General features: G+C 58.4%; 111 protein-coding genes, 3 tRNA genes and 1 riboswitch (2 of these 115 only partly in view). Of the genes, 48 read left to right on the top strand and 66 right to left on the bottom strand.

The annotated features are described in order from the left end of the window. The 3 genes from ACR3EM_RS03590 to ACR3EM_RS03580 all read left to right on the top strand — a co-directional run. Positions 1-254 carry the 3' portion of a transglycosylase SLT domain-containing protein gene (locus ACR3EM_RS03590; protein ID WP_480469448.1) on the top strand. Its footprint begins 232 nt before the window's first position, so 254 of the gene's 486 nt are visible here — the last part of the coding sequence; its start codon lies off the left edge, out of view; its stop codon occupies positions 252-254. Between the two features lie 281 nt (positions 255-535). Continuing rightward, entirely contained in the window at positions 536-1,237 is a 702-nt protein-coding gene (locus ACR3EM_RS03585; RefSeq protein ID WP_480469447.1) for an autoinducer binding domain-containing protein, read from the top strand. 120 nt (positions 1,238-1,357) lie between these two features. Beyond that, on the top strand, positions 1,358-2,212 hold the full coding sequence (locus ACR3EM_RS03580) for an acyl-homoserine-lactone synthase (RefSeq protein ID WP_480469446.1): 855 nt from the start codon (positions 1,358-1,360) through the stop codon (positions 2,210-2,212). A 101-nt stretch (positions 2,213-2,313) separates the two neighbouring features. Here the strand turns inward: ACR3EM_RS03580 and tig are convergent, their stop codons facing one another. From tig to ACR3EM_RS03565, 3 genes are all read right to left on the bottom strand, one after another. Then, complete coding sequence (gene tig, locus ACR3EM_RS03575) at positions 2,314-3,645, bottom strand: trigger factor (protein WP_480471888.1); 1,332 nt, start codon at positions 3,643-3,645, stop codon at positions 2,314-2,316. Positions 3,646-3,829: 184 nt separating this feature from the next. Next, a complete protein-coding gene (locus ACR3EM_RS03570) occupies positions 3,830-4,954 on the bottom strand; it encodes a porin (RefSeq protein WP_480469445.1) in 1,125 nt (374 codons plus the stop codon). Between the two features lie 305 nt (positions 4,955-5,259). Beyond that, positions 5,260-6,903, bottom strand: coding sequence for an NAD(P)H-hydrate dehydratase (locus tag ACR3EM_RS03565; protein ID WP_480469444.1), 1,644 nt, complete (start codon positions 6,901-6,903; stop codon positions 5,260-5,262). Positions 6,904-7,073: 170 nt separating this feature from the next. Between ACR3EM_RS03565 and ACR3EM_RS03560 the strand changes: the two genes are divergently transcribed. The 5 genes from ACR3EM_RS03560 (at position 7,074) to ACR3EM_RS03540 (ending at position 11,579) form a co-directional block, all read left to right on the top strand. Further along, a complete protein-coding gene (locus tag ACR3EM_RS03560; RefSeq protein ID WP_480469443.1) occupies positions 7,074-7,412 on the top strand; it encodes a P-II family nitrogen regulator in 339 nt (112 codons plus the stop codon). 32 nt (positions 7,413-7,444) lie between these two features. Then, the gene (glnA, locus tag ACR3EM_RS03555) at positions 7,445-8,851 is read left to right on the top strand and encodes a type I glutamate--ammonia ligase (RefSeq protein WP_480469442.1); all 1,407 of its coding nucleotides are present in this window, start codon (positions 7,445-7,447) and stop codon (positions 8,849-8,851) included. Positions 8,852-8,973: 122 nt separating this feature from the next. Continuing rightward, a complete protein-coding gene (locus ACR3EM_RS03550) occupies positions 8,974-9,621 on the top strand; it encodes an MSMEG_1061 family FMN-dependent PPOX-type flavoprotein (protein ID WP_480469441.1) in 648 nt (215 codons plus the stop codon). Positions 9,622-9,681: 60 nt separating this feature from the next. Then, on the top strand, positions 9,682-10,473 hold the full coding sequence (locus ACR3EM_RS03545) for a lytic murein transglycosylase (protein WP_480469440.1): 792 nt from the start codon (positions 9,682-9,684) through the stop codon (positions 10,471-10,473). A gap of 197 nt (positions 10,474-10,670) precedes the next feature. Continuing rightward, the gene (locus tag ACR3EM_RS03540) at positions 10,671-11,579 is read left to right on the top strand and encodes a hypothetical protein (RefSeq protein ID WP_480469439.1); all 909 of its coding nucleotides are present in this window, start codon (positions 10,671-10,673) and stop codon (positions 11,577-11,579) included. Between the two features lie 36 nt (positions 11,580-11,615). On the opposite strand, the gene ACR3EM_RS03535 is transcribed toward ACR3EM_RS03540, so the two are convergent. Next, entirely contained in the window at positions 11,616-12,359 is a 744-nt protein-coding gene (locus ACR3EM_RS03535) for a heme-dependent oxidative N-demethylase family protein (RefSeq protein ID WP_480469438.1), read from the bottom strand. A 125-nt stretch (positions 12,360-12,484) separates the two neighbouring features. On the opposite strand from ACR3EM_RS03535, the gene dddP reads away from it, so the two are divergent. After that, positions 12,485-13,828, top strand: a complete 1,344-nt coding sequence (gene dddP, locus ACR3EM_RS03530) for a dimethylsulfonioproprionate lyase DddP (protein WP_480469437.1) — start codon at positions 12,485-12,487, stop codon at positions 13,826-13,828. Between the two features lie 451 nt (positions 13,829-14,279). Further along, positions 14,280-15,494, top strand: coding sequence for a bifunctional alpha/beta hydrolase/OsmC family protein (locus tag ACR3EM_RS03525; protein ID WP_480469436.1), 1,215 nt, complete (start codon positions 14,280-14,282; stop codon positions 15,492-15,494). A 49-nt stretch (positions 15,495-15,543) separates the two neighbouring features. Here ACR3EM_RS03525 and ACR3EM_RS03520 read toward each other — a convergent pair whose 3' ends face one another. From ACR3EM_RS03520 to ACR3EM_RS03500, 5 genes are all read right to left on the bottom strand, one after another. Then, the gene (locus ACR3EM_RS03520) at positions 15,544-15,885 is read right to left on the bottom strand and encodes a hypothetical protein (protein ID WP_480469435.1); all 342 of its coding nucleotides are present in this window, start codon (positions 15,883-15,885) and stop codon (positions 15,544-15,546) included. Positions 15,886-15,896: 11 nt separating this feature from the next. Beyond that, the gene (locus ACR3EM_RS03515) at positions 15,897-16,451 is read right to left on the bottom strand and encodes a hypothetical protein (protein WP_480469434.1); all 555 of its coding nucleotides are present in this window, start codon (positions 16,449-16,451) and stop codon (positions 15,897-15,899) included. A 141-nt stretch (positions 16,452-16,592) separates the two neighbouring features. Continuing rightward, a complete protein-coding gene (locus tag ACR3EM_RS03510; protein WP_480469433.1) occupies positions 16,593-17,180 on the bottom strand; it encodes a biotin transporter BioY in 588 nt (195 codons plus the stop codon). Positions 17,181-17,256: 76 nt separating this feature from the next. Then, entirely contained in the window at positions 17,257-17,679 is a 423-nt protein-coding gene (locus ACR3EM_RS03505; protein WP_480469432.1) for a DUF6314 family protein, read from the bottom strand. Then, positions 17,676-18,008: a hypothetical protein gene (locus ACR3EM_RS03500; protein WP_480469431.1), complete on the bottom strand. Its 333-nt coding sequence runs from the start codon at positions 18,006-18,008 to the stop codon at positions 17,676-17,678. The genes ACR3EM_RS03505 and ACR3EM_RS03500 overlap by 4 nt, the downstream gene beginning before the upstream one ends. Positions 18,009-18,096: 88 nt before the next feature. On the opposite strand from ACR3EM_RS03500, the gene purB reads away from it, so the two are divergent. From purB to ACR3EM_RS03475, 5 genes are all read left to right on the top strand, one after another. Continuing rightward, the gene (gene purB, locus ACR3EM_RS03495; RefSeq protein ID WP_480469430.1) at positions 18,097-19,401 is read left to right on the top strand and encodes an adenylosuccinate lyase; all 1,305 of its coding nucleotides are present in this window, start codon (positions 18,097-18,099) and stop codon (positions 19,399-19,401) included. A gap of 114 nt (positions 19,402-19,515) precedes the next feature. After that, positions 19,516-19,668, top strand: coding sequence for a chitin-binding domain-containing protein (locus tag ACR3EM_RS03490; protein WP_480469429.1), 153 nt, complete (start codon positions 19,516-19,518; stop codon positions 19,666-19,668). Between the two features lie 104 nt (positions 19,669-19,772). Next, on the top strand, positions 19,773-20,315 hold the full coding sequence (locus tag ACR3EM_RS03485) for a tetratricopeptide repeat protein (protein WP_480469428.1): 543 nt from the start codon (positions 19,773-19,775) through the stop codon (positions 20,313-20,315). 66 nt (positions 20,316-20,381) lie between these two features. Then, positions 20,382-21,476: a flagellar motor switch protein FliG gene (locus ACR3EM_RS03480; protein ID WP_480469427.1), complete on the top strand. Its 1,095-nt coding sequence runs from the start codon at positions 20,382-20,384 to the stop codon at positions 21,474-21,476. Positions 21,477-21,548: 72 nt separating this feature from the next. Further along, the gene (locus tag ACR3EM_RS03475; RefSeq protein ID WP_480471887.1) at positions 21,549-22,472 is read left to right on the top strand and encodes a lysophospholipid acyltransferase family protein; all 924 of its coding nucleotides are present in this window, start codon (positions 21,549-21,551) and stop codon (positions 22,470-22,472) included. Here the strand turns inward: ACR3EM_RS03475 and ACR3EM_RS03470 are convergent, their stop codons facing one another. Then, positions 22,473-23,174 (bottom strand): DUF1223 domain-containing protein, encoded by a 702-nt coding sequence (locus tag ACR3EM_RS03470; protein WP_480469426.1) that lies wholly within the window; start codon positions 23,172-23,174, stop codon positions 22,473-22,475. It abuts the gene before it with no gap. Positions 23,175-23,400: 226 nt separating this feature from the next. Here ACR3EM_RS03470 and acnA point away from each other — a divergent pair, with 226 nt between their 5' ends. The 3 genes from acnA to ACR3EM_RS03455 all read left to right on the top strand — a co-directional run bounded on the left by acnA (position 23,401) and on the right by ACR3EM_RS03455 (position 28,542). After that, entirely contained in the window at positions 23,401-26,091 is a 2,691-nt protein-coding gene (gene acnA, locus ACR3EM_RS03465; protein ID WP_480469425.1) for an aconitate hydratase AcnA, read from the top strand. 119 nt (positions 26,092-26,210) lie between these two features. Then, positions 26,211-27,713, top strand: a complete 1,503-nt coding sequence (locus ACR3EM_RS03460) for a BCCT family transporter (RefSeq protein WP_480469424.1) — start codon at positions 26,211-26,213, stop codon at positions 27,711-27,713. Positions 27,714-27,840: 127 nt separating this feature from the next. Further along, a complete protein-coding gene (locus ACR3EM_RS03455) occupies positions 27,841-28,542 on the top strand; it encodes an SDR family NAD(P)-dependent oxidoreductase (protein ID WP_480469423.1) in 702 nt (233 codons plus the stop codon). On the opposite strand, the gene ACR3EM_RS03450 is transcribed toward ACR3EM_RS03455, so the two are convergent. From ACR3EM_RS03450 to yajC, 10 genes are all read right to left on the bottom strand, one after another. Then, the gene (locus ACR3EM_RS03450) at positions 28,537-29,079 is read right to left on the bottom strand and encodes a DsbE family thiol:disulfide interchange protein (RefSeq protein WP_480469422.1); all 543 of its coding nucleotides are present in this window, start codon (positions 29,077-29,079) and stop codon (positions 28,537-28,539) included. The two genes, ACR3EM_RS03455 and ACR3EM_RS03450, sit on opposite strands and share 6 nt — an antisense overlap. Next, the gene (gene ccmD / locus ACR3EM_RS03445; protein WP_480469421.1) at positions 29,072-29,230 is read right to left on the bottom strand and encodes a heme exporter protein CcmD; all 159 of its coding nucleotides are present in this window, start codon (positions 29,228-29,230) and stop codon (positions 29,072-29,074) included. Before ccmD ends, ACR3EM_RS03450 begins: the two co-directional genes overlap by 8 nt. Further along, positions 29,227-30,000, bottom strand: coding sequence for a heme ABC transporter permease (locus tag ACR3EM_RS03440; protein ID WP_480469420.1), 774 nt, complete (start codon positions 29,998-30,000; stop codon positions 29,227-29,229). Before ACR3EM_RS03440 ends, ccmD begins: the two co-directional genes overlap by 4 nt. A 61-nt stretch (positions 30,001-30,061) precedes the next feature. After that, positions 30,062-30,718, bottom strand: a complete 657-nt coding sequence (gene ccmB, locus ACR3EM_RS03435; RefSeq protein WP_480469419.1) for a heme exporter protein CcmB — start codon at positions 30,716-30,718, stop codon at positions 30,062-30,064. Further along, entirely contained in the window at positions 30,715-31,329 is a 615-nt protein-coding gene (gene ccmA / locus ACR3EM_RS03430) for a heme ABC exporter ATP-binding protein CcmA (RefSeq protein WP_480469418.1), read from the bottom strand. The genes ccmB and ccmA overlap by 4 nt, the downstream gene beginning before the upstream one ends. Before the next feature lie 131 nt (positions 31,330-31,460). After that, a complete protein-coding gene (locus ACR3EM_RS03425; protein WP_480469417.1) occupies positions 31,461-31,814 on the bottom strand; it encodes an Mth938-like domain-containing protein in 354 nt (117 codons plus the stop codon). 9 nt (positions 31,815-31,823) lie between these two features. Continuing rightward, a complete protein-coding gene (locus ACR3EM_RS03420; protein WP_480469416.1) occupies positions 31,824-32,570 on the bottom strand; it encodes a sulfite exporter TauE/SafE family protein in 747 nt (248 codons plus the stop codon). Next, positions 32,563-33,531 (bottom strand): protein translocase subunit SecF, encoded by a 969-nt coding sequence (gene secF, locus ACR3EM_RS03415; RefSeq protein WP_480469415.1) that lies wholly within the window; start codon positions 33,529-33,531, stop codon positions 32,563-32,565. Before secF ends, ACR3EM_RS03420 begins: the two co-directional genes overlap by 8 nt. A gap of 1 nt (position 33,532) precedes the next feature. Continuing rightward, positions 33,533-35,194 (bottom strand): protein translocase subunit SecD, encoded by a 1,662-nt coding sequence (gene secD / locus ACR3EM_RS03410; protein WP_480469414.1) that lies wholly within the window; start codon positions 35,192-35,194, stop codon positions 33,533-33,535. 33 nt (positions 35,195-35,227) lie between these two features. Continuing rightward, positions 35,228-35,515 carry a preprotein translocase subunit YajC gene (gene yajC / locus ACR3EM_RS03405; RefSeq protein WP_480469413.1) on the bottom strand — a complete coding sequence of 96 codons (288 nt, stop codon included), beginning with the start codon at positions 35,513-35,515 and terminating at the stop codon, positions 35,228-35,230. A gap of 192 nt (positions 35,516-35,707) precedes the next feature. Between yajC and ACR3EM_RS03400 the strand changes: the two genes are divergently transcribed. Both ACR3EM_RS03400 and serS read left to right on the top strand, forming a co-directional pair. Next, a complete protein-coding gene (locus tag ACR3EM_RS03400) occupies positions 35,708-37,369 on the top strand; it encodes a mechanosensitive ion channel family protein (protein WP_480469412.1) in 1,662 nt (553 codons plus the stop codon). Between the two features lie 72 nt (positions 37,370-37,441). Further along, positions 37,442-38,734 carry a serine--tRNA ligase gene (serS, locus tag ACR3EM_RS03395; protein ID WP_480469411.1) on the top strand — a complete coding sequence of 431 codons (1,293 nt, stop codon included), beginning with the start codon at positions 37,442-37,444 and terminating at the stop codon, positions 38,732-38,734. A gap of 52 nt (positions 38,735-38,786) precedes the next feature. On the opposite strand, the gene ACR3EM_RS03390 is transcribed toward serS, so the two are convergent. The 5 genes from ACR3EM_RS03390 to ACR3EM_RS03370 form a co-directional block, all read right to left on the bottom strand. Continuing rightward, positions 38,787-39,389 (bottom strand): helix-hairpin-helix domain-containing protein, encoded by a 603-nt coding sequence (locus tag ACR3EM_RS03390; protein WP_480469410.1) that lies wholly within the window; start codon positions 39,387-39,389, stop codon positions 38,787-38,789. Between the two features lie 78 nt (positions 39,390-39,467). Then, on the bottom strand, positions 39,468-40,454 hold the full coding sequence (locus tag ACR3EM_RS03385; protein ID WP_480469409.1) for a fatty acid desaturase: 987 nt from the start codon (positions 40,452-40,454) through the stop codon (positions 39,468-39,470). Positions 40,455-40,616: 162 nt separating this feature from the next. Further along, on the bottom strand, positions 40,617-42,080 hold the full coding sequence (gene der, locus ACR3EM_RS03380) for a ribosome biogenesis GTPase Der (RefSeq protein WP_480469408.1): 1,464 nt from the start codon (positions 42,078-42,080) through the stop codon (positions 40,617-40,619). Between the two features lie 49 nt (positions 42,081-42,129). After that, positions 42,130-43,452: a PQQ-like beta-propeller repeat protein gene (locus ACR3EM_RS03375; protein WP_480469407.1), complete on the bottom strand. Its 1,323-nt coding sequence runs from the start codon at positions 43,450-43,452 to the stop codon at positions 42,130-42,132. Between the two features lie 43 nt (positions 43,453-43,495). After that, on the bottom strand, positions 43,496-44,167 hold the full coding sequence (locus tag ACR3EM_RS03370) for a hypothetical protein (RefSeq protein ID WP_480469406.1): 672 nt from the start codon (positions 44,165-44,167) through the stop codon (positions 43,496-43,498). Between the two features lie 226 nt (positions 44,168-44,393). Between ACR3EM_RS03370 and ACR3EM_RS03365 the strand changes: the two genes are divergently transcribed. Together ACR3EM_RS03365 and ACR3EM_RS03360 are read left to right on the top strand one after the other, a co-directional pair. Continuing rightward, on the top strand, positions 44,394-45,623 hold the full coding sequence (locus ACR3EM_RS03365) for an efflux RND transporter periplasmic adaptor subunit (protein WP_480469405.1): 1,230 nt from the start codon (positions 44,394-44,396) through the stop codon (positions 45,621-45,623). Then, positions 45,620-49,387 carry an efflux RND transporter permease subunit gene (locus tag ACR3EM_RS03360; RefSeq protein ID WP_480469404.1) on the top strand — a complete coding sequence of 1,256 codons (3,768 nt, stop codon included), beginning with the start codon at positions 45,620-45,622 and terminating at the stop codon, positions 49,385-49,387. The genes ACR3EM_RS03365 and ACR3EM_RS03360 overlap by 4 nt, the downstream gene beginning before the upstream one ends. Positions 49,388-49,420: 33 nt before the next feature. On the opposite strand, the gene ACR3EM_RS03355 is transcribed toward ACR3EM_RS03360, so the two are convergent. Genes ACR3EM_RS03355 through ACR3EM_RS03345 form a run of 3 tightly spaced genes read right to left on the bottom strand, consistent with a single transcriptional unit; the run spans position 49,421 to position 53,105 of the window. Next, on the bottom strand, positions 49,421-49,828 hold the full coding sequence (locus ACR3EM_RS03355; protein ID WP_480469403.1) for a DUF2147 domain-containing protein: 408 nt from the start codon (positions 49,826-49,828) through the stop codon (positions 49,421-49,423). 52 nt (positions 49,829-49,880) lie between these two features. Next, on the bottom strand, positions 49,881-51,692 hold the full coding sequence (locus ACR3EM_RS03350) for an ABCB family ABC transporter ATP-binding protein/permease (RefSeq protein WP_480469402.1): 1,812 nt from the start codon (positions 51,690-51,692) through the stop codon (positions 49,881-49,883). Positions 51,693-51,749: 57 nt separating this feature from the next. Then, a complete protein-coding gene (locus tag ACR3EM_RS03345) occupies positions 51,750-53,105 on the bottom strand; it encodes a LysM peptidoglycan-binding domain-containing protein (RefSeq protein WP_480469401.1) in 1,356 nt (451 codons plus the stop codon). 126 nt (positions 53,106-53,231) lie between these two features. Between ACR3EM_RS03345 and ACR3EM_RS03340 the strand changes: the two genes are divergently transcribed. Then, positions 53,232-53,783 carry an LOG family protein gene (locus ACR3EM_RS03340; protein WP_480469400.1) on the top strand — a complete coding sequence of 184 codons (552 nt, stop codon included), beginning with the start codon at positions 53,232-53,234 and terminating at the stop codon, positions 53,781-53,783. A gap of 49 nt (positions 53,784-53,832) precedes the next feature. On the opposite strand, the gene ACR3EM_RS03335 is transcribed toward ACR3EM_RS03340, so the two are convergent. The 3 genes from ACR3EM_RS03335 to ACR3EM_RS03325 form a co-directional block, all read right to left on the bottom strand. Next, positions 53,833-54,285, bottom strand: a complete 453-nt coding sequence (locus ACR3EM_RS03335) for a baeRF12 domain-containing protein (RefSeq protein WP_480469399.1) — start codon at positions 54,283-54,285, stop codon at positions 53,833-53,835. 287 nt (positions 54,286-54,572) lie between these two features. Then, complete coding sequence (locus tag ACR3EM_RS03330) at positions 54,573-55,748, bottom strand: S41 family peptidase (RefSeq protein WP_480469398.1); 1,176 nt, start codon at positions 55,746-55,748, stop codon at positions 54,573-54,575. 164 nt (positions 55,749-55,912) lie between these two features. Beyond that, the gene (locus tag ACR3EM_RS03325; RefSeq protein WP_480469397.1) at positions 55,913-56,512 is read right to left on the bottom strand and encodes a superoxide dismutase; all 600 of its coding nucleotides are present in this window, start codon (positions 56,510-56,512) and stop codon (positions 55,913-55,915) included. Positions 56,513-56,613: 101 nt separating this feature from the next. Between ACR3EM_RS03325 and ACR3EM_RS03320 the strand changes: the two genes are divergently transcribed. After that, positions 56,614-57,381, top strand: coding sequence for an FkbM family methyltransferase (locus ACR3EM_RS03320; protein WP_480469396.1), 768 nt, complete (start codon positions 56,614-56,616; stop codon positions 57,379-57,381). A 109-nt stretch (positions 57,382-57,490) separates the two neighbouring features. Here the strand turns inward: ACR3EM_RS03320 and ACR3EM_RS03315 are convergent, their stop codons facing one another. The 4 genes from ACR3EM_RS03315 to ACR3EM_RS03300 all read right to left on the bottom strand — a co-directional run bounded on the left by ACR3EM_RS03315 (position 57,491) and on the right by ACR3EM_RS03300 (position 62,770). Next, entirely contained in the window at positions 57,491-58,057 is a 567-nt protein-coding gene (locus ACR3EM_RS03315; RefSeq protein ID WP_480469395.1) for a sarcosine oxidase subunit gamma, read from the bottom strand. Next, complete coding sequence (locus ACR3EM_RS03310; RefSeq protein ID WP_480469394.1) at positions 58,050-61,064, bottom strand: sarcosine oxidase subunit alpha family protein; 3,015 nt, start codon at positions 61,062-61,064, stop codon at positions 58,050-58,052. The genes ACR3EM_RS03315 and ACR3EM_RS03310 overlap by 8 nt, the downstream gene beginning before the upstream one ends. A 43-nt stretch (positions 61,065-61,107) precedes the next feature. Beyond that, on the bottom strand, positions 61,108-61,437 hold the full coding sequence (locus tag ACR3EM_RS03305) for a sarcosine oxidase subunit delta (protein ID WP_480469393.1): 330 nt from the start codon (positions 61,435-61,437) through the stop codon (positions 61,108-61,110). Between the two features lie 88 nt (positions 61,438-61,525). Beyond that, positions 61,526-62,770 carry a sarcosine oxidase subunit beta family protein gene (locus ACR3EM_RS03300; protein ID WP_480469392.1) on the bottom strand — a complete coding sequence of 415 codons (1,245 nt, stop codon included), beginning with the start codon at positions 62,768-62,770 and terminating at the stop codon, positions 61,526-61,528. A 176-nt stretch (positions 62,771-62,946) separates the two neighbouring features. Here ACR3EM_RS03300 and ccmI point away from each other — a divergent pair, with 176 nt between their 5' ends. From ccmI to ACR3EM_RS03285, 3 genes are read left to right on the top strand one after another with little or no spacing between them, the layout of a single operon-like run. Continuing rightward, positions 62,947-64,167 (top strand): c-type cytochrome biogenesis protein CcmI, encoded by a 1,221-nt coding sequence (ccmI, locus tag ACR3EM_RS03295; protein WP_480469391.1) that lies wholly within the window; start codon positions 62,947-62,949, stop codon positions 64,165-64,167. After that, positions 64,164-64,628, top strand: a complete 465-nt coding sequence (gene ruvX / locus ACR3EM_RS03290) for a Holliday junction resolvase RuvX (RefSeq protein ID WP_480469390.1) — start codon at positions 64,164-64,166, stop codon at positions 64,626-64,628. The genes ccmI and ruvX overlap by 4 nt, the downstream gene beginning before the upstream one ends. 17 nt (positions 64,629-64,645) lie before the next feature. After that, positions 64,646-64,879, top strand: a complete 234-nt coding sequence (locus tag ACR3EM_RS03285) for a DUF1289 domain-containing protein (RefSeq protein ID WP_480469389.1) — start codon at positions 64,646-64,648, stop codon at positions 64,877-64,879. Here the strand turns inward: ACR3EM_RS03285 and ACR3EM_RS03280 are convergent, their stop codons facing one another. From ACR3EM_RS03280 to ACR3EM_RS03250, 7 genes are all read right to left on the bottom strand, one after another. Beyond that, on the bottom strand, positions 64,880-65,092 hold the full coding sequence (locus ACR3EM_RS03280) for a hypothetical protein (protein ID WP_480469388.1): 213 nt from the start codon (positions 65,090-65,092) through the stop codon (positions 64,880-64,882). 279 nt (positions 65,093-65,371) lie between these two features. Then, positions 65,372-66,100, bottom strand: coding sequence for a SpoIIAA family protein (locus tag ACR3EM_RS03275; RefSeq protein WP_480469387.1), 729 nt, complete (start codon positions 66,098-66,100; stop codon positions 65,372-65,374). A 36-nt stretch (positions 66,101-66,136) separates the two neighbouring features. Beyond that, positions 66,137-66,892: a hypothetical protein gene (locus ACR3EM_RS03270; protein WP_480469386.1), complete on the bottom strand. Its 756-nt coding sequence runs from the start codon at positions 66,890-66,892 to the stop codon at positions 66,137-66,139. Between the two features lie 23 nt (positions 66,893-66,915). Next, on the bottom strand, positions 66,916-67,740 hold the full coding sequence (locus ACR3EM_RS03265) for a sulfite exporter TauE/SafE family protein (protein ID WP_480469385.1): 825 nt from the start codon (positions 67,738-67,740) through the stop codon (positions 66,916-66,918). 28 nt (positions 67,741-67,768) lie between these two features. After that, a complete protein-coding gene (gene dusA / locus ACR3EM_RS03260; protein WP_480469384.1) occupies positions 67,769-68,788 on the bottom strand; it encodes a tRNA dihydrouridine(20/20a) synthase DusA in 1,020 nt (339 codons plus the stop codon). A gap of 92 nt (positions 68,789-68,880) precedes the next feature. Next, positions 68,881-68,957 (bottom strand) — tRNA-His (locus ACR3EM_RS03255). 47 nt (positions 68,958-69,004) lie between these two features. After that, a complete protein-coding gene (locus ACR3EM_RS03250) occupies positions 69,005-69,487 on the bottom strand; it encodes an N-acetyltransferase family protein (RefSeq protein WP_480469383.1) in 483 nt (160 codons plus the stop codon). Positions 69,488-69,565: 78 nt separating this feature from the next. On the opposite strand from ACR3EM_RS03250, the gene ACR3EM_RS03245 reads away from it, so the two are divergent. Continuing rightward, entirely contained in the window at positions 69,566-69,754 is a 189-nt protein-coding gene (locus ACR3EM_RS03245; protein ID WP_480469382.1) for a DUF6324 family protein, read from the top strand. Here the strand turns inward: ACR3EM_RS03245 and ACR3EM_RS03240 are convergent. Next, the gene (locus ACR3EM_RS03240) at positions 69,751-70,182 is read right to left on the bottom strand and encodes an MmcB family DNA repair protein (RefSeq protein ID WP_480469381.1); all 432 of its coding nucleotides are present in this window, start codon (positions 70,180-70,182) and stop codon (positions 69,751-69,753) included. The two genes, ACR3EM_RS03245 and ACR3EM_RS03240, sit on opposite strands and share 4 nt — an antisense overlap. Before the next feature lie 105 nt (positions 70,183-70,287). On the opposite strand from ACR3EM_RS03240, the gene ACR3EM_RS03235 reads away from it, so the two are divergent. Continuing rightward, complete coding sequence (locus tag ACR3EM_RS03235; RefSeq protein ID WP_480469380.1) at positions 70,288-70,608, top strand: ArsR/SmtB family transcription factor; 321 nt, start codon at positions 70,288-70,290, stop codon at positions 70,606-70,608. Then, positions 70,605-71,030 (top strand): SRPBCC family protein, encoded by a 426-nt coding sequence (locus ACR3EM_RS03230; RefSeq protein WP_480469379.1) that lies wholly within the window; start codon positions 70,605-70,607, stop codon positions 71,028-71,030. Before ACR3EM_RS03235 ends, ACR3EM_RS03230 begins: the two co-directional genes overlap by 4 nt. Positions 71,031-71,245: 215 nt before the next feature. Here the strand turns inward: ACR3EM_RS03230 and ACR3EM_RS03225 are convergent, their stop codons facing one another. The 5 genes from ACR3EM_RS03225 to ACR3EM_RS03205 form a co-directional block, all read right to left on the bottom strand. Then, positions 71,246-71,551, bottom strand: coding sequence for a hypothetical protein (locus ACR3EM_RS03225; RefSeq protein WP_480469378.1), 306 nt, complete (start codon positions 71,549-71,551; stop codon positions 71,246-71,248). Between the two features lie 59 nt (positions 71,552-71,610). Next, positions 71,611-72,093, bottom strand: a complete 483-nt coding sequence (gene nusB, locus ACR3EM_RS03220) for a transcription antitermination factor NusB (protein WP_480469377.1) — start codon at positions 72,091-72,093, stop codon at positions 71,611-71,613. Continuing rightward, the gene (locus tag ACR3EM_RS03215; RefSeq protein WP_480469376.1) at positions 72,090-72,641 is read right to left on the bottom strand and encodes a 6,7-dimethyl-8-ribityllumazine synthase; all 552 of its coding nucleotides are present in this window, start codon (positions 72,639-72,641) and stop codon (positions 72,090-72,092) included. Before ACR3EM_RS03215 ends, nusB begins: the two co-directional genes overlap by 4 nt. A gap of 2 nt (positions 72,642-72,643) precedes the next feature. Beyond that, complete coding sequence (gene ribB / locus ACR3EM_RS03210) at positions 72,644-73,765, bottom strand: 3,4-dihydroxy-2-butanone-4-phosphate synthase (protein ID WP_480469375.1); 1,122 nt, start codon at positions 73,763-73,765, stop codon at positions 72,644-72,646. A 100-nt stretch (positions 73,766-73,865) separates the two neighbouring features. Continuing rightward, a complete protein-coding gene (locus ACR3EM_RS03205) occupies positions 73,866-74,453 on the bottom strand; it encodes a riboflavin synthase (RefSeq protein WP_480469374.1) in 588 nt (195 codons plus the stop codon). A 141-nt stretch (positions 74,454-74,594) separates the two neighbouring features. On the opposite strand from ACR3EM_RS03205, the gene ACR3EM_RS03200 reads away from it, so the two are divergent. The 3 genes from ACR3EM_RS03200 to ACR3EM_RS03190 all read left to right on the top strand — a co-directional run bounded on the left by ACR3EM_RS03200 (position 74,595) and on the right by ACR3EM_RS03190 (position 79,110). Continuing rightward, complete coding sequence (locus ACR3EM_RS03200; RefSeq protein ID WP_480469373.1) at positions 74,595-75,893, top strand: capsule biosynthesis protein; 1,299 nt, start codon at positions 74,595-74,597, stop codon at positions 75,891-75,893. Positions 75,894-75,972: 79 nt separating this feature from the next. Then, a complete protein-coding gene (locus ACR3EM_RS03195) occupies positions 75,973-77,106 on the top strand; it encodes a polysaccharide biosynthesis/export family protein (protein ID WP_480469372.1) in 1,134 nt (377 codons plus the stop codon). A gap of 3 nt (positions 77,107-77,109) precedes the next feature. Continuing rightward, positions 77,110-79,110, top strand: coding sequence for a capsular polysaccharide biosynthesis protein (locus ACR3EM_RS03190; RefSeq protein WP_480469371.1), 2,001 nt, complete (start codon positions 77,110-77,112; stop codon positions 79,108-79,110). A gap of 3 nt (positions 79,111-79,113) precedes the next feature. Here ACR3EM_RS03190 and ribD read toward each other — a convergent pair whose 3' ends face one another. From ribD to ACR3EM_RS03160, 6 genes are all read right to left on the bottom strand, one after another. Continuing rightward, positions 79,114-80,214, bottom strand: coding sequence for a bifunctional diaminohydroxyphosphoribosylaminopyrimidine deaminase/5-amino-6-(5-phosphoribosylamino)uracil reductase RibD (ribD, locus tag ACR3EM_RS03185; protein WP_480469370.1), 1,101 nt, complete (start codon positions 80,212-80,214; stop codon positions 79,114-79,116). Beyond that, a complete protein-coding gene (gene nrdR / locus ACR3EM_RS03180) occupies positions 80,211-80,681 on the bottom strand; it encodes a transcriptional regulator NrdR (RefSeq protein ID WP_480469369.1) in 471 nt (156 codons plus the stop codon). The genes ribD and nrdR overlap by 4 nt, the downstream gene beginning before the upstream one ends. A gap of 120 nt (positions 80,682-80,801) precedes the next feature. Next, positions 80,802-81,215, bottom strand: a complete 414-nt coding sequence (locus tag ACR3EM_RS03175) for a secondary thiamine-phosphate synthase enzyme YjbQ (RefSeq protein ID WP_480469368.1) — start codon at positions 81,213-81,215, stop codon at positions 80,802-80,804. A gap of 3 nt (positions 81,216-81,218) precedes the next feature. Continuing rightward, positions 81,219-81,614: a hypothetical protein gene (locus ACR3EM_RS03170; protein ID WP_480469367.1), complete on the bottom strand. Its 396-nt coding sequence runs from the start codon at positions 81,612-81,614 to the stop codon at positions 81,219-81,221. A 78-nt stretch (positions 81,615-81,692) separates the two neighbouring features. Next, positions 81,693-82,247, bottom strand: coding sequence for a DUF4166 domain-containing protein (locus ACR3EM_RS03165; protein WP_480469366.1), 555 nt, complete (start codon positions 82,245-82,247; stop codon positions 81,693-81,695). Further along, positions 82,237-82,662 (bottom strand): thiol-disulfide oxidoreductase DCC family protein, encoded by a 426-nt coding sequence (locus ACR3EM_RS03160; RefSeq protein ID WP_480469365.1) that lies wholly within the window; start codon positions 82,660-82,662, stop codon positions 82,237-82,239. Before ACR3EM_RS03160 ends, ACR3EM_RS03165 begins: the two co-directional genes overlap by 11 nt. Positions 82,663-82,979: 317 nt before the next feature. Here ACR3EM_RS03160 and ACR3EM_RS03155 point away from each other — a divergent pair, with 317 nt between their 5' ends. Further along, positions 82,980-83,999, top strand: a complete 1,020-nt coding sequence (locus tag ACR3EM_RS03155) for a helix-turn-helix domain-containing protein (RefSeq protein WP_480469364.1) — start codon at positions 82,980-82,982, stop codon at positions 83,997-83,999. A 171-nt stretch (positions 84,000-84,170) separates the two neighbouring features. Here ACR3EM_RS03155 and rpoD read toward each other — a convergent pair whose 3' ends face one another. The 8 genes from rpoD to ACR3EM_RS03115 form a co-directional block, all read right to left on the bottom strand. Continuing rightward, entirely contained in the window at positions 84,171-86,159 is a 1,989-nt protein-coding gene (rpoD, locus tag ACR3EM_RS03150; protein WP_480469363.1) for an RNA polymerase sigma factor RpoD, read from the bottom strand. A gap of 114 nt (positions 86,160-86,273) precedes the next feature. Continuing rightward, the gene (gene dnaG / locus ACR3EM_RS03145) at positions 86,274-88,223 is read right to left on the bottom strand and encodes a DNA primase (protein ID WP_480469362.1); all 1,950 of its coding nucleotides are present in this window, start codon (positions 88,221-88,223) and stop codon (positions 86,274-86,276) included. A 1-nt stretch (position 88,224) separates the two neighbouring features. After that, complete coding sequence (locus ACR3EM_RS03140; RefSeq protein ID WP_480469361.1) at positions 88,225-88,560, bottom strand: hypothetical protein; 336 nt, start codon at positions 88,558-88,560, stop codon at positions 88,225-88,227. Positions 88,561-88,595: 35 nt separating this feature from the next. Next, positions 88,596-89,141 carry a sarcosine oxidase subunit gamma gene (locus ACR3EM_RS03135; protein ID WP_480469360.1) on the bottom strand — a complete coding sequence of 182 codons (546 nt, stop codon included), beginning with the start codon at positions 89,139-89,141 and terminating at the stop codon, positions 88,596-88,598. After that, positions 89,134-92,067, bottom strand: a complete 2,934-nt coding sequence (locus tag ACR3EM_RS03130; protein ID WP_480469359.1) for a sarcosine oxidase subunit alpha family protein — start codon at positions 92,065-92,067, stop codon at positions 89,134-89,136. The genes ACR3EM_RS03135 and ACR3EM_RS03130 overlap by 8 nt, the downstream gene beginning before the upstream one ends. Continuing rightward, complete coding sequence (locus ACR3EM_RS03125) at positions 92,064-92,327, bottom strand: sarcosine oxidase subunit delta (RefSeq protein WP_480469358.1); 264 nt, start codon at positions 92,325-92,327, stop codon at positions 92,064-92,066. The genes ACR3EM_RS03130 and ACR3EM_RS03125 overlap by 4 nt, the downstream gene beginning before the upstream one ends. A gap of 55 nt (positions 92,328-92,382) precedes the next feature. Then, complete coding sequence (locus tag ACR3EM_RS03120) at positions 92,383-93,636, bottom strand: sarcosine oxidase subunit beta family protein (protein ID WP_480469357.1); 1,254 nt, start codon at positions 93,634-93,636, stop codon at positions 92,383-92,385. A gap of 384 nt (positions 93,637-94,020) precedes the next feature. Continuing rightward, on the bottom strand, positions 94,021-95,451 hold the full coding sequence (locus ACR3EM_RS03115) for a Glu/Leu/Phe/Val family dehydrogenase (RefSeq protein ID WP_480469356.1): 1,431 nt from the start codon (positions 95,449-95,451) through the stop codon (positions 94,021-94,023). Between the two features lie 296 nt (positions 95,452-95,747). Here ACR3EM_RS03115 and ACR3EM_RS03110 point away from each other — a divergent pair, with 296 nt between their 5' ends. The 3 genes from ACR3EM_RS03110 to ACR3EM_RS03100 are packed head-to-tail and all read left to right on the top strand — an operon-like array spanning position 95,748 to position 98,647. Further along, positions 95,748-97,487: a TadE/TadG family type IV pilus assembly protein gene (locus tag ACR3EM_RS03110; protein WP_480469355.1), complete on the top strand. Its 1,740-nt coding sequence runs from the start codon at positions 95,748-95,750 to the stop codon at positions 97,485-97,487. After that, the gene (locus ACR3EM_RS03105) at positions 97,487-98,017 is read left to right on the top strand and encodes a TadE/TadG family type IV pilus assembly protein (RefSeq protein WP_480469354.1); all 531 of its coding nucleotides are present in this window, start codon (positions 97,487-97,489) and stop codon (positions 98,015-98,017) included. Before ACR3EM_RS03110 ends, ACR3EM_RS03105 begins: the two co-directional genes overlap by 1 nt. Positions 98,018-98,020: 3 nt before the next feature. Further along, on the top strand, positions 98,021-98,647 hold the full coding sequence (locus ACR3EM_RS03100; RefSeq protein WP_480469353.1) for a TadE/TadG family type IV pilus assembly protein: 627 nt from the start codon (positions 98,021-98,023) through the stop codon (positions 98,645-98,647). A gap of 10 nt (positions 98,648-98,657) precedes the next feature. Here the strand turns inward: ACR3EM_RS03100 and ACR3EM_RS03095 are convergent, their stop codons facing one another. Beyond that, positions 98,658-99,128 (bottom strand): hypothetical protein, encoded by a 471-nt coding sequence (locus ACR3EM_RS03095; protein WP_480469352.1) that lies wholly within the window; start codon positions 99,126-99,128, stop codon positions 98,658-98,660. A 159-nt stretch (positions 99,129-99,287) separates the two neighbouring features. On the opposite strand from ACR3EM_RS03095, the gene ACR3EM_RS03090 reads away from it, so the two are divergent. Continuing rightward, the gene (locus ACR3EM_RS03090; RefSeq protein ID WP_480469351.1) at positions 99,288-100,199 is read left to right on the top strand and encodes a pirin family protein; all 912 of its coding nucleotides are present in this window, start codon (positions 99,288-99,290) and stop codon (positions 100,197-100,199) included. A gap of 2 nt (positions 100,200-100,201) precedes the next feature. On the opposite strand, the gene ACR3EM_RS03085 is transcribed toward ACR3EM_RS03090, so the two are convergent. Next, positions 100,202-100,789: a TetR/AcrR family transcriptional regulator gene (locus tag ACR3EM_RS03085; RefSeq protein WP_480469350.1), complete on the bottom strand. Its 588-nt coding sequence runs from the start codon at positions 100,787-100,789 to the stop codon at positions 100,202-100,204. Between the two features lie 100 nt (positions 100,790-100,889). Here ACR3EM_RS03085 and ACR3EM_RS03080 point away from each other — a divergent pair, with 100 nt between their 5' ends. The 6 genes from ACR3EM_RS03080 to ACR3EM_RS03055 all read left to right on the top strand — a co-directional run bounded on the left by ACR3EM_RS03080 (position 100,890) and on the right by ACR3EM_RS03055 (position 105,697). Next, complete coding sequence (locus tag ACR3EM_RS03080) at positions 100,890-101,138, top strand: hypothetical protein (protein WP_480469349.1); 249 nt, start codon at positions 100,890-100,892, stop codon at positions 101,136-101,138. Positions 101,139-101,244: 106 nt separating this feature from the next. After that, entirely contained in the window at positions 101,245-102,531 is a 1,287-nt protein-coding gene (locus tag ACR3EM_RS03075) for a homoserine dehydrogenase (RefSeq protein WP_480469348.1), read from the top strand. Positions 102,532-102,600: 69 nt separating this feature from the next. Then, on the top strand, positions 102,601-103,584 hold the full coding sequence (glpX, locus tag ACR3EM_RS03070; RefSeq protein WP_480469347.1) for a class II fructose-bisphosphatase: 984 nt from the start codon (positions 102,601-102,603) through the stop codon (positions 103,582-103,584). A 90-nt stretch (positions 103,585-103,674) separates the two neighbouring features. Beyond that, on the top strand, positions 103,675-105,417 hold the full coding sequence (gene recJ / locus ACR3EM_RS03065; protein WP_480469346.1) for a single-stranded-DNA-specific exonuclease RecJ: 1,743 nt from the start codon (positions 103,675-103,677) through the stop codon (positions 105,415-105,417). Positions 105,418-105,526: 109 nt separating this feature from the next. Beyond that, positions 105,527-105,601: transfer RNA gene (locus ACR3EM_RS03060), tRNA-Glu, on the top strand. Positions 105,602-105,622: 21 nt separating this feature from the next. Continuing rightward, positions 105,623-105,697, top strand: a tRNA-Glu gene (locus tag ACR3EM_RS03055). Positions 105,698-105,760: 63 nt separating this feature from the next. Here the strand turns inward: ACR3EM_RS03055 and ACR3EM_RS03050 are convergent. Continuing rightward, positions 105,761-106,558: a DeoR/GlpR family DNA-binding transcription regulator gene (locus ACR3EM_RS03050; protein WP_480469345.1), complete on the bottom strand. Its 798-nt coding sequence runs from the start codon at positions 106,556-106,558 to the stop codon at positions 105,761-105,763. 123 nt (positions 106,559-106,681) lie between these two features. Beyond that, a complete protein-coding gene (locus ACR3EM_RS03045) occupies positions 106,682-107,752 on the bottom strand; it encodes an NAD(P)-dependent oxidoreductase (protein ID WP_480469344.1) in 1,071 nt (356 codons plus the stop codon). Between the two features lie 31 nt (positions 107,753-107,783). Further along, positions 107,784-107,989: riboswitch (cobalamin riboswitch) on the top strand. An 85-nt stretch (positions 107,990-108,074) separates the two neighbouring features. Here ACR3EM_RS03045 and ACR3EM_RS03040 point away from each other — a divergent pair. The 4 genes in view from ACR3EM_RS03040 to cobG are tightly spaced (at most 4 nt apart) and all read left to right on the top strand, a layout consistent with a single transcriptional unit that may run on beyond the window. Next, positions 108,075-108,455 carry a DUF1636 family protein gene (locus ACR3EM_RS03040; protein ID WP_480469343.1) on the top strand — a complete coding sequence of 127 codons (381 nt, stop codon included), beginning with the start codon at positions 108,075-108,077 and terminating at the stop codon, positions 108,453-108,455. Then, entirely contained in the window at positions 108,452-109,507 is a 1,056-nt protein-coding gene (cobW, locus tag ACR3EM_RS03035; RefSeq protein WP_480469342.1) for a cobalamin biosynthesis protein CobW, read from the top strand. Before ACR3EM_RS03040 ends, cobW begins: the two co-directional genes overlap by 4 nt. 4 nt (positions 109,508-109,511) lie before the next feature. Further along, complete coding sequence (gene cobN, locus ACR3EM_RS03030; protein ID WP_480469341.1) at positions 109,512-112,802, top strand: cobaltochelatase subunit CobN; 3,291 nt, start codon at positions 109,512-109,514, stop codon at positions 112,800-112,802. Next, positions 112,802-113,017: the 5' end (the start) of a precorrin-3B synthase gene (gene cobG, locus ACR3EM_RS03025; RefSeq protein ID WP_480469340.1), read on the top strand. It continues 912 nt past the right edge of the window; the window shows 216 of its 1,128 coding nt (coding positions 1-216); the start codon lies at positions 112,802-112,804; its stop codon lies off the right edge, out of view. Before cobN ends, cobG begins: the two co-directional genes overlap by 1 nt.

The following is a 113,017-nucleotide window of genomic DNA, read 5'->3' as shown; positions in this document are numbered from 1 at the left end:
TGAATCGTCCCTATTACGGCTTGCTGCAGATTCTGCCCGCCACGGCCCGTTCAATGGGCTATACCGGGAACGCTCAGGGCCTGCTGGATGCAGATACGAACCTGGAGTATGCAGGCAAATACCTGCGCGGGGCTTGGTTGTTATCGGACGGAGATCAGCAACGCGCGATCTTCCTATATGCCAAGGGATACTACCCAGAGGCGAAAAAACGCGGCATGTTGGTGGAAACTGGTCTGGTTTCTGCCACAGAATAGGCATTTTTGTTGCGCATTTCCCCGTTAAAGCTCAAACATAACCACTCGAACGCAACAACGGACACCATCGCCAAACAGAGGAACCTTGCGGAACCTCATTCAGGAGGGGCGAATTTGATGTGTATTAAAGGCACATTTCCCCTAAAAAAGCAGACATTTCCCACATCTTCTTGTCATAATATGGGAAATGTGATGTGCTCTATGACGTCAGGGAAGGCAGTATCTTTTTTCCTGGCCAAAGGGATCCGCCCGCTCACTCGGGTCTAGCTGGTCGTTACCGTATGGATATTGTTGATCTCAGCACTCTTCCCGAACAGGACTCTCGCTATGATGAGTTCCTGCGCCAGGTCTGTGACAAATACGAAATGGACCACGCGGCCTATGCCGGGATGAATCCGGCTGCGGGCACGATCCACGGCCATGTGACATATGGCGACGACTGGAAGAATCATTATCAGGAACAAGGCCTTCACCTGATTGACCCGACCCTGCATATGAGCCAGCGCAGCATTGCACCCGTGGACTGGAGTCGCCTGGAACGTGGTAAAGACTTTCAGCGTGTGTTTCGCGACGCCCACGACTTCGGCATCCCCGATCAAGGGGTCACGATCCCCGTACGCGGCCCTTATGGCGACATTGGCCTGCTGAGTGCGGTGCGTGATTGCAGCCGTGAGGAGTGGAAAAAGCTGGTCCCTAACGTGATCAGCGATCTGCAATCGCTGGCCGTGCACATCCATGACAACGTGATGACGTCGGATACGATCAGCCGGATGCTGTATCACCCGACGCTTTCAAGCCGTGAATTGGAAATTCTGCAATGGGCCGCAGCAGGTAAATCGCAACAGGATATCGGCGATATCCTGTCGATTTCTCACCGCACAGTTGAAGTGCACTTGCGCTCTTCTCGCGAAAAGCTTAATGCGCTGACCACACCGCAGGCGGTGGGCCGTGCGATTGGAATCGGGCTAATTTACCCGGGCTAAAGCAAAATTCCCCCGAAATCCGACCTAAAAAAGCCAATATTACGGGAAACCCCCAATAGATTCGCTCGCGAATCCGGGTAACGTCTTATCCACAGGACAGACAACTCGAAGGGGGTTAACATGATTTTGGTAGTTGATGGGCTGAACAGACATCTGTTCACCGAAGTTCTTGACGATATGTTCGAACTGCGCGCTCGGGTTTTTGGTGGACGACTTGGATGGGATGTCCACATCGAAGACGGCAAAGAAATCGATCAGTTCGATCACTTGGATCCTGCATACGTAATTGGTCTCGACGATGAGGGGAACGTCGTAGCCGCAGTACGTGCACTCCAGACCACCGGTCCACATATGCTTTCGGATGTGTTTTCGGACATCCTATGCGGCGAGGCGCCAATGCGCAGTGCGACCATGTGGGAATCCACCCGGTTCTGCGTCGATACGCAACGCCTGACACGTGGCAAAGAGAAGAACTCGGTCTCTTATGCGACTTGTGAATTGATGATCGGATCGCTGGAATACTGTCGCAACGCGGGTATTCAGGACATTATCACCGTGATTGATCCGGTTATGAACCGCGTCCTCAAACGCTCAAACTGTGCGCCCTACGACTATGTGGGCGAAACCGTTCCGATGGGTAAGGTGCCGGCGATGGCCGCTCTGCTGGATTGCAGTGAAGAGAGGATTTCGGGCCTTCGTGAATTCGCAGACATTCACCACGATGTCTTTATCGAGGAAGAAAAGGCGTTGGAGTTCTTCGAGGCCAAAAAGGCCGAGAAACTCAGCCCGGCAAATCGCGACCACAAACCGCTCACTGATCTTGAGAAATACTTTGTCGAGCAGATGAGTGCCGCAAAGACCGAGGCAGAGAGAGAGGCAGTGCTGAAATTGATCGAAGCTCTGTCCGACACATTCACCCCAGAGCAAAAGACCGCTCTGTTACAGACCCCCCGTGCTTTTGCTCATGAGGCCTGACCCCCTCACCTCATAGCACAAAGCCACCCATGCGGAGCCGTCCTTTTTCCAGACGGCTCCGCTTTTTTGTGCCCCCATGAATGGTGGGGGAAGGAAGAGGATTATTCCTCTTCCAGTGCCTCAACGGCTTTCTGCAGATCGTCTTTGCTGACTTCTTTGTCTTCGACCTGAGCCAGCTCGACGATGTAGTCGACAACCTTGTCTTCAAAGATCGGCGCGCGCAGTTGCTGTTGCATCTGAGCGTTCTGCTGCACGAACTCAAAGAACTGGCGTTCCTGACCCGGATACTGACGCGCCTGGTTCATGATTGCCTGAGTCATCTCGGCATCAGACACCTCAACCTCGGCCTTCTGGCCCAGCTCAGCCAGCAGCAGGCCCAGACGTACGCGGCGCTCGGCCAGTTTGTTATGCTCATCGGTGGGCTCGATCGGATCGTGATCGTGGCCTTCGACATCCGGGTTTTCTTCGTGCCACAGTTGATGCGCAATCTGCTTGGCTTCGGCTTCAACCAGCGACGGCGGCAGGTCGAACGAGACTTTCTCGTCCAGCACGTCCAGCAGAGCCCGCTTCATGACAGCGCGCGAAGCACCGGCATATTCGGCTTCCAAACGCTCGGCGATCTGTGCTTTCAGCGCGGCCAGATCCTCGGCACCGAATTTCTTGGCCAGCTCGTCGTCAACCTCAGCCGCGACCGGCTCTTTCACCTCTTTGATGGTGCAGGTGAAAACGGCATCTTTACCGGCCAGATGCTCGGCACCGTATTCTTCGGGGAAGGTGACGTTAACGTCTTTTTCTTCCTCGGCCTTCACACCAACCAACTGCTCTTCAAAGCCGGGGATGAAGCTGTTCGAGCCCAGAACGAGCGGGTAGTCCTCGGCCGATCCGCCTTCGAACTCTTCGCCGTCAACCTTGCCAACAAAGTCGAACACGATCTGGTCGCCATCTTTGGCTTTGGAGCCTTTACGGCGCGCTTTGAAGTTCTGAGCGGTCTCGGCCAGGTTGTTCAGCGCTTCTTCAACGGCTGCCTCATCGGCTTTAACAACCAGCTTCTCCAGCTCGACCGATTTCAGGTCGACTTCGGGAATCTCAGGCAGCGCCTCATAGGACATGGCGACCTCAACGTCGTCGCCTTCTTTCCAGTCCTCATTGGTCATCTTGACCTCGGGCTGCAGCGCAGGACGCTCACCGCTGTCTTCAAAGTGCTTGTTCATCGCACCGTCGATGGTTTCCTGCATCGCTTCGCCCAACAGACGTTGGCCGAACTGCTTTTTCAGCAGAGCCATCGGTACTTTACCTTTGCGGAAACCTTTCATTTCGATTTCCGGCTGCGCTTCGGTCAGTTTCTCATTGACCTTGTCGTCCAGCTCGGCTGCGGTCACAACGATGTTGTAGCCGCGTTTCAGACCTTCGTTCAGCGTCTCGGTAACCTGCATTATGGTAGTCCCCATAGGATTCGGGGCGCGCAAAAAGGGCGCGCCGGGCAAATTTGACGCCTTCTATTTGCCCAGCCCCCTACGTGCAAGGGGGCAATGCCTTTATCGGTCCTGTTTTGCCGCCGATTTGAACAAAAAAGCGCCCCGGACCCAACCGGGGCACCTTATCCTCAGACCTTGAGGTTCAGAACTTCCAGAGCGCACCCAGAACCCAAGCCTCGTTCTTTTCGAAATCGACCGTATCGTCGAAATCATGGCTGCGGTACTTCAGGTAGGCATCCGTATTGATGCTGTCGATCCGCTGAACCACCGCGATCCCCCAGGACTTGGTGCTGGATCCTGAGTTCTCAAAGTCCGACCCGTCGAAATAGTCGATACCGATCCCGGTCTTGCCCCAGGACACCCAATCGCCCTCATAGGCCAGCTTGGTGTACCAGTAGTCTGGATCGCTGGCCCCTGTCGCCGTGTCATCACGCGACCCGAGCGCCGCCGTAAAGCTGAAACCACTTGGCAACAGGACCGAGGCCGACCCGATCGTGTCCTTCCGCTTGCCCGATCCGTCGTCAAAGTCACGCACAGCGTAAGCGAGACTTGCGGCAAACTCTACGCCATTGGCGAATGTGTTCCCATACGAAAACGCGATGTCGTAATAGTCGTCGTCATCGCTGCTGGACAAGATGTTCTGACCATAGGCAATCGCGGCCGAGAACCCATTGAAATCCGGCGTGTCATAGCGAATGCGCCCGCGGCGCGCGCCGTCAAAGTTACCAGCCGAGTCACCCACGGTGATATCGCTCAGAATGCCATCCGACCCACGGTAGAAAAACGCGCCATTTTCATCGTTGGTGAAGGAATACAGAGCCGTTCCGACATAAGAGAGATCAGTTTCTGCCGCCCCATCCGAAGCCATGCTGCCCTGACCGGCTGAAAACTTGCCGTACCCACCCTTCAGCGAGAAATCGACATGCCGGATATCTTCGCGCGACCAGCCATTGGTGTTGGTCCCGTCCTGATTGGCCGTACCGGTGCTTGGCAGGCCCAAACCGGTTTCAAAGCGGAACATGAATTCATTGCTGCCATATGGCTGCATCAGCCGAAGGCCGACCCGGCTGTTGGACAAATCGTTGTCGAGCAACCGAGTCTCGGTTTCCTCACCATCGTCAACCGAAACGATGACCGGGTCCAATTGACCGTAAAGCAGTACATAACCGCCGGAGTTGTTTTCGTATTTCAGCTCGGCTGCGGCTGGAATTGCCGTGGTCGCAGCCAGTATTGCAGCCATCGAAGACAGTTTAAGTGTGCGGGTCATTTCAATCACCATCCAAGTTCAGGTTTCACGCGCGGCCCAAAGGCGCCGGAAACACGGCAGTAAAAACAGGGGCGGATATCTGCTGGCGGGGCATTCTGCCTTCACTACAGGCAACCCCGAATGCCTTCAGAAACTATATTTATATCAATGCTTTAATTGATCGTGAGACGCGTAATCGACACACCTCCTAACAAATTTCGACACCGCGCTACACATCCTGCAGACATACGCACTGCAACCAGAGCAAACCGACCGCTAAGCATCACCGGATTTGCTGGTGCCATGTCATTCTTTTCTCAAAATACCTAAATATCAAGTTGTTTGAATATCGAGGGTAACTTCTCTGGCAGATCCTCGGCGATCAGACCGGGGCCGAATTGCCGCGCACACTCCACGTGCAGCCATGCTGCCGTCTCGGCAGCTTGCATCGGTTCAAGCCCGCGCGCCAGCAACCCGGCGATATACCCTGCAAGCACATCGCCCGATCCGGCTGTCGCCAGCCAAGGCGCGGCTCTCTCGTAAAGGGCTGAATTGATCGCACATCGCCCATCCGGTGCTGCAATTACCGTATCTGGCCCCTTGAACAGCACAACGCAACCTGTCCGCCTTGCAGCGTCGCGGACGGCGTCGACCTTGGAGTATGCAGGTCCTACATCTGAAACAGCTTTCAATCTCTCGGCAATATCCGGGAAAAGGCGCATAAATTCGCCCCCATGAGGGGTCAATACGCAGCGGTCATGCAATTGGCTATGCAGGCTTTGAGGATCATCGGAAAAAGCTGTCAGCGCATCAGCATCCAACACAACCGACCTCTGCGCCGCCAGTGCAACCGGCGCCAATTTTCGCGCGCGTTCCACCCCCAAACCGGGCCCAAGGCAAAGCGCATTCAATCGCTCATCTGCCAGTATCCCCAGCAGATGATCGGCACCCTCGACTCGTTGCATCATCAGCGCCGTGATTTGGCTGGCCACTTCCATTTGTGCTGAGGGCGGCACGCCCAGCGTCACCAAACCAGCCCCGATCCGCAATGCTCCCCGCCCCGCAAGGCGCGCAGCCCCGGTTTTTCCAGCCCCGCCTGTCAGGACAAATGCGTGACCATGCGCGTATTTATGGCCAGATCCGCCTTTGCAAAGATTTGAAGCTGTTGGCCGCTCTACCGATTGCACGATCTCGGGGCTGTCTGATACGCGGCTCAGCCCGATATCCTTTACGACCAGCCGACCACAGAAAGATGGCCCTTCACCCAGCACATGCCCAAGCTTGCGGGAATGAAACGAGACTGTCAGAGCCGAACGCGCGCACCGACGACCATGCGAGGGATACGTGCCACCCAACACTTTACCCGAATCCGAACAAAGACCGGATGGCAGGTCGATCGCCACCGTCCGTGGTGGGATGATTTCCGTCCCCGCGCCCTGCCGTCGCATTTCCCACGCGTCTTCTGCGTCATCGTGCAGCCAAAGATGTTCCCACAGAGCCGGGTTCTCGATTGGCCGCGCCAAACCGGTTCCAAACAACGCATCAATGGAAAGATGCGGATGCTGCATCTCCGCCTCAATGGACTCAGCAAGGCCCAGTGTCCGTCCCTCCCATCGTTCGTAGTTCACCCGCGCATCCGGCGGCAGCTTGGCCGGATCACCAAAGAGAATGACCTCGACTTTCCAACCCAGCTCGCGCAGCAGCCGCGCAACCACGAAACCGTCACCGCCATTATTCCCTGGACCGCACAACACCACCGCGCGCAAGGGATCCCCTTCATCTGGCCCCAAATATCTCGGGGAGCGCGAGGGGTTGACCCCTCGTCCGCGCAACTCCGGCCATTCTTCAAAGATCGCCTCGACAACGCCCTGCCCTGCCCGCTCCATCAATTCCAGGCCGGTAACCTTGCCGGACTCGATCGCCTCTTGTTCGATGGCGCGCATCTGCGCAGCGGTCAGCAATTCCGTCATCTCAACTCCCTCAAGCGATTCAATTTCGATTACTTTTTGTGCATAGCGATCAAAATTTGATCCAACGCCTGATTTCCATGCATCTGACATCGAGCAATACAGCAATCGGATTGCCGCACCATCTTAGACGTGATCAGTGCGATCCAGACAACCATGCAAGGTGAGCCGGAATGAAAAAGATCGAAGCGATCATCAAGCCGTTCAAACTGGACGAAGTAAAAGAGGCGCTGCAGGACGTGGGCGTGCAAGGCCTCAGCGTGATCGAGGTAAAGGGCTTTGGCCGCCAGAAAGGCCACACCGAGCTTTATCGCGGCGCGGAATATGTTGTCGACTTTCTGCCCAAGGTGAAAGTCGAAGTCGTGCTGGACGACGATCAGGTCGACGCCGCAATCGAGGCCATCGTCGGTGCCGCAAAGACCGACAAGATCGGCGACGGCAAAATTTTTGTCTCGCCCGTCGAACAAGCCATTCGCATCCGTACCGGTGAGACCGGTTCGGAAGCCCTGTAACGCACTATCTTCAAATCAGAGGAATCAAAAGAATGAGCAAGGACGCAGTTCTTCAGCTGATCAAGGACGAAGACGCCGAATACGTCGATGTCCGTTTCACCGACCCGCGCGGCAAGCTGCAGCACGTCACCCTGATGGCCGATCAGGTTGACGAAGACTTTCTGGAAGAAGGCTTCATGTTCGACGGTTCGTCCATCGCGGGCTGGAAGTCGATTGAAGCATCCGACATGAAGCTGATGGTCGACACCGACAGCGCTTATGTCGATCCGTTCTACGCGGAAAAAACCATCTGCGTGCACTGCTCGGTTGTTGAGCCCGACACCGGCGAAGCCTATGAGCGTGACCCGCGCGGAACTGCTCAGAAGGCCGAGGCATACCTGAGAGCATCGGGTATCGGCGACGTTGCTTACATGGGGCCCGAAGCTGAGTTTTTCCTATTCGATGATGTCCGTTTCTCGAACAGCATCAACAAGGTATCTTACGAAGTTGATGCAACCGACGCGTCGTGGAACACCGACACCGAGTACGAGATGGGCAACATGGGCCACCGTCCTGGCGTCAAAGGCGGTTACTTCCCAGTCAACCCGATCGACGAAAGCCAGGACCTGCGTTCGGAAATGCTGTCGACCATGAAGCGTCTGGGCATGAAGGTCGATAAGCACCACCACGAGGTTGCGTCCTGTCAGCACGAGCTGGGCTTGATCTTTGACAGCCTGACCAAGCAGGCGGACGAGCTGCAGAAGTACAAGTACGTCATCCACAACGTGGCACACGCCTACGGCAAATCGGCCACCTTCATGCCGAAGCCGATCGCAGGTGACAACGGCACTGGCATGCACGTGAACATGTCGATCTGGAAAGACGGCAAGCCGCTGTTCGCTGGCGACAAATACGCCGATCTGTCGGATGAGGCGCTGTACTTCATCGGTGGCATCCTGAAGCACGCCAAGACCCTGAATGCCTTCACCAACCCGGCGACCAACAGCTACAAGCGTCTGATCCCTGGGTTCGAAGCCCCCGTCTTGCGCGCCTATTCGGCCCGCAACCGTTCAGGCTGCGTGCGTATTCCGTGGACCGAAAGCCCGAAAGCCAAGCGCGTCGAGGCCCGCTTCCCCGATCCGGCCGCAAACCCCTATCTGGCGTTTGCCGCGCTGCTGATGGCCGGTCTTGACGGCATCAAGAACAAGATCGATCCGGGCGAAGCCATGGACAAGAACCTATACGATCTGCCTGCCGAAGAACTGGCCGACATCCCGACCGTTTGCGGCTCGCTGCGTGAGGCTCTGGAAGCTCTGGCATCCGATCACGACTTCCTGCTGCAGGGCGACGTGTTCACCAAAGACCAGATCGACGGCTACATCGCGCTGAAGATGGAAGAGGTCGAAACCTACGAGCACACTCCGCACCCTGTAGAATACGGCATGTACTACAGCTGCTGATTAAGAATTTTCTGCGAAAATTCTCAGAGGGGCGCCCATCGGGCGCCCCTTTTTTCGACGGGGTTTGACGGATTGCGGCTGATCTTCCACACTTGGATCATTGCACCCTGCGGAGAATGCATATGACCGCCAGCGACGCCCGATTTGCCGAATTTTCAGATTTCATAACTTCGCCCGAAGACTTGGAGCGCATCTGCGGACAGCCGCTGCCCCAGATCATCGATAAAGAGTTGTCCGGACTGGATCAGATGTGTCGCGATTTCATCGAAACCTCTCCGTTCTGTCTGATCGCCTCTGCCAACCCGGAGGGGCATCTCGACATTTCTCCACGCGGCGATCCGCACGGGTTTGTTCAGGTACTGTCGGACTCTCTGATCGCCATTCCGGACCGGCCCGGGAACAAACGTGTAGATACGTTTCATAATGTGCTGCAAGACCCCAGGGTCAGCGTGATATTCTTTGTTCCCGGCAAAATGGAAACGCTGCGCCTGCGCGGTACGGCGCGCATATGTGCGGATCCCAACCTGCTGCAATCAATGGCCGTGAATGCGCACGCACCCAAACTTGCGCTTTTGGTCCATGTCGAGACTGTTTTCGCGCATTGCCCCAAATGCGTTATCCGCGCAAATCTCTGGCAGCCAGAGAACTGGCCTGATTCCTCCAACTTGCCGAACATGAACGCAATGATGGTCAAGCATGCCAAGATCAAACAAACGCCGGACGAATGGTTTGAAAGCCTGAAAGCGGCTGGAGAACTGGATCTCTATTAACTCGTTGCACCGGCGGTCAACGCGTTCTGCACTTTCAATTTACCCAAACGGATAGGTCTTATGCTTCGCCCGCTTCTACTGACTCTCGCACTGATCACACCCGGACTTGCCTTCTCGGCCACGTGTGGCAACACCAGCGCTGGCTTCGAAGCCTGGAAACAGGATTTCGCGAAACAGGCCAAACGCGCAGGCGTCAAAAAGAAAGGCCTGCAAGCGCTGGCCCAAACCCAGTACCAGACAAGAACGATCGCGGCCGACCGCAACCAGAAAAGCTTCAAGTATTCATTGGACAAGTTCATGCAGGTGCGTGGCGCAAACACGATCATCGCGCAGGGGCGTAAACGCAAAGCCCGCAACCCGCAATTCTACGCAGCGCTAGAGAATCAATACGGCGTGCCGGCGGGCATCCTGATCGCCATCCACGGCATGGAAACCGGGTTCGGTGGCTTTATGGGCGATAGTCCGGTTGTGTCAGCAATCACCACTCTGGCCTATGATTGTCGCCGATCCGAATTCTTTATCCCTCATGCCATCGGTGCACTCAAACTGGTGGATCAGGGTAGTATCACGATGGCGACAAAAGGGGCAAAACATGGCGAGTTGGGTCATACACAGTTCCTGCCGGGCAATGCCTTAACCTATGGTGTCGACGCCACCGGAGACCGTCAGGTCGACTTCTACAACATGACCGATGCCCTGGCCTCGACCGCAAATTTTCTTCGTAAGAAAGGGTGGAAACCCGGTAAGGGCTATCAACCGGGCGAGTCGAATTTTGCAGTCATCAAGCAGTGGAATGCGGCCTCGGTCTACCAGCAATCCATCGCAATTATGGCGTGGCGAATCGATAACTGAGCCTGCCCGACGGCCGACATCGCCGAACCTGATTTCAGCCACATTCTTGCCACAGACATTAAGGCACCCCCTTAGTTTCTTGGTTTCCAAAGCGTAATCAATTCCGGAAAAATCTGACTTTTCTCCCGTTTCGTCAAAATTTGCCCTACATCCGCGGTTAATCTGTCGTGAGGAATATTACGGCAAAGGAACAAGCTGTGACCGCAAAGCACATGTATCATGGTGGTCTGCAATTCAACGGCACCACAGATGGCGCGCTTGAGCGCTTTTGTGATGTCGTGAAGACTACGCTTGAAGACTATGGGCATCTGGTCGAGCGCAAGACCCTGCTGAGCACCTCTGAGGCCAGTATTGTCACCAGCCAGTATCTCGTGCGTCTCACGTTGGATTCAGCGCCCGTCGAGGCCGAGCATTCGCGTCACGAACGCATGGATCGCGCTGCCGGGCTGAAGACACTGAAACGACCCGTCGTATCATTGCCGAACAACAGGCTGACGATCACGATTTGCCCGGTATCTGCCCTTCTGGATGACAGCGAGATTTCCGAACTTATGCTTGTCGTCATCCTCTATCGCATGGTCGACATCTGTTCGACCCAGCGTGTCGAGTGGTTGTCCCCCAAGACAGTTCTGACGATCGAACAGTTTCTTGGGGCATTTGATTCCATCGCACCGCGCAAGCCCCGGGATCGAAAGCAGATTTTCGACTCCATCAGCGGGCGGTTTGCCGGACTTGATCTGCCTGATCCTGATGACGTGATGGACGAACCCAGAACCACCAAACCCCGTCCCATCCAGCTGAGCGATGAGCAACTGCTCAGCATCGCATTCCGCACTGAACCCGAGGCGCCAGTCACTGTGCAGGTTTCTCCTGCTTCTGTCGATGAAACGGAGAAACCCAACGATATTCTAAGGCTCACCAGTTGGGGCATGACAGGTGCCGTCGCCAGTGTCTCGGCGCCGATCGCGATTTCCCTGGCCGCCGTGAACCTGATCCGGGGTGAAGACTTCCGCCTTAATACGCAGGTACTGGCCTTTACGATGGCAATTTTCGGGTTGCACTCCACCAACGCCTTCGCCGAGGTCGCAACCGCCTTGGGCATCTAACAGAATTACCGAAGACCCTCCTTGGAAGCCCCGCCATCAGGCGGGGTTTTCCATTTTCAGGAAGCGGTCAGCCAACAAAACATATGTATGGATCGAGAAGACGACCGCCTGCGTTTGCGGCAGACGCAGCAGGGTCTGACGCTCGCTGCGCAGATATCGGGCCCTGTCGCGATCCCGGATCCTGCGCGGCTCTTGATTGCTGCGAGGCTGAAACAGCTCGGCATCGTGATACCACAGCGTATTGAACCGCCAGAGGGGACGACCCACTTGAATGCCATCGAATAACCGCTGCACCCGCCTGGCGATATTCGCGTCGTATGCGTCAACCTCCCCATGAATCGCAATCAACGGGTGCATGAATTTCTCGGACAGCGTCCAGCTTGCGGGAAAGCACAGGATGGCTCCGGTCAAGACATGCTCGTCACCCTGTTTCTGCAGGATACAGAAATCCTCCTGCACCAATTGGCAAAGTATTTCCAACGGCTTTGATCTGTCTATCGTGATCTGCACGCCATCGGGGCGGCATACCTGTTCGGCAGAGCCAGGATAGGTCTGCCGCAATACAAGATCGAGCAACTCTTGTGCCGGGGCCAATGCCTCGGGGCTTTGCGCCAGAACATCCGCCTTGTGCTCTGCCAGAAGCGCTCCGCGCCGCTGCATCTGACCCGCAAAGGCATCATCCCGCAGCAGCCAGTGGTCGGGATCAGCCGGGCGTATGCCGGGTAACGGATTCGGAGCCAGAGGGTCGTAAGGGATGTCTCGTTGCAAAATCGCTGTCATGTCAGAGGCATAACATCCCTTGCCAACCCTGTCGGTCAAAAAGCGACCCGCTTTCAGTCGCAAACCTTAAAGACGAGGTGAAACTTGCTTTGCAGTGTGACCAGACCAACAGAGAGGCCCGCCCCGTGAACAGCCCATATCGCGATACCCGCAAGATTGACCCGACCAAAGGCGCCACCCTTGGGGATGGAACCCCCAACGACAACGACCGGATCGAGATCGGGCCGACCCAGTTGGCGTTTGATGAATGGGCTGCGGCCGGGTTAAGCCTGCCAAACCTAGAACGCATGCGCGAGTATCGCTGGAAACGGCTAACCCAGGGGATTGTGGATCGCGGTTGGGGCGGTGTTTTGCTGTTTGATCCGCTCAACATCCGCTACGCAACCGACAGCACCAATATGCAGTTGTGGAACACTCATAACCCGTTCCGGGCGGTGCTCGTGTGCGCTGACGGATATATGGTGATCTGGGACTACAAGAACTCCCCGTTCCTGTCGAAATTCAACCCGCTCGTGCGTGAGCAGCGCTCGGGTGCGGACCTGTTCTATTTTGATCGCGGCGACAAGATCGACATTGCCGCTGATGTATTCTCGAACGAGGTGCGGGTGCTGATCGAGGAACATGGCGGCGCCAACAAACGGCTGGGCGTGGACAAGATCATGCTGCACGGTTTGCGCGCGCTTGAGGCACAGGGGTTTGAGGTCATGGAGGGTGAAGAACTCACCGAAAAGACCCGCGCAGTGAAAGGGTCGGACGAGATCCTCGCCATGCGCTGCGCCAGTCATGCCTGTGAGACTGCCGTTGCGGAGATGGAACGGTTTGCGCGTGCCAATGTGGGCGATGGAAAGACATCCGAAGATGATATCTGGGCCGTCCTGCACGCAGAAAACATCCGGCGCGGCGGCGAATGGATCGAGACCCGTCTACTGGCCTCGGGCCAGCGTACTAATCCCTGGTTTCAGGAATGCGGTCCGCGGATCACACGCCAGAATGAGATCATCGCCTTTGATACCGACCTGATCGGGTCCTACGGAATTTGCGTCGATATCTCGCGCACGTGGTGGATCGGCGATCAAAAGCCCCGTGCAGACATGATCTATGCGATGCAGCACGCGCATGAACACATCATGACCAATATGGAGATGCTGAAGCCCGGTGTCATGATCCCGGAACTGACCGCAAATGCGCATCGTTTGGACGACAAGTTCCAGGCTCAGAAATACGGTTGTCTGATGCATGGGGTCGGCTTGTGTGATGAATGGCCCCTTGTCGCCTATCCGGACAAAGCGGTCGAGGGTGCATACGACTACCCGCTCGAACCGGGCATGGTGCTGTGCGTCGAAGCCGCCGTGGGCGAAGTTGGCGGGGATTTCTCGATCAAGCTGGAAGATCAGGTCCTGATCACCGAGGATGGTTATGAGAATCTGACCAAATACCCGTTCGACGCACAGCTTATGGGACTGGAGTAGAGGTTAACGATCCCGTCCCCAATCTGAACGTTTGACATTACCGTGCCAGTCTTCTGGTGCGGACACGACGGTTTGCTGAGATTCGAAAAGCGGCCAGTTCTGCCCGAGGGCAAAGCCGATTGCGCCTGTCAGGAGGATTACAAACAATACTCCGGGCCGCACAGTTGGTCTTGGTGTGACTATGGGTGCATGTGCCATTTTAGCCTCCGATATTTGAACCAGTGATGGCTAAGAGTTAGGCGCCCCACATACATTAGTAAAATGAATGTTTATTTGATTTATCATCACTGATCATGATGAATGTCCAGTTTTCATGAGACACGACGGGCACACGATCCGACGCAGGTTTTGGTGTCAAATCCTCACCTTACCGTGACGCTTCTGACATAAGGGTTGAGCGAACCGCCCGCAGCACACAGTATTGGTGTGATCCCAACACCAAGGAACACCCATGCCCACCGAACGCATCACCTTTGCCGGTCACGACGGCAGTCAATTGGCCGCGCGCCTCGATCTGCCGGATGGGCCCGTGCTGGCAACGGCGCTGTTTGCGCATTGTTTCACCTGCTCCAAGGACATCCCGGCGGCGCGACGTATTTCTGCTCGCCTGGCCGCAATGGGCATTGCTGTACTGCGATTTGACTTTACCGGGCTCGGCCATTCGGGCGGAGAGTTCGCGAACACCACTTTCACCTCAAACGTTGAAGACCTGATCGCGGCGGCACAGTATCTCGCGGGGCGCGATATGGCCCCTGCACTGCTGATCGGCCATTCACTTGGCGGGGCCGCCGTGCTGCGTGCCCGCGCTGGCATCCCTTCGGTCAAGGCAGTGGTCACACTGGGTGCGCCCGCCGATCCCGGCCATGTCTCGCACCATTTTGAAGCTGCCCTGCCCGAGATTGAAGCGGAAGGCAGCGCCGAAGTGTCTCTGGGTGGGCGGCCTTTCCGTATCGGCAAGGCGTTCGTGGACGACATTTCACAAACCGCATTGTCACCGGCCATTGCCGAGCTGAAAGCGGCCCTGCTGATCCTGCATGCCCCGCGGGATGAGACGGTCAGCATCGACAATGCCAGCACCATTTTTCTGGCGGCAAAACATCCGAAAAGCTTTGTAACCCTCGACGATGCTGACCACCTGATCACCCGCGCAGAGGATGCCGATTATGCGGCCGACGTAATTGCGGCCTGGGTATCTCGCTACGTCAAACTTTGCCCGCCTGCGCCTCCACCCGGCGCGCCAGAGGGCGTCGTGCGCGTGACTGAGGCTGATCCGTCAGGATTTCTGCAGGATATTCAATCCGGACCGCGTCATCACGCTGTGGCAGACGAGCCGGCCTCTTATGGTGGCACGGATCGCGGCATGTCGCCCTATGGTTTTGTATCTTCTGGCCTCGGGGCCTGCACCTCGATGACGATCCGCATGTATGCGCGCCGCAAGCGCTGGCCGCTGACCGGGATTACCGTCGATGTCTGTCACAACAAGGTGCATGCTCAGGACGCGGGGCTTGCCAGTGAGGGCAAGGTTGATCTGTTCCGCCGCAAGATCCGGCTTGAGGGGCCGCTTGACGCCGATCAGAAAGCCAAGCTGATGGAGATCGCGGACAAATGCCCTGTCCACCGGACCCTGGAAGGATCAGCACGGATCACGACCGAATTGCTCGACTAACGCCTTGTGCATCAGCCATCAAGGCGCTGTTGGTGCAGTTCCTTTCGGATTAACGCCTCCGTGGTGACGGGCGGTGGATCGGAGGCCTGGCCACCGGAGGGCGCGCCACGGGCGGGCGCGGACGCGCAGGCGGTTTGGCGATCGGAGGCTTTGGCCGCTGCGGAGGTTTTGAAACAGGCGGCTTTGGGCGATCGGGCCGCTCAGGCCGATTGATGTCCACGTCAACATTCACGTCACGATTATGATAATAGTCGTTCCACAGCATCGAGTCATAAAACGGGTCATACCCGTACCCAACGCCAATTGTGACGCCGTCGCAGGCCGAAAGGGAAAGGGTCGACAAGCCGAGGCCCAGAGCCAGAGCGGATCGTTTGATAAGTTTGCGTGTCATCCGAACCTCCGTCACTGCAATGACCGGAAGGACGAGAAGATGTCGTTCAGATCGTCCACATAAGCCGGATCGGCCCCATCTCGCAGGATCGCCACCGCTACTGCGACACGGCCCTGCGGCAGATCAATGATCGTCGCGGTGAAATTCACTCCGCGTCCCTCACGCGAACCAGAGCCCCGGATCACCCGAGCAGGAAGTCCGCCTATACGAGAATCGCTGGTGCTGGTAACCGTTGGGTCGTTGACCAGAAACTTGTCGATATCGTCCAGATAGCGGATGCCACCCTGAATATCGGATACTCCGGCGGGTGAGACGAAGCCCATCCAGACGTTATCATCCGTGACCGGCTTGATCCCCATAACCCGTGCAACGGCACGGGCATCACCCAGTTCGGTGTCTTCGATCTCGCGCGGACCACCGGTTCGAACGGCCCAGAAATCGGGTACATTAAAGCGGAATAGTGCTCGCCCATCATCAGTATACGTTACCGGAGTTTCAGCCAGTGCAGCGCCTGCGAACCACAACGCGCCACACAGCGCGAGCGCTGACTTTAATCGAATACGCATATCTCAATAGCCTAATGATTTCTCAGGGCTCAGATTGAACCGCCCTGCCCGCTCTTGTCCAGCATGACGTTGTCGGCGCAATAAAAAACCCGCGTCCGAAGCACTCGGACGCGGGTTTGGATCTTTTCAAAAGGCGTAGGATCAGGTGCGGGCGTCGCCGACCAGTTTCCAAACAGCCGGGATCAACAGTGCGGCCAGAGCCAGCTTGATCGCGTCACCCACCAGGAAGGGTGTGAGCCCCCATTCCAGGATCGGCTTGTCCCAGCCATAAAGCTGACCCAGCCACAGCAGGCCGGGCACATAGATCAGCACGTTCGCCAGAACCAGTGCCAGCGCCAGCTTGCCAACCGAACGGTCCCAGCCGCGCGCGGCCAGAGCACCCAAAGCCAATGTCGCCAGAACATAACCGACCAGATAGCCGCCCGTGCCACCCATCATGTATGTCAGACCGAATTTCTCGGCCGACGAACCGGCGAACACATCAAAGCCCAGCGCGCCAACCAGCAGGTAACCCAGCATGGTGATCAGGCCCAGGCGCGCGCCATAAGCGGTGCCGATGGTCAGCACGGCAAAGGTGCCCATGGTGATCGGAACCGGCCACATCGGTACTTTGACCTTTGCAGCGACCGCCAGAGCAACGATGCCCAGAGCAACCAGTACAACCTGTTTGACGCGCAGCGCTGTCCCCTCGCGCGGGCCAATCGCATTGGCCAATACGTTCGCATTCATTTTGTTCTCTCCACTTGCGGATCTCTTTGCGCATGCAGCAATGCAGATTCCGGGCCTGTACTGCAAGATGATTACGCTATCGCCGCGTATATTTGGTCTCCATTTCATAGGATTTTCGCGGTCCGGACACGCTCCAACGAACTTTCCAGTGCGGCCACCCTGAGAAATCATATAATGCATCATAGCTGTCGGGCGGGCAATCGTGGTGGTCCTCGGCCCGGTCTTGCCCCAGTTTCAGAGCATGAAAATAGCGATCATCATCGAAATGGACCGCTATCTGGTCGCCTGCTTCGCGCCACAGGTAACGGCGCGTGCCTGTCATTTCAGGTTGGTCAGGAATGCGCAGCGTGACGGTCTCATCGTAAAGCAATGCACCCCCTTCGCGCCGAAAAACGGCGTTTCCATCGGCGTGAACCAGTTGCCCTGCCCGGTCGTCCCGGATCAGCCGATCAAGGCTCCAGCGTCCTTCGAAGTCAGAAAGAGATGCAGGCAAGGTCATTCGATATAGGTTCCATCGGTTATCCCGCCCGATTTGTCGACAAACCGGATCGTATCGCCGCGTTGGTGGACGTCATAACAGGCCCAAAGCTCGGATGGTGGCCAGATCGAACAATATTGATCCCCACGTACAGCCCAGCGCCCCGTACTTGGACGACCCGAGAAATACCGGGATTGCATGGAACCCTCGAAGATTTGCCAGATACCTGCGCCATACTCGAGCTTTCTGTCAGTCAACGCCCGCAATATCTCATCGCCCGTGAGCGCGCGAAACTCTTCCGCCGCCAATATACCCGGCCAGAGCAACAAAATCAGGGCAAACCGTCTCATCCCGGCACTCGCATCTTGTTCCCTCGTGCGCACGCGGCTAAACCCCGCGCCAACGCCTCATCCCAATCACAAAAAGGTGCTGCCGCCAATGATTCCCCGCTATTCCCGCCCTGACATGGTCGCTATCTGGTCGCCCGAGGCCAAATTCCGCATCTGGTATGAGATCGAGGCCCATGCCTGCGATGCTATGGCCGATCTGGGCGTGATCCCGCGCAAAAACGCCGAGGCGGTGTGGAAAGCCAAGGACGTGGAATTTGACGTCGCCCGCATCGACGAGATCGAGGCCGTCACCAAACACGATGTCATCGCTTTCCTGACCCATCTGGCCGAGCATGTGGGCAGTGAAGAAGCCCGTTTTGTGCATCAGGGCATGACCAGTTCGGACGTTCTGGACACCTGCTTCAACGTGCAGCTGACCCGCGCTGCGGACATCCTGATTACCGATCTCGAAGGTCTACTGGCTGCTCTCAAGCGTCGCGCCATCGAACATAAGAACACCGTCCGTATTGGCCGCAGCCACGGCATCCACGCCGAGCCGACCACGATGGGCCTGACCTTTGCCCGTTTCTATGCCGAGATGGACCGCAACCTGTCGCGCATGCGCGATGCCCGCGCTGAAATCGCCACCGGAGCGATCAGCGGCGCAGTTGGCACCTTCGCGAATATCGATCCGCACGTCGAAGAGCATGTCTGCGACAAGTTGGGGCTGGTCCCCGAGCCGATCAGCACGCAGGTCATCCCGCGTGACCGCCACGCGGCGTTCTTTGCCACGCTGGGCGTGATCGCCAGCAGCATCGAGAACATTGCCATCGAAATCCGCCACATGCAGCGGACCGAGGTGCTGGAAGGGGCGGAATTCTTCTCGATGGGCCAAAAAGGCTCGTCAGCCATGCCACACAAGAAAAATCCGGTACTGACCGAGAACCTGACCGGCCTAGCGCGTATGGTGCGTGCGGCCGTGATCCCAGCGATGGAGAACGTGGCGCTCTGGCACGAACGCGATATCTCGCATTCGTCGGTCGAACGGATGATCGGGCCGGACTCCACGATTACGCTGGATTTTGCGCTGGCCCGTTTGACCGGCGTAATCGACAAGATGCTGATCTTCCCCGAGAACATGCTGGAGAACATGAACAAGTTCCCCGGTCTTGTGATGAGCCAACGGGTCCTGCTGGCGCTGACACAGGCGGGGGTCAGCCGGGAAGACGCCTATGCCATGGTTCAGCGCAACGCGCTGAAGGTTTGGGAACATCGCACCGATTTCAAAGAAGAATTGCTGGCTGACCCCGATGTCACCGCCGCGCTGAGCCCCGAGGAAATCGAAGAGAAATTCGACCTCGGCTATCACACCAAGCATGTCGACACGATTTTTGAACGGGTCTTCGGCGAATAAACGCGCAAAACCCCGAAAATATGGCCCGGCCTGCTCAAACGCAGGTCGGGCCTTTTTACGAATGCACGAAAATCGGTTATGATACGGTGATAATCTCTGCGAAAGGGACAGATCATGATCCGAACCGCTCTTTGCACCATCGCCCTTGTTTGCTTGGCCTCTGCTGGCATTGCATGCAGTAACTCTACCAAACAAACCCAATCCTGCGCCGAAGGCTCGGTCTGGGATCAGGAAGCGCAAAGCTGCACAAAAATCGTGAACAGCTGAAGACGTTCTTTCCTGTTTGTGAATAAATGCGACCCGTCCGGTGTTAGCTTTTCTGAAGAACGCACTATGATTTCAAGAAGCAGCCCCGAGAACGGAGACAAATTATGCGCTTAGTCCTTGCATCCGCAATTGCATTTCAGGCATTTGCCTTTGCCCCCATGGTTCACGCCGCAGGCGGCGGTGACAGCAGCCCTCCCAAACCGACCAACACCACCAAGAAATGCCTGTTTGGCCGCGTATATGACGAGGCGGCTGGACGTTGTGTAAAACCCAACAGAACCAACTTTACCGAAGATCAATTGTATGATGCGGTGCGCGAGTTGGCCTATGACGGGCAATATGAAAACGCTCAGGGCATTCTCCGCATCATGGATCAGGAGGATGACCGGGTTCAGACCTATTGGGGATTTACCTACCGCAAGATGGGTGAATTGGAACTGGCCAATGCCTTCTATCAGAAGGCCATCGATGCTAACCCCGACAACATCCTGGCCCGCAGCTACATGGCTCAGGGCTTTGTCGCCGAAGGCAAGACCGAGCTGGCCATTGCACAATGGCGCGAGATCAAGGCACGCGGCGGTGAAGGCACCTGGGCCGAAGCCTCCTTGCGCGAAGCCATTCGCACCGGGCTGACCTACAGCTACTAAGCTTCAGGGTTTCTTTACCCGACTCTCCTTATTCTGCCTGCAACGCGAACTTGGCATTGCAGGCAGATGCAGGACACACACGCATTGGTACAAAGGGCACCGGGTGCTCAACCCACGCTCTCCGATCAGGATGATGGGGCAGATCGGATCGTGCCCCGCCAGCTCAGCAACCGGGAAAAAGCGGCGGTTGTGGTTCGGTTGCTCCTGAACGAAGGTGCCGACATCCCGCTTGAAGAACTACCCGATCCATTGCAGGAGAAACTGACCCATCAATTGGGGCAGATGTGCCTTGTTGATCGAGTAACACTGGCCGCCGTAGCGCAGGAATTCGTGGATGCGCTGGATGGCGTTGGCCTGTCCTTTCCGCATGGATTGGCCGGGGCTTTGGACGCGGTGAATGGCAAGATTGCTCCGGCAACCGCCGCGCGGCTCCGCAAAGTGGCCGGAGTGCGACAGGTTGGCGATCCATGGCAACGCTTGCGCGAGGTGCCCCCGGAAGAGCTGGCCGAAATGGCCAAGGCGGAAAGCACCGAGGTGGCAGCGGTGATGCTGTCAAAGCTTGAAACTGCCACGGCAGCACAGATCCTCGGTCACCTGCCCGGCCCAACGGCACGCCGGATCACATATGCGGTTTCGAAAACCGCGAACGTGACGCCGGAAGCGGTGGAACGCATCGGGTGGTCTCTGGCCGCGCAACTGGACCAGCGCCCCACCCCGGCCTTTCGCGATGGCCCCGGCGCGCGGGTTGGCGCGATCCTCAATCAGTCGGCGGCGTCCACACGCGACGGTTTGCTGTCGGCGCTGGACGAAGAGGATGCAGATTTTGCCAGTGTAGTTCGGCAATCGATCTTCATATTTGCTCATATTCCCAAGCGTATTCAGCCGCGCGATATACCCGCAATCCTGCGCATGGTGGAACAGCCCGTCCTTGTGACCGCCTTTGCAGGCGCAAGCACCGAAGACGACGCGGCGGCGGTTGAGTTTATCCTGTCCAATATATCTTCTCGGATGGCCGACAATCTGCGCGAAGAGATGGCAGATCGCGGAAAGGTCAAACAAGCCGAAGCGGAAGAGGCGATGACACAGATCGTTGCCGCCATCCGCGCCTTACTGGACGAAGGTGCCATTACTCAGATCGAGACTGAGGAGGAGGACGCCTAGCCCCACTTGTGATCAAAGAACGGGGCCTGTATGTCTGATCGCGCAATTCACAACGCCCAGGTGCCCTTCCCCATGCCCGTCGAAAAGTCGGAACTGAGCCGATTTGAGCTTGGAAAATACTATGTCGCCAACCTGTTCCTGAAAGGGGTGATTGGCGGCATGCGTATGCTGCCCTATGAACGACGCATTGGCGCGATGGGGGCCTTGACCAGCTGGCTTGCACCCTTGGTGGGCTTCCGCACACGTGTGCGGCGCAACCTGAAACTCACCTGCCCTGAACTGCCCGAGAATGAGGTCAAACGCATCTGCCGGGCGGTGCCTGACAATGCCGGGCGGGCGATCATGGAGCATTTCTCGGCCGATGGATTCATCGACCGCCAAAGCAAGGCCAAGATCTCGGGGCCGGGTGTTGAGGCTTTTGACAAGGCTGTTGCCGAAGGGCGTCCAGTGATGATGATCACCGCGCATTTCGGGCATTACCTAGCGGCACGTGTCGCACTGCAAGCGCGCAGCGGCCAGCCGATCGGCTGCCTCTATCGCCGCATGGCCAACCCCTATTTCAACGAGATGTATGTGGATGCTTTCTATCAGACTGGCGCGCCCATGTTCGAACAAGGCCGTCGCGGCATGGTCGAGATGGTCCGCTCGCTGAAGAAAGGCGGCATCATCGCGATTGTGTCAGACCTCCATGCCCATGGCGGTGAAGAGCTGACTTTCTTTGGCAAACCCGCCGTGACTTCGGTCCTGAATGCTGAGTTGGCGATCAAATACAAGGCGGTGCTGATCCCCTGCTATGCGGTGCGCCAACCCAATGGCATTGATTTTGAGATCGTGTTGCACGATCCGGTGCCCCATACCGATCCCAAGACCATGACCCAGTTTACCAATGATGACCTGGAAGCGATGGTGCGGCAGCACATGGGGCAATGGTTCTGGATTCACCGCCGCTGGAAGGCGTGGAAGAAACTTGGGGTGCAACCTCAGGATATGCCCTGATCACTTCACACGCGTTGCAGCGACGATTGGCCCATGACCCGCGCGTTGGATCAACACGACCGCAGGCAAGTCAGATGCGAGCGACACCTTGAATTCCTGCGGTGCCACGCCATCCCAGTGCCCGGCGATCTGCCAGTTTTCCACCACATTGGCGTAGTCCAGTTCATACCCTGCCAGCTCACCGCGTCGGATCGAGGCATGGCGCATCGGAGAATACTGCACGACGCGCACCTCATAGGTCTGGCCAGCGGGAAGCTCGACCGGGGTAACGTCCACCACCACATCTTCGCCTGTACGTGTCGCGCTCACTTCAGCCTCGGGCGCCGCCGTCAGGTGGGCGTTGATCAAACGATTCAACTCACCTGCTTTGGCACCCACAACATCCTGCTGTCCATTCACCACCATCTGCGGTGTATAGATCATGGTTCGCCCGCCCTCACGCGCGTAAGCCCGCTGACGTTCCGTATGCGCGGGGCTGGCATATTCGTCTTTCCAGCCGATGTAATCCCAATAATCCACATGCAAGGCCAGCCCGATGACGTCATCGCGCTGCGCCAGTTCCTGCATGATCCGATCCGCCGGCGGGCAGGAAGAGCAGCCCTGCGACGTAAACAACTCAACCACCACCGGATCGGCTTCCGCCACGGCTGCGGTCGTAAGGAAGAATGAGGCAATCGCGGTCAGGGCGGCTGTTCTGAGCATGAAATCTCTCGGTCTGAGTAGTCTTATTAAAGGTCTAAACCGGAATCACCTGAACCACCAATCAAGGTTTCTTGAGACTATTTTGGCAAAATTTCGCGAAAATGTGTGCAATGGTATACAAAAATTGCCGCAGGTGGCCTGTTGGACCTTGAACCGAAAGCAAACGTCATGCAGATACCCCTCAGCGAATCCCATATTCCACGTCATTTGAGAGGGAGGCCATAAGATGCCCATCAAAGTCGGACAGGATACCGCCAAGACACGCCGCAGCCTGAGCGTGAATGGCAAGTCCATTTCCTATTACTCGATCCCCGCCGCGCAAGAGGCCGGTCTGGGCGATTTCTCGAAACTTCCGGCCGCGCTGAAAGTGGTGCTGGAGAACATGCTGCGGTTCGAGGATGACGGTTTTTCGGTCTCGGTCGACGATATCAAAGCCTTCGGCGAATGGGGCGCGAATGGCGGTAAAAACCCGCGCGAGATTGCATACCGCCCTGCCCGCGTTCTGATGCAGGATTTTACCGGCGTGCCTGCCGTGGTCGATTTGGCCGCGATGCGCGACGGCATCAAGGGTCTGGGCGGCGACGCGCAGAAAATCAACCCGCTGAACCCAGTTGATCTGGTCATCGACCACTCGGTCATGATCGACGAGTTCGGCAACCCGCGCGCATTCCAGATGAATGTGGACCGCGAATATGAGCGCAACATGGAACGCTACCAGTTCCTGAAATGGGGCCAGAACGCGTTCAACAACTTCCGCGTTGTGCCCCCCGGCACCGGTATCTGCCACCAGGTGAACCTGGAATATCTGGCCCAGACCATCTGGACCGACACCGACCAGAGCGGTGAAGAGGTCGCCTACCCCGATACGCTGGTCGGCACCGACAGCCACACCACCATGGTTAACGGCATGGCCGTTCTGGGTTGGGGCGTCGGCGGGATCGAGGCCGAGGCGGCGATGCTTGGTCAGCCGATCTCGATGCTGATCCCGGAAGTTATTGGTTTTGAGCTGACTGGCGCGATGGTCGAAGGCACCACCGGCACAGATCTCGTGTTGAAGGTCGTCGAGATGCTGCGCGAAAAGGGCGTGGTCGGTAAATTCGTCGAATTCTACGGCGAAGGTCTGGACCGTCTGCCGCTGGCCGACCGTGCGACCATTGCCAACATGGCCCCGGAATATGGCGCGACCTGTGGTTTCTTCCCGATCGACAACGAAACGCTGCGTTACCTGCGCAACACCGGTCGTGATGAAGACCGTATCGCGTTGGTCGAAGCCTATGCGAAAGAGAACGGCTTCTGGCGCGGCGCGGACTATGCGCCGATCTACACCGACACCCTGTCGCTGGACATGGGCACCATTGTCCCCGCGATCTCGGGCCCGAAACGCCCGCAGGACTATGTTGCGCTGACCGACGCCAAGGCCGCTTTCACCAAGGAAATGGAGGAGACTTTCAAGCGTCCCATGGGCAAAGAAGTCGCCGTCAAAGGCGAAGACTACACAATGGAATCGGGCAAGGTCGTAATCGCTTCGATCACCTCGTGCACCAACACATCGAACCCATATGTGATGATCGGCGCGGGTCTGGTGGCGCGCAAAGCCGCCGCTTTGGGTCTGAACCGCAAGCCTTGGGTCAAAACCTCGCTGGCACCGGGATCGCAGGTTGTGTCTGCCTATCTTGAGGCGGCGGATCTGCAGGAAGATCTGGACAAGATCGGCTTCAACCTCGTGGGTTATGGCTGCACCACCTGTATCGGTAACTCGGGTCCGATCCAGCAAGAGATCTCGGAAGCGATTGCCGAAGGCGATCTGGTTGCCACTTCTGTTCTGTCGGGCAACCGGAATTTCGAAGGCCGCATCTCGCCGGATGTGCGCGCCAACTATCTGGCCTCGCCGCCGCTGGTCGTGGTCTATGCGCTGGCCGGTACGCTGGACATTGACCTGACTTCGGAACCGATCGGTCAGGACAAGGACGGTAACGATGTCTACATGAAAGACATCTGGCCGACAGCACAGGAAGTCGCCGAGCTGGTCGAACAGACCGTGACCCGCGAGGCATTCCAGTCGAAATATGCCGACGTCTTCAAAGGTGACGAAAAATGGCAGGGTGTCGATGTTCCGCAGCAGGAGACCTATGACTGGCCTGCAACATCGACCTACATTCAGAACCCACCCTATTTCCAGGGCATGGGCGCCGAACCGGGCACGATCTCGAACATCGAGGGTGCCAAGGTTCTGCTGATCCTGGGTGACATGATCACCACTGACCACATCTCGCCCGCTGGTTCGTTCGCGACGACCACACCTGCCGGTAAGTATCTCACAGATCGTCAGGTTCAACCGCGGGAGTTCAACTCGTATGGCTCGCGCCGTGGCAACCACGAGATCATGATGCGCGGCACCTTCGCCAATATCCGCGTCAAGAACGAGATGCTGGACGGCGTTGAAGGCGGCTACACCAAAGGCCCCGATGGCGCGCAGACTTCGGTCTATGAGGCGTCGATGGCCTATCAGGCACAAGGGACTCCGTTGGTCGTCTTTGGCGGCGAACAGTACGGTGCAGGTTCCTCGCGTGACTGGGCGGCCAAAGGCACTGCGCTGCTGGGCGTCAAGGCCGTGATCGCCGAAAGCTTTGAGCGTATCCACCGCTCGAACCTGGTTGGCATGGGCGTCATCCCGTTCGAGTTCACTGGCGGAGACACACGCAAGTCGCTGGGTTTGAAAGGTGATGAGACCGTATCGATCCACGGGTTGGACTCGGTTGAGCCGCTGCAGGAAGTTCCCTGCACCATCGTTTATGGCGACGGCACCGAGAAGACGATCACCCTGAAATGCCGTATCGATACCGCGCCCGAGATCGAGTACATCGAAAACGGCGGCGTGCTGCAGTACGTGCTGCGTAACCTCGCAAAAGCATCGTAACGCAACTGCGTCATATCAAATCCGAACCCCTGGCCTAGCGTCGGGGGTTTTTTGTTTTCTGGCCATTAATTCAAAAATCTGAAACTGTGAAGAGAGGTCACCTACGGACGCCATCCGCCATGAAAAAACCCAACGCCCTGCTGATCTGCTCGCTCAGCGTTATTGCTGTGATCGGGATCTGGGGTGTCATCGACATCCAGAGTTTGGTGACCTGGGCCAATGGTATCGTGCAACAAACTTTCCACAGTCGCGGCTGGTTTGTGATGCTCGCCGCCTCGGGCATGTTGATCGGGTGCCTGGTTCTGGCATTTTCTCCGTATGGAAAGATCCGCCTCGGCCGAGATGATGAAGAGCCTGAATTCTCAACCGCCACATGGATTTCAATGCTGTTTTCCGCCGGAATGGGCGTTGGTCTGCTGTTCTGGGCGGTCGCCGAGCCGCTGACTCATTTCAATTTTATCTCGGGCATGGCCCCCGACTATGTCGCCGCGCAGCAGGCGATGTTGGCAACGAATTTCCACTGGGGCCTGCACGCATGGGCCATTTACGGCTCGACCGCGCTGACTATCGCCTATTTCAGCTTTCGGCGCGGGACGGGCATGATGGTCAGCGCTCCGATCAAAAGCCTGTTTCCCGGTGAACGCTGGGCCGAGCGTGTCGGGTGGCTGTCGGATTTCATGGCCATAGTTGCCATTGCCATCGGTGTCGGTGGCTCGATGGCAATGGGCGTGTTTCAGGTGGCAGACGGGATCGCGGTTCTGGGCGGTCAGGAAACGGTCGGAGCCCTTTTGATCGGCCTCGTCTTTCTAGCCATGGTCGCAGCCTATATCCCGGCGTTGCTGATCGATCTGGGTCAGGGCATGGCGCGTTTGTCCAATGCTGCCATGCTGATCGCAATCTGTTTGGTTTCCTACACGGTGATCCTCGGTCCGACCGAATACCTTCTGAATACAGTGGTTCAGGGGTTTGGCGACTACATCACCAATGTCATCCCACGCGGTTTTCAGACCTTCACATTCTTCGGCGATGACGTCGCCAAATGGTTCAGCGACTGGACCCTTACCTACATGGTCTGGTGGATCGCCTGGGGGCCATTTGTGGGCGTGTTCGTTGCGCGGATCTCACGCGGTCGAACCATACGAGAATTCGTGATCGGGGTGCTTTTCGCACCCACGCTGTTCTCGATCTTCTGGTTTGGCGCCTTTGGCGGCATCGGCCTGTTCGAGGCCCTCAACGGCGCGGGAGAGCTGTTGGCCTACACGCAAACGAACATTGAACGGGTGACCTTCGCCCTGCTCGACCGTCTGCCCCTGTCGTTGATCACGACGCTGGCAACCGTAGCAGCAGCGTTTCTGTTCATCGTGACCAGCGTCGTAAGCGCGGCTTTTGTTCTGGGTACATTCTCGACCGAAGGGGACGAAAACCCACCCCCGCGCGTGCGCCTGATCTGGGGCGCATTGCTGGGTCTGTTGAGCGTGGCGATGATCCTGTCCGGGTCGGTGAATTCGGTGAAAATCCTGATCTCACTCGGAGCGTTACCCTTTGTGTTCATCTCAGTCCTGCTGATGGTCTGCCTGTTCCGAGGGTTACGGGAGGAGGGCCAGAACCATGCTGATCGGTGATCTGACAGATACCCTGATGAACCTGATCACATTTGCATTCATCGGTGCAATGATCTGGATTTTGATCCGCAAATAGCTGCGCATATTCGTCATTGAAACTTCGGCGCTATGACGATTTTCTGCAACGATGGAAAAAGTTGCATTGATAACAGGCGGCGCACGCGGAATAGGGCGTGCAATTGTCGAGGATTTCAGCCGCGATCACCGTGTTGCTTTTACGTGGCTGTCAAGCAAACCAGCACCTGAGCTTTTGGGCGGGGAAAATCTGGCCATACGGTCCGATCTGTCTGCGCCCGATCAACCTGCGAAAGTGATCGCTCAGGTGATGGAGCAGTTCGGTCGGCTTGATGTGATCGTCAACAACGCCGGTCTCGTGAAATCTACGCCGAAAGAGGAGTTTCAGGCAGAAGACCATCGCGCCATTCTGGATCTGAATCTGCTGGCCCCTGCTGCATTGCTGACAGCCGCGCTGCCGCATCTGAAACGCGATGCCTCGATCATCAGCATTTCTTCAATGAACGCCGTTCTGCCGCCGCGGGATGCGGTAACCTATGGGGCCAGCAAGGCCGCACTGAACCTGTGGACCCGCGCCATGGCCAAGGAGCTCGGGCCACAAGGGATACGCGTGAATGCGGTAGCTCCCGGAGCTATCAACATTCCCGAAGCGCCCCGGTCAAAAGAACTGACGGAGTTATTCGTCAAAGATACGGCATTGGGTCGGGCTGGTAGGCCCGAAGATATCGCCAAAGTGGTCAGATTTCTGGCCTCCGACGCCGCGTCCTTCGTCACCGGAGAGGTGCTGGCTGCGACCGGAGGTTACCGGTTATGATCCGCCTGCCGCCTTCTCAAGCGCGGGACGGATCGTGCTATCGATCACCCGCTGCGTAATCGGCCCTGCAAAGCGTAGGATGATCGTGCCCTCACCGTCGATCACATAGGTTTCAGGCACGCCATAGACGCCCCAATCCAGCCCCATACGGCCCTGTTCATCCCGCCCGATCCCAGCATAGGGATCCCCCAGCTCGGTCAGAAAAGCCTCGGCATTGTCCTGCTTGTCTTTGTAGTTGATGCCATAGACCGGAATGCCCTCGTCCGACAGTGCCTGCAGGTTGGGATGTTCGACGCGGCAGGGCGCACACCAGCTGGCCCAGTAGTTGACCAGCTTGACCTCACCATCGCGCAGAGTGGCGTCATCGAAACCCGGTTTGCCCGCGAACTCGGTCAACACGACGGGCGGTGCGGGCTGGCCCTCGCGCGCTGACGGCAGCGCGTTGGGATCGTCGCGGAACATGCCGATGCCAGCGAGTACAGCGAAGGCTCCGAAAATCAGCGGAGGCGCGATCATCAGGGGCGAAATCTTAGCCATTGCGCGACATCCTTTGTTCGACCTTTTCCATCTCGGCCCGTACCTTGCGGCCCCGGACCACGCTGAAACCCACCAACGCGATCAGAAGCCCGATTGACACGACATAGGACCACAAGACTGTGTCGGCATATTTACCAAGATCGGGGATCATCCGTTAATCCTTTCCCGTGCCAGCAGCGCCTTGGTCCGACGGGCTCGGATTTCAGTACCCGTGCGATAGAAGACCAGCGCGATGAACAGCAGCACGAAGCCGATGATGCAAAGCAGCAGCGGATAGAAGTAGATATTGCTGACCTTCTCTTCGGTATCCGTTCCGGTAATCGCCCCGGCCCGCATGACCGAGGCGCCCTGATGCAGCCCCTGATTCCAGAAGTTCACCGCGTAGCGGCTGAGGAGCGCAAAGACCGATCCCACAAGGCAAAGGACCGAGGTCAGGTCGGCGGCAGTATCGGGGTCTTCGATCGCTTCCCACAAGGCAACATAGCCCAGATAAAACAAGAACAGGATCAGGAACGAAGTCAGGCGCGGATCCCAGGCCCACCACGTTCCCCACATGGGCTGACCCCAGATCGCGCCGGTGGCCAGAGCGATCAGAGTCATAATGATGCCGATCGGTGCAGCGGCACGCGCGGCCAGTGCACTTACATGATGGCGACGGACCAGCCAGACCAGCGAAGTCGCCAACATCATCAGCCAGCAGTTGATTGCCATCAGCGCGGCGGGCACATGCAGATAGATGATCTTGACGGTCGATCCCTGCTTGTAGTCATCCGGTGTGAAAAAGAACCCCCAGACCAGCCCCAAGACCAGGCAGACAGCCGAGGTTATCCAGAAAAACGGCAGGATGCGCTCGCTCGTTGCAAGAAACTTGCGCGGATTGGCGTATTCCCAGAGGGCGTTGGCTTTGGCTGCGATTGTCATGAGCCCTATCTAGTCCAAGTCGGTATGGTTCTCAATTGACCTCGGTCAATCATCGATCCTGTTACCTGAGATTGATACGCAGGACGGCGGCGCTGGCGAAGGGCAGCAGTGCAACCGTGGCGGCCGTGATACCGGCCAGCATAAGCAGTGGGGTTTGCGTCTCCATCCCCGTGGCCCCGCGGCGGGCGACCTCGGCTCCGAAGATCAGGGTCGGGACATAAAGCGGCAGGACCAGCAACGACATCAGCAAACCTCCGCGTTTCAGGCCGACGGTCAGGGCTGCGCCGAAGGTGCCGATGACACTCATGGCTGGGGTGCCGATCAGCAGAGAGATAACCAGCCAGAAGAAGCCGGGCACCGGCAGGTTCAGCAACACACCCAGAAACGGCGCGGCCAGAACCAAAGGCAGGCCGGTCGTCAGCCAATGGGCCAAAGCTTTGATGGTAACCACCGATTCCAGTGGCAGTGGCGCGGTGGCCAGCAGATCGAGCGAGCCGTCCTCCCAATCCAGGGCCAACAGGCGGTCGAGGGACAAAAGACAGGCAAGCAATGCGCCCAGCCAAAGGACCCCGGGTGCAATGGTGGACAACAGCGAAGATTGCGGGCCGACCGAGAAAGGCACCAGTACGGTCACGATCAGGAAGAAAGCCAGACCCAGACCAAACCCTCCGCCCGCGCGGAAGGCCAGTTTCAGGTCGCGCAGCAACAGGGCGATCACAGGAAACCTCCGTCGAAATCGTCGATGGGTTTGGGCTTGGCCTTGTTGGGGCCGACATCCAGAACCTCTCCGTCCAGACCGAGGTCGATATGAGTGGCGATCAGGGCAGAGCCGCCCTGCCCCAGATGTGCGCGCACGGCGTCGGCAAACATCTGCACCGCGTTTTTGTCCAGCGACACAGTCGGCTCGTCCAGCATCCAGATCGGACGACCGGTGACCAGCATCCGGGCCAATCCGAGCCGCCGTTTCTGCCCCGCAGACAGGTTACCCGCGTGCCGATCCGCGAGTTCGTTCAGCGCAAACGCATCGAGCGCTTTCTGGATGCCCTGCACTCCGAAGACCGACGCCCAGAAGCTGAGGTTTTCGGTCACCGTCAGTGTTGGTTTCAGACCATCAGAGTGCGAGGCATAGGCGATCTGATCTTCGGCGCCTTCGATATGGCCTGCCAGCGGTGGCTGCAGGCCAGCAAGTGTACGCAGCAGGGTTGTCTTGCCGATCCCGTTGGGGCCACGCAGGATCAAAGCCTTTCCGGCAGAGAGCGAAAAGCTGAGCCCTTCCAGAACGGGGACGCCTCCGCGCGTGATGGCCAGATCGGTTACTGTCAAAGTCATGACGTCCGATTAACGGATTGTGCGTGCGGGAAAAAGGTCGGAAATGCCGCAGAATGGTTGGGAGTGTTTGAAGCGAGGGGCCAGCCCCTCGCGCTCCCCGAGATATTTTCGGCCAGATGAAGAACGGATCCTCAGACGGGGATCAGCGCCAGCGCGACGCGGCGGCCTTCAGAAAGCAGCACGTTGTAGGTACGGCAGGCGGCAGGGGAGTTCATGATTTCGACACCAATGCCAGCTTCTTCAAGCGTTGAACGCAGCTTGGTGGGGATGTGGGTCAGGTCCTTGCCGGTTCCGATGAAAAGAACATCGATCTGATCCGACAGAGCCAAAAGTGCGTTTTCATCAGCATAACCGCCCCAGGCTGTGGTTCCTGTGGGGCCGGTCAGCACGAGGCCTTCATGCACTTGCCCGCCAATGCGGAAAAAGCCGGGGCCGTAGCCGTCGATCGGCTGGGCGTTGGTATAGGTGATCTCATTCAAGCGCATGGCGGGGTTTTAACCCCAAAGCGGCAGACCGGACAAGGCAGCTGACGCAATCACCAGATAAGCGGTTATGCGGTAGAGCTTTTCGCGCTCGGGCCGGAACATCCAGCCACCCAGCCAGTTCCCCGCGATGTTGGGAATGGCAAGCATCAGCCCCATACCGACGGTTGCAAACGTAACGCGCCCCATTCCCGTGAGGTAACCGAGGATCAGGAAATCGAAGGCGAACAGAAACAGCAGGATCGTGGCGCGGATGACGGCAACGGGGAGTGGGCGCGACATGTAGAACAGGATGACCGCCGGGCCCGGTATCCCCGCGATCCCCCCAAGAAAACCCGCAGTACCCCCGATTGCTGTTACCATTCCCCGCCCTACTCTGCCGTGATAGCGCAGGCCGAAGGCAAGTGCGGCCAACATCGACAGTGAGATCAGGCTGACGAGGTATCTAAACAGCTCGGGCTCAGAGCGGGCGAGCAGCCAAAGGCCAATTGGGAGGACCACCGCACATCCCAGAATAAGGCGCATAAGATCAGACCTGTCGACTGCGTTCCAGGCGCGACGCAGATTCGGCAGCGGGCCAAAGATATCCATGATGGTCAGTGCGATGATCGCGCCGAAGGGGCCAAGATACGGGCTGGCCATGGGCAGGAATATCAACGCCGTTCCGAAGCCCGAGAAGCCGCGGACGATGCCTCCGATCAGGGCGGCTGAAATGATAACGGCCAGACTGGTCGGAGTCTGGCCGAAATACTCAGGCATCGATATTGGCGAACTGGTTACCCGCCGTATTCGACGGTTTCGACCAGTCGCGTTTGACCCCCAGCCACAACAGAATGGTCGAGGCCACGAAGACCGACGAATAGGTGCCTATGATCACACCCCAGATCATCGCGAAGACAAAGCCGCGGATGACGTCTCCGCCCAGCACATAGAGCGAGATTAGCGCCAGCAGCGTGGTGACCGAGGTCATCACTGTCCGACTGAGGGTTTCGTTGATCGAGATGTTCAGCACCTCTTTGAGGTCTTTCTTCTTGTACTTACGCAGGTTCTCGCGCACCCGGTCGAAGACAACCACGGTGTCGTTCAGCGAATAACCGACAATGGTCAGCAGCGCCGCGATTATGGCCAGATCGAAACGGATTTGCAGTTCCGAGAAGATGCCGATGGTCAGGATCACGTCATGAACCAGTGCTGCCACCGCACCCAGCGCGAACTGCCATTCGAACCGTAGCCAGATGTAGACAAGCACGGCCCCGATGGCGAGCACCACAGCGATCACGGCGGTTTGGATCAACTCACCTGACACTTTGGGGCCGACGGATTCGACCGAAACGAACTCGATATCGGGAACCACGGATTGCAGCGCCGCTTCCACGGCGGTGATGGTGCTGGCGGCGACGGCCTCGGCATCATCCTGCGCCTGGATACGGATCATGGCGACGTTCTGATCGGGTCCAAAGGTGGGATCAAAGATCTCGGTAATGGTGATATCACCCAGCTCCAGCGGCGCGATGGCGTCTCGATAGGCTCCAACGTCAATCTGTTGCGTGCTTTCGGTCCGGATCGTGGTGCCACCCCGGAAGTCGATGCCGAAGTTCAGGCCCTGCAGCATGAACGAGGCGAAGGCCACGACCATCATCAGAGCAGAAATGCCCAACCAAATCTTCCAGCGGCTGAAGAAATCGAACGAGGTGCCTTGGGGTACAAGTTTCAGTCTCATGTCAAACCTCGATCGTTTTCGGACGGCGGCGTTCGAACCACATGACGACCATCAGGCGTGTCACGAAGATCGCGGTGAAGACCGAGGTCAGAATCCCCAGTCCCAGAGTGATCGCAAAGCCGCGCACGGGGCCGCTGCCCATGGCAAACAGGATCGTCGCAGTGATGAACGTGGTCACGTTGGCGTCCAGAATGGCGGACAGCGCTTTTTCGTAGCCCAGTTCGATCGCACGCGCCGGGCCTTTGGCCGACTTAAGTTCTTCGCGGATACGCTCGAAGATCAGCACGTTGGCGTCCACCGCCATACCGACGGTCAGAACGATGCCAGCGATACCCGGCAGCGTCAGCGTTGCGCCGATCAGAGACAACAGCCCGAACAGCAAGCCAACGTTCAGGATCAGCGCAATATTGGCAAAGATACCGAACAGGCCATAGCTGAGCGCCATGAAGACCAGAACGGCGGCAAAGGCGACCATGGTGGCGACTTTACCCGCGTCGATGCTGTCCTGACCCAATTCCGGACCGATGGTGCGTTCTTCGAGGAATTCCAGACCAGCGGGCAAAGCGCCTGCACGCAGCAGAACGGCGAGATTGGTGCTTTCCTCAACAGTGAAATTGCCGGTGATGATGCCGGATCCGCCCGGGATATGGCTTTGGATCACAGGGGCCGAGATGACCTCGTCATCCAGCACGATGGCGAACGGCGCGCCGATATTGTCCAGAGTATAGTCGCCGAACTTGCGTGCTCCGGAAGTGTTGAAGCGGAAGCTTACCGCAGGGCGACCGTTCTGATCGAACGAGGGCTGAGCGTCGACCAGTTCCTCGCCAGTTACGACCGGGGCCGACTCTAGCGTGTAGTACAAACCCTCTTCATCAAGCGAAGGCACGATCTCTTCGCCAACACCCGGAATCGCGTCGGGGTCAGAGCCACGACCAACAACCGGGTTGAAGGTCAACTGGGCGGTTGTCCCGATGATCTCTTTTAACTCACCGGCGCTGCCGATACCCGGCACCTGGATCAGGATACGATCCGCACCCTGGCGCTGGATCGTCGGTTCACGCGTGCCGACCTCGTCGATCCGGCGACGGATGATTTCCAGCGACTGACGCACGGTACGGTCATCCGAGGCCAGTTTTTCGGCCTCTGACAGCTGCACGACGATGGTATCGCCGTCAGCAAAGGCTTCGATATCCGTGGCCCCTACCCCGGTCAGGGTCTGAACCTGACGCGCCAAGCCGCGCACGACCTCCAGAGCGCGGGAAATGCCTTCGGGCTGGCTGATGCGCACGCGAATCTGGTCAGGGGCCGAGTCCTGACGGCGGACCGTTCCGATGGTACCGCGCTCGTCCCGCAGTGCATCGCGGATTTCCGGCCACATCGCCTCCATCCGGGATTCGTAGACATCGCCGACCTTCACTTCGGCTAACAGATGCGCGCCGCCACGCAGATCGAGACCGAGATTGACCAGAGACGATGGCAACCAATCGGGCCATTGCCCCGCTTCGGCCTGCATCTCGGGCGTATCAATGCCAAGCTCGATCGCGGCTTTAGCGTCGTTGGATTGCTCGACGCGCGTGTAGAACGCATTCGGCAGGGCCAGGATCAGACCGATCACGCAGACCGCCCAGATCAGAACCCGCTTCCAGGTATCAATTTGCAGCATTACCCTGCCTTTTCAAGGAATTGTCGTGCGAACTTACTTCGCTGGCTCAGTCTTATTCAGAACCTGAGCGATGGTCGATTTGACGACACGAACCTTGACGTTCTCGGCCAGTTCAACCTCGATCTCGTTCTCGCCTTCCTTGACCTTCGACACTTTACCGATCAATCCACCCTGGGTGACGATCTGATCGCCCCGGCGCACGGCCTCGACCATGGCCTGATGTTCCTTCATCTTTTTCTGCTGTGGACGGATCAGCAGGAAATACATGATCGCAAAGATCAGGATCAGCGGGAGAAACTGGGCGATTGCGCCACCTTCCATGGGATATTCCTTTGTTTTGATGATGCAGAGGGCTCTCTGCAAAGTTGGCGGGAACCTATGCTTTGAACCGAGGGTTTGCAAGCAAAGGCGATGCCAATTCCACGATCTGCCCCGCAGGTTTGAAATGCAACGTTGCAGATATGTTCTAGGCAGACCGCTCTGGTTGGATATAGTTGCAGGGAGGGAGGTATAATGACTCAATTCTTCCAAGCCCTTAGAACGGCGATCTGCCTGCTTGCGGCAGTGTTCTTCCTGTGCCTGCCGGTGCTGCCCGCGTGGTCACAGGATGCGCCTGCCGATGCGCCTGCTACAGAAGAAGAGTCCGACGTATTCAAGGCACCCGTCATTGTCGATGGCGACACCTTGTTCTTCCTGCGCGGCTCCAGCGCGTTGCCTGCTAGCGAACGCGCAGAACGGGTGCAGAACAGCATAATCGCGGTCGCTGAAGCCTCGGACAACCCGACCGTCGAGATACGTTTCGAAGAAACCGAGCTGGGCACGCGCATTCTGGCCGATGACGTAATCGTTTCGATCGTGACGGTTGCAGATGCGGAGCTGGATCAGATGGAGCTTGATGTGCTCAGCCTGCTCCACGGGGAAGCCATCAAAGAGGCCATTGTCACCTATCGCGCGAACCGAACCGAACAAGCGCGGGTCTCGGGGGCCATCGAAGCAGCGGGCTGGACGGTCGGGTTTGCTCTGTTCGTTGTGGTGATCCTGTGGCTGAATCGAAGGATTCGTCGGCGCACACTGAAACTGGTCAAGCGGTATCTCAGAGACGTCGAAACTGCGACCGCCAAAAGCGTGCAGGCCGAAGCCATAGCGGCGCTGATCCGGTATGGACTGAACTTCGTCCTGCTGGTGATCTTCTTCCTCGGCTTCTACTATTACCTCTCTTTCGTTCTGCTGGCCTTTGCGGAAACACGATATTTCGCGCAGCTACTGCTGACCTATCTGACCGAACCAGTCCTGCTGATCTTCAAAGGTGTACTCAGCTATATTCCGAACCTGATCATGCTGGCGCTTATCACATGGATAACGCTGTACATTATCCGGGGCATGCGCGTGTTCTTCGACGCGGTCGAGGCGGGATCGTTCGATATGGGCGATTTCGAGAAGCACTGGATAAACCCCACGTTCAACATCGCACGGGTGGTCGTGATCCTGATCGCGCTGGTATTTGCGGTGCCTTACATCCCGGGGTCGGATTCTGCGGCATTTCAGGGCCTGACTATTCTGGTGGGCGCGATGCTGTCGCTGGGGGCGAATTCGGTCGTATCGAACATGCTGGCGGGGCTCTTTGTGATCTATCGCCGATCCACCTCGATCGGAGACCGCATCCAGATCGGAGACCATATCGGCGACGTCGTGCAGATCAAGCTGATGGAGACACATCTGAAGTCCATCAAGAATGAGTTGATCTCGATCCCGAATGCCCAGTTGATGAATTCGGACGTAGTAAATTTCTCAAAGAAAACCGATGGCAACGGGTTGTTGCTGCACACCACTGTCGGGATTGGGTATGAAGAGCCGCCCGAAAAGGTCGAGGCGATGCTGATCGAGGCCGCACATCGCACCAAGGGGATCAAGGCCAAGCCTGAGCCCTTTGTTTTATGGACCGCTTTGGCGGATTACGCGATCAACTATCAAATTAACGGATATACCACACGCGGTAGCATCATTCCGAAAATCCGCTCGGATCTGCATCGCAACATCGTGGCTGTATTCAACGAGAACAATGTGCAGATCATGACGCCGTCCTACATGGCTGATCCGCCCGAGCCAAAAATTCCGATCGAAGAATGGGATGGCCATCTGGCACATGAAACCCACGACGACCCGGATAAGTCATAACCGGCGCTACACCCTGCCTTTCAGATGGTGCATAAGCGGTTTCAGTGATTCACGCATTTAAGGATCTGAACCATGCACGACATCCGCGCCATTCGCGAAAACCCAGCCGCCTTCGACGCCGCCCTTGCGCGCCGCGGGGACGCGCCGGTGTCGTCAGATCTGCTGCGGTTGGACGAAAGTCGACGGGCCAAGATTCTGGCCGCCGAGACCGCTCAGGCCGAGCAGAATAAGGCCAGCAAGGAAGTCGGCGCGGCGAAAGGGCGCGGCGATGAGGTTGAATTCGAGCGTTTGCGCGCGCTGGTCGCCGAGAAGAAGGCTGAGATTGCCCGGATGCAGACCGAGGCCAAGGATCTGGACGCGTTGCTGACCGACCAACTGGCCCGCATCGCCAACCTGCCTGCCGAAGATGTGCCATTGGGCGAAGACGAAGACGATAATGTCGAGGTCAACCGTTGGGGCACTCCGCGAGAGTTCGATTTTGCCCCGAAGGAGCATTACGACATCCCCGCCGTCGCCGCGGCCATGGATTTCGAGACCGCAGCCAAGACCAGCGGCAGCCGGTTCGTGAACCTATCGAAGGGTGTTGCCCGCGTCCATCGCGCGCTGGCGCAGTTCATGCTGGACACGCATATCGACAAGAACGGACTGACCGAAACGCAAACGCCAGTTCTGGTTCGCGATGAAGCGATGTATGGCACCGACAAACTGCCGAAATTCGGCGAGGACAGTTATCAGACCACCAATGGCTGGTGGTTGATCCCGACCTCCGAGGTGACGCTCACCTATTCGGTATCGGGCGATATACTGGACGAAGCCGCCCTGCCCATTCGCATGACCGCCCACACGGTTTGCTTCCGGTCCGAGGCAGGTAGCGCCGGTAAGGATACCGCGGGAATGTTGCGCCAGCACCAGTTCGAGAAGGTCGAGATGGTGTCGGTTACCCACCCCGAGAAATCGGATGAGGAACAGAAGCGCATGTTGCGCTGTGCCGAGGATTTGCTGGAACAACTCGGCATCCCCTACCGCACCGTCGTTCTGTGCACCGGCGATATGGGCTTTGGCGCGCGCCGTACCTTCGACATCGAGGCATGGCTGCCAGGGCAGAACACTTATCGCGAAATCAGTTCTGTTTCGACCACCGGTGATTTTCAGGCACGCCGCATGAATGCGCGTTTCCGTCCCGAAGGTGGTGGCAAACCCGAATATGTTCATACGCTGAACGGCTCGGGTTTGGCTGTTGGGCGTTGCCTAATCGCGGTGCTGGAGAACGGTCAGAACGCAGATGGTACGGTCACCCTGCCTGAGGTTCTGGCACCCTATCTGGGTGGTAAGATGACTCTGCAGACCAACGGCACTCTGGCATAAGAAAACCGGCACTCAACAGGTGCCGGTCAACCAAAGCGAGGCGGAGAAGGTATTACTTCTTCGCCTTTTTCTTATCCTTGGATTTACCGGATTTCTTGTCGGACTTCTTCTTGTTCGGTTTTTTCTTGTCGGCTTTCTTCTTGTCAGCCTTCTTCTTACCGTCGCCTTTGGGCTTTTTGTCCTTTTTGGCTTTCTCTTTGAGCTTTTCCTTAGCCTTGGAGAAAACAGCCTCCATCTCGGATTTCTTCCGGGCGGCTTTCTCGGCTTTAACCTTGGCTTTTGCCTTCTTCTTTGCCTTGGCCTCCGCCGCCGCCTGCTCTGCCGCAGCGCGCTCTTCTGCCGCTTTACGCGCCGCTTCGGCCTTGCGTTCGGCTTCGGCTTTTTTGGTTGCTGCGGTGCTGCGTGCGGGCGTCCGACGCGCCGGAGGCTTCCGGTTTGGCGCGCGACGCGCGGGGGCCTTGGTCTGGGTCGATTTGGCAACCGCCTCTTTTGCAGCAGCAATCAGGATTGCGGCTCGCGCTGCACCGATACGCGGCACTTTTACCAAATCCTCGGGCGCGGCCTTCGCCACAGCCTCGGCTGTTTTAAAGCCGTTTGCATTCAGCGCCTGTGCCAGCGCCTGTCCCACGCCGCGCACATCGGTAACTGCAGTCATCGCGGATCCTTTCCTGTCATCCCTCACACATGTATATACACGGCCTATACACGCAGACAAGAGCTGCGCACCCGCCAATCAACTGGTCTGCGCCACCCTTTGCTCTTGCGACCGCTTTGGAAACGGGACGAGACGCTTGGCCTCTTCATCCCATAGCTTGAGGTTCAGCGCAGCCACCGCTTCGGGAAATTTGATCCGGCGCGGAGTAAACTCCGGCGGCAGGTTATAGTGGCATGCACGCAGCCTGTAGGATGGGATACGCGCGTTGAAATGGTGGATGTCGTGCAATGTGATGCAAGCCACCGCATTGTCAAACCACCATCCGAAATCCAACGCTGACGATCCCTGAAGTGCCGCAATCTTCGGATCCAGATCGGGGCGGCGATCCCAATAGGTGTCTTCGAAGTTATGCTGCAAATACACCAGAAACACGCCCAGCATCCCGCCCAGCAGCGAGAATACCAGCCAGATCAGAATGCCCGTGGTACCAGCGATCAGATAGAGCAGCCCCAGAAACACGACGATCGAAAGGTTGTGCAGCACCACACCCATGACACCGAACCGGACAGTATTCTTGGGCCAGCGATAACGGATGAAATAAGTAAACAGTGCACCCACAGGAACCAGAATGAAGGGATTGCGATAAAGCCTGTAGAACAGACGCTTTTTCCAATCCGCCTCGTTCCATTCGCGCAGTGTCATGGTGTGAATTTCACCGGTCTCGCGATGTTCGAGATTACCGATACCGGCATGGTGCAGATTGTGGTTCTGTTTCATCACCTCAAACGGCGCGAAGGTAAACGGTGACAATCCGTGACCTGCCCATTCGTTCTGCTCGCGCGTTTCAAACAGCGAGTGATGCCCGCAATCATGCTGCAGCACGTAGAGACGCACGGCTGAAAAGGCAAAAACGATCCCGGCCGGGATCATGATATACCAGCTGTCGACATAGATGATCGCCAGTGTCAGCGATGCGAAATAGACCGCAAATGTTCCGAAATAGCTGAGCGCGGCAAGCCGATTATCCTGTACCGCGTATTGTCTAGTATATTCCCTCAGATCCATCGCGCCCGCTCCCCAGGGTGGTCCGGTTATTACCTGTTGCAAATTATGTGCGGAAAACCCGCAGACAAGCTGCGCGCGAAAACAAATGCACGCTACTGAATGCTAGCGCGCGAAAAAGGGGCTGTCACGCCCCCTCACTGAAAACGCTGAAAATTAGCGCAGTTACGCCCGTCCCTTGAGATGCTTCGCCAGCGCACCGGCGTTTTTCTTACGCCGCCCTTTATAGGGGTTCTTGTCCCCCTGGCCGCGCAAGGTCAGCCGGATCGGCGTGCCCGGCATGTCGAAATCCTCGCGCAGACCGTTGACCAGATAACGGTTGTAGCTTTCGGGCATCTTGTCAGGATGCGAGCACATGACGACAAACCCCGGTGGGCGGGTCTTGGCCTGTGTCATATAGCGCAGCTTGATCCGGCGGCCCTGCGGTGCTGGCGGCGGATGCTGCTCCAGCATGGCCGTCAGCCAGCGGTTCAGTGCAGCCGTCGGCACGCGGCGGTTCCAGACGTCATGGGCGCGCAGAATGGCAGCGCGCAGACGCTCCAGCCCGCGTCCGGTTTTGGCCGAAACAGTGATCAGCGGCGCACCACGCAATTGTGGCAATAGGCGTTCGAAGGATTCCTTGAGATCGCGCAGCTTTTCCTGCTTGTTGTCCTCGACATCCCACTTGTTGACGGCGACAACCACGGCGCGCCCCTCACGCTCGGCCAAGTCGGCGATCCGCAGGTCTTGCTGTTCGAACGGAATAGCCGCATCCAACAAGACCACGACAACTTCGGCGAACTTGACCGCACGCAGACCGTCCGAGACCGAGAGCTTCTCAAGCTTCTCCTGCACCTTGGCTTTCTTGCGCATCCCGGCGGTATCAAAGATCCGCATCGGGGTGCTGTCCCCATCCGGCCCGCCCCAATCGATCCGCAGGCTGATCGCGTCGCGGGTGATCCCGGCCTCGGGACCGGTTAGCAGACGGTCTTCACCGATGATCTTGTTGATCAGCGTGGATTTACCGGCATTCGGACGGCCTACGACAGCCACCTGCAACGGCTTGGCAGCGGTGATCAAAGGCGTTTCGCCCTCGCCGTCTTCGTCCAGTTCGATATTGGTTTCCGGCGTCTCTTCGGCTTGCGCTTCCTCAGCGGCATCGGCCAGCGGCATCAACTGCGCATAAAGGTCCGTCATCCCCTCGCCATGCTCACCAGATAGGCGCACAGGCTCACCCAGTCCAAGATTATAGGCCTCCAGCACGCCCGCATCCGCTGCATTGCCTTCGGCTTTGTTGGCCGCAAGGATCACGTGTTTGGACCGTTTACGCAGGATTTCGGCGAACATCTCATCGGTTGGCGTCAGGCCCACACGCGCGTCGATCATGAACAGGCAGACATCGGCCATGTCCACGGCGCGTTCGGTCAGGCGACGCATCCGGCCTTGCAGGCTGTCGTCGGTCGCGTCCTCAAGACCTGCCGTATCGATGACGGTAAAGCGCAAGTCACCCAGCCGCCCTTCGCCCTCTCGCAGGTCGCGCGTCACGCCGGGCTGGTCGTCGACCAAAGCCAGACGTTTGCCCACGAGGCGATTGAACAGAGTGGATTTACCCACATTCGGGCGCCCCACGATGGCGAGGGTCAGCGACATGATACTCAACTTTCAAGACTCAAGATGCGCCCTTTAACGCATCTTGTCGTCAACGGAAAGCGTGCAATTCACCCTTGGTCGACACGACATAGAGCGTCTGACCCGCCACCACAGGCGCCGTCGTCGCCCCGCCGGGGACTTCGACCTGATGCAGCAGCGCACCGTCGACAGGATTGAAGAAGCGCAGGAAACCGTCATTCGAGGCTAAGACCAGCCGTCCCCCGGCCATGATCGGGCCGTAATGGGCAAAGATCGGTCCGCGGCGTCCCGGCCGGTCTTTGACAAAGCCCGGCAGGTCGATGGCCCAGACAATCGTACCGTCTGCAGCATTCAACCGCACCAATTGGCTGCGGTCGCTAATCAAAAAGACGCTGTTTCCAGCTGGCCAGACCGTGTCGACCGCCCCCTCAAGCGCGGTCCAGTTCCGCTCACCTGAATCGACATCGAACGAGACGGTACGGCCCGAGTGATTGCCGATCAGGATAGCATTGCCAGACACCATAGGCCCGGCGGTGACGTCCACGATCTGAGCAGCCGCTCGGCCACGGCGACCACCCGCTACTGAAGCGGTCCAACGCAGGATCCCCCCTCGGCGGAAGGTTGCCGCAATGTCACCGGACCCAAATGCAAAGACAGAAAATTCCGAGGCGATGACCGGCGCGGGTGCGCCCAGTACATTGCCGACGCTCGGGGTGCCATCGATCTGCCAGAGAATCCGACCATCCTTGGTGTTGACGGCCCAACCCGTCTCATCCCCGGCGACGAGATAGAGGATTCCGCCGCTGACCAACGGCGCGCCGCTACCAGTAGCGTTCAAGCGCTTTTGCCATTTCTGAGCACCGGTCTTGGCGTCCAGCGCGGTCAGCCGGCCAAAGCCGGATGAGACATACAGAACCCCGTCAGCATGGGCGAGCCCGCCTCCCGTGGCGTCGCCATCTTTCTCGGAAGGTGGGATAAGGTTCGTGGTCCAGGCCACTTGCCCTTGTGGGGTCACAGCCGAGACATTCGCGCCCGAATCGAGCGTATAAATCAAACCGCCTGCAACAACAGGATCAGCGGTGATCCGCTGTCTGCGACTGTCGCCGCTGCCAATATTGGCGGACCAAACCCGCTGTGGCGTCGTGCTGAGTGCGGCGTTTGTCGTGCGGAAGGCCGGGGTCCCCGGGCTTTGCGACCAGCTTGCATTGCGGCTTTGGGCCGGAAGGCTAATGGGCTTGGCTCCGCGCGTCTCAACCGTTTCATTGTCAAGGGCAGGACGGATATCTTCCCGTTCGCCCGGCAGGATCGTCTCGGGTTCCTGACAGGCGCTCAGTGCTGTCAGGGCAATCGCCGCGACGGGCAATCCAAGGCGTGAGAAGTAACGTGCTACCATGATCTTATGAACTCGTCTGTGAAATCCTGTTTCGCCGCCCGGGTCAGCCCTGTTGGGCCGCGACGGGCTCGGGCTTACCACCCAACGCCACGATCAGCTGCGCTGCACGCTGCTGCAGATCGATGCTGGCTTCGGCGTCCTGCCGCAGCGCTTGCAGCCGGTCCAGCGCCGCCTGCGTATTGCCGTCGGCCACATCGATCAGAGCAAGCTGCTCTTCCGCAAGCAGACGCAAAGGGGCACCGGGTGTTGCCAGCGCTTCGAATTGCTGGCGACGATCGGCAACCGGCAGAGTTTCCGTCTGTAGCAGCAACGCCTTGAAGCTCGCGATTGCGCGATAAATCTCGGGCAGATCGCCCTGTGTCGCAATTGCGTTCAGGCTGTTTACAGCATCCTGATCGGACCCGGCCTCGATTTGAGCCGCCGAGAGCAGCATGTTCAGCACCGCATCTCCGCCCACCGATTGCGTCTCGACCGCCTGCAGGCTGGTCGCCCGTTCGGCCGAGCCGTTTTCAGCAAGAGCCGTCAGAATCGCATCCCCCAACGCCTCGGCCTGACCCGCGTCGCGCGCCTTGCGGTACTCGTTGAACGCAGCCCCGCCGACAATGGCGATGACAGCGACAACACCGACCCAACCCCAGCGCCGCAAGAGCAGGAACATGCGATCACGGCGCACCTCTTCAGTGACCTCATCAATGAAACTGTCGGTATCGCTCATCCCTGCCCCCAGGCTTAGGTGTTCGGTTTTCTAGCGCCATGTCATACCCCGGCCTTTGGGCCAAGCCAAGTGTCCGAATTCACACAATTGCTCGGTTGCCCCCGGGACTTGCTAAAAAAAGTGAACCGAACTATTCAGTTCAGTATGGACAAGCCAAAGACCCGGCCCCATTTCAAGGCGTAAGCGCCGCAACCGGGTGGCCGATCAGATCTGGAGAATACACCGCATGCGTTTGATTTCATTCATCAACGCCGTATTGGTTATAGTCGCATTGTATTTCCTTGTTTTCGAACGCGACGCGCTGTTCGCGTTTGCTGGCCGTGGAGAAGAACAGACCGAAGCGCCAGTTGACGCCACGGAAACCGAACAAACACAGATCGCGGACGCGATTGGCGTCGTCGTATCACGCTCGACTGCGCGGGAAATTGGCAGTGCTGTTCAGCTGCGCGGACAGACTAAAGCCAACCGTCAGGTTGAGGTTCTTGCCGAGACCACCTCGACCGTTGTCTCCGAGCCCAAGCGCAAAGGGGCCTTTGTTGAGACGGGCGACCTGCTGTGTGAACTTGACCCGGGCACCCGCCCTGCAAGCCTCGCCGAAGCGAAGGCCGCCAAACTTGAGGCCGAAAGCCGTGTGCCCGAAGCTGAAGCGCGTCTGCAAGAATCCCACGCTCGTTTGGCCGAAGCCGAAATCAATCTGACCGCCGCGCGCAAATTGTCGGAAACCGGGTTTGGATCGGAAACCCGCCGCATCTCGAGCGAGGCCGAAATGAGCTCGGCCAAAGCAGGCATCAAAAGCGCCGAGGCTGGGCTGGAGGCTACCCAAGCCGGGATCGAAGCCGCAACCGCCGAAGTGGCCGCTGCGCACCGCGAGATGGACAGGCTCACCATCGAAGCCCCGTTCAAAGGACTGTTGGAAAGTGACACAGCCGAGCTTGGCAGCCTGATGCAGCCCGGTTCGCTGTGCGCGACCGTGATCCAGCTGGACCCGATCAAGCTGGTCGGTTTCGTGCCCGAGACCGAGGTAAACCGGATCATCGTCGGCTCGATGGCGTCGGCGCAGCTGGTCACCGGGTTGCAGGTCGAGGGGCGTGTGACTTTCCTCAGCCGCTCAGCCGATGAGACCACCCGGACCTTTGAGGTAGAGATCACTGTTCCCAACCCGGAATTGCTGATCCGTGATGGCCAGACCGCAAATATTCAGATCGCAGCGGAAGGTGTCAAAGCACATCTGCTGCCGCAGTCGGCGCTAACCCTGAACAACGAAGGTCAGATTGGCGTGCGAACCGTCGTCGCAGACAATGTGGTCGACTTTGTGCCGATCCAACTGCTGCGTGACACCGCAGATGGCGTTTGGGTGGGTGGCTTGCCTGAAACCGCTGATATCATCGTAATCGGGCAGGAATTCGTCACCAGAGGCGTAACCGTTGCACCGACCTACAGGGAAGCATCGCAATGACGGGGATCGTCAGTTGGGCCGCAGGCCGGGCCAGGATGGTTCTGGCCTTTATCGCGATCTCGCTGGTTGTTGGCGGGTTCGCCTATGTGGGCCTGCCGAAAGAAGGTGAGCCGGATATCGACATCCCGATGCTGTTCGTATCGGTGCAGTTTCCGGGCATTTCAGCCGAAGACAGCGAAAGCCTGCTGATCAAGCCGATGGAAACCGAGATGGCCGATCTCGACGGGCTGGATACGATGACCGCCACCGCTGCCGAGAGCTATGCGGGCCTTCTATTGGAGTTCGAGTTCGGTTGGGACAAGTCCGCCACCATCGCAGACGTGCGCGACGCCATGAACAGCGCGCAGGCCGACTTCCCCGAGGGGGCCGAGCAATATACGATTACCGAGGTTAACTTCTCGGAATTCCCCATCGTCATCGTCAACCTGACGGGTCCCGTCCCTGAACGTACAATGGCACGCGTTGCCAAAGACCTGCAGGACGAGCTTGAGGCATTGGATGCTGTGCTTGAGGCCGGCATCGCCGGGAACCGTGACGAGATGCTTGAGGTCGTGATCGACCCATTGCGGCTGGAGGCTTATAACGTCACCGCCGCCGAACTGATCAGCGTGGTGCAGAACAACAACCAACTGATTGCCGCCGGTGAAGTTGAGACTGAACAAGGCACGTTCTCGGTCAAAATCCCCTCGTCCTTCAAAACTGCACAGGACGTCTATGGCCTGCCGGTTAAGGTCAATGGGGACCGCGTGGTTACCTTGGGTGAACTGGCCGAGATCAACTATACTTTCGAAGACCGCGAAGGCACGGCCCGCTTCAACGGAGAGTCCACCGTCGCGCTGCAGGTGGTCAAGCGCAAGGGCTATAACTTGATCGATACGGTCGCGCTGATCAAAGCCACCGTGGCCGAGGCCCAGACCAAGTGGCCAGCCGAGCTGCGGGCCGCTGTTGATGTGGGCACCTCGAACGACCAGAGTCGCATCGTCGATTCAATGGTGCGTCAGCTTGAAGGGTCCGTCCTGACCGCCGTCGCACTTGTGATGATCGTGGTTCTGGCGTCTCTGGGAACACGCGCCGCGTTGTTGGTGGGTTTTGCGATCCCGACCTCGTTTCTGCTGTGTTTCGCGTTTCTGGCGATGATCGGGGTCACAATCTCGAACATGGTTATGTTCGGCCTGATTCTTGCCGTGGGTATGTTGGTCGATGGTGCCATCGTTGTGGTGGAATATGCCGACAAACGCATAAAAGAAGGCGTCGGTCCGATGCACGCCTATGTCGAGGCCGCGCAACGGATGTTCTGGCCGATTGTCTCTTCGACCGCCACGACCTTGTGCGCATTCCTGCCGATGCTGTTCTGGCCTGGCATTCCAGGCGAATTCATGAAGATGCTGCCAATCACGCTTATCTTCGTGCTGTCCGCTTCGTTGATCGTGGCGCTGCTCTATCTTCCTGTCGTGGGGGGCGTCTCCGGCCGGATGAGCCGTAGTTTCGACCGCAGCTCGAACTGGCTGCGGGCAAGAACGCCCTGGTGGGTGCGCTTGTTGTTGGTGCCGCCGTCGCTGTACACGATCTTCCTTGGTGCGATGCAGATGCTGAACCCCGGCTATCTGCTGCCCGGAGGCGCGATTGCCGGGGCTCTGATGTTCCTCTTCGGCGCTTTCGCCGGGTCGGTCACTCTGAGCGCTGCCAAAATCCAGCGCGCGCCGGATGATCATGTGCATACCGCCAAAGAACACACGCCGTTTGGCTATGTGATCAAATTCCTGGTCGGCAATCCGATCATGCCAATCGTGTCGCTTGGTCTAGTCGGTTTCGCTGTGATCAGCGTCATGACTGTCTTTGGCGAAAACAACCGCGGTGTTGAATTCTTCGTTGAAAGCGAACCCGAACAGGCCACGGCTTATGTCAGGGCTCGCGGCAACCTGTCTTTGGCCGAGAAGGACGAGATGGTTCTGGAGGCAGAAAAGGTTATCAGCGCCCATCCGGCTGTGATCAACGTTTTTGCCTTTGCCGGTGAAGGTGGCCTGAACCAGAATAACGGCGGAGCCACCGCCCCCGCGGATACCGTGGGCCGCGTTCAGTTCGAGATCATCCCGTGGGAGGATCGTCCGAATGTATCGGAGCCTATCTTCGGGGGGCTCTTCGACCGCCACGTGATCGCGCCGGAATATGATGGCGATTTCGTGCTGGATGAGCTGAATGCCGAACTGGCCAAGATCCCCGGATTCGTCGTCGAAATTCTGCCACTTGAACAAGGCCCCGCCTCGGCCAAGCCCGTCCATCTGCGCATCAAGGGCGACGGCTGGGAAGAGCTGACCTCTTCCGCTCTCGCCGCACGGGAGGCGTTCGAACAGACCCCCGGTCTGATCAAGATCGAAGACACCCTGCCCCTGCCCGGCATCGACTGGCAGATCGACGTTGACGTCGCCAAGGCAGGGCGTTTTGGCGCCGACGTCGCCACCGTCGGCGCAATGGTGCAGCTTGTGACCCGCGGTATCCTGCTGGGTGAAATGCGCCCGGATTCGACCGATGAAGAGATCGAAATCCGCGTCCGCCTGCCCGATCAGGATCGAGTGCTGTCGACGCTCGATACGCTCAAGGTCCGCACGCCGGACGGGCTGGTGCCGCTCTCAAACTTCGTGACCCGCCAGCCGGTGGCCAAACTGGCCGAGATCAACCGGGTCGATCAGCAGCGTTACTATGACGTGAAAGCCGATGTCGAACCGGGGTTGAGCAAGGTCGTGGCCAGTGGCCCGGATGGCAGCACTGAGCGGCTGGCCGTCGTGCGCCCGCTGGCCGAGGGAGCAACCTCTGACCGAGCCATCATCACCGGTCCCGATGGCAGCGAATATGAGCTGGTGCAACTGACCGGTGCAGAGAATATCGGCCAACTGCGCGCAAGCATCGAAGATGGCAGCGCCAGCTTTACTCTGATCAACCCGAACGAGCGGATCGCGGTGCTGACGGAATGGCTGCAGACCGATCCGTTCGGTCGCACCATCAGTTGGGAATGGACCGGCGATCAGGAAGATCAGGCCGAGAGCCAAGCCTTCCTGTCCAGCGCCTTCCTCGCAGCATTGGGTCTGATGTTCGTGATCCTGCTGGCACAGTTCAACTCGTTCTACAACTCGGTGCTGGTATTGTTGGCGGTGGTGCTGTCGACCACCGGTGTTCTGATCGGGATGATGGTGATGCAGCAGCCGTTCTCGATCATCATGACCGGGACGGGCATCGTGGCGCTGGCGGGGATCGTGGTGAACAACAATATCGTTCTGATCGATACCTATCAGGAGTACAGCCGCTATATGCCCCGGATCGAGGCCATCGTCCGCACCGCCGAGGCACGTATTCGTCCCGTTCTGCTGACCACCCTGACCACCATGGCGGGTCTGACGCCAATGATGTTCGGGCTGTCTCTGGACTTCATCAATGGCGGCTACTCAATCGACAGCCCCACCGCGCTGTGGTGGAAGCAATTGGCGACAGCAGTGGTGTTTGGTCTGGGCACGGCGACGGTGCTGACGCTGATCGTGACGCCCTCGCTGCTGGCGTTGCGGGTGTGGGTGACGACTTATGCGGTCTGGCTCGGCAAAGCGCTGGCGCGGGCCACACAGGGGCGCTCCAGCAAGATCGCGCAGGACATGGCCATCGACCAGAGCGCACGCGACATGCAAGCGACCGAGATTGTTTGGAACGATGGCACTGCGTCCGAGGTCAAACAGGATCCGGATCAGCCGCCTGGACCGCCACTCAAAGCAGCAGAATGACACCACAAGGGCCGGATCTTCCGGCCCTTTCTCTTAGCCCTTCAACCGTGACCAGGTCTGATGGGCACAGACCAGATGTTCGCACCCTTTGACCTGCAGCGTGTCGCCCTGCAACGTCATCTGCGGTACCGCATCGACATTGATCAACGGCACCCAGAACTCACCGCCGCCATATTTGCCACCACCTTCGCTGGCGACATCCCAGAACAGCTTTTTGCCGATATTCGGTGTCTGCACCTCTTTGCCCGACGGATCATAGGCCGACAGAATTTGACCGCAGAATTTGTCACCACAGGCAGTGATCTTGATGTGAGAGGTCAGGTTCTTGCGATCCGGCTCGGTCTTCCAGACACCCACAATGGGGTCTGAAAGGGCGATCCCGGGCAATAGGATCAGGACGGCGATAATTGGGGCACTGAAGGTCTTTGGACATCCAAACATAGTAAATCCTCCGCCTATCAAGGCCCCATCATAGCATATCAAAGTCGTGGGATCAGGCCGCCTGCGCATCCGATTGCTGGCGGCTCCAAAGCTGGGCATAACGACCTTCACGCGCCAGCAACTCATCATGAGTGCCCTGCTCGATAATCTCACCACGTTCCAGAACAACGATCCGGTCAGCCTCGGCAATGGTGCTGAGACGATGCGCGATGGTGATCACCGTGCGCCCCTCGCCCGCGCGGGCCAGCGCGTCCTTGATGTCCTGTTCGGTGTCGGTATCCAGTGCCGAGGTTGCCTCGTCCAACAGCAGGATCGGAGGGTTCTTGAGCAACGTACGCGCGATGCCGACCCGCTGTTTCTCGCCGCCGGACAATTTCAGACCACGCTCGCCCACCTTGGTGTCATAGCCCTCGGGCAGGCTGGTAATGAAGTCATGGATCTGTGCGGACCTGGCCGCCGCCTCAACATCCTCCTGCGACGCCCCTTCCCGGCCATAAGCGATGTTGTAGCGGATCGTATCGTTGAACAGCACTGTATCCTGCGGCACGACTCCGATAGACGCGTGCAGGCTGGGCTGACTGACATCACGCACATCCTGCCCGTCGATCTTCAACGCGCCGCCGGTGACATCGTAGAACCGGAACAGCAACCGCCCGATGGTAGATTTGCCTGACCCGGTCGCCCCCACGATGGCCACGGTCTGCCCCGCCGGGACTGTCAGGGACACACCCTTGAGAATTTCGCGGTCTGCCTCATAGCCAAAGCGCACATCTTCCAGAGTGACTTCGCCCCCATTGACTTTCAGGTTCGGCGCGCAAGGCTTATCGGTGACCTCGGCAGGTTGTTCGAGCAGGTCGAACATCTGCCCCATATCCACCAGCGACTGACGGATTTCGCGATAGACCGTGCCTAAAAAGTTCAGCGGCACGGTGATCTGGATCATATAGGCATTGACCATCACGAAATCGCCCACGGTCAGCTGACCGTTTTGCACACCGATTGCGGCAAGAACCATTACGCCAATCAGACCACAGGTGATCAGGAAGGACTGGCCAAAATTCAGGAAAGCCAGCGAATAGGCGGTCTTCAATGCAGCCTTCGCATAAGCCTTCATCGAAACGTCATAGCGTTCAGCTTCGCGTGTTTCAGCGTTGAAATACTTGACTGTTTCGAAGTTCAGAAGACTGTCGATGGCGCGCTGGTTGGCCTCGGTGTCCTGATCATTCATCTCGCGGCGCAGCTTTACGCGCCACTCGGTCACGGCGAAGGTGAACCAGATGTACAGCGCGATGGTCGCCGCCACGACGACCAGATACCAGACATCGAACAGCCACATCAGGATAATGGCCACCAACAGCAATTCCAGTATCAGCGGCCCGATTGAGAACAGCAGGAACCGCAGCAGGAACTCGACACCTTTAACCCCGCGTTCGATGATCCGGCTCAGACCGCCGGTGCGTCGGGTGACGTGGTAGCGCATCGAAAGCTGATGGATATGCTGAAACGTTTCCAGCGCCAGAGCCCGCAGCGCGCGCTGACCCACCGGTGCAAACAGCGCGTCGCGCAACTGCTGAAAGCCCACCGTCATCATACGCGCGACGCCATAGGCCACCGTCAGCCCCACCGCCCCCAGCGCCAGCGGTGGAACACCTTCGCCCGCCAGACCGTCTACCGCGCCTTTGTAAAGGATCGGGGTATAGACCGCGATCAGCTTGGCCACCACCAGCATCACCAGCGCCAGAACCACCCGGCGCTTTACCCAGGCCTCGTCATCGGGCCAGAGATAGGGCGCGACCTTGCGGATCGTGCGCCAGCCGGAACGCTGTTCGTCGGCATCGACTTTCAGGGCTGAGGATCGTCTCATCACGTACCTTGACTGCGGTCAGAGAATGCGCCGGCCCGAACGGGCCGAGGCAGAGTGTTACTCGGGGATTGTGAAAATCTGCCCCGGATATATCAGGTCTGGATCGCGGATTGAATCGCGGTTTGCCTCGAACAGCCTGACGTAGAGGATACCGTCGCCAAACCGCTCACGCGAGATTGCCCAGAGTGTATCACCCTGTTGTACCGTGACAGACCGGATCGGAGGCGTCTCGCTCGGGGTCTCGCCCTGCTCGGTCTCTTCGGCGGCGCGTAAGACTTCGACGGGTTCGCGTTTGAACGGTGTTTCAAGCCGACTGACCACGGTACCATCGGGTGCGACTTCATCCACGCGCAAGGTGTAAACACCCGGATCAATGCCTTCGACTTCGCCACGCCACTGGCCGTCCGGCGCGGGTGGCAGGTCGGCGATCAGCCGGTTATCGAGATAAAGGCGCACGGCCGATCCATCCTGTGCGCGACCCGTCAGTTCCACGTCGCCGGTATCCGAGTAGCCGATCGTATCCAGAGCAATCTGCTTGGGCGTGACATCCGTAACGGTTGGAGGCTGAACGAGTTCGACGCCCTCTTCTCCGGACCGGATGACCGCGATCTGCTGATCTTGGCTTTCGGAGGTTTGCGATGCTTCCGCCTCAGGTTGCGGCTCTGGCGTCGCCTCAGCCTGCTCAGTCACATCCGTTTCGCCACTGGCAACGTCTGTCGTGTCTGCCTCAGCAGTCTCCGACGCGGGCGCTTCGGGTTCTGATTCCGTCACCGCCTCGGTGGTTTCCTCATTCGGTTCCTGTGCTTCCAGGGTCGTCTCGGCCTCGGCAACTTCAACGCTTGGCTCTTCAACGGAAGGAGTGGTTTCCTCAGGCGCAGGTGGCTTCGGCAATGCCGCAATCAGATAGTCATCCGACCGCACGGGTTCACCATCACCCTGTACTTCCAGCACCAGCCCACGCGCAGCATCTGCAAACGGGATCGTAACAAACTCGGCAAATTGACCACTGTTATCCACGACAAAGCTGTGCACGGTCTCTCCGTCCAGCAGCACGATGATCTCGCCCCCCGGTTCGGCATTGCCTGACAGAACGGCGTTGCCGTCGGGTTCGACAAAAATCTGATCCAGAACAGGCGCCTGCACGGCGGGGGCCGCGACCTCTTCGTTTTCTGGCTCCGCCTCAACCGTTTCGGATGGCGTCTCTTCGATCGGCCCGGCTTCGGGCTCTGGCGTGGCCTCAGCCGTCTCTTCGTCTGGCTGAGCCACCTCGGCCACCTCAGGCGTCTGTGGCTCTGGCGCTGTGCCGAAGATACCCGACAAGTACAATCCGCCAGCGGCGATCACTGCAACAATCCCGGCAACCAGCCCCCAGATGAAGGTGCCCGAGCTTCCGCTTCCCGAATTGGCGTTCATTCTTTTCCTTTCACTCCGTCGCGTAAATGCTTTGACAGCCAAGCATTCCGACAGACGGTTGAGCCAACCTATCAATCCCGCTATCAGGGGTCAAAACCCCGAACACAAGAGCAGAGAGACCGACCCATGTCCCAGAAATCCGTGTGTGTGTATTGCGGGTCACGCAATGGTGCGAGTCCGGCCTATTCCGAGGCGGCCCGGTCGTTCGGCACCCTGCTGGCCAACGAAGGCTGGCGTCTGGTCTACGGCGCAGGAGATGTGGGACTGATGGGTGAGGTTGCGCGTGCTGCACAAACTGCCGGAGGAGACACATTCGGCGTCATCCCTGTCCACCTGCTGCAGCGCGAAGTCGGCAAAACCGATCTGACGCGATTTGTGGTCACCGAGACCATGCACGAGCGCAAGAAGGTCATGATCATGAACGCAGATGCGGTGATCGTGCTGCCCGGCGGCCCCGGGTCGCTGGATGAACTGTTCGAGGCGCTCACATGGCGGCAGCTGGGTCTGCATGACAAACCCATTCTGGTGCTGAATGTCGACGGCTACTGGGATGCGCTGCATACGCTGCTAGATCAGGTGATCAATCAGGGCTTTGCCGATACGTCACTGGCCGACTTCATCACTTGGGTCGGCACGCCTGATGAGGCCATGGCTCGGCTGCGTGACTTTCTTAACTAAAAAGACAGGCAATCGGGCGGTCGTAACCGCCCGTACCTTCGCTTGATGGTCAGGCGGGCTTTGCAAGCCGCGACTTGAGGATGCGTTCGACTTTGTGCAGCGGATGGTTGGTCAAAGTCTTGTCCACCTCGGCCACCACTTTCGCCAATACTTCGCTATGCAACCTGCGCCGCAACAGGCCCAGCACATGGGGACTGGCGACCAGAACCAACCGCTTATAGGCCCCCTTCAGCCCCTTCCGGTTCAGCAGATTGGCCACGTCCTGAACAAACAGGGATTTAGCGTGAGCCTTCCAGGTATCCTCTTCCACGGCGGATTTCTGATTAGGGCCGGTATCGGACCTGCGCCCTGCCCTGTCGGAGGGTTTTGCCGGGGTCACCTCCTGCTCCTCGACGGATACGACAACGAGATTGGGGTCCTGCGCGTCGGTAATGTTCTCCATCACCAGAGCCTTTTCCCCATCAGCAATGATAACCCATGTTCCCTGTTCAAGTGCGGCCATTATAGTCTCCTGCAAAGATTGACGTGGCTTTCCCCGTCCCCTGGACACAGCTTATCTATCGCGCGATCTAGATGTTTCCGCGCGCTGCGTGATCAGTCCTGAATGTATTGGCGGTTCTCTCCCTCCGCATACTATAGCTAGGGGTTGTGCGGGCCGGTACAATAGGTCTTGGGTCGAAAGTTGACGTATCGGCAGGTTTTCTCTCGCGGCTGCGTCGCCGAGTTGGATCAGCACGTTCGCATGACACAATCTGTAGAGTCAGCCAAGCGGGCTTACTGGCAGTTCGTCTAATCGCTCAGGCTTTTGAGTACTCGTTGGTAGAACGCGCCTTGTGCATCCGCATCAGCAGGTCCTGCGACCCATTCCCGATCCAAGTTCAGTGCCCCGGCGGCTACGATTTGCTGCACGATCTCGGACGGAGTGGTTTCGTCGGTCGTTCCATTCTTCCAGTCGTGAAAGGCTGATGAGTATCGAACGACCGCTCCGCTTGTCGGCAAATCGAGCAGCCCACCCTCAGCAAAGAACTTCAACCCATCACCCATTTCTTCCCCGATGAGTTTGAGCCTATCTCTCACACGACGTTTAAGGATGGCTACAAACACGATCGCTGCGGAAAACGTGAATTTATCGACAAGCACAACAACCTGACTGCCTGCGTTTTCCGAGATGGCGTCGATCAATGGCATCGTTTGAAGAAAGTCGCCACCAGTGTTTCCACGAATGTCAATCAAGAGCGTTTTGTCCGGCCAGGCGCGTACATGTTCTGCTGCACCCGAGATAGCTTTCGGCAGCGCACTTTCGTCTGGATCAAAGAAACTTGGCAACACTATTGAAAGCCCCAATCCCTGCCAGTCCTCAATCTCCACAAATCTCTTAGGTTTCCAGGCCGGATCAACCTTGCCGTGTTCGTTTCTCGGGTAGAGCGTTGATGCAGGAACGGTATATCCATTTTCCACTTTGAAACCGGTTATCCGCCCATTCTCGTCTTGCACGCGATACTCGGTCGTATCGTCTTTTGAAGAAAACCCCAGATGAGCCAGAGCATACGGCCAAGCCAGAAGAATTGATCCGATGACCCGTTTTCTTTGGCGCGTTCCCGCCAGAAACTCATTTGAGGCGGCTTCGATTTGGCTCAAAGCTGCGCCGTTGACTGCAATCAACTCGCCTCGCGGCGCAGTTACCCTTGGTGCCGCCCCTATGAGTTGCACCGAACGCCCCACGCTCACGAACCTCAGCGGGAGCACCGAGATCGCATCATTCGGGATCAGCCGTGTGTGCCCATTGTTGGGAAGTGCCAATAGGCGCATCGCGGAAATCAGAAAGGCCTCTTTTGAGCCTTCCAAAGCGTATCGTCTGCAGTCACTAATGCAGCTGTCTATCACGGCTTTCTCGATCCGCCGAAAACTGGGATCGGTTGGCAGGGTAGTTTCTAGAATTTGCTTCAGGTCTTCCGTCAGCGACATGGCCCACAGTGGGCACAGCCGTTCGTCAATGTCTAGATTAAGCTCAGAACTGTCATTTGACGCCGTTTGCGAAGCACCACCACAGCAATAGAAACACCCATTTAAAACGAAAGGCCCACCAGCGTCACCGCCAGCAGGCCACTTTTGATCCCGTTTGGATCAAATCACATCCGCGATGCGACGTTTTCCCAGTTCACCAGGTTGTCGAGGAAGTTCGACAGGTAGGCCGGGCGCTTGTTGCGGAAATCGATGTAGTAGGAATGCTCCCACACGTCGCAACCCAAGAGGGCGGTCTGACCGAAGCACAGCGGGTTCACGCCGTTCTCGGTCTTGGTTACGGCCAGCGAACCGTCTGCGTTCTTAACCAGCCATGCCCAGCCAGAACCGAACTGACCGGCACCAGCGGCGCTGAACTGCGACTTGAACTCGTCAACCGAACCGAAGCTTTCGGTCAGAGCCTTCTCCAGCTCGCCGGGCATCGCGTTACCGTCAGGGCCCATCATCTCCCAGAACTGGTTGTGGTTCCACAGCTGGCTGATGTTGTTGAAGATACCGTTCTGAGCGACGGCGTTCGCGTCGTAGGTGCCGACGATGATCTCTTCCAGCGACTTGCCGTCCCACTCGGTGCCCGCAATCAGCTTGTTGCCGTTATCGACATAGGCCTTGTGGTGCAGGTCATGGTGATATTCCAGCGTTTCTGCGGACATACCCTTGGCTGCCAGCGCGTCATGTGCATAAGGAAGATCAGGAAGTTCAAAAGCCATCTCGGCCCCCTGTTGAAATGAATGTTGCGGTTTCCAAAGGTTACATGCTTTGGCAAATGCCGCAGGTCAAGGGCTGAGACAAGAAAACCCGGAGGCCCGCGATGCTGACACAGGCGCGCAAAATGTTCTATCGCGCCCGCGGATACTATGCGGGCAACCTGAATGGTGAACCTTTTCGCCTGGACCCCTACCACTCGAAATTCTGGCGCAAGGCATCAGCCGGGCGGTGGGAGCCCGAGACATTTTCGGTGCTGGACCAATGTCTGTCGCCCGAGCATGACTATCTCGATATTGGTGCATGGATCGGCCCTACGGTCCTATACGCCGCGCGCCGCGCTCGCCATGTCTGGTGTTTTGAGCCTGACCCAGTGGCTTACCGCCACTTGGTCTGGAATCTAGAGTTGAACGACATCCGCAACGTATCAGCCTTCAGCATCGCCTTGTCTGAGGGGTTTGGGGTGACCCGAATGGCATCGGCACACGGAGAGGCAGGTGATTCCACCTCGTCATTGCTCCACGACGGAAGCCATGGCACTGACGCACTCACTGTCGGTTGGGATCAATTTTCTGAATCCGTCGACCTGTCTAACGTGTCTTTGGTCAAAATGGATATCGAAGGCGCTGAATTTTCGGTCCTGCCTTCTCTGCTGCCTTGGTTAAAAATAGATAACCCTGCGCTGTTTCTCTCAACGCACGCACCTTATCTGAGCGCAGACAACCGCAGCGCAGCTATGAACAAACTATCAAAAGACCTGGCTTTCTATCGCCATTGCCACGACCCACACACAGGCGAAACCGGCAAGTCAGCCCTCACGGGCCAGCGTGCACTCACTCAGTTCCCGACATTCCTGTTCAGCGCGAACCCCTGACACCCGAGACAGAGATCCGACTTTCATTTAGACAGAAGTGCCTTGGGATTGAGGCCGAAGGCCGAGGGGGCAAAGCCCCCGCACCCACATATCATCAGGCGATCAGGGCTTAATAAACCCCGACCTCGCTGCCAGGCTGCGCCGCAACCTTCAGCAGTTTGAAGGCATAATCCGCGGCGGAACGGAAGCAAACGATGCGGAAGGTCTCGGCGTCGTCCATCCAGAAGGCACCAGCCACCTGCGCGAGGCGCGAACGGCGGATCTGGCCCGGTTGGAACGCCGCAAGAGACAGGTCGACCGGAGCAACCTTGCCCAGAACTTCGCGCGCTTTGCTGCCCGAGACCGTAAACACCGCACGGGCATCCGAGACATTGACGGCCAGCGCATGCGTACCGCCAAGCGCGTTGGTCATCGCGGCCAGTTTGGCCTCCACCTCAGCATAGGGCACAAGCACCAGTAGCTCGTCGGTGGACATCCAGCACACGCCGGTATCACCCTCGACCAGAGCCTCTCGCTGACCAGGCATCTTCTGCCCGGTGGCGTCCTTGACCGCCTTGGCCAGCACCTTGTCGGACAGGTCTCCGCGCAGCGTGATCATGCCTTGCAGGCCGCATTCCTCGACCTTGGCGATACCGTCATAGCGGGCGTGGTTCAGTGCGCTGATGGGTTCAGACATTCTGCTTCTCCCCGTCCTTATCATAGAAGATCGGGTCCACGATCTTGGCTTTGTAAGTTTTGTCGTCCGTTCCCGGGAATTCGATAATCTCGCCCATACGGTCAGGGCCGTGCTTGACCAGGCCCATGGCGATACCTTTAACCAGATTGGCCGAGTAGTAGGTCGAGGTGACACGTCCAATCATGTTGCGTTGACCGTTGGCGTTGACGCCCTCGCCTACTGCATAAGCACCGTCGGGCAGAACCGATCCATCCACAGTCTCCAACCCGACCAGTTTCCAGCGTTCAGGATCAGCCATGTGGGTCCGCGAATGGGCGCGTTTGCCGAGGTAGTCTTCTTTCTTTTTGGACAGCGCCCAGTGCAGCCCCAGATCCTGCGGGATCACGGTGCCATCGGTCTCATCACCGATCATGATAAAGCCCTTCTCGGCCCGCAGGATGTGCAGACATTCGGTGCCGTATGGCATCACGCCGAACTCTTTGCCTGCATCCATCAGCGCGTCCCAGAACGCCTGCCCCTGACTTGCAGGCACGGCAATTTCATAGGACAGCTCGCCCGAGAACGAGATACGATAGGCGCGGCAATCGAAGTCACCGATCTTGCCATCGCGCCATTCCATGAACGGCAGCGCCTCTTTTGAGACATCCATGCCGCCAAGTTTCTCCAGAACCTTGCGGGCATTAGGGCCAACCACGGCGACCTGAGCGTACTGCTCGGTCACGTTGGCCACATAGACCTTCCAGTCCCACCACTCCGTTTGCAGCCATTCTTCCATGTGACCATGGATACGCTCGGCCCCACCGGTGGTGGTGTGGCATAGCCATGTGTCCTCGTCGATACGGGCAACAACGCCGTCATCGATCAGGAAGCCGTTCTCGGAACACATCAGGCCATAGCGGCATTTGCCGACCTTTAGCGTGGACATCATGTTGGTGTACATCATGTCGAGGAACTTACCCGCATCGGGGCCTTTGACGATCAGTTTACCCAGTGTCGACGCATCCAGCAGACCGAGGTTTTCGCGGGTGTTCTTGACCTCACGGTTCACCGCGTCATGCACGGATTCACCGGGACGGACATAGACGTATGTACGGCGCCAATGGCCGACCGGCTCCCAGTCCGCGCCGTTCTTGTCGTGCCAATTGTGCATCGGGGTTTGACGGATCGGCTGGAACACCTCACCACGCGCCTCACCGCCAATCGACGCCATCGAGATGGGGGTATAAGGTGGGCGGAAGGTGGTGGTGCCGACTTTTGGGATCTCTGAATCCAACGCATCAGCAAGGATCGCCAGTCCATTGATATTGCTTAACTTACCCTGATCCGTCGCCATGCCTAGCGTTGTGTAACGCTTGGTGTGTTCGACGCTTTCATAGCCTTCGCGTGCGGCAAGCTGAACGTCCGAAACTTTCACGTCGTTCTGGAAGTCCAGCCACGATTTCATGCGCAGGCCAATCTCGGCATTCGAGGGCATCAGCCAGACGGCTGCCATCGGGGCTTCGGCTGTGGTTTCGCCAACCGGCGCTTTGGTGCGCTTCGCGCTGAACCCGGCTGCCTTGGCTGCCGCTTTACCCGCTGCATCCGCATCGGTCAGAACTTTGCCCAAAGCCAGCGGACCGTTCGAGGCCCCAGCGGCGAGCACGAAACCTTCGCCATCGGCCCCCAGCGGAGGACGCGATGGGTCGGGGCGGAAATGCGCGTTGGCCTCATCCCAGATCAGCTTGCCACCGCAATGCGACCACATATGCACGACCGGGGACCAACCGCCCGACATGGCGACCGCGTCACATTCGACCTCTTCCCGAGCGCCGCCAATTCCCTCTTGATTACAGATGGCAACCTTCTTGACACGCTTGCCACCTTTGACCTTGGCGATCGCCTTGCCGGGATCAACGCGGATACCCAGCTGACGCGCCTCTTCGGCGAGGGGGCCGGCCGTGTCGCGCGCATCAACCACACGCAGGACATCCACACCGGCCTGTTTCAGGATGATCGCGGTCCGGTAAGCGTCGTCATTATTGGTGGCGACAATCACGCGCTCACCCGGTGTTACGCCCCAGTTGACAACATAGTCGCGCATGGCCGACGCCAGCATGACGCCCGGCACATCGTTGCCCGCAAATGACAGCGGACGCTCGATGGCACCGGTCGCGGTCACGACCTGTTTCGCACGAATGCGCCACAGGCGATGACGTGGGCCTTGCGTACCCGGCTTGTGGTCTGTCAGGCGCTCATACCCGAGCACATAACCGTGGTCATAGACCCCCGCGCCCATGCAGCGATTGCGTATGATCACGTTGTCCATTGTTTCGAGTTCGGAAACCAATTGTTCCACGAACTTATCCACAGGCTCACCGTTGATGGTTCCGCCATCAACCGGAGCGCGACCGCCCCAATGCGCGGTCTGCTCGATCAGCATCACCTTGGCACCGGACTGGGCCGCCACCTTGGCGGCTTGCAAACCTGCGACACCGCCACCAATCACCAGAACATCGGTAAAGTGGTAAAAATGCTCATAGGTGTCCGCATCTCGGTTGTCCTTGTCCGGCGCTTTGCCCAGACCTGCAGACTGACGGATAAACGGCTCGTAGACGTGCTTCCAGAATGGCTTCGGATGGATGAACATCTTGTAGTAGAAGCCAGCCGGCAGAAAGCGCGACAAATGGGTATTGATTGACCCGATGTCGAACTCGAGGTTTGGCCAGTGGTTCTGCGACACGGATGTCAGGTCGTTGAACAACTCGGTCGTGGTGGCGCGCTGGTTCGGCTCGAACCGGTTGCCCTCACCGAGACCGACCAGAGCGTTCGGCTCTTCCGCACCGCTGGCGACAACGCCGCGCGGGCGGTGGTACTTGAACGAACGGCCCATCATCATCTGATCATTGGCCAACAGGGCAGACGCGAGCGTGTCACCCTCGAAGCCCTGCATAGAGGTGCCGTTGAAGGTGAAAGAAACCTTTTTAGACCGATCGATCAGGCGGCCTTGTTTTGCGAGACGGGTGCTCATGATGCGGACCTTTCGCAGGCGGTATTACGGATGGCTGTGTGGATCATTCGTATTCTCTCCACGTCCAGCCGGGACGTTTGGCGGTGATGGCGTCCTTGATCTCTTGCGGCGGTTCGGTGGTCTGCGCCGGATAGGTGCCAAAGACCTCAAGCGTATTCGTGCAGCGCGCGGCGTGGAACCACTTGCCGCATCCATTGGCATGACGCCAGCGTTCGAAATGGACGCCTTTTGGGTTTTCGCGCATGAACAGATAGTCGTGGAACTCATCATCCGACGAGCCCGGGCCATAACGCTTCAGATGCGCCTCGCCGCCAGCGGCCAGCTCAGTTTCTTCGGCATCGACGCCGCAATAAGGGCAATTCAGGATCAGCATGTGATCATCCTCTTGGCAGCAGGCGAGACGAGGCTGCCTGCGAAATCTGCATGACGGGCGTGCGAGATTTTTCGACGAAAAATCTTCATCAGTGCGCCACCCCGGCCGCGACGCTTTCGTCGATGAAACGGCCCTCTTTGAAGCGGTCCAGCGAGAAGGCTTCGGTCAGCGGCGAATGACCCGTAGCCATCAGCTGTGCCATGCCCCAACCCGACCCCGGAATGGCCTTGAAACCACCGGTGCCCCAACCCGCATTGATAAAGCAGCCTTGCAGCGGTGTTTTCGACAGAATGGGCGAACGGTCGCCGGTCATATCCACAATCCCACCCCACTGGCGTAGCATTTTCAGACGCGAGATCATCGGAAAGGTTTCGACCAATGCGCGGACGGTTTCCTCGATGTGATGGAACGAGCCCCGCTGGGTGTAGTTGTTGAACCCGTCCGTACCGCCGCCAATCACCATCTCGCCCTTGTCGGACTGAGACATATAGCCGTGAACGGTATTGGCCATCACGACCACATCCATGCAGGGTTTGATCGGCTCAGAGACCAGCGCCTGCAGCGCAACGGCTTCCAGCGGCAGACGGAAGCCAGCCATCTCGGCCAACTGACCCGAGTGTCCAGCAACTACAACGCCCAGCTTGTCACAGTCGATGGCCCCTTTTGTGGTGTCGACCCCAACAACACGACCGTTCTCGGACCGTACGCCAGTGACTTCGCATTTCTGGATGATGTCCATGCCCATGGCTGAACAGGCGCGGGCATAGCCCCATGCCACGGCATCGTGCCGCGCGGTGCCGCCACGTTCCTGCCAGAGCCCGCCCAGAACCGGATAGCGCGGGCCTTCCAGATTGATGATCGGCACCAGTTCTTTGACACGTTCGGGGCCGATCCACTCGGTTTTCACACCCTGCAGTGCGTTCGCATGCGCCGTACGCTGATAACCACGGATCTCATGCTGAGTCTGCGCCAGCATGATCACGCCGCGTGGGCTGAACATGACGTTATAGTTCAGCTCCTGGCTCAAATCTTCATACAGGCTACGCGCCTTTTCGTAGATCGCCGCCGACGGGTCCTGCAGGTAGTTCGACCGGATGATAGTCGTGTTCCGACCGGTGTTGCCACCGCCCAGCCAGCCTTTCTCGATCACGGCAACATTCTGGATGCCGTAGTTCTTGCCCAGGTAATAGGCCGTCGCCAGGCCATGCCCGCCGGCACCAACGATGATGACGTCATAACGCTTCTTCGGCTCGGGCGAACGCCAGGCGCGTTCCCACCCGGTGTGATAGCGCAGCGCTTCACGCGCCACAGCAAAGGCTGAGTAGTGTTTCATAAGCGAATCCATCCGGTTCGGTGATTGGGCGCAGATATGCCGTGCCCGGACAGTTTACCCACGCCGCACAACGTCGCAATAATGCACTATTGCGACATGAGCGCACCTCGCGGCCATTTGTCCCTTTTGTCGGCGGGCTCAGAGGTCTAAATCAGGGCAACATTTTCGGAGGGACCATGCCGTTCTGGGTTCTCATATTCCTCATCGCCCTGCTGATCGCCGGATTTCTGGGGTTCGCTCTGTTGCGCGGCCGCCGTTTGGAAGAGCCGGCAGCTGCCTATGACCTCAGGGTGTACCGCGAACAGCTTGCGGGCGTTGATCGGGATTTGGCGCGTGGCGTGATCGCTGACGCAGACGCCGAACGCGTGCGCACCGAAATCTCACGCCGCATTCTGGCCGCGGATGCACAGATGCGGGGCGAGGCCTCGGCTGCGGGGCCATCGCGCGCAGTTTCCGTCATCGCCTTGATCTTGATAGCAATCATACTGGTGGGTGGCGCATTGGCGATGTATCGCCAGATGGGGGCTGCAGGTTTCCCTGACATGCCGTTGACCGCCCGATTGGAGATGGCCGACGATCTGCGCACCAACCGTCTCAGCCAGCTTGAATCCGAGGAATTGGCACCGCCGGTTCAGGTGCCTCCACTGGAAGAAAACTATGCCACCTTGCTGAACCGCCTGCGTGAAACTGTGGCCGAACGCCCGGATGATCTGCAGGGGCATATCCTTCTGGCGCAGCACGAAACCAACGCCGGAAATTTCAAGGCAGGCTACGAAGCGCAATCGCGAGTCATTGAGCTGTCTGGCGCGAACGCTCCGGCCGAAGCTTATTCTGATCTGGCTGAAATGATGATTCTGGCTGCCGGAGGATATGTCTCTCCCGAAGCTGAAACCGCATTGCGTCAGGCGCTGGAGCGTGACCCGACCCTCGGCCCGGCCCGGTACTACTGGGGTCAGATGCTGGCGCAAACCGGGCGGCCTGACATGGCCTATCGCGTTTGGCTTGAGACCTTGAACGACGCCCCAGCTGGCGCGCCCTGGGCGAGCGCGATCCGCGCACAGATCGATGAGTTGGCCTTCCGCGCCGGGGTGTTCAACGCGCCCGACTTTTCCGCAGCATCCGGCCCCAGTCAGGACGACGTAAGTGCTGCCGCCGAGATGTCGCCGGAAGAACGACAGGAGATGATACGGGGCATGGTTGATGGCCTCTCGGATCGTCTGGCGACCGAAGGCGGAACGCCTGAAGAATGGGCACGCCTGATTGCCGCTCTGGGTGTGTTGGGCGAGGGTCAGCGCGCCATAGACATCAGAAACGAGGCCATGGAGGTGTTCGCTGGCGACGCCGAGGCGCTGCAGATGATTGACGCTGCCGCGCTGCAAGCCGGAATCGCGCAATGATCCATGACGCGTTCGAAGATTTCGCTGCGTCTCTGGCTCCGATGTCCGCCCTGATGGGGCTGGACCTGGGTGAGAAGACCATCGGCGTTGCCGTCTCGGACCGGATGCGCGGCGTGGCCACCCCGCTTGAGACGGTCCGGCGCAAAAAGTTCACCCTGGATTCCGCACGGCTGATCGAAATCGTGACCGAGCGTGAGATCGGCGGAATCGTCCTCGGCCTGCCCCGCAATATGGATGGCAGCGAAGGACCCCGGTGCCAGTCCACCCGTGCATTTGCGCGAAATATGACCCGCCTGACGAACCTTCCCATCGGTTTCTGGGACGAACGTCTGAGCACCGTTGCCGCAGAAAAGGCCCTGCTTGAGGCGGATACGACACGAAAGCGTCGCGGACAGGTTATTGATCACGTCGCAGCTGGTTATATCTTGCAAGGGGCGCTGGATAGGTTGCGCTTTCTTTGACGGATGAGGGAACGCAGATGACAAACATGGTTTGGAAACGGGACGAGGTCGAAAGCCCTTGCATCCAGATCTGCGTTGTTCATCCGACCGAACGCATCTGCACCGGGTGTTATCGTACTATTGATGAGATCACCCGCTGGTCCAAGATGGACAGTTCCGAACGTGCAGAAATCATGCAGGAATTGCCGGACCGCAAACCGCGTCTGGCAAAGCGCCGCGGCGGACGCGCCGCGCGACTGAATCGTGACTGATCATCTGCGTATTTCAGGTCGTTGCTTTTCTCGGGCTTTGTAGAACTCAGGCGTTGGCGACAGATCACGCTGAAACAGCTCCATAATCTCGGTCTTTTCCATCCGATTCCTGTCACTGATCTGCTGGGACAGATCGTGCCCCGACCGATTGCGCGGTGACGCGGACACGGAACTTCCGTCAAAAACACTGGAAAGCAACTTCTTCAAAAGCATCTTTTTCCTCCCACCGAGTCCAGACAAATGCCAGCGGTTGCTCACCTCATGAGGTCAACAATACAGCGCACCTGCAAATCTGGGTTGTTAGCAGCAATGCGGCGCATGTAGTGAACCGCGGAGGGGGAATAAGGGGGAAAAGCTGCGATAATTTAGCAGAAAACTGCTTCGCCCAAGTTTCCTTATGACACTTCAATGCCTTGCCGAAATTACACGGATAAACGCTGCGTGATTTGTAACGCCGCGTCACTTTGATCGTACCTTTAAAGCCTTGACGGATCAGCCTGCCACCAACCAGGATTTGGCGTGCTCATAATCCTCCGCAGAGAAATACTCGGTGCGGGTACCCAGAACGTGGCTCGCCATACGTTGCGCCATCTTCTGCCAGGTCCTGTCTCCAACAATCGCGGCGCGATCCAGCTGCCCGATATGCCCAGCGGCAAGGCGGAAATGCGCGCCCATCGCCGTCAATCCCTGCCAGCTGTCGAATTCCCGCAGATCAATCAGCAGCCGAAATCCTTCGCGATTTTGCAACAATGCATCCAGATCAATCTGCGCCTGCTTGTATTCTTCGGAATCGAGCTTTCCCATCAGGCTGATCTGAATACAGGGACCGCCCAGATCGGTCACATGGATCGCGCCCAGGGATTCGCGAATCCAACGGCGGGCTCCTTCCAGTTCGGATATGTCGAACACATGCACCGGACAAGGCAGGATCGGCGCGGCCAGACGGACGCTGGTTTGCACCCACCCCTGATCGGCCACAACTCCAATCCGGTCGAACCCGCGCCAGTGGCTGAGCCCCAGCTTTGTATCCGACCAGGCCGCACCCAGATCGTATCCCTTGAACTCGGATGTCACGATTACCAGAAGGCGAATGGCGTCATGCTCTTCCAGTGCAGCCTCGATCGCGGGAACAAGCGTTGTCGCATAATCGGTGCTGGTGACTTCACCAGACAGCTCAACCTCGATCAGGGTGCCATCGGCGTTTGTGTGAACCGTAATCATCGAACCAACCCTCCAAAACCAAAGAATGGCAGGAAGTTACGGGGATTCGAGCCATTGCGCCACTCCACCGGGAAGCTCGGGGCGGAAATAGGCGATCATCCGGCCATCGGGCCCGGCCTGCGCCCCTTCGGCCCAGGGCGCGACGCCATGAAGGCAATGGCGGTGCAGCAGATAAGCCTCACCCGGGCGCGCAGGCAGTTCGATTCGCGGGCAGGTCTCGAACACTTCACGCCGAGCAGCCTGATAGATGTCGGTGATATCGTCGCTTGCCAATTGATCCTGCGGAATACTCTTCAGCGCCGCGCGAAACGCCTCACCAAGAATTTTGTGACTGCCATCCCAAACCACCATTGGAGCTGCATCAGCACTGGCCTCAGTCAGCGGGATTCCCAATATCCACGCATGCGGTTCATCGACTCGCCGCCGCCGGTCAGGCCCCATCGGCTTCAATCCGTCCACATGTGCCGCATCCCGCCGAGCGCGATATCGCGCAGCGCCTTCACTTTCGCCGCGCCGGGGCCGCGGGTAACCCGGGTAAATCACCGAGACCTGCCCCTTGTGCAGATCAATCGGCCCATATTGCTGATGCGCCAGCGCAATCGCCGACCCAGCCAGAGCCGGAGAGCCAGCCACCCTGCCCTGCACGTCATTTTCCAACGCATCGACCCCGATGAACCACGTCCCCTCGCAATCATGCCATTCAGCATGCGCCGGATCAGTGACGGAGGTTCGTGCCACAGGCAGAGCATGCTCGACCCAATCCGCCAAAGCCTGTTCGTAAGGGAACTTCACCCATCCCCGGTGGTGAAAGGCCTCTACCACCCCAATGCCTTTCTCAACATGTTCAGCGCAACCAGAGTCAGGAACACTGCGAAGACCCGCCTCAGCGGTTTCGGATCCATCGCGTGGGCCAGTTTCACGCCCCAGGGCGCGGTGATCATGGTCATGGCGACGATGATGCCAAAGGCCACCAGATTGACCGCTCCGATGGTCAATGGTGGGCGGTGTTCCGGCGCAATGCTCAGAAACATAAATCCAATCACCGAGGGCACCGCGATGATCACACCAAATCCGGCAGCCGTGGCGACCGCGCGGTGGATGGGGATGTTATAGAGGCTCATCAGTGGGACTCCGAAGCTGCCCCCACCAATGCCCATCAAAACCGAGAGAAACCCGACCGAGGGTGAGAGTGCGGCCCGGCGCACCCCCTTTGGCATAGCATCCCCCAACCGCCATTCAGATTTCCCCAGGCCAAGATAGATGCCGATTACCATACCAAGCACACCAAACAGCGCCTGCAGCAGTTCCGTACGTAGTGCTGACGCCACCAGAACACCAATCACCGCCCCCACCGCGATTCCCGGTCCCCAACCGCGCAAGATGCTCCAGTCGACAGCACCTTTTTTGTTGTGGCTCAATACCGACCGGATTGAGGTCACAATGATCGTCGCCAAAGATGTTGCCAGACACAATTGCATCAACTGCGGCCCGCCATATCCAAGCGTTTGAAAGGCATAGAAAAAAGCTGGAACCAGAACGATTCCGCCACCCACGCCCAGCAGCCCGGCAAGCACCCCGGCAAAGGCGCCGATCACAAGCAAAAGGCCCAGCATCTGGGCCAGCAACATCGTCTCGGGCATTATTCCCCCATACCGGCCCAGGGCCGTCTCAAACCACCCGTTCCACCTGTGACACCCCCGCGACGGAGTCCAGAGACTGCAAGATCACTTCCGGTCCCGCGTTTTCACGCACGGCACCCTCGGACAGCATCCGCCGCCAGACCCGCACACCCGGACGTCCTGCGAACAGCCCCAGCATATGCCGGGTGATCTGGTGCAGTCTTCCACCTTTGGCAAGATGCGCCTCGACATAGGGCAGCATGTCTTGCACCACCTCGATGGGGTCGGCAACCTTCCCAGTTCCGAAAATCAGCGGATCAGCCGCAGCCAGAATATCCGTCGGCTGGTGATAGGCCGCGCGCCCGATCATGACGCCATCCAACCCGGCCTTCAGATGCTCCTGCGCCTGCGTCAGCGACGTGATACCGCCGTTAATCGAGATATGCATATCCGGAAATTCCGCCTTCATCCGGTGCACCAGCTCATAATCCAGAGGCGGAATATCCCTGTTTTCTTTTGGGCTTAGCCCCTGCAACCAGGCTTTGCGCGCATGGATCGTGACCCGATCACATCCCGCCGAGCGGATTTGGTCAAGGAATGCAGGCAGAACCTCCGCGGGTTCCTGTTCGTCCACGCCGATGCGGCATTTCACAGTGACCTCGATGTCCACCACTTCACGCATCGCCGCAACGCAGTCTGCAACCCTTTCGGGCTCACGCATCAGCACCGCGCCGAAGGTCCCGGACTGGACCCGGTCCGAGGGGCAACCACAGTTCAGGTTGATCTCGTCATATCCGGCCTCGGCCCCCATTTGTGCCGCTTTCGCGAGTTCCTGCGGGTCCGAACCTCCTAGCTGCAGCGCAACCGGATGCTCCTGCGGGTTATAGTCCAGCAGATGCAGCGCGCCGCCGCGCACTAGAGCAGGTGCCGTGACCATTTCAGTATAAAGCAGGGTCTCAGCGCTGAGCAAACGATGCAGATACCGGCAATTCTTGTCAGTCCAATCCATCATGGGCGCTACGCTCAGGCGTGCGCTTCTGCGGATGTCTATGGAATGTTTTTCCGGCATGTCATGCTCATGTCTTCAGGATGCGGCTTTTGCCAAGCACCGGATATACCGAAAGACTTGCATAGGGCAAACCGTTCTGAGGTTTTGGGAAATGGTACCGCCTCCCTGGCTTGAACAGGGGACCTCTGGATCCACAATCCAGCGCTCTAACCAACTGAGCTAAGGCGGCACTCGTGAAGGGCGATTTAGCGAAGGCGTGCGGGGATTGCAAGGGGATTAAAGCCGAATTCGCCAGCTTTGTTCGACCAGATCGACTCCGAAAGAATGCACCGGCTTGCTGTTAATCAGCTCCCATCCGTAAGCACGGTAAAGCCCGCAGGCGGCTGCATGGCTTTCATGCGTCCAAAGCACCATCTCGTGATATCCAACCTCGCGCGCAAAGCCCATACAAGTGGTCAGCAACCGTTTTCCCAGCCCCTTCCCGCGCGCTTCCGGCACCAACAGAAACAGGCGCAGCTTGGCTGTTTGATCATCCTGCTTGACGCAGAAAATACTGCCTAACCTTTGGCCTTCTTGCTCGGCGATCCAGCCTTGTTCGCAAGCCGGATCGTTGTTCGCGATGTAATCCTCTAAGATGCGGGCCACCAGAGGGCCAAAACTGTCATCAAATCCTTCGTCGCGGGTATACAGCGCATCATGCTGTTCAACCAACCACGGCGCATCCCCGGCGCGGAATGGTCTGAGAGTGATCGTCTCCATGCTTTATCCGACCTCATAGTCCGCTTGATTCTCAACCCATCGCACGTTAGCACCAAGACGCATTTCCCGGAGGCGAACATGGGTATTAACACCGAACGCGATATCGAAGCGAACCTGCAGATCGGCCCGACCGATCATGGCATGGTACGCCTGTTCATCGAAGGCTCCGGTGTCGAGATACCAATGGATTTCGATCCTGAAGAAGCCGAAGAAATCGCCGAGGAAATCCGCGCGGCCGCGCAGGCAGCTCGGGCGGTCAAAGATTAAATCCGAGGGTCGCGCAGGGTCTGCAGGCGACGGGCCGCATCCACTGCGAATTTCTGCACCATCTTCTTGCGTCGCGCCGGGGCCAGTTTGCTTTCAGGCCCCATGCGGACGATTTCCGCGTCGTAAGCATCGGCGATGATCAGACCTGTTTCCGCTGGCAAAAGCTCGGTCGGGAAATCCGTATCAACCGCCCAGAAGAATCGGTCACACCATTCAAGATAGCCCTGCCACTTGGAATCCGACTGATAATCGGCGCGGCTAGACTTGCATTCGACCACCCACAATTCACCCTTGGGGCCCAGGCCCATCACATCCACTCGCAGCCCGCGGGATGGGACGAATTCTTCAATCGAAACATAGCCATGGGTCGCTAAGTGACGCGATACGCCGCGCGCAAGTCTCTGTCCGGGTTGCAGGTCGAGTGTCATGCTTCAAATGTGAACAATTCGTGAACAAAAATCAAGCAACTTGACACAGTACCATTTGGTATCGCAATAATATGAAACCAAATGGTATCTAATCTGAGGTGCCCGATGAACACACAGACCCAAAACGCGTTCCGCGCACTGGCGGACCCGACCCGCCGCGACATCGTTCAGATGCTGGCGGCGCAGGATATGACGATCGCGCAATTGACCGAGCGCTTTGACATGACCCGCGCCGCCGTCAAAAAGCACCTGACCGTACTATCGGACGGCGGGTTGATCACCGTCGAGGCTCGCGGGCGTGAACGTATCAATCGCCTTGAACCCAAAGGGATGGCTCCGGTCTTGGACTGGCTCAGTTTCTTCGACCGGTTCTGGGACGACCGCCTTGCCAATCTGAAAGAAGCCATTGAAAGGAATAAGAAATGACGAACGCCGTATTGCAGAAAACCATCTTCCTGCGTGCCGAGCCTGAAACCGTCTGGGCCTACCTCACCCAACCCGAGCGTCTGGCCGAATGGTTCCATAAACCACAGCGCCCTCTTGCGGCAGGAGAAAAGCTCGAGATGTTCGGCACCACGAGCGGAGACCTTCTGATCTGGGGTGAAGTGCGCGAAGCCCGTGAACCGCATTACCTGGAATACACATTCACAGTGAAACCGATGGGTGATGCCGTCAGCGTTGTGAAATGGACGCTGGAGCCTGTTGCGGGCGGCACTCGCCTCGCGCTAGTTCACGAAGGACTGCCACAGAGTGCTGACGCTTTCGGTCTGATCCTTGCGCTGGACAATGGTTGGGACGAACATTTCGGCAAGATGCGCACAGCCTTGCACGAAACTGTTGACGCCTGACCCCTTGTGCGAACCCGTCAGACGCCCTAGTTAGGCCTGTGGCGGGTTCTGCCCTTCTTGTGACAGGTAGCATTCTGGTGGCCTTAAGCAATTCCGAGGGGGCTGGCTCTGTTCAGGTCCTGGCCTGATTACCTGGCGCCCACCTGTACATACAGGTCCTCGGGAATCAAACCGCACGGTTGACTGGTGGTCCCGCCACATATTTTCCAGAAAATTCAGCGCCCTGTGTGGGCTTCCTGCTTAATGGGCGCTGGCTTCAGCCCATGCGCAACAGGTGTTCCGCCGCGTGGTTTGTTGGGCTTTTCCGCCATGCTCATGATTGCATAGGCGAACTGAACACCCGCAAAGACAATCCCGTTCATGAACCAGATCATCGCAAGTGCGATCAGACCGATTTCCGAACTGGTAATGAGGTGGCGCAGATTGGCTACGTTGAGTGCCAGCAGCACCCCGACAAACACAGCCGAGATGACAAAACCCCAAGCAACCTGCGTGATATAGAGACGGACCAGTTTGGGCATGGCGAACCTCCTTGCGCTCTGACATTCAGTTTAGCGCATGTCTGGTCGCGGTAAAGGCGTCAGAACGCCTCGGGCTGGGCCTCGCGCGCCATGTGGTCGAGCACGGCGTTGACGAATTTGGGCTCTTTACCATCGGGGAAGAACGCACGCGCCACGTCAACGAATTCGGTGATGACGACTTTCGGCGGTGTATCGCTTTGGGTCAGCTCTGCACCAGCCGCACGGAACACAGCGCGCAGTGTCGGATCGATGCGCGCGATGGGCCATTTTGCCACCAAAGCCCGGTCGGTCATCTGGTCGATGGGCGCCTGATAGTTCACAGCGTCATCAACCAGCTTGCGGAAGACGCTGATATCGCCATCCAGCATTTCTTCGCCTTCATAGACAGCGCCAAACCGGTGATCCAGAAACTCATTCACAACCTGTTCGGTCGTCTGGCCTGACTGCTCCATCTGGAACAGCGCCTGCACGGCATAAAGCCGGGCGGCGGATTTCATCAGGCGTTTCTGTTTGGCCGGTTTCGGCGCGTCTGTCTGGGTCATGCTGTCGTGGATCCGTTGCTGTCGCCCGCCACAAGGATGGACTCGGACGGCGGCTTGAAGCCCACGCCCTTTTTGGAAGAGCCCCACTTACGGCTGAGCGCGATCAGATGCAAGGCCGCAGCAGCTGCGCCACCGCCTTTATTCATCTTTTCGGGGTTGGCGCGGACCTCGGCCTGATCGTCATTCTCGACAGTCAGGATGCCGTTACCGATGCACAGCCCCTGCAGGCCCATCAGCTGGATGGCGCGGCTCGAGTCATTGCAGACGGTTTCGTAGTGCGTGGTTTCACCGCGAATGACGCAGCCCAGCGCGACATAGCCGTCAAAATTGCACTGACGGTCCGCCATGGCGATGGCGGTGGGAATCTCCAGCGCGCCGGGCACCTCGACAACCTCGCAGGTACCGCCAGCGGCCTCGATCTCGGCCTTGGCACCCGCAATCAGATTGTCAGCGATAGCGCGATAGAACGGAGCGGCTACGATCAGCAGCTTCACCGGTTTGTCGAATGCCGGCGTCGGCAGAATGCCGTGCTTGTCTTGTTCAGCCATGATCAGTCTTCCTTCAGGATCGAACGGGTGCCGACGATGGACAGGCCAAACGCGTCAAGCCCCAGATACACGGTTTTCGGCGAATCCGTCAGCAACACCAGTTCCTGAACACCCATCTTAGACAGGATCTGCGCGCCCAGACCGGTTTGCTTGATGGTGCGCGGCCCCTCATCGTCCGCCGCATAGAGCGAATTGCGTGGTTGACGGAACAGGCAAACGACGCCCCGCCCTTCTTCGGCAATCTTATCCATCGCCCGCGGCAGTTCGCGCGAGGATTTTGGGCCGAGGCCCAGAATATCGGGCGCTTCATGCAAGGCATGGGTTCGTGTCAGGACCGGCTCTGGCGTGGTAATATCACCCTTGATCATGACAACGTGTTCAATGCCATGGGTCTGGTCGGTGAAAATCCGCATCTCCCACTCGCCGCCATATTCTGAATTCACCATCTCACGCGAGGTTTCCACAACCAGATTGTCATTGCGCGAGCGATAACTGATCAGATCACTGATCGTGCCGATCTTCATGCCATGCTCTTTGGCGAACGTGACCAGATCAGGCAGGCGGGCCATGGTGCCATCCTGTTTCATGATCTCGCAAATCACACCCGCCGGATTCAGCCCCGCCAGACGCGAGATATCAACGGCGGCCTCGGTATGGCCCGCGCGCACCAACACCCCGCCCCGCTTGGCACGCAGGGGAAAGATATGACCGGGGGTCGCGATATGCGCCATGGTGTTCTGCTCGTTGATCGCAGTTGCCACCGTCAACGCGCGATCAGCGGCGGATATCCCGGTTGATACTCCCTCACGTGCTTCGATCGAAACGGTGAACGCTGTCTCGTGCCGGGAAGAGTTGTTCACGGCCATCATCGGCAGACCCAGACGCTCGACACGCTCTGCCGTCATGGGCAGACAGATCAGGCCGCGCCCATAGGTGGCCATGAAGTTGATCGCCTCGGCATCAGCAAATTCCGCTGGGATAACCAGATCACCCTCGTTCTCACGATCTTCGTGGTCGACCAGAATATACATCCGGCCACTGCGGGCCTCTTCGATGATCTCTTCGATCGGGCTGATCGCCTCGCGCAATTGGGCCTCGACCGGTCCGGGGGTTTCAAAGCTCATGGGGCAGCCTTTCAGATGGCATGTTTGCAGGGCGGAATAGACCAGTGAGGGTGCAAAGACCAGTCCTCAAAGCCTGCACACCTCAAGCAACGCGCCTGTTTCAGGACATTTCCGCCAAACGCGCCACGTACCGCGCCAGCGTGTCGATCTCGAGGTTCACCCGATCCCCGACCGATACATCGCCCCAAGTTGTGACTTCTTTGGTGTGCGGGATGAAGTTAATCCCAAAATCGCAACCCTCTACATCATTCACCGTCAGCGAGGTTCCGTTCAGCGCAACAGACCCTTTTGGCGCAATGAACCGTGCAAGATCGGCGGGCGCGCGCAGGGTGACCCGCGTACTATCGCCCTCATCCTTGAGGGCCACGACCTCGGCCACGCCATCCACGTGACCCGAGACGATGTGCCCCCCCAGTTCATCACCCACTTTCAGGGCGCGCTCCAGATTGATCTGTTTACCGACTCGCCAGCTGTCCAGATTGGTTTTCGAAACCGTCTCGGCGCTGATCTGAACGTCATACCAGTTGTCACCAAGCGCGATAACGGTCAGGCACACCCCATCGCTTGCGATCGAGGCGCCAATGTCGATGCCTGCCGTGTCATAAGCAGTTTCAATCCGGGCGCGCAGATCACCCTGCTGGTCCAGTTCGGTGACGGTGCCGATGTCGGTGACGATGCCTGTAAACATTTTGGTAACCCTCGGAGCATAGCTTCGCCTTCGCAGGTAAAGATCGATGACCCACCCGGCAAGCCCTGCCTTGCCGTCAAAGTGGCAAAGAGGCATAATTTTAGCAATACGCACCACAACACCACGGCAAGAGCAGACCCTATGACACTCAGCCCCCCCTGCCCAGACAGGCGCGTGTTTCTGTTTCTACAGGGACCACATGGCCCGTTCTTCAATTCGCTGGGTCGGATGCTGCGCGCGGCGGGGGCTCGGGTCTGGCGCGTTGGTTTCAATGCTGGTGATCAGGCGTTCTGGTCTGACCCGGGCAGCTATATTCCTTATCTCGACACACCCGAACGCTGGCCGCAAGCGTTCAGCGATCTGATCTGCGACCACAGCGTGACTGACATCGTGCTCTATGGCGATACACGACCGGTACACGCGCAGGCAGTGCGCATCGCGAATGAGCGTGGCCTGACCGTCCATGTGTTTGAGGAAGGATATCTGCGCCCTTGGTGGGTGACCTATGAACGCAACGGTTCGAACGGGAACTCTCGATTGATGAAGCTAGATGTGGCCGACATGCGAGCGGCGCTTGCGCAATCTGAAGGACCAACCCCACCACCGCCATCGCATTGGGGAGATATGCGTCAGCACATCTTTTATGGCGCTCTTTACCATTGGTTCGTCTTGTTCCTGAATCACCGCTATCGCAATTTTCGACCCCACCGGAGCTTGCCGGTTTCGACAGAGTTCCGGCTGTATTTCAAACGGCTATCCCTGATGCCGTTTCATCGCATTCAACGCAGGATCGCCACGACAAAAGTCAAATGGGGCGGGTTTCCCTATCATCTGGTGTTGCTGCAATTGGGCCATGACAGCTCGGTCCAATCGCATTCTGATTTCAGCTGTATGAGCAGCTTTCTTGAGCAAGTGATCGCAGGCTTCGCCAAAGGGGCGCACGCGCATCACCATCTGGTCATCAAGGAACACCCGCTTGAGAACCATCGCGAACCTCTGCGACTGCTTGCTCGGGAGTTCGCACGTGCGCACGGCCTCGGTGATCGTGTGCATTACGTGCCCGGAGGCAAACTGGCCAAGCTGCTGGCCGAAGCGCGATCAGCGGTGACCGTAAACTCTACGGCGGGACAGCAAGCGCTGTGGCGCGGTATCCCCCTTATGCTTTTCGGGCGGTCTGTCTATGACAAGCCAGAATTCGTATCCGGCCAATCCATCGAGGCGTTTTTTGCCGCACCAACCGCACCTGACAGCGCGGCTTATCGCACCTATCGAAGGTTCCTGCTGGAAACCAGCCAGGTTCCGGGCGGGTTTTATTCGCGTCGCGGACGACGCCAATTGTTGCGACGGACCGTCGACATGATGCTACGGCCTCAGGACCCCTATCAAGTCGTTCTTGGCCGCAACGCGGCCCCCGCGCCACAGTTGCAGCTTGTTCGCTGACCCCGATCAAGTGGTGCTGGAAGTTTCACAACCTACCGGGTAACCTTCCCAAAACAAAGACGACTGAGGTAAATCGGCAGTGCAGCGCTTTCCAACCCGATGGACACGGGGGGCCGTCCTTGTGGCAGCTCTCGGCCTGCTGGCAGCGTGCCAGCTTCCGAAATCCGGCCCGAACAAAACTGAAATCCTGGCCGGATCGTTTGAAAACGGCGGCAACGCTTTTGTTGTCGAGGTCGATGATCGCGTCGCCCGCGCCGCTGCGGCCGTTCCACAATTCGGGTTTTCACAATCCTTCCGCAGCGCGCAGAGCGTAGCCTCTGATACCGTTCGCCCCGGCGATACCCTGAACCTGACAGTCTGGGAGAACGTCGAGGATGGTCTGCTGACCTCTGCCGCAGGAGGCGCCGCCAGCCTGACCGAATTGCAGGTCGACAGCGACGGCTATATCTTCGTGCCCTATGCCGGACGTCTTCGCGCCGCGGGCAATACCCCCGAACAACTGCGCGCTCTGATTTCCTCAAAACTGGAAGAGCAGACCCCCGATCCGCAGGTTCAGGTCAGCCGCACGCCCGGAGATGGCTCGACGGTTTCGCTGACCGGCACCATCGGTGCGCCGGGGATTTACCCGATCGAACGCCCCACTGGCACCTTGTCGACCATGTTGGCGAGTGCGGGTGGTGTGGCTGTCGCCTCAGACATCGCGTTGGTGACCGTCATTCGCGGCAATCAGCGCGGTACGATCTGGTATGACGACCTGTTCCGCAACCCTGAAACAGACATCGCCCTGCGTGGCGGTGACCGTATTCTGGTCGAACAGGACAGCCGGTCCTATATCGCACTGGGTTCCACTGGCGGGCAATCCCGCGTGGCTTTTGAAAGTCAGGACCTCTCGGCGCTCGAAGCGCTGGCCCAGGTCGGCGGCCTTCAATCGCTCTCTTCAGATCCGACCGGTATCTTCGTACTGCGCAAAGAACGTCAGGACATCGCACGAAACGTCGTGGGTCGAGCCGATCTTCAGGGCGACCAGCGCATGATCTATCTGCTGAACCTTACCGCCCCCAACGGTTTGTTCATCGCCCGCGATTTCGTCATCCGCGACGATGACACGATCTATGTGACCGAGGCCCCGTATGCGCAGTGGACCAAATCCATCTCGCTCATCGCAGGAGGCCTGACACCGATCGCGAATGTGGCAACCCTAACGGGTGGCTGATACATGCGTGTTGAGCCGGAACAGCCAGCCGAGGGCGAACGCTCTCGGCTTTTTGTTTACAACGGGGGGTTCCTGACACAGCGACGGGTGCGGCGCATTCTGTCGCTAGCAGGTTATGACATAAAGCTCGGCCTGCCGCAGGCCCGAGATCTGGTTGGCGTCTGGGGCAACAGTCCGACGGCGCATCGCGGGCTGTCGATCGCTGAAAAGCGCGACGCAGCGGTTCTGCGGGTCGAGGATGCGTTCCTGCGTTCGCTCCACCCCGGTCGTGAGGGCGAACCGCCGATTGGCCTGCTACTGGATCGATCGGGCTTGCATTTCGATCCAAGCACCCCGTCCGATCTGGAAACGCTTCTCGCCACCCACCCGCTGGACAACACTGCACTGCTGAACCGTGCACGCGACAGTATCGCACGCATGCACGAACTGCATCTGAGCAAGTATTCCGCCTTCGATCTGAATCAGCCGCTCCCCGATCCGGGCTACGTTCTTGTCATCGACCAGACAGAAGGTGATGCAGCCGTTACGGCAAGCGGCGCGAGCCGTGCACGATTTCTGGAAATGCTGTTCGTCGCGCAAGAGGAAAACCCGGGCGCACGTATTCTGATCAAAACCCATCCGGAGACTGCCACTGGTCATCGGGATGGATATTTCCTGCAAGAAGACCTGAATGAGAGAATCTCGTTCCTGAGCGACCGGATCAGCCCGTTATCCCTACTCGAAGGGGCGGTAGGCGTTTACACGGTGTCCTCGCAACTTGGGTTCGAGGCGATATTGACGGGGCATAAACCTCGTGTATTCGGTCAGCCCTTCTATGCTGGCTGGGGGTTGACGCAGGACGAGTTTCCCGTGCAGCGTCGCCAGCGCAACCTGACACGCGCGCAATTGTTCGCGGCAGCCATGATCCTTTATCCACGCTGGTATGATCCGTTTCATGACAGGCTGTGCGAGCTTGCAACCGTGCTGGACACGCTCGAAGCTTCCACCCGCGCGTGGCGCGAGGATCATAAGGGCTGGACGGCATCAGGCATGCGGGTCTGGAAGCGCCGCCATCTGCAGCAGATGTTCGGCCAGCATGGCAAGCTCCGGTTTGTGGCCGAGCCACCAAAGACACCATCTGGGCCGCATATGTGCTGGGCCAGCCGGGCCGGGGAATCGGCAGATGTTATTCACGTTGAGGATGGCTTCTTGCGTTCGCGCGGGCTGGGGGCGGAACTTGTCCCTCCCCTCTCGCTCGTGACGGATGATCTGGGCATCTACTATGACCCCACACGCCCAAGTCGGCTGGAGGAATGGATCGCTGCGCGCGAAACCCTGCGACCGGACCAACGGCTCCGGGCCGAACGCCTGTTGGCGCAGCTGTTGGCAGGCGGGCTGAGCAAGTACAACACAGGCGATCCCGCGCCGCTGCTTCCGGAAGGCCGCCGCATACTGGTGCCCGGACAAGTTGAAGACGACGCCTCGATCAGGTTGGGCACCAGCACCGTCCGCACCAATCTGGAGCTACTGCGTGCAGCACGTAGGGCCAACCCGGATGCGGTTCTGATCTACAAACCCCATCCTGATGTCGAAGCCGGATTGCGCGATGGGCAGATCGATGCCGAGGGTCTGGCTGACGTGATCGCTTACAAGACCGATCCCGCGACGCTGCTGACGCAGGTGGATGAGCTTTGGACCATGACATCCCTGATGGGTTTCGAGGCGCTATTACGCGATGTGAAAGTCACCACTCTGGGAGCACCCTTTTACGCAGGCTGGGGACTAACGGTTGACTTGGGAGCGGTTCCGGCGCGCAGGGGGGCACGGCCGTCCTTGCTGGGCCTGGTGCATGCTGCGCTGATCGATTATCCGCGCTATTTCGATCCAGAGACCGGACAAACCTGCCCGGTCGAAATCGCCGTTGAGCGACTGGTGCAGGAGGGGTCATACTCTCGGGGACCGATCAATCGCATTCTGTCGAAACTCCAAGGCGCATTGGCGACCTACGCACATCTGTGGCGTTGACCTTCAGCGCGTCGTCCGCGCCCAGCGATGCAGGAGGTCACCGCCCAAAACCCGCGTCTCGATCAAATCGAACCGGGGGGCGGCTTCGAGCGTCTCAAGACCAAGCGCGCCAATTGCAGACAGCCCCTCGGCCCCGATCATCAACCCTGCGGTGAAGCCCACCAGCTCGTCCACCAGATCAGCCTTGAGCAGAGAGCCTGCCAAAGCCGACCCTCCCTCGCAGAAAATGCGTGTCAGACCGGCCTGACCAAGCTGTTGTAAAAGGTCGGCGGCGTCGACGTGATGCCCCTGAAGCGCGCAGGGAATTAACCTTGCGCCCAGCCCCTCCCACGTGCGGGCGCGTTCGGCATCGGGGTGCGGGCCATGGCAGAGCCAGACTGGAATATCTTTCGCAGTCCGAGCCAGTTGCCCCATCAAGGGCAGATCGAGATGGCGAGACACGATCACACGTACGGGTTGCTGCGTCACGCCCAGATCGCGCACTGTCAGCGACGGATCATCCGCCCGCGCCGTCCCTGCCCCGACCATAACCGCATCATGCCGGGCACGCATCGCATGGACTGCCCGCCGCGCCTCGGGGCCCGTGATCCACTGGCTGTGGCCGCTCTCCGTTGCGATCCGCCCATCAAAGCTGCTGGCCAGTTTGAGCGTCACAAACGGGCGGCCTTGTTCCGTTTTTAGGAAGAACCCGACATGGTCCTGCTCGGCCTCATAAGCCATGACACCGGTCTGCACGTCGATCCCGGCAGCGCGCAACATGTCAAAGCCCCGCCCGGCCACCCGCGGATCGCTGTCCTCAATTGCGCAGACGACGCGTGCGACCTTGGCGTCGATCAATGCCTGTGCGCAGGGCGGTGTCTTTCCGTGGTGCGCGCATGGCTCAAGCGAGACATAAGCCGTCGCGCCCTCCGCCGCTGACCCGGCCTGTGTCAAGGCTTCGGTTTCTGCATGCGGACGTCCACCGGGCTGCGTCCAGCCGCGCCCGACAATCCGCCCATTATGCACGACAACGCACCCGACGGAGGGATTAGGCCAGCATTGGCCCTGGCCGCGCCGCCCTAGTGACAGGGCCAGCGCCATAAATCGCTTATCTGTTTCGCTCACTCATCCGTCGTGGGCTGCGGCGGGCGCAACTCGTGGACGAACTCCTCGAAATCATCGGCCGCCTGGAAATTCTTGTAGACACTTGCAAAGCGAACATACGCAACAGTGTCAATCCGGGCCAGCGCCTCCATGACGATTTCACCTATTTTATTGGATGGAATATCCGTCTCGCCCATGCTCTCAAGTCGGCGCACGATGCCCGAGATCATCTGGTCGATCCGGTCCGGCTCAATCGGGCGTTTCTGCATCGAGATGCGGATCGAACGCTCAAGCTTGTCGCGGTCGAAATCCTCGCGTTTTCCATTGGTCTTGATAACAACCAGATCGCGCAGTTGCACACGTTCATATGTGGTGAACCGGCCGCCACAGGCCGGACAAAACCGGCGCCTGCGGATCGCCACGTGATCCTCTGCCGGGCGTGAATCCTTGACCTGAGTATCGATATTTCCGCAAAACGGGCAGCGCATCCGCCGTCTCCTCGTCCCTAGTTCCGCCTCTTGTTGTAAGCACTACGGCCTACTTATCCACAACTATAGGACAGCCGCTAGGATTTGGGTAGTCGGAATTTTTCACCGCTAAATAAAGGGTCACGAGAAGTGCGCTGCAACCTTTCGCAAATGCAGTGCGTTACGGTGTTCAAACAGATAGATGCCTTGCCATGTGCCCAGAACAGGCTGCCCGGCTGTGACCGGAATCGACAGCGAAACCGGCATCATCGCCGCCTTGATATGAGCAGGCATGTCGTCCGGCCCCTCATAAGTGTGGCGCAGATAGGACATCGTAGGATGATCCGAAGGCGGCACCAGTCGGTCGAAGAATGCGCGCAAGTCGGTCTGAACCTCGGGGTCGGCATTTTCCTGGATCAGCAATGAGCACGACGTATGCCGCACAAAGAGCGTCAGCAAACCATCTGAAAACGGCTGCAGCCACGTACGCACGGGCGCGGTAATCTCATAGAGTCCCGCGCCCTGCGTCTGGATCGTGAATTCAGACTGCGCCATGTATCAATTGCGCAGCAACCGGCGACTACAGCGGCCATTCGCACCTTGTACCGACATGCTGTCACCGGCTTTGAACCCGACAGAGATACTGCCTTGCTGATCGACGTTGGCGGGCATCTTCAGCGCAAACTGAACAGCTGTCTTACGCCCTGTCGTCACACTTGGACCATAGCCGCGCAGCACATAGATCCTGTCCTGCCAACCTGCCCCCAGATTTCGGCGCGCAAAGTCAGCAGCCGCGCACCAATAACCGTCAATGTCCTGGCGCCCGCGCGGAATAACTTCGAATTCGGTATTGTTGATCGCCGCGGTCTGAAAACCATTACGGGACGCGTTTGCGGTGACAGGTACGCTCAGCGCCATCAGAGCCGCAATCACCAATGAGATAAACTGTTTCATCGTTACCATCTTCCTGTTTCCACCTGAGGTATAGCTTAGCCCGGCGCGCTCGTCAGAACAGTGTGCCTCACAATCATTTCAGGCGACACCCTGATTTTCGTTATCGGGTGCCATCCAACCCTGATACCGGATCAACAGACCACCTCCGGGCAAATATGCTGAGATGTCGAAACAAAACCGCGATTGATCATCCTCGCCTTCGGTCAAAGCCGATCGGGGCAGCAGAAACCCCGGGCACGGAATGCCGAACAGGCAGAGCCGATGGATCGCGATGCTTAATCCTGTTTCGGCAGGGCTGGGCCGCATCCAAATCGTCAGCGCTCCGATTTGCTCGCGGACGCAGTACCGGGATTGATCAAAGCTGAGCAATGAACGGGTCTTGTGACCCGCGAAATCACGCGTCCAAATCCATCTGCCACCATCGCGCTGAATACTGAGCGATACGGGCAGGTCCTGGCCCGAGGGCGGGAACCGACCGGCACGCAGAGCCATCGCCACAAACGGCCCCCTGCCCCGCGTGACATCGCAACGCCCGAGATACCGCCCTTCGCGCCGATGCAAGGCTCGGACGGCTGGCGACAGACCCCGCCCTCCAGCGAGCGCTTGCAAAAACGGATCGTCGTCAGAATCCATCGATTGCAAACCGCTCGGTTAGCGACGGATCAGGAATTAGACAGGTCTGACGCCGCCCAAACAACGCGTATCGATTTCGGGCAATCGCATGATAAAGCGGGTCTTTTACGATGCGCGGCAGGTATCGGCAAAGTGCAAGAACCCGCCACAGCCCCGGCAAAGCCCGCATCGCCGCCGCAAAGGCATCCAGCCTTTGGTGAACCCGCCCGTTGACGATGACCAGATTGGTTTCAAAATCCGTGACCGGCAGACCCAGCTGCGCATAAAGTCTTTGCCCAAGCCGAGACTGCGCAGTGGCAAAGAGGAACCGGTGTTTCTTGTCGTGATGCAACATGAACCGAAAGAAACCGGAACACAGCACGCATTCACCGTCAAAGACGATCAGATCAGTTTCCGGCATGGTCAGGTCTGGCATGATGTTTAAAAGAGTTGCCGCAGAATTGCGGAATGCTCGCACGCTCATCGGATCGCTGCAATGCGACATGAATGGAACGGGAGGTGCCGGGGAACCCGTCGAGACGGTTTGGTAGACCGCTCGCCCAGGCTCTGACCTTATCCCCGATAAAGGTGCAAACCCGACAACAATTTCAAGATACTCCGGGTCAGATCGCCTGTCTTGGCAATTCCGGTCAATTCCTTGCGAGTTCAGGTCATCATCCCAAAAGCTGGCGTTACCTGCAGTATTGCCGCTAGGCTGTACAAATATATTCGCATGTGTTTCAGGCAGGATAGATGGACGTTGATATCTCCAGAATTCAGTTGCTGTCCCACGCACTTGAGGCCCGTGCAAATGCAATGGTCGTTGATCGCGTACTCGGGTACAGCGATTTGCAACGGTCAGATATCGCTCCACCAGCAACTCAGTACAGTGCGCATAAAGAGGCGCTGTTTGTACGCCATGCCTGCGACGCGGTCGGCGATATCACCTTTGGCGCAAGCGCAGGGCTACAGTTCAGCGCTTCATCAAGTGTCACGGCCTATATCAGTAAATATTCACGCGATCTGAAACAGGTGATGGAAAACACCGCACGTTTTCATGGCATCATCGACCCGGCTCTGGCCTTCCGCCTGCGTGTGTCAGGCAACTCCGCCTCGCTCGAGGCGAACTGGAAGGACCCCGGATTCCATCGCTATCACCGCCGCACCGAGTTCCTGTTGTTCGCGGCTATTGCCAGGATGCGCGCGTTAACACAAACCCAGCTGCAACCGATTGAAATTCGCTTTCAACACGAAGTTGGTCAGCACACGGACGCATTCGCGAAAATCGGAGGGTTCCCCGTGGCATTCGGGGCGGAACGGCTTGAGATCATCCTGTCGCTGCCATCTCTGGACACCCCGGTTCCGACCTATGACCCCAGTCTACGCGCCCATTTGCTGGAATATGCCGAGCGCCTGCTGGCCGAGCGTCGCTCACCTCAGCAAAAGACGCGGGCAAAGATCGAAGGTCTGATCACCGGGTCAATGCCGGGTAGCATCATTCAAGCCGAAGAAGCCGCAGCGCAGCTTGGTCTTAGCCCGCGCACCTTGGCGCGCCGGTTGTCGGATGAGGGGACCAGCTATCGTGAAATCGTCGAGGATTTGCGCTGCGATCTGGCGCAGACGTTCATCAAGAACGGCATGAACCTGTCCGAGATTTCCTATTGCCTGGGCTATTCTGACCAGGCCGCCTTTTCCACTGCCTTCAAGCGCTGGACCGGACAAGCCCCTAGCGCATTCCGCAAACGCGTCGACCATCCTCTGAACCGCAGTTGAGGGTGGCCGAGGGTCATCAGCGTCACCACCTCGCCCCGGCCTGTCCCATGAGTGGACACCCGCGATATAGAGCGTGCCACCACGCGATCCTTGCGCGTTCTCGCCAAATTGAAGTGAAGTTCGGCCATCGTGAACGACACAAAGAAAAAGGCGCCCCAGGGCGCCTTTGACTTACTGGTCCAGGAACGACCGAAGTTTCCGCGACCGACTGGGATGTTTCAGCTTCCGCAGCGCTTTCGCCTCGATCTGACGGATACGTTCGCGGGTCACGCTGAACTGCTGACCAACCTCTTCCAGCGTATGGTCGGTGTTCATACCGATGCCAAAGCGCATCCGCAGAACACGTTCTTCACGCGGTGTAAGCGAGGCCAGAACCCGTGTCGTGGTTTCCTTGAGGTTCTCCTGAATGGCGCTGTCCAGCGGCAGCACGGCATTCTTGTCCTCGATGAAATCGCCCAGTTGGCTGTCTTCTTCGTCGCCGATGGGCGTCTCAAGGCTGATCGGCTCCTTGGCGATCTTCATTACCTTGCGAACCTTCTCAAGCGGCATCTGCAGCTTCTCGGCCAGCTCTTCCGGCGTCGGCTCGCGGCCGATTTCGTGCAGCATCTGACGACCGGTCCGAACCAGCTTGTTGATCGTCTCGATCATATGCACCGGAATACGGATCGTGCGCGCCTGATCCGCGATCGAGCGCGTGATTGCCTGCCTGATCCACCAGGTCGCATAGGTCGAGAACTTGTAGCCGCGGCGGTATTCGAACTTGTCCACCGCCTTCATCAGGCCGATGTTACCTTCTTGAATAAGATCAAGGAACTGCAGGCCACGGTTCGTGTACTTTTTGGCAATCGAGATCACCAGACGCAGGTTGGCTTCGACCATTTCCTTCTTGGCTTGCCGCGCCTCTTTCTCACCCTTTTGAACCTGCTGCACGATGCGGCGGAATTCAGGGATATCCAGACCAACATATTGGCCAACCTGAGCCATGTCGTTGCGCAGTTCCTCAACCTTTTCGGTCGAGCGTTCGATGAACATCTGCCAACCCCGCCCCGGCTTCTCGGCCATTTCGGCCAGCCAGTTCGGGTCCAACTCGCGGCCACGATAGGCATCGATGAACTCGCGACGGTTGATGCGAGCCTGGTCAGCCAGTTTCACCATCGAGCTGTCCAGTGACATGATCCGGCGATTGATGCCATAAAGCTGGTCGATCAGAGCTTCGATCCGGTTGTTGTGCAGGTGAAGACCATTCACCAGTTCAACAATCTCAGCGCGCAGCTTCTGATAGGTTTCTTCGTCCTTCGCGCTGAAAGTGCCATCCTCATTCAGCGTCGCAGAAATCCGGCTGTCCTGCATTTCGGACAGCATTGCGAAGTCGGTCGAGATGCGTTCCAACGTAGTCAGAACCTGATCCTTCAGTGCCGCTTCCATCGCGGCAAGTGACATGTTGGCCTGATCGTCTTCGTCGTCATCGTCGTCGCTGGCGATCGGGTTGCCGTCAGCATCCAGCTCCGGACCCGTATCCTTTTCAGGTTTGGCTGCCTGAACTGTGGATGTGTCTACGACCGGTTCCTCAACCTCACCATCTTCGTCCAGCTGATTGCCGAAAGTCGTCTCAAGATCAATGACATCACGCAACAGAATGTCTTCGCTCAGCAATTCGTCATGCCAGATGGTGATCGCCTGGAAGGTCAACGGGCTTTCGCACAGACCGGCAATCATGGTGTTGCGACCGGCTTCGATCCGCTTGGCGATCGCAATCTCGCCCTCGCGGCTCAGCAGTTCGACCGAACCCATCTCGCGCAGATACATGCGCACGGGATCGTCGGTGCGGTCCAGCTTTTCGGTTGCAGCACCAGCCAGCGCAACCTCGCGCGGGCCTTCGGTGGTGACCAGCTCGGTCGAGCCTTTGTTCTCTTCCTCTTCGGCCTCTTCATCTTCGATGATGTTGATGCCCATCTCGGACAGCATCGACATAACGTCTTCGATCTGTTCCGAGCTGACCTGATCAGGCGGCAGAACCTGATTAAGCTGGTCGTAGGTGATGTAACCTTTCTCGCGGGCCTCGGCGATCATCTTCTTGACCTGGGCCTGGCTCATGTCCAGCGAGATTTCCTGTTCCTGCTCGTCGGATTTGCGGTCTTCGTTCGTATCCTTGGCGGCCATTCAATGCTCCTGCAGGGATGGGTGATTCGTCTTGGCCGAATCATTAGCGCGTAGAAGTGATTCGGCCACCCGTTTACCCGTTTTTCTTTTCCAGTGCCTTACGAAAACACCACTTTACCGGCGTTTTCGTTCGAAATTGATACCCGACATGATGGCCTCAAACGCATCTTTCTCGTCGCGGTTGATTCGCGCACCATTGTCGGCGATGTCGAAAACGGCCCTGTCTTCGTTCTGGCTGCGGCTTGTGCGGTTGCGCTCTTCGGCGGCTTGCGCCAGCCGATATGTCAGCGCCTCATCGGCCAGATCGGACAGTTCCTCCGCCGCTTCGGCAATCTCAGCATCCAACCCCCGGAGCGCTTTGATCTTTGCGAGTTCCTCGGCCAACGTCATCTCGGCCTTTTCAACGTCGCCCGGTTTGTACACACAGGGGATCACTGCGACATGGCGAAGGGCCAGCAGGTTTTCAAGGGGTTCCGGCCCCAAAGTTTGAACGATGTGGTCTTTCAGGTTGTCAGGATCATCGATGGCATGGCGCAGGATCGCTTCGCGCAAGGCGGCGTGATCGGGATCGTGGCAATCCATTTCCTCAAGCTGATGCTCAAATTGTACGACAACCTGCGGATTTAGGATGGCAATTGCCAGAATGGCCGCTTCACGTAGCTGGATATCCGCGTTCTCGGACGACGCCAGAAACGACGCGCGCGCGCCTGGTGTCGCAGGTTGCGCCTGCGGCTGCCATTTTCCGCGCGGTTGCCACGCACGATTTTGCGATTGTCTCTGCGGGCGAAACAATTGCCAGCGCAGGTCCTTAATTTCCTGCCCGTAATGCGACCGGATCGAGGGGTCGCGGATCAGCTTGATCTTCTCACGCAGGGATTTATCCAGCGCCGCCTTACGCTCAGGACTGTCGAAGACCTTGCCGTCGGTCTCGCGTTGCCACAACAGTTTGACCATCGGGATTGCCGCATCCAACACAGCCTGAACCGCCCCCGCCCCTTCGGCGCGCAACAGATCGTCGGGGTCCTTGCCTTCGGGCATCAGGGCAAAGCGCAAGGATTTGCCGGCCTCCAGCAGCGGCAAGGCCAGATCAACCGCCCGCATCGCTGCACGCAGCCCCGCCGTGTCGCCATCTAGCGCGATGATCGGCTCATCGGAGATGCGCCAGAGCAATTGCAGCTGATGTTCGGTGATCGCCGTCCCCAAGGGCGCGACTGACGCGCCGAATCCGGCCTCGGCTAGAGCGATCACGTCCATGTAGCCCTCGGCCACAATCAGAGACTGCCCCTTCCCCGCCGCCTGCCGCGCGGGGCCGTGGTTGTAGAGGCTGCGCCCTTTGTCGAACAAATCGGTCTCGGGCGAATTCAAATATTTGGCGTTGTCATTCGGGTCCATGGCCCGACCGCCAAAGGCGATGCAGCGTCCGCGCGGGTCGCGGATCGGATACATGATCCGGTTGCGGAAGGTGTCATAGGGTTTCTTGCCCTTGTTCGACGGCTTGGCCAGACCGGCCCCTAGGATCAAGTCCTCGGCCACGTTCTTGCCGGTCAGATGATCCCACAACGCCTGCCAAGCGTCAGGGGCAAACCCGATCTCCCACCGATCCAAAGCCTGTGCGTCCAGTCCCCGACGGGTCAGGTAGTCGCGCGCTGCAGTCCCAGCCCCGGTCTTGAGCTGTAGGCGGAAGAACTGCACCGCCTGCTCCATCACCTCGGCCAGTTGCGAGCGCCGATCTTGTTTCTCCTGGGCTTTAGGATCGCGCGCCGGCATCGGCATCCCGGCCTCGCGCGCCAGAATCTCGACCGCTTCGATGAACGAGACATTCTCAGTCTCTTTCACGAAACTGATCGCATCCCCTTTGGCGTGGCAGCCGAAACAGTAATAGAATCCCTTCTGATCATCGACGTGGAACGAGGCAGTCTTTTCATGATGAAACGGGCACGGTGCCCACATGTCGCCCTTACCCTGATTGGACTTGCGCTGATCCCACATGACCTTGCGCCCGACAACCTGCGACAGGCTGAGGCGTGTGCGTAGTTCATCCAGAAATCCAGGGGGCAGGGACATATCAGTTATTGAGATTGTTTTTTAGGGCCTGAATCTGATCCCAGTTATCCACACATTGCTGGTAAAGAATTTCACCGAAGTCTTTTTTGCGTAGATCCCGCCTCTTTTGTTCGTAAACCCACGAGGTCAGTTGGGGAATCGCAGCATTGAAATTAGACGGCCACGTCGGATTGCTGGATGCGATTGTACCCGCAACGTCGGCTTCCTTGACACGATCTAGCCGGGCCTGCTGAATCGCACGGACCACATCGGCCTGATGGCCGCAGCTTTCCTCCTTTGTTTCCTGTGCAAACGCAGGGGTCGACAGAAGCAAAATGGCGAGCAAGGGGCGAAACATCGCGCGTCTCCGGAATCAGTTGAGTTCCAAATAGACTACCCGCGCGCGGCGACGCCTTCCATCGCCCTTTTCAAATCGTGAACCAGTGTCTCGGCCATGGATCGGAAGACCATGATCTGAAACGCGTTCTCTCCAACGCGCGTGATCGATGCGGTCATATGAAACAGCAAGGTCCTCGCAGTGTGCCCACGCTTGAATTGTGTGCCGCGCAGATCGACTGGCACCACGCGCGCCAGTACGTCTTCGACGTCAGCGCCCTCTAATCGGACCACAACCCAGGCATCTGATTGGTCCACGATAGCTGCGTTCTTGGTCAAGATCGCGTCAGGTACAGGTCCCATCAGCATCGCATGCGCCGGGCCGAACCAGATTGCTCGCGCACCCGCTTTACCCGTTGCGCGGTTGGCCGATGGGTAGGTCATCCCATGTGCTGCTTTCAGAGCTTCCGACAGCGCCTTTTGCTTTCCCATGAAAGGCGAGATCGAATGGATCGCCCCCGCTTCTTCTTCGCTGAGCGTGACCGTGCCAACAGTCAGAGGCAGCATCCCGTCGCAAGGCGTTTTGGCGATCAGCTTATCCACGGACGCGTCCTCCTTCAGGGTCAAAGAAGACCGGGTTCACCACTTCGCACAGAGTCGTAACACCGCGCAGATGATCGACCATTTTCACGATTTCCCCATACCTCTCGGGCCCATCCGCAAGAAAGCCCAAGCCCAACATCGTCTCCAGCGTAGGAGAGTAACAGACCGAGGTTAGATATCCTTGGTCATTCGCACGCACCGGCTCAACCTCTTCGTTGTAAAGATGCGCTCCGGCCAGCAGTTCCCTGCTTTCACCGATCGGCTTCAAACCGACCAACCGCTCGCGACCCGGCTCTTCCAGACCGGCACGTTCAGACATGGTTTTGCCGATACAGTCTTTCTTCTGCGACACCATCCGGCCCATGCCGATGTCATAGGCAGTCGTTCGCCCGTGGATCTCGGCATGCGTGATAAAGCCCTTTTCAATCCGAAGAACGTTCAGAGCCTCTATCCCGTACAGACCGCCGCCCAGCGCCTCGGCCCGTTCCGTCAGAATGTCGAATAGGCTCGTTCCATAGCGTGCAGGCACGGCGATCTCATAGGCATGCTCGCCCGAGAACGAGATGCGGAACAAACGCCCCTGAACGCCCAGAACCGAGACCGGGCCGCAAGCCATGAATGGCCAGTTTTCATCATCGAGTGGTTCATCCAGTAGCCCGTTCAACAACTCGCGCGAATTCGGTCCGGCCACCGCGAACTGCGCCCATTGCTCGGTAACGGAAGTGAACGACACATCCAGATCGGGCCGCAGACCCTGATGTACGAACTCCAGATGTTTCATCACCTCGCCCGCCGCAGCGGTGGTGGTGGTCATCAGATAGTGCGTCTCGCCCAGCCGCGCAGTGGTGCCGTCATCCATGACAAACCCGTCTTCGCGCAGCATCAGACCATAGCGCGCACGACCGACTTTCAGGGTCGAGAACATATTCGTATAGACAAAATCCAGAAACGCGCCCGCATCCGGCCCCTGTATGTCGATCTTGCCGAGGGTCGACACATCGCACACCCCAACTGCCTGACGCACCATATTGACCTCGCGGTCGCAGGATTGCCGCCAATTGGTTTCTCCATCTTTCGGGAAATAGCTGGGCCGATACCAAAGCCCAGCCTCGATCAGAGGGGCCTTCCGCGCCACGGTCGTCTTGTGCGAGGTTGTAAAGCGCTGCGGTTTGAACCCTTCACCTTCGGCCCCTGCGCCCAGCGCCGCGATGGCAATCGGAGAATAGGGCGGGCGGAACGTCGTGGTCCCGGTCTCGGGTATCCCGCGCCCGGTTGCATCGGCCAAAATGGCCAGCGCCGCCACGTTCGAGTTCTTGCCCTGATCCGTCGCCATGCCTTGCGTGGTGTAACGCTTCATATGCTCGACCGACCGGAAGTTCTCAGTCGCCGCCTGATTGACGTCTTTCACTGTCACATCGTTCTGGAAATCCAGCCACGCGCGCCCTTTGCCGGGTACGGCCCAGAGCTGAGCGATCTCGTAAGGCGTATCCTCGGCCTGCGGCAAAGTGATCTTGGGCACTTTGAAACCCAGATCACCAAGTAGGCCTTCAGCCGCCTCAACGCCTTCGCGCAGGCAGGCCGCAGTCGAGAACGAGCCATTGCACGCCCCCGCAGTCACCATGCCCGGCACTGCCCCCGGTGTTGGCATAAAGCCTTCAATCTCGCGCTTCCATGTTGGACGACTATTCATGTGGCAGGTCAGATGTACCGAGGGGTTCCATCCTCCGGTCATCGCCAGACAATCCGTATGGATGCGATCTTCGCCACTGGCTCGTCGGACGGTGATCGATTCCAGACCTTTGCGGCCTGAACTGCCACAGACCTGCGCGCCACGCAGCACCTCATAGTCATCCGATAAGGGCGCATCGTGGCGGCTGTCGATCACGGCGGCCACGTGGACACCGGCCTGTAGCAAGTCGCGTGCCGTACGATGAATGTCGTCGGTATTGCCAAAGATCGTCACGTTCTTTCCCGGGCTGACACCCCAGCGGTTCAGATAGGCCCGCACCGCTCCGGCAGTCATGATCCCTGGGCGGTCATTGTCGCGGAACGCCACCGGACGCTCCAACGCGCCTGCGGCCAGAACCGAGCGTTTTGCCACGATCCGCCAATAGGTCTCCAGCGGAGCGCCGTTCGGGCGGCGATCTGTGTGGTGCAGCACTTTCTCCAACGCCGCAAAGGTGCCCTGATCGTACGCCCCCGCAACCGTGGTGCGGGTCATCAGGCGCACATTATCCATGCTGCTGAGTTCGGCCAGAACCTCACCCGCCCAGTCATGACCCGGCTTGTCATCGACTTCATAGGTCTCAGCCAGCAGCCGTCCGCCCATTCGCGCGTTCTCATCCGCAAGAATGACATCCGCCCCGGCACGCGCAGCGGTCAAGGCGGCCATCAATCCGGCGGGCCCCGCACCAATGACAAGCAGATCACAGAAGGCATAGGCGCTTTCGTACTTGTCGACATTATCCTCACCAGATAATGCACCAAGCCCCGCCGCGCGGCGGATGACGGGTTCATACAGCTTTTCCCAAAAGCTCTTCGGCCACATGAAGGTCTTGTAGTAAAACCCCGCCCCCAGAAACGGAGCCGCCAGATCGTTGACCGCCATGACATCGAAACCAAGGCTGGGCCAACGGTTCTGGCTGCGCGCGTCGAGCCCGGGATAGATCTCCTGCATGGTGGCGCGCACATTGGGCTCTTGCGCTGCGCCCTGTCCGACTGTCACCAAGGCGTTGGGTTCCTCGCTCCCCGCCGTCAGAACACCGCGCGGGCGGTGGTACTTGAACGACCGCCCCATGAGGCGGACGCCATTGGCCAACAAGGCCGAGGCCAGCGTGTCGCCCTGAAACCCCTCATAACCGACGCCATCAAAAACAAACGGCACCGTTTGCGTACGATCAATCAGCCCCTTGCCCGCGATCCTCATGTATTCACCTCGGACGCCAATTGCGCTCCCAACATCTCATGGGTGGTCGTATCGCGGGTGACGACGATCCACGCGCCGCAGCCACCTTCGTGATACCAAAGCTCTCGGGTTGGACCCGCCGGATTGTCTCGCAGATAAACGAAATCATCCCAAGCGGCCTCACCGGCATCCGGGGTCGGACGTTCCAGATCGACAGCAGCTCCGCGGTAATAGAACTCGCGACGATCCCGCTCACCGCAATACGGACATGCGATCCTCATGACCACGCCCCCTGCTTCATCTTTTCAGAAATACTCAAATCCGACATCGCCACCCTCAATGCAGATTGTGTTGAGAGCCCTTGCCCTCTTCATCAATGATCCCGCGCCCGGTGCGGAAGCGATCGAGCTGGAAACCGGTGGCGTTCTCATGATACCGATCCGTCGCGATCAGATGCGCAAATACATTGCCCGAGCCCGGAACCGCCTTGAACCCGCCGTAGTTCCAGCCGCAGTTCAGATAGAGCCCGTCGATATCCGTCCGATCAATGATCGGAGAGCCGTCGGGCGACATATCCATGATACCGCCCCAGGACCGCAGCACGCGCGCCTTACCAATCATCGGCATCAGGGCAACCCCGGCCTCCATCACACTTTCAACGGTCGGCAAATTACCCCGCGCCGCGTAAGAGGCGTAGAAATCCAGATCACCGCCAAAGACCAGCCCGCCCTTATCGGACTGGCTGATATAGAAATGCCCCATGCCAAAGGTCACGACATGATCAATGCAGGGCTTGAGCCCTTCGGTCACAAAGGCCTGCAAAACATGACTCTCTATCGGTAGCCGCATCCCGGCCATCGCCGCCACCTGTCCCGACCGGCCTGCTGCGACCATCGCCACTTTCTTCGCGCGGATCGGCCCGCGGGTGGTCTGCACGCCGCGCACAGTACCGTTTTCGATATCAACCCCGGTCACTTCGCAGTTCTGAATCAGGTCAACACCACGCTGATCCGCGCCGCGCGCATACCCCCACGCGACCGCATCATGGCGCGCCGTTCCCCCGCGCGGGTGATAGAGCGCCCCATAAAGAGGAAAGCGCAGATCGTCGAAATTCAGATAGGGCACCATTTCGCGCAACTCGTCGCGGCTCAACAGGATCGCGTCGTCGCCCTGACTGATCATCATGTTCCCACGTCGCGCCGCTGCATCGCGCTGCCCATCCGAGTGGAACAGATTGATGATCCCACGCTGAGAATGCATGACGTTGTAGTTCAGGTCTTCCTCCAGACGCTCCCACAGCTTCAGGGAATGCGAATAGAACTCGGAATTACCCTGCAGGAAATAGTTCGCCCGGACGATCGTCGTGTTTCGCCCCACATTGCCACCGCCGATATAACCTTTTTCCAGTACAGCTACATTGGTTAAGCCGTGCTCTTTGGCCAGGTAATAAGCCGTGCTAAGACCATGACCGCCGCCGCCTATGATAACGATGTCATATTCGGCCTTCGGCTCAGGGTCGCGCCAATGCGGCGTCCAACCCTTGTTGCCGGTCAACCCTTCCTTGAGAACTCTCAAGCCGGAAAAACGCATTCAGACCTCCCTGCGGTTCTGGTCGGCATCAAACCAACTCTGACCAGCAGTATCAACGCCTCCAGAGCGCGCCGCCCCCGTTTTCGACATGGACTTGTCTGTGGGCGACGAAACCTGGGCGAAATGCGATATCGGGGGCCTCTTCAATGCCGAAGCCGAAATGCAGCGGCTGCAATCTGCAGCCGTATCATATCTTAGCTGGCTGATCTTACGCCCATTGACGTCTTCCAACGTCAGCGCGCCATCAAACCCGGCACCAGTGAAGGCACCCTAAATGAAACCATCAAAGGCATCGGGGTCGTTATTCAATTGTCGTGGATGTCATCCGGCAACAATAACCGGACCAACAAAGCTGGTCCGGCATATTTCTTAAGAACGCTGGGCTCAGAGCCCTTTGGCGCGATAGCTCTTCGAAACGCGGTCGATCGCAACGATATATGCGGCCGTCCGCAGATCTTCGACATCCGCGCGGCTGTGCCAAACCTCACTCATCGACTGATAGGCAATCCGCATCGTGTCATCGAGGCCCGAACGAACCAGCTCCAGCTCATCCGCACCCTTGAGGTACTTGGCTTTGAAGTCCGGCGACATCGACCATGCATCACCCAGATAGCGATCCAGCCGTTCCAATTCGCTGACAATAAGCTCATGCCGCGCTTCTTCCTGACGGCGCTGCATGCGTCCGAACCGGATATGGCTGAGGTTCTTGACCCATTCGAAATAGGATACAGTAACACCCCCGGCGTTTGCGTACATGTCAGGAATAATGACGGTGCCTTTTTTGCGCAGGATCTCGTCCGCACCTGCCGTCACGGGGCCATTCGCGGCCTCGATGATCAGCGGAGCCTTGATGCGCTCGGCATTCGTCAGGTTGATCACGCCCTCCAGAGCCGCCGGAATAAGGATATCGCAATCCTCTTCCAGAACAGCCGCACCTTCTGCGGTATGTGTTGCGTCCGGATAGTCCTTGACGCCTCCATGCTTGACGATCCACTGGCGCACCGCTTCGACATCGATGCCATCGGGATTGAACAGTGCCCCATCCCACTCGATGATGCCGATAATCCGCGCACCGTCCTCTTCGCTCAGGAACTTAGCCGCGTGATAACCCACGTTCCCCAGACCCTGCACGATCACGCGCTTGCCATCCAGTTTCCCGGACAACCCGGCTTTCTTGGCGTCTTCGGGATGACGGAAGAATTCACGCAACGCATACTGAACGCCACGACCGGTCGCTTCGACCCGCCCCGAGATGCCGCCCGCATTCAACGGTTTGCCGGTCACACAGGCCCGCGCGTTGATATCTGTAGTGTTCATCCGCGCATACTGGTCAGCCATCCAGGCCATCTCACGCTCACCCGTTCCCATATCCGGGGCAGGCACGTTCTGAGACGGGTTGATCAGGTCACGCTTGGCCAGTTCATAGGCGAAACGGCGGGTGATCTGCTCCAGCTCGTGTTCTTCATACTGACGCGGATCAATGCACAATCCGCCTTTCGAGCCGCCAAACGGTGTTTCAACCAACGCACATTTATAAGTCATCAGCGCGGCAAGCGCCTCAACCTCATCCTGGTTCACAGCCAGCGCATAACGGATTCCGCCTTTTACCGGCTCCATGTGCTCCGAATGGACCGAGCGGTATCCGGTGAAGGTCTGGATCTTACCGCGAAGGCGAACACCAAACCGCACGGTATAGGTGGCGTTACAGACCCGTATCTTTTCTTCCAAACCCGGCGGCAAATCCATCAGGGACGCGGCCCTATTGAACATCAGGTCAACACTCTCACGAAAGCTGGGTTCTTTGATGCCGGTCATATAATCCTCCGTACCGGTAACTGGCAAACGTCATGACGTTTTGTCGCATCACTGGCGCTAAGCCGCAATCGCCATCTGCACATTTTTTGATCAATTCATTAAGTCTACTTTTGAACAATTCATTAAGTCTGCGTAAATCAGAACGATCTGAGTCGCTCTCAAGCCGTCTCTGAACCAAATTGTCCACAGGGCGACAACAGAGCCACGCGCAACCGCCGGATTATCTTCGAAATGCCCGCAAACCGGCCAAAAGCAAGCCCTTTTCGCCCAATTCCCGCCACGTTTGAACACTAAAGTTGTACAGTAATTTTTTCCTTGGGGGCTTTATCGGCCTGCTCAGCGGAGTCACCAATATGAAGAAGAATCTAACTAGTTTTGGCTCTGCCAAGCCAAAGAACAAATTTACGACCCTCCGGCAATTCGCCAAAAATGAGGAGGGCGCGTTTACCCTTTTTGTAGTGTTTGTTTTCCTCGCGATGCTCGCTGCTACAGGTATTGGCGTGGACATGATGAACTATGAGCGAGACCGCGCAACGCTGCAATCGACGCTTGACCGCGCTGTTCTCGCGGCCGCGGACCTCGACCAAACCGCAGCACCGCGAGATGTGGTAGAAGCTTATCTCGACAAGGCAGGTCTTGGCGACAGGCTCAAATCTATCGATGTTACAGAGAGCTTTGGCTCGCGCACGGTGTCGGCGACTGCAGAAACAGTTGTGCGGACAAACTTCATGCGCCTTTCTGGCATTGAATCCATGATTGCGCCGGCTGCAAGCACCGCGGAAGAATCTATCGGCGCAGTCGAGATTTCCCTTATCTTGGATATTTCCGGATCGATGAGCGAACGGTCTGCTGACCCCAGTTTTTCGAAAATGGCGGTCCTAAGAGACGCTGCGTCTGACTTTGTGAACCTAATGCTGGATAAGCCAGGGCAGAACGAAATTTCGATTTCAATCATCCCCTACGCAACCCAGGTGAATGCTGGCGAAGAGCTGTTGAACAAGTTCACGAACGTCACCAATGAGCATAACTACTCCCATTGCGTGAACTTCATTCCTGAACAGTACAGCGATGCAGATTTACACCGTGGTGACACGCTCGAACGTACAGCACATTTCGATCCGTTCACTTATTCCGAGAACGGGATCAGTATACCGGTCTGTCCGGTTCGCGCGGGTAGTGCCATTACTCCCGTCACCAATAATCGGGCTAAATTGTTGAAGCATATCAGCCAATTGAGCCCGAACGGAAATACATCTATCGATATTGGCATGAAATGGGGTGTCGCCTTACTGGATCCCAGCATGCGCGACATTGTAGGAATACTAGCGACACAAACCGATCCAGATCCTCAATTTGCGCCCTTAAATATTGTTCCGACGAACTTCCGCGAACGCCCGACAAACTATAACTCGGATGTGTTGAAAATCGCTATTGTCATGACTGATGGCAAGAACACCGATCAATACATGTTGAACCCCTCGCTTCGCCAAGGATATTCGGATGTCTGGTACAATCCGGATTCTGGGAACCTTACCAACTGGGGCCGGAGTAACACCGTCGAAGGCGACTACACCATCTATCATTCTCAGGGTAAACCAAACTTCTTTTGGCCTCAGCGCAACGAATGGGCGGATCACCCCTATGGCACACCCGACCCTGAGACCGCGGCCAATGAAGAGCCCGGCGAGGCAGTGCGTCTAACCTACCCAGAACTCTTCAATCGCGTTTCGCTGGCTTGGAACGCCCGGTATAACTACTACTGGCAATCCAGCGCGTGGGCCGAGTGGTACAGCAAGGCTTTCTCGAAGGTGGAAACCTCTGCAAAAAACCAGCGCACAAAACACATCTGTAACTCTGCCAAGGACCAAGGAATCGTCGTTTATGGCATCGCATTCGAAGCTCCGCGCAGTGGTTACAAATTGCTGCAGGATTGCGCGAGCTCGGATAGCCACGTGTACAATGTAAAAGGGTTGGACCTCGAAGACGCGTTCGCATCGATCGCCTCGTCAATCCGCAAACTGAGACTGACACAATGATGGGTAAATTGGCTTCTCTTGCACGGCGCTTTCGCCGTTCGGAAAATGGTACGGCGACGATCGAGTTCGTATTGATATTTCCCGCTTTCATGTTCTTCATCTTGTCGGCTGTGGAACTGGCACTTGTCACGATGCATCAATCTATGCTTGAAAGAGCGGTCGACTTGACCGTTCGTGACATTCGACTGGGAACGGGAACCATAAGAGAGCATGATGACATCAAGGATGTTATCTGTGATCGCGCCCATTTCATCAAAAACTGCTCGGTGAATCTGCGCCTTGAGATGATCCAGCAAAGCGCATTTGAGGGCATCGTCCTCGACGCGCAACCGGATTGCACGGACAATTCCGAAGAGATCAGGCCAGTAAGAAACTTCGTCAATGGCCAATCGAACGAGTTGATGATCTTACGAGCCTGTGCGCGGATTGATCCGGTTTTTCCAACCTCTGCGATTGGCAAAAAGATACCGGATGGGACGGGGCAATACTCTCTGACGGCCACCACCGCATTTGTTCAGGAGCCGATCTAAGTCATGAAACAGATAAAGAAACTCCTAAAGAGCTTTAGGCTTTTCAAGCGGAATGAAGTGGGGACAATGACAGTTGATGCTGTCCTGATTTTCCCAATGCTGCTCTGGACTGCCACGGCCACTTACACTTGGTTTGAGGGATTTCGCCAAAGCGCATCCAACTTGAAGGCCGCCTACACGATCGGCGACCTCATCTCGCGCGAAACCGAGACCATCAACGATACTTATATTAACTCGCTTTACGAATTGATGATACGCATGGTGAACAATGGATCACCAATGTCTATGCGTGTTTCCCTGCTGGTCTTTGATGAGGACGATGATCGCCACTACGTACAGTGGTCGACTGCGCGCGGTTACAGTTGGATATGGACGGACGACAATGTCGAAGACATACGCGCAGCGCTACCTCCGATGCCAAACCGAGACACTTTGATCCTGGTCGAGACCTCGAATGAATATGTGCCAATCTTTAACGAAATCCTGGTGAAAGATATTTCTTTCGATAATTTCATATTCACTCGTCCGCGTTTCACAAATGAAATCTCGGCCGACTTCAGAACCCTGATTATTGACCTTGAAGATGTCGGTAACGACATTGATGACGCGCAAGAGGGTAGCGGAGCATGAGCAGAGCGGGTTAACCCTGCTCTACTAGCATCGCTGTCAGCATCTCTGACATGAACTTGGTTTCGGCGGCGGCTGTCATGCCGCCGATGCCGACGCGGCGGCCCAGGCGCCACCAGAGACCGGGGGCCCAGGCGTTTGCCCCCGAGTTGCGGGTTTTGATCAGAAAACCGTTCGATGGTTTGAAGGCAAAGACGCCACGGTCGACCGCTTCGATCTCATCCAGATTGCATATCACCTGCCCTGATCCCGTTCGCAGTGATGATCGGGTCAGTTCGATTGTATCTGCGGTTGCAACCCACATGCGGCGAGACAGCCAGAATGAAGCTGATCCGACCAAAAGCAGGAATACCTGCCAGCCCAGTTGAGGCGGCGTGGCCAGTGCGACATAGATCACCAGCGCTCCTACCGTGGTCAGCATCCCTACCCCCATCCAGCGGCGCGGGGCCGAGGCCGCGACCGTGGCCAGCACGTCTTCTTGCATGTGTCTCTCCTGCGTTCTTGCCTGCTTTAGCCGCTTTGAAGGGCAAAGGACAGTGCTCCGTCTTGGGTCTGAGCACCCCTGCACAGAGCGCGTGTATCTGCGCGAATTGATTGCACAGGCCCCCGGCTTAGATTGCGTCCAGTTATGATGGAGGCTTCGATGTCACTCAGACCTACTGTGGAAACCCGCAAGGCCGTGCCGACGATGGAAGGCGCAGGCGTTAAACTGCACCGGGCGTTTGGATTTCAGGATCCGTCGGAGCTGGACCCGTTTCTGCTGTTTGACGATTTCCGGAACGAACACCCTCGGGACTACATGGCCGGTTTCCCGTGGCATCCACATCGCGGGATCGAGACGATCACCTATGTTTTGTCAGGAACCGTCGATCACAGTGACTCGCTGGGCAACAGCGGAACGCTGGGGGCGGGTGACGTGCAATGGATGACCGCCGGATCGGGCATTCTGCATCAGGAGATGCCGAAAGGCGCGGCCAGCGGTCAGATGCACGGGTTCCAGTTGTGGGGCAATCTGCCATCGGATCAGAAGATGACCGCGCCGCGCTATCAGGATGTTCAAAGCCGCGATATTCCCGAAATCACTGACGATGATGGCACCATTGTGCGCGTGATCGTGGGCGAGTTCTGGGGGCGCACCGGCCCGGTCGACGGGATCGCAGCCGATCCGCAATATCTGGACGTCAGCATACCGGCAGGTGTGAGGAAGACCTTTCGCATCGACACGTATCGCCGTGCCTTCGCCTATGTGTTCGAAGGTGAGGCCGCTTTTGCCGATGCGTCGCAACCGACTGGTGTATTGCTGGAAAAGGAGATCGCGGGGCAAGAGGTCAATATCCGCGATATGTCCGGGGACAGAACACTCATCCGCTTCGGCTCAGGCGATGAGGTGACAGTTCAGGCCGGTCCCAATGGCGTGCGGTTTCTGCTGATCTCGGGGGCTCCGATCAACGAACCCGTGGCGTGGCACGGTCCGATTGTCATGAACACTCAGGCTGAGTTGCAGCAGGCGTTTCGAGAGCTGCGCAACGGCACCTTCATCCGCCCGGCCCACTAGGGTCAGGCGGACACGGCCTTGCGCACCATGTCCCAATAGACCTGTTCGACCTCATCCAGAGACAACCGCCCGCCGCTGCGATACCAGGTGATCACACCGTTCAACATGGCAATGACCGCCAAGGTGGCGATCTTGGTATCGCTGACGGCAAACTGCCCGGTCTGATGTCCACGCTGCAAGATGCTCTCGAGTGAATCCTCGTACTGGCGACGCAAAGATTCAATCTCGGAGAAGTTACCAGGCGTCAGGTTGCGAAGTTCCATATAGGCGATGAAAACCTCATCCGGGCGCTCCAGATGGAAACGGATGTGGAAGCCTACGAACTGGCGCAGCGCATCCTGTGGATCGTCGAACCGGGTGAGATCGTCATAGGCAGACAGCAGGTCCTGCATATGCTCTCGCATCAGGCGATAAAGCAGGCTTTGCTTGTCTGGCGTGTAGTTGTAGAGCGCGCCGGCCTGCACGCCAACCTCACCCGCGATCTGCCGCATGGACACGGCAGCATAACCATGACGGGCAAACAGGCCCAACGCTGCCTTGCGAATGCGGGGACCGGTGATGTCAGAATGTGAACCTTGCGTGCGCGCCATGGCAATACAGTATCTGAACATTTGTTCAGATAGAAGCCCGCTTGAACAGCGCTGACAAAAGGTGCATCACGGGGACTATGCCGCAACCCATTGGATCGTCATGAAGCCTCTGCCACTGATATTCCTGCTGCTCACCGCCGCAGGCTGTGCCGATATCCCCGAGCTGGAAGGCAGCGAAACCGAAGCGTTGCGTAGGTCCCCCTACCCCAAGCTGCTTCCTTTGGATGCCACATTGGGCGCGCCCGTTGATCCGGTCAACGAGGCGGCCGAGGTCGAAGAGGACCTGACTGCCCGCAGCGAGGCACTGGCGAAACGGGCCGAGGCCCTTCAAAACGCCCAGATAAACTAGCACGCAAGACGCTCTGACGGATTGCACCCCTGCCCTGAACCCGCTAAGGCAGCGCGCAAAGGATGGCCCGCCAGCGGCGGAATTTCGAGCGAAAGGACCCAAGGGAATGACACAGGCGCTGCGGCTTGGAATTGCGGGTTTGGGAACCGTCGGTGTGGGCGTAGTCAAGATTGTGCGTCGCCATGCGGACCTGCTACAGGCGCGCACCGGACGTCCCATTGAGATCACCGCCGTGTCGGCCCGTGACGCCAGCAAGGATCGTGGCGTGAACCTGTCGGACTACGCATGGGAGACCGATCCCGTTGCTTTGGCCAAGCGCGACGATATCGATGTGTTTGTGGAACTGATGGGCGGCGAAAACGGCCCGGCCAAGGCCTCGGTCGAGGCTGCGCTGGCCAGCGGCAAGGATGTGGTTACAGCCAACAAGGCGCTGCTGGCGATCCACGGGCAGGAGCTTGCTGAGAAGGCCGAGGCTGCAGGTCGTGTGATCCGGTTTGAAGCCGCAGTGGCAGGAGGCATCCCGGTCATCAAATCTCTGACCGAAGGATTGGCAGGGAACGATATCACGCGCGTCATGGGTGTGATGAACGGCACCTGCAATTACATCCTGACGCGGATGCAGTCGCAGCAACTGGGCTATAACGCGCTGTTCGAGGAATGTGCGCAGCTGGGCTATCTCGAAGCAGATCCAAATCTGGATGTGGGCGGCATCGACGCGGCGCACAAACTGGCGCTGCTGTCATCGATTGCATTCGGCACCAAGCCAAATTTCGACGGAATCGAGATTGAAGGCATACAGCAGATCAGCCTGGATGATATCGATCAGGCTGATGACATGGGCTATCGGATCAAGCTGCTGGGCGTAGCGCAACGCACCGCGCGGGGGCTGGAGCAACGGATGCAGCCCTGTCTAGTTCCCAGTGACTCACCGCTGGGTCAACTGGAAGGCGGCACCAATATGGTTGTGCTGGATGGTGATGCGGTCGAACAGATTATTCTACGTGGCCCTGGCGCAGGCGAAGGACCAACGGCCAGCGCCGTGATGGGCGATGTCTGTGATCTGGCGCGCGGGCTGCATATCCCGACATTCGGACGGCCTGCCACGTCGCTGGAAGAGGCAAAGCCTGCCGTCACAGGGCTGCCCGCGCCCTACTATCTGCGGCTGGGCCTGCTGGATAAACCCGGTGCGCTGGCCAAAGTGGCCGCCATTTTGGGGGATGCCGGTGTCTCAATCGACCGGATGCGCCAGTATGGTCATGCCGAAAGCACCGCGCCCGTACTGATCGTCACGCACAAGACCACCCGCACAACACTGGACGTCGCGCTCGAGGGCTTGCGCGATACCGATGTCATCGCGGGCGAGCCTGTTGCCCTGCGGATTGAAGAGGTTTGAGCTTGCGGCCTGCATGAAACGCAAGCTATGCCGGACATTACGGCTTTATTGACCTGAGGATACCAAAATATGAGTGCTGCCAAGATCGATTTTAACGACCGCCTGCTGTCTTTGGGGCTGGCAAGGGTCGCGGAACAGGCCGCGCTGGCCTCGGCCTCGCTGGTTGGACGGGGTGATGAAAAAGCCGCCGATCAGGCTGCGGTGAACGCCATGCGCGAGCAGTTGAACCTGCTGGATATCGCGGGCGTTGTCGTCATCGGCGAAGGTGAACGCGACGAAGCGCCGATGCTCTATATCGGCGAAGAGGTCGGCACGGGCAACGGCCCGGGCGTGGATATCGCGCTGGACCCGCTGGAAGGCACCACCCTGACCGCCAAGGATATGCCCAACGCGCTGACCGTCATCGCCATGGGCCCGCGCGGCTCGATGTTGCACGCACCGGATGTGTATATGGACAAGCTGGCGGTTGGCCCCGGCTATCCTGAGAACGTGGTCAATCTAGACATGACCCCACGGGAGCGGGTCGAAGCTCTGGCCAAGGCCAAGGGGTGTGAACCCGCCGATATCACTGTTTGCATTCTTGAACGTCCACGCCATGAGGCGATGATCGCCGAAGTGCGCGAGACAGGGGCCTCGATCCGTCTGATCACTGATGGTGACGTGGCCGGTGTCATGCATTGTGCCGAGAGCGAAGCGACCGGCATCGATATGTATATGGGTCAAGGCGGCGCGCCTGAGGGTGTGCTGGCCGCTGCAGCGCTGAAATGCATGGGCGGTCAGATCTTTGGTCGCCTGTTGTTCCGTAACGATGACGAGCGAGGCCGCGCCGCCAAGGCAGGCATCACCGATCTGGACCGCGTGTACGCGCGCGACGAGATGGTGACAGCCGATGTGATCTTTGCCGCCACCGGCGTAACCGGCGGCTCGCTGCTGCCGCGCATCAAGCGCGAGCCGGGCTGGGTTGAGACAACAACACTGCTGATGCGGTCCAAGACGGGCTCGGTGCGCCGTATGTCCTACCGCACGCCGATGTGGTCGCATAACGACGCTTAGCGACTTGCGCCGCTGCCTTCGTCGAGCGTATTGGTAAAAAGATCAAAGGCCGGGTCCGATAGGGTCCGGCCTTGGTGCATGAGGTGAGACGTGGCGTTTCTGGGTGTTGAGCAATCGTTGACAGGACGGCGTTGGGTTGGACCGGCGATCGAGGTCGAGCGGTCGGCTGAGATGATGGCGCAACAGACTGATCTGCCGCGTGCCCTATGTCAGGTTCTGGCCCGCCGCGGAGTGCCGGCCATGGAAGCCTCTGGATTTCTGGAGCCCAAGCTGAAGGAATTGCTGCCTGATCCGCGTTCGATGAAAGACATGGAGCGCGCCGCGACCCGGTTTCTGGAAGCCGTGCGCAAGCGCCAGAAGATCGCGGTCTTCGCAGATTATGATGTGGACGGGGGCAGCTCAGCGGCGCTGTTGCTGGTTTGGTTGCGTCAGATGGGGATTGCTGCAACGCTCTATGTGCCCGACCGGATCGACGAAGGTTATGGCCCAAACGTGCCTGCCATGCAGGAACTAGCGGCCAGCCATGATCTGATCATCTGCGTGGATTGCGGAACGCTTAGCCACGAACCTATCGCGGCAGCGAAGGGCGCGGATGTGATCGTTCTGGACCACCATTTGGGTGGAGAAACACTGCCGGATTGCGTGGCCGTGGTGAACCCGAACCGGCAGGATGAAAGCGGTGATCTGGGGTATTTCTGCGCCGCTGCCGTGGTGTTCCTGATGCTGGTCGAAGCAGGGCGCCAATTGCGCGAGGCGGGGGCTAAAGGGCCGGATCTGATGGCGATGCTGGATCTGGTGGCGCTGGCCACGGTGGCGGATGTTGCGCCGCTGATCGAGGCCAATAGAGCATTGGTCCGGCAGGGATTGAAAGTTATGGCCCAGAGGCAAAGACCGGGGCTGGTCGCGCTGTCGGACGTGGCGCGCATGGATACCGCGCCCAATAGCTATCACCTGGGGTTTCTGCTGGGGCCGCGTGTGAATGCGGGTGGGCGCATTGGGCAGGCCGATCTGGGCGCACGTTTGCTAAGCACCGACTCGGTTTCCGAGGCCGAAGCCCTGTCCGAGCGGCTGGATGCTCTGAACACCGAACGGCGCGAAATCGAGAACGCGGTGCGCGCGGCAGCCATGACGCAGGCCGAAGAGCGCGGGCTGGATGCGCCGTTGGTTTGGGCTGCGGGCGACGGTTGGCATCCCGGCGTCGTTGGCATCGTCGCATCGCGACTGAAAGAGACCGCAAAACGCCCCGCCATCGTCATCGGATTTGACGGGGATGAGGGCAAGGGCTCTGGCCGGTCGGTCTCGGGCGTCGACCTCGGCGTGTCGATCCAGCGTCTGGCGTCTGAGGGACTGCTGGTCAAGGGCGGCGGCCACAAGATGGCGGCGGGTCTGACAGTGATGCGCGATCAGCTGGAGCCTGCCATGGAGCGGCTGTCGGAACTTCTCGCCAAGCAGGGCGCGGGCCAAGGTGGCCCAGCCGACTTGAAACTGGACGGGGCGCTGATGCCGGGGGCCGCGACAGTTGATCTGATCGAACAGATTGAAAAAGCAGGACCATTCGGGGCTGCGGCCCCTGCCCCTCGATATGCCCTGCCCGACTTGCAAGTGCGCTTTGCCAAGCGCGTAGGTGAGACACATCTGAAACTGTCCCTGTCCGATGGCATGTCCGGTGGACTGGACGCTATCGCCTTTGGCGCATTCGAGGGTCCGTTGGGAGATCGCCTGTCCAATCACGGCGGCGCTCGGTTCCATTTTGCGGGTCGGCTTGAGGTGAATACCTGGGGTGGCCGACAGAGCGTACAGCTGCGGCTGGAAGACGCTGCAGAGGCCGTCTGACACCTGCTTCAACGCACCTCGAAAACGGTCAAAAAAGTTTCGCAGGCTTGCGTTTTTCGTCTTGCGGGGGGGGAAGGTAAACCGTAAAAGGCCCTCCACAAGCCAGCGTGGCCCGTTCGTCTATCGGTTAGGACGCCAGGTTTTCAACCTGGAAAGAGGGGTTCGATTCCCCTACGGGCTGCCACTTTGCTTGTCTGGACCAAGTGGCCCGTTCGTCTATCGGTTAGGACGCCAGGTTTTCAACCTGGAAAGAGGGGTTCGATTCCCCTACGGGCTGCCATTTTTCCAATCCACTCATCGTGATCTCTGATTGAATGATTGTGGCTACGCTTAAGCGCAACGACTAGCCAGCTTGCCGGTGATTGGTTTCTGCAATCTCGATCCGAATACCCCATTGCTTCAATGCCTTGGCAACATCCCCGGTAGGTGCTTGGTCCGTGACCAGTAGATCGATCATACGCGGCTCGGGTCCGACATAAGGCGCGGTTTCACCAAATTTAAAATGCGCCGCAGCCACAAACAGTCGGTCGGTGTTGCTGGCGACAACAGTCGCAAGGTCTGCCTCAACTGAACTGTGGTACAAGAAACCTCGACGTGCCGAAATCGCATCGATGCTGAGCACTGCGATGTCAAACGCATAACGCTGTACCTGCCGATGCGTGACGTGACCGAATGCGCCGCGCTCATCGCTTTGCAGTTCGCCCCCAAGCAAATGCACACGATTGCCATTGGTTCCGGCCAGGGTCTGCCCCACCCCGATCGAGTTGGTCACGACGGTCAGGTTTCCCGACTGCCGCAGCTCTTCGGCCACATAAGCGGTGGTCGAGCCGACATCCAGAAAGACGGTCATCCCGTCCCGTATCAGGCTCGCCACATGCCCCGCGATCAACCGCTTTTCTTCAGAGTGTTGCGCTATACGGCGAAAAAAACTGGGGTCGCCTTGGGTGCCGGCGAGATAAGCGCCGCCATGCACACGTTCGACCGCGCCCGAGGCTGAGAGCGACTTGATCGTGCGCCGCACGGTTTCCTCAGAGACCCCTAGTGTTTTGGCCAGTTCCGAGTTTCGGGCTGTCCCGCCCAGACGACGGAGAACATCCAGAAGTTCAAGCTCACGATGGGTGTGCGGGCTGCGGGTTTTCACTGGACGCTCCGTATTTCCCAAATTTACCCAAACAAAGACACGGAATGCGGTCAGTGATCAACCCGAAACAGGCCGACCGCTGCAAGCGGCCGACTTGGTTTGGCTCAATGACAACAGACAGGCTTACGGCGCAGCGCGGTTTTGCGGAATGACCTCATAGCCGGGCTCTTCGGGTTCATCATCCAGCATTTCGGGTGGAAAGCCCGGTGCTTGAATCTCAAGTCCGGTCGCATCTTCGAGGCGTTTGATTATGTTCGGGGACAACTCGCGCTCGCCGTAGCGTGCGATGCCGTCTTCGAATATCTTGATCATCACCGGATTCACCTCAAGGGGGACACCGGCGCGGTCGGCAACCTCCTGAAACAGGCCGATATCCTTTTTCACCAGGTCCATGGTGAACGAGATATCGCGTGAACCGTTCAAGATGACCTGGCTTTCGGTTTCGTGCACGAACGAGGTGCCCGACGAAATCTTGATCGCCTCATAGGTGGTTCCAAGATCCATTCCAGCTGCTTTGGCGGTCACCAAAGCCTCGGCGCAGGTGATCAGGTTAGCGGTGGCCAGATAGTTGGTCAGCACTTTCAGCACCGAGGCCGACCCCAGTTCACCTGTGTGCAGAATGCGCCGCCCCATGGTCGTCAGGAAGGGCATAATACGCTCGAACGTTTCGCGGTCACAGCCAGCGAAGATCGAGATATTGCCCGTCGCAGCCCGGTGACATCCGCCTGAAACCGGACAATCCACCGCTGCGCCGCCTTGTTCGATGACCATGGCACCAAGGCGTTTGACCTCAGCCTCATCGGTGGTCGACATCTCCATCCAGATTTTGCCGGGGCCGACCTCGGGCAACATCTCTTGCATCACGGCGTCCGAGGCGGCGGGTGAAGGCAAGCAAGTGATCACCGCGTCGCAATCACGCATCAACTGCGCCGGACTTTCAGCGGCTTTGGCACCCTCGGTGACAAATCGGGTCACCTGATCCGGGTTCAGGTCATGAACCGTCAAATCGATTCCGTTACGCAGCAGCGATCCCGAGAGCTTGCCCCCAACATTTCCCAGCCCGATAAACCCTACTTTCATGCGCCGCATCCTCCTGTTCGCGTCTTGTGATCCATGCCAACACGTCACCACAGATGGATCATGCCGCCCAGCGACCTCGACAGGTCGCTTTTTACCTGCTTCTTCGCTGATCATCGCGACTCGCTTGACAAGCAGCCCAAGCGTGCCGCATGTCCCTTTCGTTGGTGTCTGCGTGCGCAGATGAAAAGGGAATGCGTCAGCGGGTTTTCCGTCAAACGCAGCCGCCCCCGCGACCGTGAACGGAGAGGGTGCCCAAGCCACTGGCCGCAAGGCCGGGAAGGCGGGACATCCGACAGAGGCCCGCCTCTGACATCCGCAAGCCGGGAGACCTGCCAACGCCCGAGATTTAAACCGGACGGGGTGTTCCGGTGTCGGGTCAAAAGCGACCCGCATGAAACCCCGTCCCCCACGAAGAGGATTTGGGGGGATGAGAGACATGACCGAGACCGCTCCGGTCGAGCTGCTGGTTTGCACCACCTGCCGTCGCGGGCTGCCTGTCGAAGATGATGCGCAGCGCCCCGGTGCACTTTTGCACAAGGCGCTTGAGCAGGCCGATCTGCCCGAAGGGATCACCTTGAAAGCCGTGGAATGCTTGTCGAACTGCGATGAGGGCTGTTCCATCGTCTTGCGCGGTGGGCCGGATCGCTGGACCTTCGTGTATGAACACCTCAACGAAACCGACCACGTCGACATGATCGTGGAGGGTGCCACCAAATACCTCGCGACCGAGGATGGTCTGGTCAAATGGCGCGAGCGCCCCGAACATTTCCGCAAGAACTGCGCAGCCCGCATTCCCCCGATTGGAGCCCTGAAATGAGCAACCTTGAGAAACTTCCCGTCACTGTGATCACCGGCTTTCTGGGCTCGGGCAAGACAACGCTGGTGCGCCACCTGATGCAGAACCCGCAGGGCAAGCGTCTGGCCGTTGTGGTCAATGAATTCGGCGATGTTGGCGTTGATGGCGATATCCTGAAATCCTGCGCGATCCCCGATTGCCCGGCGGAAAACATCATGGAACTGGCCAATGGCTGCATCTGCTGCACCGTGGCGGACGATTTCATCCCGACCATCGAAGTGCTGATGGCGCTGGAGCCGCGCCCTGATCACATCCTGATCGAAACCAGCGGTCTGGCGCTGCCGAAACCGCTGCTAAAGGCCTTCGACTGGCCTGATATCCGTTCGAAAATCACCGTCGATGGTGTCATCGCGCTGGCCGATGCCGAGGCGGTCGCTGCCGGTCGCTTTGCCCCGAATGTCGAGGCGGTGGATGCCCAGCGCATGGCCGATGACTCGATTGATCATGAAACGCCGCTGTCCGAAGTGTTCGAAGATCAGATTTCCTGCGCCGATATCATCCTGCTGACCAAGCCTGATCTGGCCGGTCCCGAAGGTGTCGCCAAGGCCAAAGAGGTCATCGCTGCAGAGGCCCCGCGCCCCCTGCCCGTTGTTGAAGTGGCCGAGGGCGTCGTTGACGTCCGCGTCGTGTTGGGTCTGGAAGCCGCCGCCGAGGATGACATGGACGCACGCCCATCGCATCACGACGGCCATCACGATCACGAACATGACGATTTCGAAAGCATCATCGTCGAGTTGCCCGAACAGAGCGATCCGCTCGATCTGGTGACGAAAATCGAACGTCTGGCCAAAGAACTGAACATCCTGCGCGTCAAAGGCTATGCCGCCGTTCAAGGCAAGCCCATGCGCCTGCTGGTTCAGGCCGTCGGTGCGCGCGTGCGCCATCAGTATGACCGCCCTTGGGAACCCGGCGAGGAGCGCCGCTCGCGTCTAGTCGTCATTGCCGAGCATGACGATATCAAAGAGGCCGAAATCCGCGATATCCTCGTGGGTGTGACCGAGGCAGCCGAGTAAAGCCATGCACGTCGTCTTCCGCGAAAGCCACGGGTTAGAGGAAACGGAAACCCCGACCGATCTGGGCCAAAGCCCGGCGGATTTGGTGGTGCTGTCCTTTTCCGACAGCGACCTCGGCGCTTTCGCGGCGGGATGGCACCGTGGAGGCGGACCCGACGGGCGGATGCCGACGATGCGGCTGGCCAATCTGACGGCGCTGAAACACCCTCTGTCCGTCGACACCTATGTCGAACAGACGTTGGAGGGGGCCAAGGGCATACTGATCCGTCTGATCGGTGGAGTGCCCTATTGGGCGTACGGCTTGCAGCAGGTTCTGGCGCTGGCGCAGGCCAAGGGCATTGCACTGGCCGTCCTGCCTGCGGATGGGCGCGAAGATACCCGGCTGGACGACTACTCCACCTTACCCGTCTCGACCCTGCGGCGGCTGGCGCATCTGTGCGACACCGGCGGTGAGGTCGCGGCACAGGCGGCCTTGGCGCAAATGGCACTGGCGGCAGGTCTTTATGCTGGGCCGGTGATGGGGGCCAAGACCTTGCCCGAGTGTGGCGCATGGTGCCCGGATCGCGGTGTGCTCCCGGCGGAAGAAGCGTTCACAGGTGACGCGAAACGCATCCTCGTCACCTTTTACCGCGCTTACCTGACCTCGGCGGATACCGCCCCGGTCGCAACCTTGATCCGCAGCCTGCGTGCCCGCGGATATGACGCTGTTGGTCTGTTCGCTCCATCTCTGAAAGCACCCGCTGCCGCCGACTGGCTGCGGGATCAGGTCGTTGCGTTAAGCCCATCCGCGATCATCAACGCCACTTCGTTCTCGGGCAAAGGCGCGTCGGGCACCTCTCCGCTCGATGCAGCGGGTGTGCCGGTATTTCAGGTCGCGCTGGCCACCTCGCGCCGCAAGGCGTGGGCCGAAGCCGAACGTGGGCTTTCGCCCGCCGACCTCGCCATGCATGTGGTTCTGCCTGAGGTAGACGGGCGTATCTCGGCAGGCATCGCCTCGTTTAAAGAACCGGGAAAGCGCGACCCGCACCTTGAGTATTCCCGTTTTGCCCACCGGGCTGAACCTGAACGGATCGAAGCAATCATTGATCGTGTGATTGGTTGGCTGAACCTCGACGATAAACCCAAGGCGGATCAAGTGCCCGCGCTGGTGCTGTCCACTTATCCCGGCAAGGATTGGCAAATGGCCCATGCGGTTGGGTTGGACGCGCTGGCCTCTGCCGAGGCGATGCTGTCCGACTTGCAGGCCGAGGGTTATGATACCGCGCCTGCCGAACCGATTGGCGAAACACTGTTGGAAGCTCGGATTTCGTGGCCGCTGACTGACTATCAAACCACGCTGGCGGACCTGCCCGACCAACTGCGCACCGATCTGCAAACCGTCTGGGGCAAGCCCGAGGACGACCCAACCTTCACCGATGGCGCGTTCCATTTCACTGCCCTGCGACGGGGCAAAGCTCTGATCGCGTTGCAACCGGAACGCGGCACGCCCGAACTGCGGGATGACGACTACCACGACCTGTCGCGCACCCCGCGTCACAGCTATGTCGCCTTCTACCTGTGGCTCCGTAAAGGATTGGGCGCGGATGCGCTGATCCATATCGGTGCGCATGGCACACTGGAATGGCTGCCGGGCAAATCGGTCGCCTTGTCCGCCGATTGCTGGCCCGAAGCGCTGATCCGCGATCTGCCGGTGATCTATCCCTTCATCGTCAACGACCCCGGCGAGGCCGCACAGGCAAAACGCCGGATCGGGGCCGTTACGCTGGGTCACATACCGCCACCCTTGAAGGAAAGCGGTACGCCCGATCGGATGGTGCGGCTGGAATCGCTGCTCGACGAATTCTCGAACGCCGACGGATTGGACCCCAAGCGCCGCGACCGGCTGCAGGAAAACATCCGGGACGAGGCGCAAGCCATCGGGCTTGAAAGCGATCTTGGCCTTGATCAGGCCACCTGCACCGCCGAGGCGATCACCCGCATCGACCGGTTTGTCTGCGATATCAAGGAAAGTCAGTTCGGCGACGGGTTGCATATCTTTGGCCGCGTGCCAGAGGTGACCGGCAATTTCGACCCCGCGCCCTCGGCCCATGCCGAACGCAGTGCCCTGATCGACGCACTGGCGGGTAAACGGATTGAGGCTGGCCCGTCTGGTTCCCCCTATCGCGGTCGCTCGGACGTGCTGCCAACCGGACGGAACCTGTACACCACTGATCCGCGTTCAGTACCGACGCGTGCGGCCTATACCCAAGGCGTCAAGCTGGCCGAAGAACTGGTGCGACGGCATTTGCAAGAAGAAGGCGATTATCCCAAGGGCCTAATCGTCGATCTGTGGGGCTCGGCCACCATGCGCACAGCGGGCGAGGAATTCGCCATGGCGTTGCACCTGCTGGGCGTCAAACCTGTCTGGGATAAGGGCTCAGAACGGGTATCGGGAATCGAGGTCTTGCCGATCACCGATCTCAGTCGTCCACGTCTGGATGTCACGCTACGGGTCTCCGGCTTGTTCCGCGATGTATTCCCGACCCTGTCAGCGCTCTATGGTCAGGCGGTACGAGCCCTTTCGACGCGCGATGAGGCGTCTGACTGGAACCCCTATGCCGGTCAGGAACTGGCGGCGCGCGTCTTTGGCCCTGCCCCGGGCAGCTATGGGTTGAACATGACCCATCTTTCCGAGACCTATACGGACGAAGCTCGCGTTCAGGCCGGCGAGGCGTGGCTCGAGGCCAGTTCTTTCGCGCTGGAGGGGGAACATATCGCCCAAGATAAGGACGGCATCTCGCAGCGCGTCGCCAATGCCGACAGCTTCGTCCATCTTCAGGACCTGACTGAAACCGATCTGCTGCTGGCCAGCGACTATGCCACGCATGAGGCAGGGTTTGCCGCCGCCAAGAAGATCTCCGGCGGAAGCGCGCAGCTTTATCATCTGGACAATACTAACCCGGACAACCCACGCGCCCGCACCTTGCCCGAGGAAATCAGCCGTGTCGTGCATGCCCGCGCGGCAAATCCGGGCTGGATCGCCGGAATGCAACGGCATGGGTTCCGGGGTGCAGCCGAAATTGCGGCAACTCTGGACCATATGGCCTCCTTTGCCCATCTGTCCGGCACGGTCGCACCTCATCTGTTCGATCTTTATCATGATGCGACGCTGGGGGACTCCGACGTAGATGCCTTCCTGCAAGAGGCCAACCCTCAGGCGCATCAGGCCATGCAGGACCGTTTCCGCGCTCTGCTGGAGGCTGGTCTTTGGAATACGCGCCGGAACTCGATCCGGGCCGATTTGGAGGGGTTATGATGAGCGCCCCAATCGTACAGGGCTGGTGCCCGGGCGCCCATCGACCGATGATGTCGGGTGATGGCTTGGTGGTCCGGGTCCGCCCCCGACTGGCACGTCTGGACGCCCAACAAGCGATGGGTCTGTGCACTCTGGCCGAGCGGTTCGGCAACGGCACCATAGACCTGACCAACCGAGCCAACCTTCAATTGCGCGGCGTTGCCGAAGCGGACCAT

The sequence above is a fragment of the Ruegeria sp. AH3 genome, from assembly GCF_056536265.1.
The sequence above is the reverse complement of the archived record's forward strand: the minus strand, read 5'-3'. Positions and strand labels throughout refer to the sequence as shown.

Bases quoted from the DNA above. Each gene is read 5' to 3' on its own strand.
- ACR3EM_RS03585 (WP_480469447.1), top strand. From the start codon at position 536: ATGGATATTGTTGATCTCAGCACTCTTCCCGAACAGGACTCTCGCTAT.
- ACR3EM_RS03580 (WP_480469446.1), top strand. From the start codon at position 1,358: ATGATTTTGGTAGTTGATGGGCTGAACAGACATCTGTTCACCGAAGTT.
- tig (WP_480471888.1), bottom strand. From the start codon at position 3,645: ATGCAGGTTACCGAGACGCTGAACGAAGGTCTGAAACGCGGCTACAAC.
- ACR3EM_RS03570 (WP_480469445.1), bottom strand. From the start codon at position 4,954: ATGACCCGCACACTTAAACTGTCTTCGATGGCTGCAATACTGGCTGCG.
- ACR3EM_RS03565 (WP_480469444.1), bottom strand. From the start codon at position 6,903: ATGACGGAATTGCTGACCGCTGCGCAGATGCGCGCCATCGAACAAGAG.
- ACR3EM_RS03560 (WP_480469443.1), top strand. From the start codon at position 7,074: ATGAAAAAGATCGAAGCGATCATCAAGCCGTTCAAACTGGACGAAGTA.
- glnA (WP_480469442.1), top strand. From the start codon at position 7,445: ATGAGCAAGGACGCAGTTCTTCAGCTGATCAAGGACGAAGACGCCGAA.
- ACR3EM_RS03550 (WP_480469441.1), top strand. From the start codon at position 8,974: ATGACCGCCAGCGACGCCCGATTTGCCGAATTTTCAGATTTCATAACT.
- ACR3EM_RS03545 (WP_480469440.1), top strand. From the start codon at position 9,682: ATGCTTCGCCCGCTTCTACTGACTCTCGCACTGATCACACCCGGACTT.
- ACR3EM_RS03535 (WP_480469438.1), bottom strand. From the start codon at position 12,359: ATGACAGCGATTTTGCAACGAGACATCCCTTACGACCCTCTGGCTCCG.
- ACR3EM_RS03525 (WP_480469436.1), top strand. From the start codon at position 14,280: ATGCCCACCGAACGCATCACCTTTGCCGGTCACGACGGCAGTCAATTG.
- ACR3EM_RS03520 (WP_480469435.1), bottom strand. From the start codon at position 15,885: ATGACACGCAAACTTATCAAACGATCCGCTCTGGCTCTGGGCCTCGGC.
- ACR3EM_RS03515 (WP_480469434.1), bottom strand. From the start codon at position 16,451: ATGCGTATTCGATTAAAGTCAGCGCTCGCGCTGTGTGGCGCGTTGTGG.
- ACR3EM_RS03510 (WP_480469433.1), bottom strand. From the start codon at position 17,180: ATGAATGCGAACGTATTGGCCAATGCGATTGGCCCGCGCGAGGGGACA.
- ACR3EM_RS03505 (WP_480469432.1), bottom strand. From the start codon at position 17,679: ATGACCTTGCCTGCATCTCTTTCTGACTTCGAAGGACGCTGGAGCCTT.
- ACR3EM_RS03500 (WP_480469431.1), bottom strand. From the start codon at position 18,008: ATGAGACGGTTTGCCCTGATTTTGTTGCTCTGGCCGGGTATATTGGCG.
- purB (WP_480469430.1), top strand. From the start codon at position 18,097: ATGATTCCCCGCTATTCCCGCCCTGACATGGTCGCTATCTGGTCGCCC.
- ACR3EM_RS03490 (WP_480469429.1), top strand. From the start codon at position 19,516: ATGATCCGAACCGCTCTTTGCACCATCGCCCTTGTTTGCTTGGCCTCT.
- ACR3EM_RS03485 (WP_480469428.1), top strand. From the start codon at position 19,773: ATGCGCTTAGTCCTTGCATCCGCAATTGCATTTCAGGCATTTGCCTTT.
- ACR3EM_RS03480 (WP_480469427.1), top strand. From the start codon at position 20,382: ATGCAGGACACACACGCATTGGTACAAAGGGCACCGGGTGCTCAACCC.
- ACR3EM_RS03475 (WP_480471887.1), top strand. From the start codon at position 21,549: ATGCCCGTCGAAAAGTCGGAACTGAGCCGATTTGAGCTTGGAAAATAC.
- ACR3EM_RS03470 (WP_480469426.1), bottom strand. From the start codon at position 23,174: ATGCTCAGAACAGCCGCCCTGACCGCGATTGCCTCATTCTTCCTTACG.
- acnA (WP_480469425.1), top strand. From the start codon at position 23,401: ATGCCCATCAAAGTCGGACAGGATACCGCCAAGACACGCCGCAGCCTG.
- ACR3EM_RS03460 (WP_480469424.1), top strand. From the start codon at position 26,211: ATGAAAAAACCCAACGCCCTGCTGATCTGCTCGCTCAGCGTTATTGCT.
- ACR3EM_RS03455 (WP_480469423.1), top strand. From the start codon at position 27,841: ATGGAAAAAGTTGCATTGATAACAGGCGGCGCACGCGGAATAGGGCGT.
- ACR3EM_RS03450 (WP_480469422.1), bottom strand. From the start codon at position 29,079: ATGGCTAAGATTTCGCCCCTGATGATCGCGCCTCCGCTGATTTTCGGA.
- ccmD (WP_480469421.1), bottom strand. From the start codon at position 29,230: ATGATCCCCGATCTTGGTAAATATGCCGACACAGTCTTGTGGTCCTAT.
- ACR3EM_RS03440 (WP_480469420.1), bottom strand. From the start codon at position 30,000: ATGACAATCGCAGCCAAAGCCAACGCCCTCTGGGAATACGCCAATCCG.
- ccmA (WP_480469418.1), bottom strand. From the start codon at position 31,329: ATGACTTTGACAGTAACCGATCTGGCCATCACGCGCGGAGGCGTCCCC.
- ACR3EM_RS03425 (WP_480469417.1), bottom strand. From the start codon at position 31,814: ATGCGCTTGAATGAGATCACCTATACCAACGCCCAGCCGATCGACGGC.
- ACR3EM_RS03420 (WP_480469416.1), bottom strand. From the start codon at position 32,570: ATGCCTGAGTATTTCGGCCAGACTCCGACCAGTCTGGCCGTTATCATT.
- secF (WP_480469415.1), bottom strand. From the start codon at position 33,531: ATGAGACTGAAACTTGTACCCCAAGGCACCTCGTTCGATTTCTTCAGC.
- secD (WP_480469414.1), bottom strand. From the start codon at position 35,194: ATGCTGCAAATTGATACCTGGAAGCGGGTTCTGATCTGGGCGGTCTGC.
- yajC (WP_480469413.1), bottom strand. From the start codon at position 35,515: ATGGAAGGTGGCGCAATCGCCCAGTTTCTCCCGCTGATCCTGATCTTT.
- ACR3EM_RS03400 (WP_480469412.1), top strand. From the start codon at position 35,708: ATGACTCAATTCTTCCAAGCCCTTAGAACGGCGATCTGCCTGCTTGCG.
- serS (WP_480469411.1), top strand. From the start codon at position 37,442: ATGCACGACATCCGCGCCATTCGCGAAAACCCAGCCGCCTTCGACGCC.
- ACR3EM_RS03390 (WP_480469410.1), bottom strand. From the start codon at position 39,389: ATGACTGCAGTTACCGATGTGCGCGGCGTGGGACAGGCGCTGGCACAG.
- ACR3EM_RS03385 (WP_480469409.1), bottom strand. From the start codon at position 40,454: ATGGATCTGAGGGAATATACTAGACAATACGCGGTACAGGATAATCGG.
- der (WP_480469408.1), bottom strand. From the start codon at position 42,080: ATGTCGCTGACCCTCGCCATCGTGGGGCGCCCGAATGTGGGTAAATCC.
- ACR3EM_RS03375 (WP_480469407.1), bottom strand. From the start codon at position 43,452: ATGGTAGCACGTTACTTCTCACGCCTTGGATTGCCCGTCGCGGCGATT.
- ACR3EM_RS03370 (WP_480469406.1), bottom strand. From the start codon at position 44,167: ATGAGCGATACCGACAGTTTCATTGATGAGGTCACTGAAGAGGTGCGC.
- ACR3EM_RS03365 (WP_480469405.1), top strand. From the start codon at position 44,394: ATGCGTTTGATTTCATTCATCAACGCCGTATTGGTTATAGTCGCATTG.
- ACR3EM_RS03360 (WP_480469404.1), top strand. From the start codon at position 45,620: ATGACGGGGATCGTCAGTTGGGCCGCAGGCCGGGCCAGGATGGTTCTG.
- ACR3EM_RS03355 (WP_480469403.1), bottom strand. From the start codon at position 49,828: ATGTTTGGATGTCCAAAGACCTTCAGTGCCCCAATTATCGCCGTCCTG.
- ACR3EM_RS03350 (WP_480469402.1), bottom strand. From the start codon at position 51,692: ATGAGACGATCCTCAGCCCTGAAAGTCGATGCCGACGAACAGCGTTCC.
- ACR3EM_RS03345 (WP_480469401.1), bottom strand. From the start codon at position 53,105: ATGAACGCCAATTCGGGAAGCGGAAGCTCGGGCACCTTCATCTGGGGG.
- ACR3EM_RS03340 (WP_480469400.1), top strand. From the start codon at position 53,232: ATGTCCCAGAAATCCGTGTGTGTGTATTGCGGGTCACGCAATGGTGCG.
- ACR3EM_RS03335 (WP_480469399.1), bottom strand. From the start codon at position 54,285: ATGGCCGCACTTGAACAGGGAACATGGGTTATCATTGCTGATGGGGAA.
- ACR3EM_RS03330 (WP_480469398.1), bottom strand. From the start codon at position 55,748: ATGTCGCTGACGGAAGACCTGAAGCAAATTCTAGAAACTACCCTGCCA.
- ACR3EM_RS03325 (WP_480469397.1), bottom strand. From the start codon at position 56,512: ATGGCTTTTGAACTTCCTGATCTTCCTTATGCACATGACGCGCTGGCA.
- ACR3EM_RS03320 (WP_480469396.1), top strand. From the start codon at position 56,614: ATGCTGACACAGGCGCGCAAAATGTTCTATCGCGCCCGCGGATACTAT.
- ACR3EM_RS03315 (WP_480469395.1), bottom strand. From the start codon at position 58,057: ATGTCTGAACCCATCAGCGCACTGAACCACGCCCGCTATGACGGTATC.
- ACR3EM_RS03310 (WP_480469394.1), bottom strand. From the start codon at position 61,064: ATGAGCACCCGTCTCGCAAAACAAGGCCGCCTGATCGATCGGTCTAAA.
- ACR3EM_RS03305 (WP_480469393.1), bottom strand. From the start codon at position 61,437: ATGCTGATCCTGAATTGCCCTTATTGCGGCGTCGATGCCGAAGAAACT.
- ACR3EM_RS03300 (WP_480469392.1), bottom strand. From the start codon at position 62,770: ATGAAACACTACTCAGCCTTTGCTGTGGCGCGTGAAGCGCTGCGCTAT.
- ccmI (WP_480469391.1), top strand. From the start codon at position 62,947: ATGCCGTTCTGGGTTCTCATATTCCTCATCGCCCTGCTGATCGCCGGA.
- ruvX (WP_480469390.1), top strand. From the start codon at position 64,164: ATGATCCATGACGCGTTCGAAGATTTCGCTGCGTCTCTGGCTCCGATG.
- ACR3EM_RS03285 (WP_480469389.1), top strand. From the start codon at position 64,646: ATGACAAACATGGTTTGGAAACGGGACGAGGTCGAAAGCCCTTGCATC.
- ACR3EM_RS03280 (WP_480469388.1), bottom strand. From the start codon at position 65,092: ATGCTTTTGAAGAAGTTGCTTTCCAGTGTTTTTGACGGAAGTTCCGTG.
- ACR3EM_RS03275 (WP_480469387.1), bottom strand. From the start codon at position 66,100: ATGATTACGGTTCACACAAACGCCGATGGCACCCTGATCGAGGTTGAG.
- ACR3EM_RS03265 (WP_480469385.1), bottom strand. From the start codon at position 67,740: ATGCCCGAGACGATGTTGCTGGCCCAGATGCTGGGCCTTTTGCTTGTG.
- dusA (WP_480469384.1), bottom strand. From the start codon at position 68,788: ATGCCGGAAAAACATTCCATAGACATCCGCAGAAGCGCACGCCTGAGC.
- ACR3EM_RS03250 (WP_480469383.1), bottom strand. From the start codon at position 69,487: ATGGAGACGATCACTCTCAGACCATTCCGCGCCGGGGATGCGCCGTGG.
- ACR3EM_RS03245 (WP_480469382.1), top strand. From the start codon at position 69,566: ATGGGTATTAACACCGAACGCGATATCGAAGCGAACCTGCAGATCGGC.
- ACR3EM_RS03240 (WP_480469381.1), bottom strand. From the start codon at position 70,182: ATGACACTCGACCTGCAACCCGGACAGAGACTTGCGCGCGGCGTATCG.
- ACR3EM_RS03235 (WP_480469380.1), top strand. From the start codon at position 70,288: ATGAACACACAGACCCAAAACGCGTTCCGCGCACTGGCGGACCCGACC.
- ACR3EM_RS03230 (WP_480469379.1), top strand. From the start codon at position 70,605: ATGACGAACGCCGTATTGCAGAAAACCATCTTCCTGCGTGCCGAGCCT.
- ACR3EM_RS03225 (WP_480469378.1), bottom strand. From the start codon at position 71,551: ATGCCCAAACTGGTCCGTCTCTATATCACGCAGGTTGCTTGGGGTTTT.
- nusB (WP_480469377.1), bottom strand. From the start codon at position 72,093: ATGACCCAGACAGACGCGCCGAAACCGGCCAAACAGAAACGCCTGATG.
- ACR3EM_RS03215 (WP_480469376.1), bottom strand. From the start codon at position 72,641: ATGGCTGAACAAGACAAGCACGGCATTCTGCCGACGCCGGCATTCGAC.
- ribB (WP_480469375.1), bottom strand. From the start codon at position 73,765: ATGAGCTTTGAAACCCCCGGACCGGTCGAGGCCCAATTGCGCGAGGCG.
- ACR3EM_RS03205 (WP_480469374.1), bottom strand. From the start codon at position 74,453: ATGTTTACAGGCATCGTCACCGACATCGGCACCGTCACCGAACTGGAC.
- ACR3EM_RS03200 (WP_480469373.1), top strand. From the start codon at position 74,595: ATGACACTCAGCCCCCCCTGCCCAGACAGGCGCGTGTTTCTGTTTCTA.
- ACR3EM_RS03190 (WP_480469371.1), top strand. From the start codon at position 77,110: ATGCGTGTTGAGCCGGAACAGCCAGCCGAGGGCGAACGCTCTCGGCTT.
- nrdR (WP_480469369.1), bottom strand. From the start codon at position 80,681: ATGCGCTGCCCGTTTTGCGGAAATATCGATACTCAGGTCAAGGATTCA.
- ACR3EM_RS03175 (WP_480469368.1), bottom strand. From the start codon at position 81,215: ATGGCGCAGTCTGAATTCACGATCCAGACGCAGGGCGCGGGACTCTAT.
- ACR3EM_RS03170 (WP_480469367.1), bottom strand. From the start codon at position 81,614: ATGAAACAGTTTATCTCATTGGTGATTGCGGCTCTGATGGCGCTGAGC.
- ACR3EM_RS03165 (WP_480469366.1), bottom strand. From the start codon at position 82,247: ATGGATTCTGACGACGATCCGTTTTTGCAAGCGCTCGCTGGAGGGCGG.
- ACR3EM_RS03160 (WP_480469365.1), bottom strand. From the start codon at position 82,662: ATGCCAGACCTGACCATGCCGGAAACTGATCTGATCGTCTTTGACGGT.
- ACR3EM_RS03155 (WP_480469364.1), top strand. From the start codon at position 82,980: ATGGACGTTGATATCTCCAGAATTCAGTTGCTGTCCCACGCACTTGAG.
- rpoD (WP_480469363.1), bottom strand. From the start codon at position 86,159: ATGGCCGCCAAGGATACGAACGAAGACCGCAAATCCGACGAGCAGGAA.
- dnaG (WP_480469362.1), bottom strand. From the start codon at position 88,223: ATGTCCCTGCCCCCTGGATTTCTGGATGAACTACGCACACGCCTCAGC.
- ACR3EM_RS03140 (WP_480469361.1), bottom strand. From the start codon at position 88,560: ATGTTTCGCCCCTTGCTCGCCATTTTGCTTCTGTCGACCCCTGCGTTT.
- ACR3EM_RS03130 (WP_480469359.1), bottom strand. From the start codon at position 92,067: ATGAGGATCGCGGGCAAGGGGCTGATTGATCGTACGCAAACGGTGCCG.
- ACR3EM_RS03125 (WP_480469358.1), bottom strand. From the start codon at position 92,327: ATGAGGATCGCATGTCCGTATTGCGGTGAGCGGGATCGTCGCGAGTTC.
- ACR3EM_RS03120 (WP_480469357.1), bottom strand. From the start codon at position 93,636: ATGCGTTTTTCCGGCTTGAGAGTTCTCAAGGAAGGGTTGACCGGCAAC.
- ACR3EM_RS03115 (WP_480469356.1), bottom strand. From the start codon at position 95,451: ATGACCGGCATCAAAGAACCCAGCTTTCGTGAGAGTGTTGACCTGATG.
- ACR3EM_RS03105 (WP_480469354.1), top strand. From the start codon at position 97,487: ATGGGTAAATTGGCTTCTCTTGCACGGCGCTTTCGCCGTTCGGAAAAT.
- ACR3EM_RS03100 (WP_480469353.1), top strand. From the start codon at position 98,021: ATGAAACAGATAAAGAAACTCCTAAAGAGCTTTAGGCTTTTCAAGCGG.
- ACR3EM_RS03095 (WP_480469352.1), bottom strand. From the start codon at position 99,128: ATGCAAGAAGACGTGCTGGCCACGGTCGCGGCCTCGGCCCCGCGCCGC.
- ACR3EM_RS03090 (WP_480469351.1), top strand. From the start codon at position 99,288: ATGTCACTCAGACCTACTGTGGAAACCCGCAAGGCCGTGCCGACGATG.
- ACR3EM_RS03085 (WP_480469350.1), bottom strand. From the start codon at position 100,789: ATGGCGCGCACGCAAGGTTCACATTCTGACATCACCGGTCCCCGCATT.
- ACR3EM_RS03080 (WP_480469349.1), top strand. From the start codon at position 100,890: ATGAAGCCTCTGCCACTGATATTCCTGCTGCTCACCGCCGCAGGCTGT.
- ACR3EM_RS03075 (WP_480469348.1), top strand. From the start codon at position 101,245: ATGACACAGGCGCTGCGGCTTGGAATTGCGGGTTTGGGAACCGTCGGT.
- glpX (WP_480469347.1), top strand. From the start codon at position 102,601: ATGAGTGCTGCCAAGATCGATTTTAACGACCGCCTGCTGTCTTTGGGG.
- ACR3EM_RS03045 (WP_480469344.1), bottom strand. From the start codon at position 107,752: ATGATCAGCGAAGAAGCAGGTAAAAAGCGACCTGTCGAGGTCGCTGGG.
- ACR3EM_RS03040 (WP_480469343.1), top strand. From the start codon at position 108,075: ATGACCGAGACCGCTCCGGTCGAGCTGCTGGTTTGCACCACCTGCCGT.
- cobW (WP_480469342.1), top strand. From the start codon at position 108,452: ATGAGCAACCTTGAGAAACTTCCCGTCACTGTGATCACCGGCTTTCTG.
- cobN (WP_480469341.1), top strand. From the start codon at position 109,512: ATGCACGTCGTCTTCCGCGAAAGCCACGGGTTAGAGGAAACGGAAACC.